This is a genomic window from Rhodococcoides kyotonense, assembly GCF_001645385.1.
Taxonomy (GTDB): Bacteria; Actinomycetota; Actinomycetes; order Mycobacteriales; family Mycobacteriaceae; genus Rhodococcoides; species Rhodococcoides kyotonensis_B.
This window is the reverse complement of the sequence record NZ_LVHI01000032.1, coordinates 1-115,343: the sequence shown is the minus strand read 5'-3', so window position 1 is coordinate 115,343 and position 115,343 is coordinate 1. Positions and strand designations below refer to the sequence as shown.

Here is a 115,343-nt window from a genome sequence, read left to right as displayed (position 1 = left end):
TGACGTCGACCGGCGTTCCCGTCGCCACCACCCGACCGTCGCGCAGCACCACGATCCGGTCGCAGAACATCGCCGCCAGATTGAGATCGTGCAGGGCGATGAAGCTGGTCAGCGGCAGTTCGGCAACCAACGCCAGTATGTCGAGCTGATGTTGGATGTCGAGGTGATTGGTCGGTTCGTCGAGCAACAACTCCGTTGGCTCCTGCGCCAACGCCCGTGCGATCTGCACACGTTGACGCTCACCGCCGGACAACGTGTGCCACAACCGGTCCGACTTCGACGTCATCCCGGTGTTCTCCAGGGCGCGTGCGATGGCACGATCGTCGGCGGCCGCGTCGCCGCCCAACAGTCCCTGATGCGGAATGCGACCGAGCCGCACGACGTCCCGCACGGAGATGTCGACGTCGGTGGTCGCATGCTGATCCACCATCGCCACCCGCCGCGCTATCTGCTTGCGTCGCAACGACATCATCGCGTCGCCGTCGAGTGTCACCGAGCCGTGGTCGGGCGTCACGATGCCGGCGAGGATGCGCAGGAGCGACGACTTGCCGGACCCGTTGGGGCCGATCAAGCCCACGGTCTCCCCCGCCGTGGGCTCGAAATCGACGCCGTCCAGGATCGTGTGCCCCGAGCGAGCCCACCGAATTGCTTTGCCACGAATGGTCATCGAGCCCTCCGCATCCGAAACAGAATGACCGCGAACGCAGGAACACCGATCAGCGCGGTCACCACGCCGACCGGAATCTCCTGCGGTTCGAACAACGTGCGTGCGACGGCGTCGACCCACACCATGAAGATGGCGCCGACGAGAACCGTCGTCGGCAACAGACGCCGATGTCGCGAGCCGACGAGGAACCTGGCCGCATGCGGCAGCACGAGGCCGACGAATCCGATCGCCCCCGCCGCGCTGACGAGCATCGCCGTGATCAACGCCGTGATGACGAGCAGAAGAACACGAATCCACTTGACGGACACACCGAGCGACGCGGCCGCGTCGTTGCCGAACGTGAAGGCGTCGAGCGCCGACGCGTACAGCAAGCAGACGACGATGCCGACCGCGCAGACGGTGCCGCACAGGACGACGTCGTCCCAGTCGGCACCGCCGAGTGAGCCGAGCAGCCAGAACAGAACCCCTCGTGTCTGTTCTGCGTCTGCCGACGAGATCACGATGAACGACGTCAGGGCCGAGAACAATTGCGTCCCAGCCACTCCTGCGAGGACGACGCGATCAGTGCCACCTCCCGCACCCGCGGCGAGCAGCATCACCAACACGAACGACAGCGCCGCCCCGACGAACGCCCCCGACGACAACGACAGCATGCCGCCGCCGACGCCGAGCACTGCCACCAGCACCGCCCCCGTCGACGCTCCGGACGAGATACCGAGAACGAACGGATCCGCCAACGGGTTTCGCAGCAACGATTGCATGATCGCGCCGCACAGCGCGAGCCCCGCGCCGCAGATCGCCGCCAGCAACGTCCGAGGAAGCCGTAGTTCCCAGACGATGCCGTCCTTGATCCTGCTGACGCCCGAATCACCGAAACCGATGTGCTGCAACACCACTCGGTATACGTCCGAGATGGACAGATCGGCGGGACCGATGGTGATCGCCAGAGCGATCGACAGTGCGAGAACGACCACCCCACCGAGCAGAAGCGGGGCGAGTACGCTCCGCTTCTGCCTCGGCCGCTCCAGCACCGACGTCACTTCGCCAGGCCCCAGTCCTGCAGTGCGGCAGCAACTTTCTCGACGCCGTCGACCGTTCTGATCGACGGATTCAGATCGGCGCCGTTCACGACGATGTACCGTCTGTTCGCCACTGCGGGCAGGCGCTGCGTCACCGGATTGGTTTCGAGGAACTCGATCTTGGAGTCAAGCGCGTCTCCGGCCAATGTGCGACGGCTCAGATCGGCGAGAACGAAGGCCGTCGGATTCCTGTCCGCGACGGATTCCCAGCTGACCTGCGGCCATTCGTCGGTCGTGTCGGCGTAGATGTTGTCGGCGCCGACGGAGTTCGTGATGATGCCCGACGACCCGCAGCAACCGGCCATGTAGGGCGTCGCGGTGTCGGCGAACCAGTAGACGAGCGACGTGCCCGACGCATTCACCGTCGACGATGCCTTCTCGAAGCGATCCTGCAGCTCGGCGACGAACTGCTCACCGCGCTCCCGGACGTCGAAGATCGCGGCGAGTTCGCGCACTTCGTGGTACACGGTCTCGATCCGGAGCGGCTCGGTGCGTGCGCCGTCGGAGTTGACGCTGTCGTCGGTCTTGCCGTTGCAGTCCGTCGGCGACAAATAGTTCGGGACGCCGAACTGCTCGAACTGGTTGCGTTCGGCGACGCCACCCGGGCCGAGGGTTCCACCGAACGACGCCGTCACGAAATCCGGTTCGGTGTCGAGCACCGTCTCGAACGACGGATTGTTGTCGGACAGGCGCGGTACCTTCTCGTTCTCGGACGCGAGGTTGCTGCGCACGGGGTCGGTCCACGTCGCCGTGCCGACCATGCGATCCGCGAGACCGAGGCTGAGCAGAATCTCCGTCGAACCTTGATTCAGAGAGACAGCGCGCTGCGGTGGTGCGTCGACGACGACGTCCTGGCCGCAGTTGGAGATGGTGAGGGGGTAACTGGAGTTGCCGTCGGCGGTCTGGCTGGGCGCGTCGGTATCGGTGGAGGCGCACCCGGCGAGAACGAGCATCGCCAGCATGGCCGACGCCACAGGCTTACGTAGTGTCATAGGGAGCCGAACTTCCTACTAGGGGCTCGTGTCGCGGAGCCGCGGGACGTACGTCGTGCGGAGCAAGCGATCGGACTCCTGCTCGGGCAGAGCAGTCACCGTTGCGCGTCAGTCCCGGATTCGCACCGGGTTCCCTTGCACCTCACGCGGCCGCAGGTGCGGCCTCGGTGACCATATCCTGCTCTCGATGTGTACAGTGACCCGACATGTACGCATCGATATCCGTCGCAGGATCCTGGTGGTGGCGCTCCTAGGCGCCCACACTTCGCGTATTTCATGCCGTGGCCGCCTCTCGAGGCGGCCATTTTCATGTCTTTCTCGGGAGTCCGCACAACTTACGAGAGAGGCAACCCGTGAACGAACTACTGTCCGACGCTCTCCGCGGCGACGAGCCATTCGCCGTCATCAGCCGCCAGGGCGGGGTCGACGTCCTGGTCGGCGACGTCGTATCGGTGGACTCGCTGGCCGACATCCCCATCGATGGCGACTCGGACGTACTCGCCCTCGTACCGTTTCGGCAGATCCGGGAGCGTGGGTTCGTCTGCCACGACGACGGCGCGCCGCTGGAATGCCTGCTCGTCCGCTCGCGGTTCGCCGTCACCGTCGACGAGGTCGTGGAGGCAATCGACCCTGGTGAGCTGACGTTGACCGACGGCCGCTTCGAACCGGGCGACGACGAGTACGCCTCGATCGTCGAGAGGGTTCTGGCCGACGAGATCGGTACCGGCGCCGGCGCCAACTTCGTCATCCGACGGGACTTTCGCGCCCAGCTCGACGATTCCGTCGGGTCCGGCCTCGAGATCTTCAGACGATTGTTGCTCGGCGAATCCGGTTCGTATTGGACGTTCTTCGTGCACACGCCGTCGGTGACGTTGGTCGGTGCGACGCCCGAGCGACATGTCGGTTTCGACGGGCGCTCGGCATTCATGAATCCGATCAGCGGAACGTACCGGCATCCCGTCGAAGGACCCTCCGGTGCGGGAGTACTCGAGTTCCTGGACGACGCGAAGGAGAATGCCGAGCTGTTCATGGTGGTCGACGAAGAGCTCAAGATGATGAGTCGAATCTGCGATCACGGCGGACGCGTCGTCGGGCCGAGACTCAAGCAGATGGGCCATCTGACGCACACCGAGTACGTCCTCGTCGGCGAGAGCGATCTCGATCCACGAGACATCCTGCGTGACACCATGTTCGCGCCGACGGTCACCGGATCACCGATCGAGAACGCGTCGCGCGTCATCGAACGGTACGAGACATCCGGGCGTGGCTACTATTCCGGTGTCCTCGCGTTGTTCGAGGGTCGCGACGGCGTCACGACGGTCGACGCACCCATCCTGATCCGTACCTGTGAAATATCGCCGACCGGTGCACTGAAGATCTCCGCCGGGGCCACGTTGGTGCGCAACTCCATTCCGGAACACGAAGTGGCCGAGACGCGTTCGAAGCTCGGCGGCGTGCTGGCGGCGTTGGGAGTCGAGGCTCGGCGGCCGTCGGGTGAGAATGCCGTTCGGCTCAGCGAGTTTCCAGGCGTCGCCGACGCGTTGGCGCGGCGCAACGAGAAGCTCGCGTCGTTCTGGATGAATGTGCAGCCCGAGGCCGCGGGTCCTTCGCGCGGAACAGCCGTCGTCGTCGACTTCGAGGACCAGTGGACTGCGATGCTCGCGCACCAGCTGCGGCACCTCGGGATGGGCGTGACGGTCGTGCGATGGGAGGAGTTCACGTCGTCGACCGCGGACCTGCTGGTGTGCGGACCCGGGCCGGGCGATCCGTCGGACATGTCGGATCCGCGCATCGTCCGCGCGGGAGAGATCGTGCGGGAACGACTGTCGACGGGTGAAGCCTTGCTCGCGATCTGTTTGAGCCATCAGGTCCTCGCGCGCGAACTGGGATTGGACCTGGCTGCACTGCCTCAGCCGCAGCAGGGTGTGCAGAAGACCGTCCGCGTGTTCGGCGAAGAGCGGACCGTGGGGTTCTACAACACCTTCGTCGCCCGGCCCGGCAACATCGCGGGGGTGGACGTGTCGGTGGACGAAGGGCACGTCAACGCCCTGCGGGGTCCGGGTCTCGAGTCCATCCAGTTCCACCCGGAGTCCGTGCTCTCGACCGACGGGATCGCATTGCTGTCCGGGTTGGTGGACAGGTTGGTGGGTGCGCGGGTGGGGCTGGCCTTCGCCGCCGGAGCGAGGGTGACATCCGGTCACTCGGAGTGAGCAAGGGACGCCTTCGGTCGATCCGGGGAGGCGAAGGTACCCCGCCCCAGCACCACCGTCACGAGGGCGGCGACGACCAGCACGCATGCTGCTGCCGTCACCACCGCGATACTGCTCCGATCGATGATCACGCCCCCGATCAGCGCTCCCGACGCGATGGCGACCTGGAACGACACGACATAGATCGCCGACGCCCGATCCGGATCCGGGCGTGGGGTGTTCAGCACCGAGGACTGCAGGCAGACCGGGACGGTCGTGAAGGCCAGCCCCCACATGCCGATCGCCAGAACGGCGAGTGCCGCGAGCGAACCCGGCGCCGACTGCAGGGTCGTCCACAGAATCAGCAACGCTGCGGCGACGACGCTCAACGACACGATCGTCGAGTGCCGCGGCCACCGGTCGAACGTCTTGCCGATGATCCAGATTCCGATGACGCCGCACAGTCCGTAGAGCAGGAGCATCAGTGTGAGCGTCGTGCCGATCGACCCGAGACCACGGTCGACGAGCAACGAGAAGTACGTGTACGCGATGAAATGCCCGAGGACCGCGAGAAATGTTGCGACACAGATCAGTACGAGAGATCGATCGACGACCTTTCCGCGACTCGGTCCGGCGTCGACGGCCTCCATTCTCGGAAGTACGGCGAACAGGGTCACGGCGATGACCGCGGACACCACCCCGATACATGCTGCGGCCGTGCGCCATCCGAGCCACTGCCCCAACGCCGCGGTCAGCGGATTGCCGGCGACGAGCGCGAGTGACGTTCCCGCGTACACCGTCGCAATTGCTTTGCCCCGCATGGTCGGCGCAACGAGTGAGGCCGCGACGGGCGCGACGACCGCCCAGAACACGCCGTGCGTCGCCGCGCAGATCATGCGTGCGATCACGAGCATCGGATAGCCGACGGCGACCGCGGACAACAGTTGCGACAACGCCAGCGCCGCAACGGTCACGACCACGACTCGCCGACGCGGCCATCGGCGAACGAACGTGATGAGCGGCATCGTCATGACCGCGACACCGTAGGCATAGAAGGTCAGAAGCAGGCCGACGCTGGACTCGCTGACGCCCATGTCCGACGAGATCTCCGGGAGCAGGCCTATCGGCAGCGTCTCCGCGGTCACGTAGACGAACGCGGCGGCGGCGAGCACCACGAGTCGGAGAACAGTCGAGCCAGGCATGCTGTGTATCGTTACACATCAGGCTCGCCAGCCGCTAGTCTGACCCCATGAGCACCCGCCCGACCATGGCCGATGTCGCCCGCGCCGCCGGGGTGTCGACCATGAGCGTCTCCTACACCTACAACCAGCCCGGGCGGGTGTCCGGATCGACCAGGGACCGCGTCCTCGCCGCCGCGTCCGAACTCGGCTACACCGGACCGCACCGAGCGGCGAGTTCACTGCGCAGCGGAAAGACGAACAACCTGGGCGTCGTCCTGACCGAGAAGCTCACCTACTCGTTCGAGAACCCCGAAGCCCGCGCATTTCTCTCCGGTATCGCCGAAGCCTGCCTCGACACAGACACCGGACTCGTCCTGCTCCCCAACTCGCGCATCGGCGTCGACCTCGACAGAATTCGCGACGCCCACGTCGACGGTTTCGTACTGTGGACGACGGTCGCCGACGACCCCGTCCTCGACATCATCACGGCCACAGGGAAACCCGCGTGCATCCAGGGCGGACCGCGACATCCCGGCATCGAATTCATCGGAATCGACGACGCGTCAGCCGCACACGCCATCGGCACCATCGGACTCTTCGGCGCCCGGCGACCCGCGATCATCAGCTTCCCGTGCGACCGCGAGCGGATAGCCGAGACAGTCCTCGGACCCGAACCCGAGAACGCCACCTTCCCGGTGACGGCTGCCCGCCTTGCCGGGTACCGGCGAGCGGTCGTCGAATATGGGTTGGGGTGGGAGCAGATACCGGTGGCGTTCGTGCCGACGAACGCACGTGCGGAGGGCGCGGTTGCGGCGCGGACTCTGCTCGACGACTACCGTGCCGACGCGATCCTGTGCACCAGTGACGATCTGGCGCTCGGTGTGCTCGACGCGGGCGCATCGGGTGTTGCGGTGACCGGGTGGGACGACTCGGAGGCGGCCGGGGCGGCGGGGCTGACGACGGTCGCACAATCCCTGTACGACCAGGGCCGGAACGCTGCGCGCTGGGTACTCGGGTCGCCGTCGACACTCCCGCAGGCCGAGTGGTCCGTGGTGGTGCGAGGTTCGACGAGGTAGCGGATTCCGGCAGCTGCGATCTGAGGGCCGACGACGCAAAACGGGGAAAGAGTTCTGTTTGTGGCGTCAAAGCAGACTTTGGGGTTATTCTCTTCCACGGCCGACCGGCCATTAGGGGGGAGCATGAGCAGAGAGCGTGCCGAGCCCCGCCCTGCGCCCGGCCGCCACGGCTTCGCCGAGGATCTGAGCGACGACCACCGTGCGCGTCTCGACATTCTGGAGCGACTGCGCGGCGCCGCGATGACCGAGCACGAGCTGCAGATGCTCTACCAGCCCATCGTCGATCTGGCGTCGGACACGATCGTGGGCGCCGAGGCGCTCATCCGCTGGAACCACCCCGAGCTCGGATTGCTGCTGCCCGGCAACTTCATTCCACTCGCCGAACAGTCGGACCTCATCATCCCGCTCACCGATTGGGTGCTCGACGAGGTCGGCCGGACGATGTCGGCCTGGCAGCACCGCGACATTTCGGTCCAGGTCGGCATCAACGTCAGCCCGCTGCACTTCGCGGCCGGCACACTTGCGACGGACGTCATCGGTGTCGTCGACCGCTTCGGTATTCCGCCCGGCCGGTTCGTGATCGAGCTCGCCGAGTCGACGTCGCTGCACGACATAGATGCCGTGGTCGAGCAACTCACCGACGTGCGCGATCATGGAGTCCTGGTCGCCATCGACGACTTCGGCTCCGGATTCTCCTCGCTCGAACGGCTCGCGACGCTACCCGTCGACATCCTCAAGATCGACAAATCGCTGACGCAGCACCTGGACAGCCACGACGGCGAGCGACGACGGACGATGTCCGCCCTGTGCTCCGCGGTCATCCACGTCGCGCACGAGCTGGGGATGGACACCGTCGTGGAAGGCATCGAAACCTCCGCGCAACTCGACGTGTGCATCGACATGGAGGTGACCTCAGGACAGGGTCACCTGCTCGGACGTCCCATGGTCGCCTCGAAGTTCGAAGCGGCAAGGCTGCGCAGCGGTGCACGCAGCGAATCGGCGTGACAGTGTCGTCGGTATGAAGATCGACGACGAAATCGGGCGGTTCGGTGAGGCCCGACGAGCACAGCTGTCCACCGTCAACGCAGACGGCACGCCACACCTCGTGCCCGTCGTCTTCGCCGTCGTCGACGAGCGGATCGTCACCGCGATCGACTGGAAGCCCAAGACCACCCAGAAGCTTCGGCGGCTCGAGAACATCCGCGCCGACCCTGCCGTGAGCCTCATCGTCGACCACTACGACGAGGACTGGACCAAGCTGTGGTGGATCAGGGCCAGCGGTTCGGCGCGCATCGTCGACGCCGACACACCGGAAGGGTCCGCCGCCCTCGACGCGCTGGTCGGCAAGTACGAGCAGTACGCCTCCGCGAGGCCTCAGGGTCCCGTCATCAGCGTCGGGAGTCTGACCTGGCGGTCGTGGCGGGCGTCGTGAGGGGTGGTCGGCGGCCCGGGCTCGTGGGCCGCCCTGGCCGCCCCCATTCGGAGCGAGGGTGACATCCGGTCACTCAGAGTGAGCAAGGGACGCCCTCGGTGCATCCGGGACGACGCTCGGCAAAGCGGGCCTTCACCGACGCGGACCCGACTGGTTCGAGCTCGGTTACTGGCTGACCGCCGACGCCGAGGGACGCGGCGTCATGACCGCGGTCGCGTCGACACTCACGGACGTCGCACTGGGCATTCGACACGTCACACGCGTCGAAATTCATTGCGACGCAGCCAATTTACGAAGCGTGCTGTCCCTCGACGCCTCGGATACCGGCTGGCTCGCGTCGTCGATCATCCGATTACGACGCCGAGCCAGACCGGTCGTCAGATGATCTGGGTCTACGACGCCTTCTGACGCCACTCGGCCAGCGGAATTGCGCGTAGGTTCGGACGTGGCCGCTGCTTGGCCTGCTCGTACGCGCGCTCGAGGTCGGCGATCACCCGATCCGGTTGTGTACGAATCGTCTTCGGTGTGTGCGCGAGCACGATGGCGCCGTGCCCCTGAATGTGAGCACGTCGTTCCAGTGTCTTCGCGAACTCCGCCGGCGCAGAGTGATGCAGGAAGGATTCGACCTCGAACGCGAGGTAGACGTTGTCCTCGAGCAGATCGACGATGGCGATGAACTCGCCCGACGCCGTCAGAAGCACCCAATTGGCCTTCATCGGCGGCAGTCCGCTTCTCTCGCACAAGGCGCGGGCTTCGACCTCGGCCACCGAATGAGCACCTGACGCCAACTCACGCAGAACGCGTCGTGGCAGCGCACTTCCGCGACCATTACCTGCTTTCAACTCGACGAGCAGCGCCTCGATGTCGGCGTCGCCCCGCTGTACGACCTCCGCGATGAGCGCCGTGATCCGTGCCGGGTCACGCATGCGACGGACCGCGTCGAGAAGACAGCGATCGATGGGTGCGACGGGCAATCCGGACTTCGTCGCCACTTCCGGTATCCGCCAGGTGCGCTCGACGACGACGAATTCGGCGTCTTTACGGTGCTGCTCGTGCGGGATGAGCAGGCCGACGTCGTTGGCCTGGAACCCTGACGAGTATCCGTGAAGACCGAGCCCGGTGCGTCCGGTCAACAGGCAGTCGGGTCCCCCGTACATCACCGCCGCCGTCTGCCGCTGAAGCACGCTCGGAGAACCGTTGTGCAGCAACACAAGCCCCGGCAGCATCCGTTGCCACGGACCACCTGAAGTTCTGTCGATGATCGTCTTCGCTCCCACCCCCATCCCCCGCAATACCGACGTGCGTATGACGCCGTTCTTCGATTTCGCGCGCAGTGCCGCGAAGTTGTCGTCTGCCCACTCCCCACGTTTCATGCGGGCATCGAACATGGCGGGTACGACACATTTCCGACTGATCGGGCGTATCTCACAGGTGCCTGTGGATAACTCGTCGAACTGTGGATAACTCGTGGGCTTCGACGGGTTGGTGGACCGAGGGCGCCCCTTGCTCACTCAGAGTGACCGTATGTCACCTTCGCTCGAACGGGGCTGCGCGGCCGAACACCAGCGAGGGCGCCCCTCGCTCACTCTGAGTGACCGTATGTGACATTCGGTCGCCGAGACCGGAGTCCCGCCAACCGGACCCCCACGAACCTCGACGCCACTGCCCACTGTCCGTACCGTTGGGTTGGCAACGGGGCGTCGGGGCCGACTCGGATTTTCGCAAGGGGGAAGCATGGCGATCACGGACATCAAGGAGTACGCCCATCTGACCGAGGCCGATATCGAGGCACTCGGGAAGGAGCTCGACGCGATTCGACGCGACGTCGAGGATTCACGCGGCGAGCGGGACGCGAAGTACGTTCAGCGCACCATCACGTTCCAGCGCTCGCTGATGGTGGCGGGCAGGCTCGTGCTGTTCGCGAGCAAGAAGAAACCGGCCTGGCTGTTGGGGTCGGCGTTGCTCGGTGTCGGCAAGATCATCGAGAACATGGAGTTGGGCCACAACGTCATTCACGGCCAGTGGGACTGGATGAACGACCCGGAGATTCATTCCAGTAACTGGGAGTGGGACAACACCTGCCCGTCGGCGGGGTGGAAGCATTCGCACAACTTCACCCATCACAAGTACACGAACATCGTCGGGCTCGACAACGACGTGGGCTACGGCATCCTGCGCATCACCCGCGACCAGGAGTGGCACCCGAAATACTTCGCGCAGCCGCTGGTCAACGCACTCCTGGCGACGTTCTTCGAGTGGGGCGTCGCGCTGCATCACCTCGAGACGGACAAGCTCCGGACCGGCGAAGTGAAGTGGGAGGACAAGAAGGAGATGGCGGTCGACGTCGTCCGCAAGATCGGCAGGCAGGTCGGCAAGGACTACATCCTGTTTCCTCTGCTGACGGGTCCCGCCTGGAAGTCGACGTTGACGGCGAATGCGACGGCGAACTTCATCCGCAACTACTGGTCCTACGGCGTCATCTTCTGCGGTCACTTCCCGGACGGTGCCGAGAAGTTCACGCTCGCCGAGTACGAGAAGGAAACGCAGCCCGAGTGGTATCTGCGACAGATGCTGGGCAGCGCCAACTTTCACGCCGGACCCTTAATGGCGTTCATGAGCGGCAACCTCTGCTACCAGATCGAACATCATCTGTTCCCGGATCTGCCGAGCAATCGGTACGCCGAGATCTCCGTCAGGATTCGCGCTCTGTGCGACAAGTACGACCTGCCGTACACGACGGGTTCGCTCGCGCATCAATACGGGCAGACACTGCGCACCATCATGAAACTGTCTCTGCCGAACCGGTTCCTGTCGGCGACGTCGGACGATGCACCGGAGACGTCGTCGGAGCTCAAGTTCCGTATTCGCGGCGGTATCAAGGAAGTGTTCGGCGTCGACCCGGCAACCGGCAAGCGCCGAGGTCTGAAGACGGCGCTCGCCATGATCGGAAAGCACACGCCGGTGCACACCGCTTGACGGAATGATCCGTGCTCGTCTGCCGTCAGCGCTACCGTTGCCAGGAGGTAGCAGGTAGCACTGACGGCAGGAGTGGGCAGTGACGAGCACATCGGTGTCACCGGAGGAGTCGGAACGCCACGGACGCGACACGGAGAAGTCGGCTCCGCGCGCATTCGTTCCTCCCGCGCACGGTCGGCTGACGGAAGTTCCGCACATCGCCGGGCTGGTGCTCGGGGTGTACGCGGTCTTCGTGTTCCTGTGGAGCCTGTCGCCTGCGTTGCGCGTCGTCATCCGGGTGCCGCGTGAGTACATCGACACCTACTATTTCGACGCCCCCGACACGTCGCTCTCGTGGGCGCTCGTCGTCGGCATTCTCGCGGCGGCGCTCGCGAGCCGCAAACGCATCGCCTGGTGGTTGTTGACGATCTACCTGGTGCTGCTGGCACTCACGAACATCGCCGAAGGCATCGACACCGGAAAGGTCGATGCCTGGATCGCGCTCGGCGTCCATCTCGTCGTCATCGGAATCCTCATCGCGTCCCGACGCGAGTTCTACACCCGCGTCAGGCGCGGCGCCGGCTGGAAAGCACTCGGGGTGTTGATTCTCGGTGCCGTCGTCGGCACCCTCGTCGGCTGGGCTCTCGTCGCGCTGTTCCCCGGCACTCTCCCGGAGAGCCAGACCTTCCTGTGGGCATTCAACCGCGTCACCGCGCTGGCGACCGTCGACAACGAGCAATTCGACGGTCGGCCACACGGTTTCGTCAACACCCTGCTCGGGCTGTTCGGCGCGCTCGCACTGCTCGCCGCGACCATCACGCTGTTCCGCTCACAGCGCTCGAGCAACGCACTGACCGGAAGCGACGAGTCGGCGCTACGCGGGCTGCTCGACAAGTGGGGCGCCGACGACTCGCTCGGATACTTCGCGACGCGTCGCGACAAGGCCGTCATCTTCGCACCGAGCGGCAAGGCAGCGGTGACGTACCGCGTCGAGATCGGCGTCTGCCTCGCCAGCGGCGATCCGATCGGAAACCCGGAGGCGTGGCCACACGCCATCGACGCGTGGCTCGGACTCGCCGAGAAGTACGGGTGGTCGCCTGCCGTCATGGGCGCAAGCGAGACCGGTGCGACGGCGTTCAAGCGCGCCGGACTCAACGTCCTCGAACTGGGCGACGAAGCGATTCTGAACACCAAGCAGTTCAATCTGAACGGCCGAGAGATGCGCCCGGTACGACAGGCCGTCAACCGCGCCCGCAAGGCCGGCGTCACCGTCGAGATTCGACGGCACCGCGACATCCCGGCACCGGAGATGCAGGACATCATCGAGTGCGCCGACGCGTGGCGCGACACCGAGACCGAGCGCGGCTTCTCGATGGCACTGGGCCGCCTCGGGGATCCGCTCGACGGTGACTGCCTGCTCGTCCAGGCACGTCAGGGCGAGAAGACCGTCGCCGTTCTGTCGCTCGCGCCGTGGGGTCGCACCGGTGTGTCGCTGGATCTGATGCGTCGCGACCCGCAGTCACCGAACGGCGTCATCGAACTGCTGGTGACCGAACTGGCCACCGGCGGCGATCAATTCGGCGTCCAGAAGATCTCGCTCAACTTCGCGGTGTTCCGTTCGGTGTTCGAAGAAGGCAGCCGCATCGGCGCGGGTCCGGTACTGCGCATCTGGCGATCGGTGCTCGTCTTCTTCTCCCGGTGGTGGCAGCTGGAGGCCCTGTATCGCTCGAACGTGAAGTACCAACCGGAGTGGGAACCGCGCTACCTGTGCTTCGCCGACAATCGCGAACTCCCGAAGGTCGGGATCGCGTCGGCCATCGCCGAAGGCTTTCTGACGCTCCCCAGTTTCCGACGCGCGAGCAAGCACACCGGCAGTCACGTCGCGGTGCCTGCGGCGCTCGTCGGCAGCGAGCAGATCCACAGCGACGGCAGTGGGCCCGACACGGTCGACGACGAGCTCGTGTCGGTCGGCCCGAAGCGCCCCGACCAGGTGCGCGTCCGCATCGCAAAGCTGAACAGGCTCAGCGGAGACGGCGTCGAAGGCTACCCCGTCGCATATCCGCCGACGCATACCGTCGCCGATGCACTCACTGCACCACAGGGCACATCGGTCCGAATTGCCGGCCGTATCCTGCGAATTCGTGATTACGGCGGCGTCGCGTTCGCCGTCGTACGCGACTGGACCGACGACATCCAGGTGCTCTTCGAGCAGATGCGAGTCGGCGACAAGCTCGACTCGTTCGACTCCGACTTCGATCTCGGTGATCTCATCGAGGTCAGCGGCGTCATCGGCCGTAGCAAGAAAGGTGAGTTCTCGCTGCTGGCGTCGGACTGGCGCATGAACGCCAAGTGCCTGCATCCGTTGCCGGACAAGTGGAAAGGACTCACCGACCCGGAATCCCGTGTGCGACAACGCTATGTGGACCTTGCGATCAACCCGTCCGCACGGAAGCTCATGATCGCGCGCAGCAATGTCGTGAAGTCACTACGAGATTCGTTGTCCGACCGCGGGTACATGGAAGTCGAGACACCCATCCTGCAACAGGTGCACGGCGGTGCCAACGCTGCCCCGTTCGTCACCCACATCAACGCGTACAACCTCGACCTGTACCTGCGCATCGCACCCGAGCTCTATCTCAAACGACTGTGCGTCGGCGGCATCGACAAGGTCTTCGAGATCGGCCGAGTGTTCCGCAACGAAGGCGCCGACTTCAAACACAACCCGGAGTTCACGATCCTCGAGGCATACGAAGCGCACAGCGATTACGAGCGCGCAATGGTGTTGTGCCGCGAGCTGATTCAGAAGGCGGCCGTCGCGGCGCACGGCCGCGAGATCGTGCTGCGACCCGACGGTCCGAACGGCGAGATGATCGAGATCGACATCTCCGGCGAATGGCCCGTCAAGACACTGCACGGAGCCGTCGCCGAGAAACTCGGAGTCGACGTCGCACCGGACACCCCGCTTCAGGAGCTGCAGCGACTGTGCGACGAGAACGACATTCCGTACGAAAAGGATTGGGACGCAGGCGCCGTCGCACAGGGCATGTACGAGCACCTCGTCGAGGACTACACCGAATTCCCGACGTTCTACAAGGACTTCCCGACGTCGATGTCACCGCTGACGCGTCCGCACCGCTCGATTCCCGGCGTCGCCGAGAAGTGGGACCTCGTCGCGTGGGGCGTCGAACTCGGGACCGCGTACAGCGAGCTGACCGATCCGGTCGATCAGCGTCAGCGACTGACCGAGCAGTCACTGCTCGCGGCAGGCGGGGACGAGGAGGCGATGTCTCTCGACGAGGACTTCCTGCAGGCACTCGAGTACGGCATGCCGCCCACCGGTGGACTCGGTATGGGCGTCGACCGCGTCGTCATGCTCATCACCGGCGGCAGCATCCGCGAGACCCTCGCGTTCCCTCTGGCGAAGCCACGACAGTGACGGCGTCGACGCTGGAATGTTTCACATGAAACCACCCGGCGAGTTCGTGACAGTGCATGGTCTGCGTACCCACGTACTCGTCACGGGCGGCGGTCCGGCGGTCGTGCTGTGCGGCGGACTCGGAGGTAACTGGTTCGATTGGAACGACTGTGTGGACATCCTGTCGCCGTTCCACACCGTCGTCGTGTTCGACCGCCCGGGCTTCGGGCTCAGCGAACCACTACCGCGCGGAACGACGCCGACGGCCGCCGGGGAGGCCGACCGCATCCTCGCGGTACTCGACGCAGTGGGACTCACCGAGCAGGCTTACGTCGTCGGCCACTCGATCGCCGGGTTCTACGCCGAGGCGTTCGCCCGGCTGCACCCGAGCCGAACGGCGGGCATTCTGCTGCTCGACTCCAGTGCCGAACGCGACCCGTGGGCGGTGATCCCGAAGTCGATACGCATATCGGCGGCGTACGGCCTCGCCACGACGTCGAGCGCGAGCGGTGTGCAGTACGTGCTCGGGCCGACGGTGCGCAGAATTCTCAACCACTCGATCCCGCCTGACGGCATTCCGATCGAGACGTACGACTGGATTCGGCAGATCTACCGCACCCCGTCGTACCTGGAAGCCGCGATGATCGAGAACTTCGTCTACCCCGACATGGCGAGCGAGCTGAATGCGATCCGTCGTCGGACACTCATGCCGGACGTGCCCGTCACGGTCGCCGCCGCCCACACCGGGCGCCCGACGCCATGGGGGCGCGCGTGGATTCGCAAACAACGACGGCTCGCGCAGTATCTGAACGCCGAGTTCGCCGTCGTCGACGACGCCCATCATCACGCGATGATCGACCAGCCGGAGGTCGTGTCGGGCCTGATAGCGAGGTTGGTGTCACATCACGAAGGCGTCGACACGTAACGTGTTCCCCGAGCCCGCAGCCCAAGACCCGAGCCCAAGCCCGGCGATGGCGCGGTAGCACGAAGGGAACCAGAGATGGGTACGCCGATCAGCACGACCCAGGGTCGTCAGTCCAAGCTTCTCGGTTTGGGCGTCTACAGGCCCGAACGAGTCGTGACCAACGACGAGATCTGTGAGTTCATCGACTCGAGCGACGAGTGGATTCAGACGCGGTCCGGGATCAAGAACCGACGTTTCGCCGAGCCCGAGGACAACGTCGTCAAGATGTCCATCGAGGCAGGCAAGAAGGCACTCGAGGCCAGCGGCGTCTCCGCCGACCAGATCGACACCGTCATCGTGGCGACGTCGACGCATCTCGAACTCACTCCGCAGGCCGCCGCGAAGGTCGCGCACGGTCTCGGCACCAAGGGCCCGGCCGCATTCGACATCTGCGCCGGATGTGCTGGATTCTGCTACGCACTGGCCGTCGCATCCGACCTGGTCAAGGCGGGCACCGCCCAGCACGTGCTGGTCATCGGTGCCGAACAGCTCAGCCTCACCACCGACCCGTACGACCGCACGACGCGATTCATCTTCGCCGACGGCGCGGGTGCCGTCGTGGTCGGAGCCAGCGACGAGACCGAGATCGGACCCGTCGTCTGGGGTTCGGACGGATCGCAGTCCGACGCCATCGTCCAGACCATCGACTGGTACGACTACATCACCACTGCGGACGCCGAGCGTCCGTGGATCAAGATGAACGGCATCTCCGTCTTCCGCTGGGCCGCGTTCGAGATGGGCAAGGCCGCACAGAAGGTTCTCGACGTCGCGGGCATGAAAGCCGACGAGGTCCATGCCTTCGTCCCGCACCAGGCCAACAGCCGCATCACCGAGCTTCTCGCCAAGAGCCTGAACCTGCCCGACGAGACGCCTGTCGCCAACGACATCGCCGAGACCGGCAACACGTCGGCCGCGTCGATCCCGCTGGCGATGGAAGAGCTGCTGCGCACCGGCAAGGTCAAGCCGGGCGATTCCGCGCTGCTGCTCGCATTCGGCGCCGGCCTCTCCTACGCGGGCCAGGTCGTCAAGCTTCCGAAGCTGTAACACATCGCGTCGAGATCGAGGTTGTGCCGGCGAAACACGGTTTTCGTGGGCACAACCTCGATCTGGGCGGGAGTGGAGTAGGTTTTCGACGCGCTGGGTACCTTTGGCTACATGCCGAAGCCACCGTTGCCTGCAGATGCCGTCGAACTCCTGAAGAAGCCGAACCCGGCCGTCATGGCCGTCGTGCGCGCCGACGGAACGCCCATCACCGCTCCCACCTGGTACCTGTGGGAAGACGACAAGATCGTCCTCAACTTCCAGGCCGACCGTAAGCGCCTCGAACACATCAAGGCCAACCCCAAGGTCTCCATCTCCGTGCTCGACGAGGCCAGCTGGTACACCCACGTCACCGTCCACGGCACCATCACGCTGCAGGACGACCCGAACCTCGTCGACATCGACCGCATCTCGACTCACTACACGGGTGAGCCGTATCCCGTGCGCGACCAGGCGCGTGTCACCGGGTATCTCGAGGTCGACGCCTACGTCGGGTGGGGCAAAGTCAGCTCGTGACCTCCGCATGATCTCCTGGCCGGTCGCCGTCACCATCGCGTCGGTGTGCGTCGGATTCGTCTTGTTCGTGTCTGCAGCCGCAGGCGCTCAGCAACGATGGAATCGCCGACGCGTCATCGCCCTTCTGGTGGCGGCGATCTGCTGTCTCAGCGTCGTGCCGTTGACGGTGGCGCTGGCAGCTGCGGTCTGACACGACCGAATTGCCCGATATTCGGGCCGATGCGAGACTTTGCTGATGGCCTATCAGCAGGGACCGTATCCGGGCTACCGATTTCAGCCTCCCCGTCGAACGAACACGATGGCGATCGGTGCGCTGATCTGCGGCGTCTTCGGGCTGTTCACCGGCATTGCGGGCGTCGTCGCCGTCGTTCTCGGCCATATCGCGCGCAACCAGATCAAGCGAACCGGTGAGCAGGGTGCCGGGATCGCGCTGGCCGGGCTGATTCTCGGCTACCTGAGCGTGGTCCTACTGGCGGTCGCGGTCACGGTGTACGCCCTGGTCGTGATCGCGTTCGTCACCGCGTGAGTGCGCTTCGCACCCGTCCGCGGATAGTTGCACCCTGGCCCGACTATCCGCGCACGAGCCGCGCAGCGGCGGCCGCGGCGACCGCAAGACTCGCGACGAACACCGCCATCGCCGTCCAGCCGAACTGCTGGTAGACGACGCCGCCGACCCAGCCGACGAGGGACGAGCCGCCGTAGTAGAAGAGGTTGTACAGCGACGTGGCCTGAGCGCGGCCGACCGTCGCGCGTTGACCCGTCCAGCCCGACGCGATCGCGTGGGCGGCGAAGAATCCGACGGTCAGGATGACGAGTCCGACCAGAATGACGATCAGATTGCTGCTGATCGTCAGCGCGACACCGGCGATCATGACGGCCGTCGACCCCGCGAGTACCGGACCACGGCCATGCTTGACGGCCAACTGCCCGGCGACTCGTGACGACACCGTGCCGCTCAGGTACGCGACGAAGATCAGGCTGATCAGCGACTGCGGCAGACCGAACTGCGCACTTTCGAGGCGGAAACCGAGGAAGTTGTAGATCGTGACGAACCCGCCCATCAGCAGGAAGCCCTGCGAGTACAGCGCGAGCATGCTCGGTTCGCGCAGGTTCGCCCACAGCCGTGCCCCGAGTGACGGCCCGTCGGACGTGCCACCGACGAACCGTCGCGGCGTGGGGGCCAGAAACAGGAAGAGGCCTGCGGCGACGGCCGCGATGATCGACACGGTCAACGTCCCGACACGCCAGTTCGTGAATTCGCCGACGGGTCCCGCGACGATGCGTCCGAGCAGCCCACCGAGCGTCGTGCCCGAGACGTAGGTCGCGGCAGCGAGCGCGGTGTGGCTGCGGTGGACCTCCTCGCTCAGGTAGGCGATGGCGATCGCGGGCAGTCCGCCGAGAGCCGCGCCCTCGAAGAAACGTAGCGACAGCAGCATCGGTAGCGAACCGGACAGCGGAACGACGAGTCCCAACATCGTCGCGACGACGATGGAGACGGACATGGCACGGACGCGTCCGATGCGGTCGGCGACGATCGACCACGGCAGGACCGACACGGCGACGCCGACGGTCGCCAACCCGACCGCAAGAGACGACTGCGACGGCGTGATCTGCAGGTTCGACGCGATGAGCGGCAGGATGCCCTGCACCGAGTACAGCTGAGCGAACGTCGCGATGCCGGCGAACAACAGCGCGGCGACGAGTTTCTTGTACTCGCGCGATCCCCGCGGATGCCCCTCCCAGCCATACCGCTGGACTTCACTGACCGATGCACTCATTGCCTCGACGTTAGAAGTCGTGGGGAACATACGTCCAATGCATGACGGCACCGCTTTTCATGCGTCGGCGATATCATTGGCTCTATGCGCGACGAGGCAGCGGCATTGCTCCCGCTCATTCCGACGATCCTGGCCGTCGCCGATACCGAGCACATCACCGAGGCGTCGCACGTGCTCGGCGTTCCGCAGCCGACGGTCAGCCGTCAGATGGCGAGAGCGTCGGCGATTCTCGGGGTCGACATCGTCGAGCGGAAGGGTCGAGGAATCTCGCTGACGACGACGGGACGCATCCTGGTTCCGTACCTCGAACGAGCCGTCGCCGACCTCGAAGCCGGTCTCGACGCGATGAGCGAGCACGACGCCCGTGCACGTGGCCGGATCTCGATCAGCTTCCAGAACACGCTCGGCGAGGACGTCGTGCCTGCGCTGATCAAACGGTTCCGCGCCGACCATCCGGCCGTCACGTTCGCGCTCGATCAGGGCGCGCGGACACGATGCCTCGACCGTCTCGACAACGGGTCTGCCGACGTCGCGTTCGTGTCGCTCAGCGCCGAGCACACCGAGGACAACTCGTTCCAGCTGTACGAGGAGAGACTCGTGCTGGTCGTGCCCGCCGATCACCGGCTCGCGCGTCGGAAATCGGTGAATCTGACCGACACCGCCGAGGAAAGTTACGTCGCGATGGGCCATGGATTCGGCATGCGCTCGATCTGCGAGGACCTGTGGGCGGAGTCGGGCATCACCCCGGACATCGCGTTCGAGGGCCAGGACATCCACACCGTGCGCGGTCTCGTCGGCGCCGGCCTCGGCGTCAGCATTCTGCCGCGCCTGCGTGGTCAGGGCCCCGAGACCGTCGAGGTCCGCATCGACGACCTGTCTGCTCGACGACGCATCGGCATGGTGTGGCCGACGCGTCAGCTCGCGCGTCAGGTCCAGGCTTTTCGGACCATGGTGATCCGAAGCGGCAGAAGCCTCGTGGTTAGGTAGAGCAGTGCAGCTGATCCTCGTGCGCCACGCACTCCCGCAACGGTCCGAGGTGTCGGCCGACCCACCGCTCGACGAACTCGGCCACGAGCAGGCGAAACGAGTTCCAGGTGCGTTGGCCCGCTTTCCGATCGCGAAGACCGTCGCCAGCACGCAGCTGCGCGCGGTGCAGACCGGAACCGTGCTCGCCGCCGAGCTCGGCTTGTCGTTGGAGTCCGACGAGCGCATCGCCGAGTACGACCGCGACTTCGCCGGCTACATCCCGATCGAAGCCGCGCGCACCGAGTTCCGCGACGCCTTCGAGCGGATCAAGGCCGGGCACCTGCCCGAACAGGTCGACGAGGCAGCCTTCCGGGCGCGTGTGCTCGACGGGATCGCGGACGCGGTCGACGGCGTCGAACACAGCGATACCGTCGTCGTCTTCGCGCACGGCGGCGTCGTCAACATCCTGCTGCAACACATCCTCGGCACGCCGAAGGTGCTCGGCTTCCCGATCGACTACTGCTCGATTACTCGGATTCTGTACGCGCGCAACGGAAATCGATCGGTTGCGTCGGTCAACGAGACTCAGCACGTGTGGGATCTGCTGCCGCGGAACCGCTGACGGCGTCCGAATCTCATAGGACTCTTAAACTGCCAGGTCGCACCGGCTTTTCACCCGTTTCACCGGCTCTTCGTGGTCGAGACGACCTGTCGAGACGGTTAGCCTCAGGGACACTATGCGCGTATCCAGTGTCCTTCGCAGGCCGTCCGTTGCACTCCTTGCCATCGCCTTCCCGCTGGTGGCCGCCGGTGCGTTCACACTCGGTGCAGGCTACGACCTCGACCCGGCCGAGACCGTCCGGGTGGACACTGCCACCGAAACGCCCGCCGAGGCGTCCGGTGACCCGCTGGCGTCGCCGCGGCAGAACCTGCAGCGGGCAGGGCTTCCCATCAGCTTGCTGTCCGGCGGTCTGACTCAGCTCACCGACGGGGGCAACCAGCTCAACGACGGTGCCGGACAGCTGTCCGACGGCATCACCCTGGCCCACGACGGCACGGTCCAGCTCGCCGACGGGTGGGTGCAGTACCGCGACGGCATCGGTCAGCTCGGCGACGGCGCGTCGCAGATCAGCGGTGGCGTCGACCTGGTGGTCGATCAACTCACCGGATTGGGTGAGCAGCAGGCAGGCTTCACCGCGCAGCTCGAGGCCGCAGCGGCCCAGGTCGCCGCATTCCCGACACCCGGATCGCAGGAAGCTGCCGCACAGATTCGCGGCGTCATCGACACGTTGAACACCCAGGGACTCGGGCCGCAGACACTCGGCCAGCTCTCCGAACTGAAGAGCGGGGCGCGTCAGCTGTCGAGCGAGCTCAACGACCCGTCGAGCCAATTCCTGACTGCGACAGGACAGATCGGCGACGCCACCGTCCAGCTCAGGGACGGACTCGGCCAGCTCGACGACGGCGGCAAGCAGCTGCGCGCGGGCACGCAACAGCTGGTCACATCCGTCGAACCGGTCCCGGGCATCGTCAGCGGCATCCAGACGAACGTCAGCGAGGCGACGGCCGGGTTGCCGTCGGCCAAGGAACTGAGCGCACCGGCCGCGACGCCTACCGCCGTGACGGTCGACGAGTCGGAGGCCTCGGTCGCGCCGTATCTGATCGCCGCACTCGTCGCCGTCGGTGCTGTCGGGGCCGTCAGTCTCGTGCGCGTCCTCAGCCGGGATAGCCGCCCGCAGAATTCAGGGTCACTCCGCGGGCTACGCTCCTGGCTTGCGGCAGGCGTCGCCTCCCTGGCCGTCGGTGTAGCGGCAGCACTCGCGTTCGCGTTCACCGCACCCGACGCCTCGATCGGCGCCCTCCTCGGCGCCGGTGCATTCCTGCTGGTCTCGGCGGCCGCCTACCTCGCCGCCGCAGGTGCGATTCAGCGGGTGCTCGGTGCAGCCGTCGGACAGGCGGTCAATCTCGCGCTTCTGCTCGTACAGGTCGTCGTCTGCGGCGCGGCGTACGCGTCGAACGCGGCGATCTGGGGTCAGATGTCGGCCTTCGTGCCGATGGCCTACACCGCGGCCGGTGCCCGCGACATCGGCGACGGGACCATGACGTCGACGGCCTGGGTTGCCGTCGCACTCACCGTCGTTCTGCTCGTGATCTCCGGTCTCGTGTACCGAGGAGTCTCGACGACGCGGGTGCCCGAGGAGTCCGCAAGCCTCGCGTAGCCGTCGAATTGTCGGAAAGCGCCGGTACGGTCATATCGGACGCTCCACCCGGCACCCGACGCGAAGGGGAATCGTGCACGACAAGGCGACGCGGAAAGACTGGCTCGGGCTCAGTGTCCTCGTCATTCCGATCCTGCTGGTCTCGATGGACATCTCGGTGCTGTACCTGGCCTTGCCCGCGGTCACCGCGGATCTCGAGCCCAGCAGCAATCAGACGCTATGGATTCTCGACCTGTACGGATTCCTGCTCGCGGGCCTGCTCATCACGATGGGATCGGTCGGCGACCGCATCGGCCGACGCAGGTTGTTGCTGATCGGCGCACTCGTGTTCGGTGCGGCATCGCTCATCGCCGCATTCTCCACCTCGCCCGAGATGTTGCTGGTCGCGCGAGCCCTGCTCGGCGTCGGTGGCGCCACCATCGCGCCCAGCACACTGTCGTTGATCCGCAACATGTTTCACGATCCCGCGCAGCGCAAGGAAGCCATCGGACTGTGGACGGCGGGCTTCGCGGGCGGCGGCGCGATCGGGCCCGTCGTCGGCGGCTTCCTGCTCGAGCATTTCTGGTGGGGCTCGGTGTTTCTCGTCAACATCCCGGTGATGGTGCTGTTGCTGGTCAGTGCGCCCCTGCTCGTCCCCGAATTCAAGGATCCCGACCCGGGAAAGTTCGATCCCCTGAGCGTCGTACTGTCGATCGCCGCGATGCTCGGGATCGTCTACGCCATCAAGCACGGCGCGCAGGACGGCCTCGACGCCGCGACCATCGGGGCCGCCGTCGGCGGGCTGATCCTCGGCTTCTTCTTCGTCAGGCGTCAGCGCCGCGGACGAGACCTGCTCATCGACGTCACCCTGTTCTCCGAACGTGCCTTCACCACAGCCGTTCTCGTGCAGTTCCTCGTCATCTTCGCGGTCACGGGTTTCAGTCTGTTCGCGTCGCAGTACCTGCAACTGGTGGTCGGACTCGGCCCGCTCGCCGCCGGCCTGTGGCTGCTCATCCCGGCCGCGGCTGCCGCAGCGGGAGCCGTCTTCTCTCCGACCGTCAGCAAGGTCGTCCCGACGGGTGTCATCATCGCCGGTGGTCTGCTGCTGATCAGCATCGGCGCATTCACGATGACCTTCATCGAAGCCGGATCGGGACTGCCACTGCTCATCACCGGTATGACGGCGATGATGCTCGGCATCGGTGCGGCGTCGACGATGAACTCGGACATCGTTCTCACCGCAGCGGCACCGGAGAAGGCAGGTGCCGCATCGGCGTTGTCCGAGACCGGTGCCGAGCTGGGAGGCGCCGTCGGCATCGCCATCCTCGGCACGATCGGTACCACCGTCTACCGCAACCGCGTCTCCGACGCCCTACCGCCCGAGACACCACCCGAGGTCGCCGGCCCCGCGTCGGAAACCGTGGGTGGCGGTATGGCCGTCGCCGACTATCTCCCGGCGCCGCTGAACGACATGCTGCGTGAGTTGGCCGCATCGAGCTTCGTCGACGGCTTCAACCTCGCCGCGGCATGGAGTGCAGCGGGAATGGGTGTCGCCGCGGTGGCCGTCTACCTGCTGCTTCGTTCGCGGCAGGCCGTCGTCGACAAGGTCTAGGCCTTGCTGCGCAGGTAGTTCGCCAGCCAGGTCGTCGCGCTCGTTCCGTTCGCGTCGACGGCGTAGCTGCCGTACTCCTGGTGGATGCCGGAGCGGTAGAACGCGTCGATCTCGCGTCGACGCTGCTCGTTGGCCTGATCGGTCAGCTGGCCCTGCAGGATCGGTAGACCGCCCGCGTCGGCGATGTCACCGAGCAGAACCTGCGCCTCCTGCCCAGCCTGCTGCAGCACGTTCGGATTCGGATCGGACGACACCGCGAGGAACCCGGCGAGGCGCGCGATGTAGTCGTCCTTCGGCGTCGAGCAATACAGATCGCCGACGGCGCAGAACGTCCGAACCACCGGGCTGACGAATCCGAAACCGCCGACCCGAGGCCCACCGACACCGGTGCCGACGACCTCGGGCCCGACCAACGCGTCGACGTCGGAACGCTTGGGGTCGGAGATGAGTCCGACGGCGACCAACCGATCCGCGGGTACGACGCCAAGACCGCTGCCGATCGAGGCCGCGAGGTCGCCTGCCGCGTCGGCACCCTGGCTGTAGCCGATGACCGCGAGTTTCGTTGCGCCGCAACGATCCGCCATCGCCTTCAGCATGCCGCCCGCATTGGCCGTCGCGATCGCGCGTGACTCGCCGTACACACCGCCCTCCCACGGGAACGCGGTGGCGGGGTACGACACGTACTCGGTGCGAATGTCCGCGCTCGCGATGCGGTCCGTGACGGCGGTCAGCATCCCCGGCCGCGGGGCTGCGCCCGAACTGGTCTCCCACGTGCCGGGAATCGCGGCGACGTAGAGGCTGGGACAGTCGGCAGGATCGGCCGACACGGGACCGGCAGTCAGAGCCGAGGTCCCCGCGACGACGGCCGCAAGTGTTCCGACGGCAGCGACGAGCTTCTTCACACGCATTCTGGACGGCCTCACTGATACTCGGGCGTGACGTTGTCACCCGTGACAATGCCAGCCGTCCATGTCGAAACGATGCCCGTCCGGTTAACGGAGGTAACCGAAGCGCTCGCCCCGAAACGCACGCCCCCAAACGCATCGATGGACCGTAGCAACCGTCTATCGGCTGCTGCGGTCCATCGATGCCGGCCGGGAGCGGAGCCTGCGGAGTGACCCAACGATGCCCGGGGGCGGGAGAAAACTACCGCTGCGGCGCCTGCGTCGGCACGATCGGCGCGGGGAGCGCCGTTGCGCCCTGCAGGAACGTGTCCACAGCTGCTGCGCAGGAACGACCTTCGGCGATTGCCCACACGATGAGCGACTGGCCACGGCCCATGTCACCGGCGACGAAGACGCCGTCGACGTTGGTTGCCCATTCGTTCGTGCGCTTGACGTTGCCGCGCTCGTTCAGGTCGACACCGAGATCGGTGAGCAGACCCGGCTTCTCCGGTCCGACGAAGCCCATCGCCAGCAGGACGAGATCGGCCTCGAGCGTGAACTCGCTACCCTCGACCTTCTCGAATTTCCCGTCCTTGAACTCGACCTCGTGCGCCTCGAGCGCAGTGATCTTGCCGTCCTTGCCGACGAAACGCTCGGTGTTGACGGAGAACACGCGCTCGCCGCCCTCCTCGTGCGCGGACGCGACGCGGAACATCAGCGGGTACATCGGCCACGGCGTCGAGGTGGCGCGCTCGGCAGGCGGGCGAGCCATGATCTCGAACTGGTGGACACTCTCGGCACCCTGACGGTGCGACGTGCCGAGGCAGTCGGCACCGGTGTCACCGCCACCGATGATGACGACCTTCTTGCCCTTGGCGCTGACGGGCGGTTCGGCGTAGTCGCCCTGCTGCACACGGTTGGCGTGGGGCAGGAACTCCATCGCCTGGTAGATGCCTTCGAGCTCGCGGCCTTCGATCGGCAGGTCGCGCCACGCGGTGGCACCACCGGACAGCACGACGGCGTCGAACTGCGCGCGCAGCTCGTCGGCGGTGACGTCGACACCGACGTTGACGCCGGTACGGAACACCGTGCCCTCGGCCTCCATCTGAGCCAGACGGCGGTCGATGTGGCGCTTCTCCATCTTGAACTCGGGAATGCCGTAGCGCAGCAGACCACCGATGCGGTCGGCACGCTCGAACACCGTGACGGTGTGGCCGGCGCGCGTGAGCTGCTGTGCCGCAGCCAATCCCGCGGGACCGGAACCGACGACGGCCACCGTCTTGCCGGTCAGATGCGTCGGATAGACCGGAGCGACCCAGCCTTCCTCGAACGCCTTGTCGATGATCTCGACCTCGACCTGCTTGATGGTGACCGGATCCTGGTTGATGCCCAGAACGCACGACGCCTCACACGGCGCCGGGCACAACCGACCGGTGAACTCCGGGAAGTTGTTGGTCGCGTGCAGACGGTCGATGCTCTCGCGCCAGCGATCCTTGTAGACCAGGTCGTTCCACTCGGGAATCAGGTTACCGAGCGGGCAACCGTTGTGGCAGAACGGAATTCCGCAGTCCATGCAGCGGCTGGCCTGTGTCCGCAGGGTGTCCTTCGAGAAGTCTTCGTAGACCTCTTTCCAGTCCATCAGACGCAGGTCGACTGGCCGACGCTTCGGCAGTTCGCGGACGGTGTTCTTCAGAAATCCCTGTGGGTCACCCACGAGCTGCCTCCATGATCGCCTCGTCCACGTCCGCGCCCGACTTCTCGGCCTCGGAGATGGCAAGCAGTACCTTCTTGTAGTCGCGCGGCATGACCTTCACGAAATGGTTCACCTGCTGTGACCAGTCCGCCAGGATGCGTTCTGCGACTGCGGATCCCGTTTCCTCGTGGTGACGGGTGACGATGTCCTTGAGCCACGTGAACTCGTCGCCCTCGAGCTCCTCGATGTCGACCAGCTCGGTGTTCAGGTTGGCCTCGAACGTCTTGTTCGGATCGAACACGAACGCCACGCCACCGGACATACCGGCGCCGAAGTTGCGTCCCGTCTCACCGAGGATGACGACCTTGCCGCCGGTCATGTACTCGCAACCGTGGTCGCCGACGCCCTCGACGACGGCCACCGCACCGGAGTTACGAACCGCGAAGCGCTCGCCGACGACACCGCGGATGAGAGCCTCACCCTGCGTCGCACCGAACAGGAAGACGTTGCCACCGATGATGTTGTCCTCGGCGACGAAGCCCTCGGGAGCGTTCAGCGACGGGCGCACGATGATGCGTCCACCCGACAGGCCCTTGCCGACGAAGTCGTTGGCGTCGCCGTGCAGGCGCAGGGTCATGCCCGACGGAACGAAGGCACCGAAGCTGTTGCCCGCCGAACCGGTGAACGTGATGTCGATCGTGTTGTCGGGCAGGCCGACTCCGCCGTACGCCTTGGTCAGCTCGTGTCCGAGCATGGTGCCGACCGTGCGGTTGACGTTCGTGATCTTGGTTTCGAACGTGACCTTCTCGCCCTTGTCGAGAGCGTTGCGGCTCTGGACGATGAGCTGCTGGTCGAGGGCCTTCTCGAGTCCGTGATCCTGGACGCCCGTGTTGTAGAGGTCCTGGTTCATGAACGCGGACTCGACCTCGTCGAGGATCGGCGACAGATCGAGCTTCGACGCCTTCCACGCTTCCTTGGCAGCGGTCGTGTCGAGCAGCTGGACCTGGCCGATGGCCTCGTTCAGCGTGCGGAAGCCGAGCTCTGCGAGGAGCTCGCGAACCTCTTCTGCGATGAACATGAAGAAGTTCTCGACGAACTCCGGCTTGCCCGCGAAACGCTTGCGCAGCACGGGGTTCTGCGTCGCGACACCCACGGGGCAGGTGTCGAGGTGGCAGACGCGCATCATGATGCAGCCCGACACAACGAGAGGTGCTGTGGCGAAACCGAACTCCTCACCACCGAGCAGTGCGGCAACCATGACGTCGCGACCGGTCTTGAGCTGGCCGTCGACCTGGACGACGATGCGGTCGCGAAGTCCGTTGAGCAGCAACGTCTGCTGGGTCTCGGCGAGGCCGAGCTCCCAGGGTCCACCGGCGTGCTTGACCGACGTCAGCGGCGTGGCTCCCGTGCCACCGTCGTGACCGGAGATCAGGACGACGTCGGCGTGCGCCTTCGAGACACCTGCTGCGACGGTTCCGACACCGACCTCGGAGACCAGCTTCACGTGGATGCGTGCCTCGGGGTTGGCGTTCTTCAGGTCGTGGATCAGCTGCGCGAGATCCTCGATCGAGTAGATGTCGTGGTGCGGCGGCGGCGAGATCAGGCCGACGCCGGGCGTCGAGTGCCGAACCTCGGCGACCCACGGGTACACCTTGTGCGCCGGAAGCTGGCCGCCCTCACCGGGCTTCGCTCCCTGCGCCATCTTGATCTGGATGTCGGTGCAGTTGGTCAGGTAATGCGAGGTGACACCGAAGCGTCCCGACGCGACCTGCTTGATGGCACTGCGTCGCCAGTCGCCGTTCTCCTCCGGCTCGAAGCGCGAGACGTCCTCGCCGCCCTCACCCGAGTTCGACCGTCCACCAAGGCGATTCATCGCGATGGCGAGGGTCTCGTGCGCCTCGGCCGAGATGGAGCCGTAGCTCATCGCACCCGTCGAGAAGCGCTTGACGATCTCCGATGCCGGTTCGACCTCGTCGATCGAAATCGGCTGGCGCTCTTCGGTCTTGAAACGGAACAGGCCACGCAGCGAGGCGAGACGCTCGGACTGGTCGTCGACCATCTTCGTGTATTCCTTGAAGATGTCGTACTGACCCGTGCGAGTCGAGTGCTGCAGCTTGAACACGGTGTCGGGGTTGAAGAGGTGGTACTCACCTTCCCGACGCCACTGGTACTCGCCGCCGGTCTCGAGCTCGCGGTGAGCACGCTCCTGGCGGTTCTCCAGGTACGCGACGCCGTGGCGCGTGGCGACGTCCTGCGCGACCTGCTCCAGGTCGATGCCGCCCAGGTGGCTGTTGAGGCCGGTGAAGTACTCGTCGACGAGCTCCTGCGACAGGCCGATGACCTGGAACAGCTGCGCACCGGTGTACGACGCCAGCGTCGAGATGCCCATCTTGGACATCACCTTCAGGACACCCTTGCCTGCTGCCTTGATGTAGTTGGCGACGGCCTTGTCGAACTCGATGCCGGTGAGTGCGCCGCGCTCGATCATGTCCTCGATGGACTCGAAGGCCATGTACGGGTTGACCGCTGCCGCACCGAAACCGATGAGCAGAGCCATGTGGTGCACCTCGCGGGCGTCACCGGACTCGATGATCAGACCGACCTTGGTGCGCGTCTTCTCGCGGACCAGGTGATGGTGCACAGCCGAGGTCAGCAGCAGCGACGGGATCGGCGCGAGCTTCTCGCTCGACTCGCGGTCGGACAGCACGATGATGCGTGCGCCACCGGAGATCGCGGCAGACACCTGAGAACGGATGGCCTCCAACGACTTCCGGAGCCCTTCACCACCCTCGGCGACGGGGTACAGACCACGCACGACGACCGAACGCAGTTCGTCCTGGGTGCCGTCGTCGTTGATGTGAACGAGCTTGGCCAGATCGTCGTTGTGCAGGATCGGCTGAGGAAGCACGATCTGCTTGCACGCGTCGGGGCCCGGGTTGAGCAGGTCGCCCTCGGGTCCGATGGTGCCACCGAGACTGGTGACGATCTCTTCGCGGATCGCGTCGAGCGGCGGGTTGGTGACCTGCGCGAACAGCTGCGAGAAGTAGTCGAACAGCATGCGCGGGCGCGCCGACAGGACGGCGATCGGGGTGTCGGTTCCCATCGAACCGATTGCCTCGGCACCGGTCTTCGCCATCGGCGAGACGAGGACGTTCAGCTCTTCGGTGGTGTAACCGAAGATCTGCTGACGGATGAGGACGCGATCGTGCGGCATGTGCACGTGCGGGCGATCCGGCAGATCGTCGATCGAGGTCAGACCCTCGTCGAGCCACTGCTGGTACGGATGCTCGGCAGCAAGCTCGTCCTTGATCTCGTCGTCGGAGACGATGCGTCCCTGCGCGGTGTCCACGAGGAACATGCGACCGGGCTGCAGACGGACCTTCTTGACGACCTTCGCCGGATCGATGTCGAGGACGCCGACCTCGGACGCCATGACGACGAGGCCGTCCTCGGTGACCCACAACCGGCTGGGGCGCAAGCCGTTTCGGTCGAGAACCGCGCCGATGACGGTGCCGTCGGTGAAGCAGACCGATGCAGGTCCGTCCCACGGCTCCATGAGCGACGAGTGGTACTGGTAGAACGCCCGACGAGCGGGGTCCATGGACTCGTGACGCTCCCAGGCCTCGGGAATCATCATCAGGACCGCGTGCGGAAGGCTGCGTCCGCCGAGGTGCAGCAGCTCGAGGACCTCGTCGAACCGAGCGGTGTCACTGGCACCGTGGGTGACGACGGGGAAGATCTTCTCGAGCGCCTCGGAACCGCCGAACACGTCGGAGGCGATCAGAGCCTCGCGAGCGCGCATCCAGTTCTCGTTGCCGGTAGCGGTGTTGATCTCGCCGTTGTGGGCGACGCGTCGGAACGGGTGCGCCAGCGGCCACGACGGGAACGTGTTGGTGGAGAAGCGGGAGTGGACCAGACCGAGAGCACTCTCGAGCCGATCGTCCTGCAGATCCAGGTAGAAGCCCTTGAGCTGAGGCGTCGTCAGCATGCCCTTGTAGACGAACGTCTGCGACGACAGCGACGGGAAGTAGACGGTCTCGCGACCGGGAACGTCCTTGCCTGCACCCTCTTCACCGAGCTCGTGCTCGATGCGCTTGCGAATCACGAAAGCGCGGCGCTCGAGTTCCAGGTCGGTAACGGAGAAGTCAGGGGCGGCGAAGAACAACTGACGGAACGTCGGCATCGCGTCGCGCGCAAGTGCACCGAGGGAGGAGTCGTCGGTGGGGACCTCACGCCAGCCGAGGACCTGCATGCCCTCGTCCTCGACGATTCGAGCCACGTCGTCGCACGCACGCGCAGCGTCCTTCTTGCCCTGCGGCAGGAACGCAACTCCGGTGGCGTACGCGCCTTCGGCGGGCAGCTCGAAATCGACAACGGCACGGAAGAAGGCGTCCGGTACCTGGATGAGGATTCCGGCGCCGTCACCGGTGTTCGGCTCGGAGCCGGCGGCGCCCCGATGTTCGAGATTGACCAGCGCGGTGATGGCCTTCTCGACGATGTCTCGACTACGACGACCATGCATGTCCACGACGAACGCGACACCACAGGAGTCGTGCTCGTTACGGGGGTCGTAGAGGCCTTGCGGGCCCGGAGTGTGCTTCATACCTAGCCTTCGGATAAGTCCAGCCTTCAAGTACGTCGGATCGGCTCGGCACGAATTGCCGGCCGTCGCGGACGGCTCTTCGGTGCCGTTCGCCGTTGAAGCAGCACCCCCGGATCGACGATCTTCGACTAACCTCGAGCGGGTGGGCTCCGGTGTAGTTCGCAGCGTCGTACGGGCGGATCGGGCATCGGGTACGCCGGTCCAACCACAAACGATAAGTCAGTACCTAGCCCACCTCGCAAATTAGGTATACCTATTCAGGCCCTCTACCTGGTGTTTCGTGATTTCTCACGTCGCTCACAGCGCCCCCCTGCGCTCGAAAATGCATGCGTCGTAACCACCCTCGGCACGGAAACTACTCCCACGGGGGTCCACGCGCACCGAGATCCGCGCTCTGGGGCGGGATTTGGGGAAATTACACACCTGTGGTTTCGCCGCGTCGCACAGGCACGTGCATTCGTGGGAGAAGGCAGAGTTTGCCGGGCTCGCACCGGGGGTATGAAGCGGCGGGCTGTGGACAATCCCAGAAATGACAACTGGCCGCAGCGATCGAATCAGCTGCGGCCAGTGTTGTGGGCGGAGGGGGACTTGAACCCCCACGTCCCGAAGGACACTGGCACCTGAAGCCAGCGCGTCTGCCATTCCGCCACCCGCCCGGGCGACGTCGAAAACACTAACACGCACATCCGGCAGCGATGAAATCGCGTCGTTACCAGCCCATCGGCGGCGACGCCCGGCAACCGGCAACGTATATCATGCTTGGACGACGACCTCGAGCCGACACGCGCTCGTCGGTCATAGGAGGATCGAGACCGGGAGGAGAGGTCACCCATGGGCATTGTCCAGCGCTTCGAGCGAAAGTTGCAGGGAGCGGTCGGTGACGTGTTCGCCCGCGTGTTCGGCGGCGGTGTGGTTCCGCAAGAAGTGGAAGCCGCGCTTCAGCAGGAGGCGTCGGACCGAGTCACACAGCTCGAGAGTGGCCATTACCTCGCACCGAACAGCTATGTGATCACCATCAACAGTTCCGATCACGACGAACTGGCTGCCGACCGAGATCTGACGGTGAAGGCGTTCTCCCGTCACCTCGGCGATTACATCCGAGATCAGGGCTGGCAGACGTACGGCGACGTGGCAGTCAGATTCGAACCGTCACCCACTCTGCACACCGGACAATTCCGGGCCAGTGGTTCGGTGGATCCCGATGTGGGACGATCACCGACTGCAACCGCACGACCTCCGCGCCCGTCAGCCCCACCCCAGTCGACATCAGGAGCCGGCCCAATGACGCAGAACCCAGGCTACGACCCCAACCGCGATCCGGCCGACGGCTCTCGCCAGGATCCGCGGAGTCGTGGCGGATACCCGGCACCCGGGCAGGATCCGCGGTACGCGCAGCAGAACGGCTACGACGCGCAGGGACGCGACCAGGGCTACCGCAACGGCACGCCTTACCCGGGCAACGCGCCTCAGGACGATCGCTACGACCCGCAGTCGTACGACCAGGGCTCCTACGAGCGGGGTTACGACCAGCAGGCGTACGGACAGCAGGCCTACTCCGACCAGAACTACGCCGACCAGGGCTACGGCCAGCAGGCGTACCCGGAGCAGAACTACGGCCAGCAGGCCTACGAGGGCCAGGGTTACGCCGATCAGGGCTACGGCCAGCAGGCCTACTCGGACCAGAACTACGATCAGACGGCCTACGAGGGCCAGCGCTACGACCAGCAGGGGCGCCAGGGCTACCAGCAGCAGCCGTCGTACGACTACCCGCCGCAGCCGCAGGGCGGCTACCAGCAGGGCGGCTACCGCTACGACGAGCCCACGTACGGCGACAGCCAGGGCTTGACGGCGACGCTGCAGCTCGAGGACGGCAGCGGCCGCTACTTCCAGCTACGCGACGGCCAGAACATCATCGGCCGCGGCCAGGACGCTCAGTTCCGCCTGCCCGACACCGGCGTGTCCCGTCGCCACGTGGAAATTCGATGGGACGGACGCGTCGCGATGCTGTCGGATCTCGGCTCGACCAACGGCACGACCGTCAACGGCGCTCCGGTGCAGGACTGGCAGCTCGCCGACGGCGACGTCATCCGCGCCGGACACTCCGAGATCTTGGTCCGCATCGTTTAAACGGCCCCACCAGTATGGTGATCTCCACACGCAGCTTCACCCTAGGATGCTGCGTGAGATGCCGTGTCCGCACGACGGGCACGGCCACGGGGGCCGAATTCGGGGCTCGTCTCACCGTGAACGAACAAGATGGTGGCGAAGGAGGTGGACGGCTGTGCAGGGCTTGATTCTGCAGCTGACCCGAGCAGGCTTTCTACTGTTGCTGTGGTTCTTCGTCTGGGCCGTCCTCCGGACCCTTCGTAGCGACATCTACGCAGCGTCCGGCATGCGGATGCCCGCGCGGTACACGGGTGGCTCGAAGGTGCTCCCGTCGTTCTCCAAGCAGAAGGTTGCCAAGAATCTCGTGGTAACGCAGGGCGGTCTCGCCGGAACCCGCATTTCACTCGGCACGCAGCCGGTTCTGATCGGCCGAGCCGACGACTCGACGCTCGTGCTGACCGACGACTACGCGTCGACCCGTCATGCTCGCCTGTCGCCACGCGGCGGCGACTGGTACGTCGAGGATCTCGGTTCGACCAACGGCACCTACCTGGATCGCGCCAAGGTCACCACCGCCGTCCGCGTTCCGCTGGGCACGCCGGTGCGCGTCGGCAAGACCGTGATCGAGCTGCGCCCGTGACTCTGGTACTCCGCTATGCGGCCCGCAGCGATCGCGGACTGGTCCGTTCGAACAACGAAGATTCCGTCTATGCCGGTGCGCGCCTGTTGGCACTCGCCGACGGTATGGGCGGCCATGCGGCAGGCGAGGTCGCGTCGCAGTTGATGATCGCCGCGCTGGCGCATCTCGACGACGACGAACCGGGCGACGATCTGCTCGGCAAGCTCGAGGCAGCGACGCGCGAAGGCAACGCGTCCATCGCCGACCAGGTCGAGGACGAGCCAGAGCTCGACGGCATGGGTACGACCCTGACCGCAATTCTGTTCGCGGGCAAGAAGATCGGGCTCGTGCACATCGGCGACTCCCGTGCCTACATGTTGCGCGAGAAGAAGCTGACGCAGATCACCCGCGACGACACGTTCGTGCAATCGCTCGTCGACGAGGGACGCATCACGCCGGAACAGGCGCACACGCACCCACAGCGATCGTTGATCATGCGTGCGTTGACCGGCAACGAGATCGAGCCGACGCTCACCGTGCGCGAGGTTCGTGCCGGGGACCGCTACCTCCTGTGTTCCGACGGCCTGTCCGACGTGGTCAGCGACGAGACCATCGAGAACACGATGAACGAGGGCGACTCCGGTGAATGCGCCGACCGCCTCATCGAACTCGCGCTGCGCAGCGGTGGACCGGACAACGTGACGGTCGTCGTCGCCGACGTCATCGACCTCGACTACGGGCAGAGCCACCCGATCCTCGGCGGCGCTGCCAGCACCGAGGACGAAGAGGACTCCCCTCCCCCCAACACCGCTGCCGGACGCGCCGCGGCGATGCGGCCTCCGCGCGCGACACCCAAGCGGATCACGACGCCCCCGCCCGAGCCCGAGAAGAAGTCGCACAAGCTGCGGTGGACTCTCGTCGCGCTCGCCGTCGTCGCGCTGCTCGTGGGCGGCGCGTTCGTCGCCAACACGCTGATCCGAAACAACTACTACGTCGGTGAGGACACGGGCCGCGTCGCCGTGCTGCGCGGCGTGCCCGGATCCATCCTGGGCTATTCGCTGCAGTCCGTACACACCATCGGCTGCCTCGACGCCGAGGGCGCGTTGACGTTGACGGCGCCGGACACCGCGCCGAGCGACTGCGACGCCTTCGAGATCGACGACTTGGCACCGGCTGCGCGCGAGCAGGTTCGCGCCGGACTGCCGTCGGGACGGCTCGAGGACGCGAACGGTCAGATGTACCGCCTCGCCGACGGTGATCTGTTGCCTCCGTGCGAAGCGACCACCGAGACGGCGACGCCGACACCCACCCCGAACCAGCCGGTGACGACGCCGGAACCCGGGGCACCTCCCGTGGTTCCGACCACGGATGCTCCGCCGGCGCCGGAGGCACCGCAGCCGCCGGTCACGACCGTCGAACCCACTCCCTCGGTGCCTCAGGTGGCGGGTCAGAACTGCAGGGCCGGTACCGGATGAGTTCCAATCCATCTGTGGGCGCGTCGTTTCCGAGTCCACCGGGAGGATTCGCTCCTGCTCCGGTGCAGTCGAACCGTCGCAACGTCGAGTTGTTGCTTCTCGGTGCCGCGGTCCTGATCACGACGCTGTCGTTGATTCTGGTCGAAGCGAGCCAGGAACAAACCATCACGTGGGACATCGCGAAGTACGGACTCGCCTACCTCGCACTGGTCTCCGTGGCGCACTTGGCCGTTCGTCGGTTCGCGCCGTACGCGGATCCGTTGTTGCTGCCCATCGTGGCGTTGCTGAACGGACTCGGCCTCGTGTTGATCCATCGCCTCGATCTGGCGGATCAACAGACGGCCGCCTATCTGGGACAGGAGATTCCGTCACCCGACGCGACCCAGCAGGTGCTGTGGACGACGCTGGCGATCGCAGGTTTCATCGCCCTGCTCGTTCTGTTGCGCGATTACCGCACGTTGGCTCGCTACAGCTACACCGTCGGGCTCGCCGGCCTGGTGTTGCTGGCCATCCCCGCGATCCTGCCGTCGGCGTTCTCCGAGGTCAACGGATCGAAGATCTGGATTCGGTTGCCCGGCTTCAGTCTTCAGCCCGGTGAGTTCGCGAAGATCCTGCTGCTGATCTTCTTCGCGTCGCTCCTCGTCGCCAAGCGTGAACTGTTCACCACGGCGGGCAAACACGTCCTCGGCATGGACTTCCCGCGTGCACGCGACCTGGGTCCGATCCTGCTGGTGTGGATCGTGTCGGTCGGCGTTCTCGTGTTCGAGAAGGACCTGGGCACGTCGCTGCTGATCTTCGGCACGGTGCTGGTCATGATCTACATCGCGACCGAACGTGTCGGCTGGTTGATCATCGGCTTCGGCTTGCTCCTCGTCGGATTCCTGTTCGCGTACCAGGTGTTCGGACACGTCAAGATTCGTACCGACACGTGGCTGCACCCGTTCGACGACTACAACGACACCGGCTACCAGATCGTGCAGTCGATGTTCAGCTTCGCGACCGGTGGCCTCGCGGGCACGGGCCTGGGCAGCGGACGGCCGTCGCAGGTGCCGTTCGCGAAGACCGACTTCATCATCGCCACCGTCGGCGAGGAGCTCGGTCTGATCGGTCTCGCGGCCGTGCTGATCCTGTACCTGGTCTTCATCATCCGTGGCCTGCGGACCGCCCTCGCCGTTCGCGACAGCTTCGGCAAACTGCTGGCCGCGGGCCTGTCGTTCACCATCGCCATCCAGCTGTTCGTCGTCGTCGGCGGCGTCACCAAGCTCATCCCGCTGACCGGCCTGACGACGCCGTATCTGTCCTACGGAGGATCGTCTCTGCTCGCCAACTATCTGCTGCTCGCGCTTCTGATCAAGATTTCCGACGCCGCCCGTGAACCCGCGACGCCGAAGAAGAAGCCGGCTCCGGCCGCGCCGATCGCCGACGCACCGACCGAGATGGTGAAGCGCAAGTGAACACTCCCCTCCGGCGCGTCTCCATCGCCGTCATGGTGATGGTCGTCGCCCTTCTCGCCAACGCCACCTATCTGCAGGTCATCAAGGCGGACGATCTGCGCAGCGACCCGCGGAACTCTCGCGTCCTTCTCGACGAGTACTCCCGCCAGCGCGGGCAGATCTCGGCAGGCGGTCAGGTGCTCGCCGCGTCCGTCGCCACCGACGACCGCTACAAGTACCTGCGCACGTACCCGCCGAACCCGCTGTCGACGTCGAGCCCGTTGGCCAACGCTCCGGTCACCGGCTTCTACTCGATGCTGTTCTCGAGCAGCGGACTCGAACGCAGCGAGGACGAGGTGCTCAACGGATCCGACGACCGCCTGTTCGGCCGTCGACTGTTCGATCTGATTTCCGGCCGCGATCCTCGAGGTGGCAACGTCGTCACCACGATCGATCCTGTCGTCCAACAGGTCGCGTACGACCAGCTGACCTCGCGCGGATACACCGGTTCCGTCGTCGCGATCGAGCCGTCGACCGGCAACATCCTCGCGATGGCGTCGACACCCAGTTACGACCCGAACACTCTCGCCAGCCACGACGGCGAGCAGACGACCGCAGCGTGGGACGCCCTCAACGCCGATCCGGACAAGCCGTTGCTCAATCGCGCGATCTCGGCGACGTACCCGCCGGGTTCGACGTTCAAGGTTCTGGTCACCGCTGCAGCACTCGAAGAGGGCGCGACGCCGGACGATCAGCTCACCGCCGCGCCGAACATCACGCTGCCCGGCACCGAGACGACCCTCGAGAACTACAACGGCAGCACGTGTGGCGGGGCACCGACCGCGTCGCTGCGGGAAGCGTTCGCCCGGTCGTGCAACACCGCCTTCGTGGAGCTCGGCATCAAGACGGGTGCCGACGCGTTGCGCGACACGGCGTCGGCGTTCGGCATCGGTTCCGAGACGACGTCCGTACCGCTGCCCGTCGCAGACAGCACGATCGGTTCGATTCCCGACGACGCCGCCCTCGGCCAGACGAGCATCGGCCAGCGCGACGTGGCGCTGACGCCGTTGCAGGACGCGATCATCGCGGCGACCGTCGCCAACGGCGGAGTCCGCATGGCACCGCATATGGTCGCGCAACTTCAGTCCCCCGACCTGTCGGATCTGGCGACGACGACGCCGCAGTCCGAAGGGCAGGCGATCAGCCCCGAGACTGCTGCGACGCTGACGTCGTTGATGGTCGGCGCCGAGAACAACGCCGGATCCGAAGGCAAGATCCCCGGCGTGCAGATCGCGTCGAAGACCGGAACGGCCGAGCACGGCACCGACCCGAGGAACACGCCTCCGCACGCGTGGTACATCGGGTTCGCACCTGCCGACAACCCCAAGATCGCGATTGCCGTCATTGTCGAGGACGGCGGCGACCGGGCACTCGCCGCGACGGGTGGTTCGGTGGCCGCCCCGGTGGGACGCGCCGTCATCGCGGCCGGATTGCAGGGGAGGTGACGTCATGCCGTTGAGCAACGGTGCACTGATCGCACAGCGCTACCGACTGATCCGACTGATCGCCACGGGCGGCATGGGTCAGGTCTGGGAAGCGATGGACACCAGGCTGGACCGCAAGGTCGCCGTGAAGGTCCTCAAGGCCGAGTTCTCCGAGGACCCGGAGTTCCTGCAGAGGTTCCGGTTCGAGGCGCGAACGACCGCCCAGCTCAACCACTCCGGCATCGCAGGCGTCTACGACTACGGCGAGACCCGGGACGAAGCAGGCGAGTCGCTCGCGTACCTCGTCATGGAACTCGTCAACGGAGAACCGCTCAACGCGGTGCTCGGACGCGTCGGCCGACTGCCGCTCGGTCACGCCCTCGACATGCTCGAGCAGACCGGTCGAGCGCTGCAGGTCGCGCACTCCACGGGCGTCGTGCACCGCGACGTCAAGCCCGGCAACATCATGATCACGCCTGCAGGCCAGGTGAAGATCACCGACTTCGGTATCGCCAAGGCAGTCGACGCGTCGCCCGTCACCAAGACCGGCATGGTCATGGGCACGGCCCAGTACATCGCACCCGAGCAGGCTCTCGGCAGCGAAGCGACCGCGGCCAGCGATGTCTATTCGCTCGGTGCCGTCGGCTACGAGGCGTTGTCGGGATCGCGGCCGTTCACCGGCGAAGGCGCCCTGACGGTGGCGATGAAGCACGTCCGCGAGATGCCTGCTCCGCTCCCGACCGACCTTCCGCCGCACGTGCGCGAGCTCATCGAGATCACGATGGCCAAGGATCCCGTCGCGCGCTACTCCAACGGCGGCGAGTTCGCCGACGCCGTGGCCGCCGTCCGCGCGGGCCGTCGCCCACCCGCCCCCGGGAACGGACGAGGACCGGGAACCGGACGCGTGATGATGCCCGGTGTCGTCGCACCCAGCAGTACGCAGATGATGCCGACGTCGCAGAACCAGTACTCGGGACCGCAGACCGGCGCGGCGGTCACACCGTCGCCGGACGAGAAGTCCGGCATGACGAGTGCGCAGAAGGCGCTCGCGTGGGGCGGTGCCGGTCTGCTCGTTCTCGCGCTGCTGATCGGTGGGTTCGTCCTGTTGAACGGGCGTGACGACACGCCCGCCCCGTTCACGCCGCCGACGACGACCACCGCACGGCCTACGACCACGACGACCACCGTCGAACCGACGACCGAGCCGCCGACCACACGGCCGACGACCACGACTGCGGAACCGACGACCACCACACCCGAGCCGACCACCACCACACCCGAACCCACCACGACGACGCAGCCGCCGACGACGACAGCTGCTCCGACGACCACGACGGGTGGCGGCTTCACCTTGCCCAGCTTCACGTTGCCCGGGCTGCCGGGCGCAGGCGACGAGGACAGCCAGGGCGAGGAACCCTCGAACCCCTTCATGCCAGATCGACAAGGACAGCGATGACGACTCCCCGCAATCTCTCATCCCGGTACGAGCTGGGCGAGATTCTCGGCTTCGGTGGCATGTCCGAGGTCCATCTGGCGCGCGACGAACGACTGGATCGCGACGTCGCCATCAAGGTTCTGCGTGCCGATCTCGCGCGTGACCCTACGTTCTACCTGAGGTTCCGCCGTGAAGCTCAGAACGCAGCAGCACTCAACCACCCGGCCATCGTCGCCGTGTACGACACCGGTGAGGCCGAAACCGAAGCCGGTCCGCTGCCGTTCATCGTCATGGAGTACGTGGACGGGCACACCCTGCGCGACATCGTGCGCGCGGAAGGCCCGATGGCACCGCGTCGTGCGATGGAAGTGATCGCCGACGTCTGTGCCGCGCTCGACTTCAGCCACCGCAACGGCATCGTGCACCGCGATGTCAAACCCGCGAACGTGATGATCAACAACGCGGGCGCGGTCAAGGTGATGGACTTCGGCATCGCCCGAGCCATCGCCGACAGTTCGAGCCCGATGACGCAGACCGCCGCGGTGATCGGCACGGCGCAGTATCTGTCGCCCGAGCAGGCCAGGGGCGAGCAGGTCGACGCGCGTTCCGACGTCTACTCCCTCGGCTGCGTCCTGTACGAAGTGCTCACCGGCGAGCCGCCGTTCAAGGGTGACTCACCCGTCGCCGTCGCGTACCAGCACGTCCGCGAGGATCCGCAGCTGCCGTCGCGCGTCAACCCGTCGGTGCCGCGTGAACTGGACTCCATCATCTTGAAGGCGATGGCGAAGAACCCGGCGAACCGCTACCAGACCGCCGCCGAGATGCGGACCGACCTCGTCCGTGTTCTCGGTGGGCAGCGACCGAGTGCGCCCACGGTTATGAACGACGAGGACCGCACGACGATCCTCGGCTCGATGGATTCGCGTTCGTCGCACAGCTCCGAATCGCGGGCCGTGTCGACGTCCGGGGGACGGCATTCCGACGGCCGCGACGACCAACCGAAGCGACGCGGACTCCGCATCGCGTTGTTCAGCCTCGCCGCAGTCGTCGTCATCGGCATCGTCGGCGCGTTCCTGTGGTCGCTCGGTCCCGGATCTAGTCCGGACCGCGTGTCCATTCCCGACGTCACCAACCTGTCCTCGTCCGACGCCGAATCGCGCCTGCTCGAGGCGGATCTGCGCGTCGCCATCCAGGAGAAGGCCGACGCGACCGTTCCCGCAGGCAACGTCATCACGACACGGCCGGGCGCCGGCTCCCAGGTCGACTCGAAGAGCACCGTCAACCTCGAAGTGTCGACGGGCCCGGAGCAGGTGCAGGTACCGCAGCTGAACGGCAAGACGCAGCAGCAAGCCGCGCAGGCCCTGTCCGCGCTCGGGCTCGAACTCGACGGAAACGTCGGGCGAGCAGCGTCGACGCCGGAGAACCTCGACAAGGTCGTCGACCAGAACCCGTCGTCCGGTGTGAGTATCACGGTCGGTTCCGCGGTTCGAGTGACGCTCGGAAGCGGGCCGGCTCAGGTTCGCGTGCCCGACGTCGTCGGACAGCAACTCGAGGTCGCACAGCCGAACATCGAAGGCGCCGGATTCAAGGTGCAGGTCGAGAACATCGACTCGAGTCAGCCCGCCGGGCACGTCGTGTCGACGTCGCCCACGGGTGGATCGAACGCCACGGACGGCGACACGATCACCCTGCGCGTGTCCAACGGCGACAAGATCCCGATGCCGGACCTACTCGGACTGACGCCGACGCAGGCACGGGATGCGCTCGAGGCCGCCGGATGGACGGGAACCAGCTCGAGCATCACCTCGACGAACCAGAGCACGCTCGACCCGACGCTCGTCGGCAAAGTCGTCAATCAGGCCGAGCCCGCCGGGTCGGAGATCACGAAGCAGCAGAGCCTGAGCATCAGCGTCGGCACTTTGGGAATCCCGCCGCGATAGTGCGCTCCGCCGCCTCGATGGGTCGTTCCTGCAGGCTCCACTCCCGGCTTCGCCGCCTCGATGGGTCGTTCCTGCAGGCTCCACTCCCGGCTTCGCCGCCTCGATGGGTCGTTCCTGCAGGCTCCACTCCCGGCCGTGCGCGAATAGTTGGAACCTGGGCCAACTAAGCACGCACGGGTGACGCAGCCGCACTCGCGACCTGCGCCTCGAGCTCACGCACCAGACCGTCGTTCAGCTCCATGCCGCAGACCGCGAGCCAGTTCGCCAGCATCCGGTGACCGCCCTCGGTGAGGATCGACTCGGGGTGGAACTGGACACCGTGGATCGGCAGCTCGCGGTGACGCATCGCCATGACCAACCCGGTATCGGTGCGGCCGGTGACTTCGAGAACGTCGGGAACGGTGTCGGCCAGAACCGTCAGCGAGTGATACCGCGTCGCGGTGAACGGTTCCTCCAGGCCGGCCAGCACGCCTTCGCCCGAATGATGAACCTTGCTGGTCTTGCCGTGCAGCAACTCGGGTGCACGGTCGACGGTACCGCCGAATGCAGCACCGATCGCCTGGTGGCCGAGGCACACCCCGAGCAGAGGCGTGCGTGCTTTCGCCGCAGCTTCGACCAGGTCCATCGTCGCGCCCGCTCGCTGCGGCGTACCCGGTCCCGGGCTCAGCAGAATGCCGTCGAACTCCTCGGCGACGGCGTCGCGGTCGGCGAGCCGGTCGTCGTCGTTGCGCCACACCGTCGCGTCGACCCCCAGCTGCCCGAGGTACTGCACGAGGTTGAAGACGAAGCTGTCGTAGTTGTCGACGACCAGGATGCGCATACGGCAAGGATAGGCGAGCCGCTCGACACGAGCCGACGTCACCTCGCGGGCTGAGCGAACCTCGTCCGGACGACTCCCGTGTAGCCCGGCACCGAGAGCTCGTCCGCCGATCTCGCCTCGTATCCGAGCCCGTACCGCTGCGCGTACTGCTGGTACACGCGGACGCCCCGGTCGTTGTCGAGGGCCGCCGTCAGTCTTCGAGGATCGCCGAGGGCAGTGACGACGTACGGCGGACTGTAGGTGCGGCCACCGAGCAGCAGCGTGTTCCCGATGCATCTGGGTGCGATCTCGCTGACGATCCGTTGGTCCTGCATCGCGATCGCCGACGCGCCCCCGGTCCACAGCGCGTTCAATACGCTCTGAACGTCCTGTTGATGAACGACGAGGTCGTCAGGTCTGGCGTCGGTCGCGTAACGGCCGTCGGCGCCGCGCGACGCGTCGGTCAGCGTGACGACGACGCCCGCGCCCGACTCCGGGTGCAAACCCGCCGCACCGCCCAGCGCGTCGGACTGTGCGAGGGCGTCGCCCACCTCGGCGTCTCGTGAACCGGCCGAACTCTGCAACTCCTCGAGCCGACGCGTCAGCTCGGCGCGGGTGGCCTCGGCTTCGTCGGTGCTGCTCTGCGCGCCCCGTACGAGGTCCGACACCCGGGTCGTGTCCGACCTGCGGATTTCGTCGCCCGCAGAGATCTGCCTGGTCGTCGCGAGCAGTATTCCGGTCACGACGCACACGACGACCACCATGATCTGCCAGACGCGGTCCGTCGGATGCTGTCGGTGATGGTCGGTCATGTCGAAAGTCCGGTGCTCTCCCCCACGAAAGTCCTGCGCTAGCGTGTACTGGACGAGTATCGCCACGTGCGACGCTCTCTCCGCAAGCAGACGCTACCCGCTCGCGCGCACAGGCGTTGTCCACAGTCTGTCCCATGGTTGTCCACAGGCGAGACGACGTCCGCGAGCAACGACGACGAAGGGGTTCACCCATGCCCAAATCGAAGGTTCGCAAGAAGAAGGACTACACGGTCGCCCCGGCGACCCGAACGCCCGGCTCCGTGAAAGCGGGCCCGTCGAGCACCCTCTACGTGTCGGTCATGCTCGGATTGATGCTGGTAGGGCTCCTGTGGCTGCTCGTCTACTACCTCGCTGCCGAGAACCTTCCGTGGATGGACGCACTCGGTGCGTGGAACTTCCTGATCGGTTTCGGATTCATGGTCGTCGGGCTCGTCATGACCATGCGGTGGCGATGACGACGGGACGCTCCCGCCTAGTTACACACATGTCATTCACTAACAATGTGGATAACTACTGTGGATAAATCGTCGAACCATCCACAGGATGTGCACAACTTGTCCTGGGCGACGCCGATGGCGGCAGTGATCGCACTCGCGGTCGGCGGATTCGTGCTGGTCATCGTCGCGTTCGTCACAGATGTCGATCCTGCCGGTCGATTTCTCGTGTCGGCTGCGGCCCTCGGCCTGTGGATAATTGCTGGATTGGCAGCATTCCAGCGGCCGCGGCTGTGGATAGACGGTGGATCGTTGTCGATGAAGCGTCTGTCGGGGGTGCACACCTACCGAGCCGACGAGGTCAGCCGGATCAAGCTCGTCCGCTACCCACGCCTGGGTCGACGCGTCCCGATGCTCGAACTCGATCTCCGCCGAGCCGGCGAGGACGACTACCGGCTCGTCATCCTCGGTCGCTGGGACCTCGGCGCCGATCCACGGGACGTGTACGACGCCCTCGAGCAACATGGGTTCGTGCCACCGCATCGTTAGATGCGGGTGAGCACCTCCACGCCGTCCTCGGTGATGGCGATCGTGTGCTCGCTGTGTGCGGTCCGGCACCCGGTCGCGCTACGCAGAGTCCAGCCGTCGTCGTCGGTGACCAGTTCGTCGGTGTCCACCATGACCCACGGCTCCAGCGCGAGAAGAAGTCCCGGTCGGAGCGTGTATCCACGGCCGGGGCGTCCGGTGTTCGACACGTGCGGATCCTGATGCATCGTCGACCCGATGCCGTGACCGCCGAATTCGGTGTTGACCGAGTAGCCGGCGTCGTGAAGCACGGTTCCGATGGCGTGCGAGACGTCTCCCATGCGCACCCCCGGCCCCGCGGCCGCGATACCCGCGGCGAGTGCGCGTTCGGTCGCGTCGATCAGCGCGACGCTCTCCGCAGGCCGCGCGTCGCCGACGATGAAGCTGATCGCGGAATCGGCAGCGAGACCACCGGTGATCACGGCCAGATCGAGGGACAGCAGATCGCCGTCGGCAAGCGTGTAGTCGTGTGGCTTGCCGTGCAGCACAGCGTCGTTCACCCCGGTGCAGATGTAGTGCCCGAAGGGTCCGCGGCCGAACGACGGCGCATAGTCGACGTAGCAGGACTCGGCGCCCGCGCCCAGAATCATCTCTTTCGTCCACCGGTCGATGTCCAGCAGGTTGGTTCCGACGGTGGCCCGTTGCTTCATCGTCTGCAAGATTTCGGCGACGAACGCGCCTGCCTTCCTCGCCTGCGGCAGCTGGCTGGAACTCAGAATCTCGATCATGGGGCGCCTTCCTCGTGAAACCAATAACTATCCCGGTCATATTATCCCGGTATTAGTATTGGCGACATGGTCAGGTTGCCACTCACACCCGTGGAGGTCGAGCGAGGTCAGCGTCTCGGCTCCCTCCTGCGTCGAGCTCGGGGCTCTCGTTCGATGCTCGAGACCGCCCTCGATGCAGGGGTGTCACCGGAAACTCTGAGGAAGATCGAATCGGGCCGGGTCGCGACGCCCGCGTTCCCGACCATCGCGGCCATCGCCGACGTCCTCGGCCTGTCGCTCGACGAGGTGTGGACGGAGATCAACGCTCCCGCGGCGCGCGAAGCGTCGTAGACGTCGGTTCTAGATACCCATCTGGGCACGGATGTCGAGGATGCGCACCGCGATGATCGCCAGGGCGACGACCGCAACCGCGGCAACTCCCGCCCACGCCACCTTCGGCGACCGCGTGCGGCTCGGCAGAAACACGACGGCTGCGGTAGCGGCGGCTCCTGCCACGAGCCCGCCCATGTGTCCCCACAGCGAGATCCCCGGGATCGAGATGCTGATGACGATGTTGAGACCGATGATGACCAGGACCGGCGTCGGGCTGCGCTTCAGTCGCAGCAGCACGACGGCCTGAGCACCCAGAAGACCGAAGATCGCACCCGACGCGCCCACCGTGACGGCGCCGGGCGACTCGAGGACCAGCACCGACGCACTGCCGCCGAGCAGCGACACGACGTACACCGCGACGTAGCGGGCCTTACCGAGGATCGCTTCGAGATCGCGACCGATGATGTACAGCGCGAACATGTTCACGAGCAGGTGGATGGGCCCGTAGTGCAGGAATCCGCTGCCGATGACGCGCTGGACGTCGCCGGTGGCGACCAGAGGCGCGTACAGGGCCCACTGCTGGAACAGCGCGGACCCGCGAGTGTTCTCCATCAACGAGCCGGACTGTGCGGCGGTGACCGCGAAGGCCAGCACGTTGAGGCCCATGATGATGTACGTGACCAGGCCGTACCTGGACGACGCAGGCGCGCCGACGACGGTACGCACCGGCGCGGCCGACCGGTTGGCGGCCTGAATGCAGTCGACGCAGTGCTGACCGACCGCTGCCGGGCGCAGACACTCCGGGCAGGCGGGTCTGCCACAACGCGAGCAGGCAAGACCCGTGGGTCGATCGGGATGCCGAACGCACCTCGACTGAGGTGGGGTGGGCTGATCGCCGGGCGCGCCACCCCAGCCGGGGTTCGTCATGTATCGAGTTCCTTCTGTGGGAGAAACCGTCAGGAAATCGTGATGCTGTTGATCTTGACCTCGTCCACCGGGCGGTCGCCGCGGCCGACAGCGGTACCGGAGATCTCGTCGACGACCTTCTTCGACGCCTCGTCGGTGACCTCGCCGAAGATGGTGTGGCGACGGTTCAGGTGGGGCGTCTTCACCGTGGTGATGAAGAACTGCGAGCCGTTGGTGCCCGGGCCCGCGTTGGCCATGGCCAGCAGGTAGGGGCGGTCGAACGACAGTTCCGGGTGGAACTCGTCGCCGAACTTGTAGCCCGGTCCGCCGGTTCCGGTGCCCGTCGGGTCACCGCCCTGGATCATGAAGTTGTCGATGACGCGGTGGAAGATCGCGCCGTCGTAGAACGGGCCGGAGTTTCCGCCGGACGCGTTGGTGGTCGTGTACTCCTTCGAGCCGTCGGCGAGGCCGACGAAGTTCTCGACCGTCTTCGGCGCGTGATTGCCGAACAGTTCGATGACGATGTCGCCGCGGTTGGTGTGCAGCGTTGCCGTGGATGTCTTGTTTGGTGAAGTCACACCACCATCGTGCCATTGTCGCCGCTCCTCGTGGCCGGGTGCCGGGGCATGACTGCCTCTATATGGAACAGTGGTGTCATGACCAGCACATCGAAGGTTCGCGACGTCGCCGTCGGCACGGGTGGCAATTTGCTGCATGCGGCGAGGATCGCCAGCACCGGACCTGCCGGTATCGGTGCCGCAGTCGCTACGCGGGGCTACTCGCTCGCCCGCACCGAGCTCGCGCGTCGGAAGAAGGCGAAGAAGCAGAAAGCACGGTCGACGGCGGGTGTGTCCCGACGGACTCGCCGTCTGGTCGTCTTCGGAACCTTGTTCGGTGCTGCAGCAGGTGCGGCCTTTCTCGCCACCAAGCGTCGACGGACCGTCCAGCCTCCCGCCGACGCGCCGCCCAGCCTGTCCGACTACGCCGACGACACCCCACGCATCGTCGAGACACCGCAGGTCTGAACGGGTCATTGCTGCGGGCTTCACTCCCGGCTCTAGTCCAGTCCTGCAACCACCCGAGCAATCGCGTGCTGCGACGTCGTGCCGTCGGTGAAGTAGTCGCTGTGCCCGTCCGACGCGCGCAAACCGCCTGCTGCCGTGGTGGGCAACACCTCGACTCCTGCGAGTTCGCTCGGATCGGCACCGAACACACCGAGATCGACGACGACGTCGCCGGCCGCCTCGCCGACGTGGAGGTGCCCGGGCGGGATCGACAGTTCGTGCACGGTCCCGACGCCGAGGCCCGGCGAGCCCACCGAGACGAACTCGTCGACACCGGTCGCCGACGCGTCGCGCACCGCATGTGCCGCGGTCAGCGAGCCGTACGAGTGTCCGAGCAGCGACAGGTGCGGGTCGCTGCGTCTCGACGCGTCGAGGCCGTCGAGGAACGTGGTGAGCCTGGCACCACCGGCGACGGCAGCGCCCGCGCCGACGACGGAACGGTTCGGGTCGAACAGACTCCAGCCGGTGTGTGGCGTCGAGTAATTCATCCACGTCACCACCGCGGCCGTGTCGTTCGACGGAAGCTGTTGTCGCACAGCTCTTTCGAGCGCATCCATGTCGCCGTCGTACCGAATCAGGTCGCTCTGCACGTCGGAGTTCATTCCCGGGACGAACACCGCTACATGGGTTGCCGTGTCGACGTCACCCACCGCGACAGCGGCCAACGTGTCGTCGGCGGAGTGATTGTCGAGCACCAGCAGTTGCCTGTTTCCCTTCGCAAGAGTGGTCGCGACGGCGTCCAACGCGGCCAGCCTTTTCTCGGTCTGCGCGAGCCCTGCGTCGGCGTTGCTGAATGCTCCTCCGAACTTGTTGCCTTGCAATTCTTTTCGTAGTTCGTCGACGACTTCCGCGAGCCGTGTTCGCTCCTGGGCGAGCACGCGACGGTTCGCCGCGTCGCGAACGTGGGCCGGAATGCCGTCGAGATTGCCCAGCAGTTCCGGTCGACGCACCAGGAATTCGGTCCGTTCGGCCTGAGTCGCCGCGTCCCAGAAAGCCGCGTTCGCCGCCGGCGTTCCGGGCACCGGAGGGTCCACTGTGGCCTGCCGCGTCCGATCCTCGCCGTTCTCGCACCGGTTCAACGACGCTGCGGTACGTCCGTCCAATTCCTCGGCCCGAGCGAGCAATGCGACGGCTCGTTCCTCGAGCTCCCGCCGAATCCGCAGTCGGTCGCGGGCGATACCCCAGGCATCAGCGGCAGCACTCGTGTACATCGGGAGGCCGTCGACCACGGTGCCGTCGGAACCGATGGACATCGACGTGCCGTCCGCGTCGGCTGCGCACTCACGGACCGCATGCGTCAGCGGATACATCGCGATGGCCATCTCGTCCAGGCACCGACCGACGGCGCTCAGCACTCGGGCACGTTCGCCGACATCGCTTTCGAGGCCGTTCATCGCCGCACGGGCAGCATCTGCGGCCGGACCGTGCCAGTCGAGCTGTTTCAGTAAGCCCGCCAGATCCACACTTCGGTCGTCCATGCTTTTCGACGAGTCACGGATGCGCCGGGCGAGGACGCCGACCTCCGACGGATTCCAGTTTCGAACATCCTCCCACGCCAACGACATGCCGCCCCCGCTCGATCGCCCACCTCGCACGTCGACGAATGTGCCGACGCATCAGGACAATTGAACCGCGAGCCGCGACCGCGACGGAGAATTCATCCACAGACTGTGGATGAATTCTGTGGAGCAAGCGTCAGCGCGCTATTCTCCACTCCGAATCGTCGGAGCCCGGCGTATCGGTCCGTGACGCCTTCTGTGCCCGCGATGGGCGAGCACGCTTGGCGCGGTAGAGATCGGCGTCGGCCGCACGATAGACGTCCACCCAGCGTCGCGTCGCAGGCATGCACACCAGTCCCACGCTCCACTCGGCGCGATGTGCCCGTCGTAGGCGGTCGATGATCTGCCACGCCTCGGCCTCCAGAACGCCAGGCATGAACAACACGAACTCGTCTCCCCCGAGCCGTCCCAACACGTCGCGACGACCGATCTCCGCCTTCCATGCTTTCGACACCCTGGACAGCAAGACGTCGCCGGCGATGTGGCCGTACTCGTCGTTGATCTGTTTGAAGTTGTCCAGATCCAGAACGGCGACGCTGACGGACAATCCGCGACTTGCACACGCGGGCAGCATCTTCTCGACCTTGGACTCGAACCCGAAGCGGTTGAGGAGACCGGTCAGCGTGTCGTGTGTCGCCGAGAAGCGCATGCGACGCGCGAACGCGCCGAAAACCTCTGTGGCCCCGACGATTCCGAGTGCCACGAGGACGTAGACGACAAACGACGAGTCGAACGGACTGGCCGCGGCGCCGACGACGGCCGAGACGGCGAGGACCGCGACCCAACCACCGGCGTTGCGCTCCGACCAGAACGCACCGATGTGCATACCCAGGAAGATCGCGGCCTGGACGCAGATCAGGAAAGCAGGAAGCGTCACCACCGCGGAGAAGGACACCGCCAGCGCGACGATCGCGAGTGACGTCACGATGCCGATGATTCGCTTGGGGCTCGGCGGCCTCGACCGAACGAGAACGACGGCTGCGGCCGACCCGCACAGTACGGACACCACGACCGCGGTGCGTCCCCACACGCCCAACATCGACCACGACGCGCTTCCGGCTGCCGCGTACAGAAGGGTCGACCCGACCACGAACACGAACAGCGTGACTCCGGCCTCGTCGAATCTGGGCCTGGTCACGCGTGACGCAATCGTGCCGCGGATTCCCCGGTACCGAGGCGTACAGCCGATGCGAGCAGAATTCGACCCGGCACGGCCCACCTCCCCATGAACACCACGCACTACCGACGTCGTGCGGGACTGTAACACCTTCCGCCGACTTTTCGGATGGGTAACCGACGGATCGGCCGATGGCACGCGTCCTGGCGTGACGATGGACCGAACGACGTCGTCGTGGATACCGGGAGTCCGTACGTGAATGCACCCCCCTGCGGCGCATTCACGTCGGACGTTTGCCGGTACTTACCGAAGAGTAGGGCCCAGACGGTGTGCGGGCACGCTACACAGCCGAAGACTGGGCATTTCGACACACCCGCCTACCCACGTCTTGGCATCTCTCACAGTCCAGGAAAGACCTGCGCAGATGATGGCAGTTTTTCGACGTACATTGTCATCACTGCCACTGTTCGCCCGTTTTCGCAGCACAGACACTCTAAGCATGACAACTTTCATCGCCCTCGTGATCGTCATGGTCTTCCTTCACGTCGTCACGACGACGTACATCCGACACGGACGGTCGCAGTCCGTCCGTGACCTCTGGGACAGCCCGTACCGCTACAACTGGTTCCGGGAGAGCTGACGGATCAGGCGCCACGTGCCACCACACAGTAAGGACGTTGCACAGACACGAAAAAGGCGTCCGATCCGTGCGGATCGAACGCCTTCTTCTTTGTGGAGCCTAGGAGATTCGAACTCCTGACATCTGCCTTGCAAAGGCAGCGCTCTACCAACTGAGCTAAGGCCCCGGATCGTGCCGGACAAGCGAACAACAGCTTACACGCTTGCAACCAACGGACGTCAGGCGGCTGTAACTTCGTGCCAGACACCGTCTCCCGCACGCTGTGCGCGTACCTTCGACACTGTCACGATCGCTGCTACTGCCGCGCCGACGAGAACGAGAATCTTCACAGAATCTCACCTCTTCGTCTCGCTCGGTGTGGGCCTAGGAGGACTTGAACCTCCGACCTCTTCCTTATCAGGGAAGCGCTCTAACCGCCTGAGCTATAGGCCCGTGTACCTCGGTGACCGGAATGATTTCTCTTTCCGAACCGAGGAGAGAGATTACCGTATCGAACCGCCGTACTCCAAAACGGCCCGATACGGTGCCTCTCACCTGCGCATTTCAGTCCCGGTCGGCCAGTGTCACTTCGACACCGCCCACCAGGTCGGACGACAGGTTGTAGATGAACGCCCCGATCGTCGTCAGCGCCGTGAACAGGATGACGTTGATCACACCGATGACCGCTGCATACCCGAACACCTGTCCGGCGCTGACGAGTCCGCCGCCACCGGACTCGTTGACGATCTCGGTGAAGGCACTGTTCAACCTGTCCCAGACGCCCATGCCGTCGAGAACCGCGTACAGCAGCCCGACCGCGACCATCCAGACGAAGAACAACGACACCGCGATCACGAGCGAGATCTTGAGCGTCGACCAGGGATCGATCTTGCGCAGCTGAACCGTCGCACGCAGCGACTCACCCTCGGGTCGTGCAGCGACGAGCGCAGGCGCTGCAACGGCAGCCTGCTTCTCGGAGCCGGACTCCGGGTGCCGGACCGCGGACAGATCCGGCATGTCCTTCGCCAGATCCTTGCGCTCGATGTGACGCGTCGGACCGTCGATGACCGCTGCCTTCGACTTCGCGGCCTCGCGGCGCTGTGTCTTGGCGTCGGCGTCCTCGGTGACCGCCGGGTAGGCGGCCGTCCGATCCGCTGGAGCCGCGGAGGCCTGTGCGCCGGTGGGCAACGATCCACCACGGTTCGACAGGTTGGTCTGCGGCGTGCTCTGCGGCGCGGACGTATCGGCCGGCTCCTGACGCTGCGTGCGCTGCCACGGCGGAGACTGCACAGCACCGTTGGTCGGCACCTGCTGAGTCTCGTTCGCCCGCAGAGGGTCACGGGGACGACTCTGTTCCGGCGCGGGTGCCGATGCGGCAGGCGACTGAGGGGCACGCTTCTCGGGCTGGCCGACCGCCGAAGCAGCCTCGGTCGGCGGCTGCTTGTCCGCTGCCGGACGGGGTGCCTGCTGCGGTGCCGGTGCCTGCTGCGGTGCCTTGGGAGTGGTTGCGCCCTGCTGCGGGGCGGGCTGAGCCTGAGTTGCAGGCTGTTCCCGCGTCTGCGGAGCCCTGTCCGACGTCTGTTGCGGCGCCGGGCGAGCGGCCTGCGGGGGCTGCTGGGGACGCTGAGCGGCCGGACCCTGCGCAGGCTGCGGCCCCCGAGGAGGCTGGCCCTGCGGGCCAGGACGTCCACCCTGCACCGGCTGTTGGCCCTGCGGAGGTTGCTGCCCTTGCGGAGGCCTCGGTTGCGGCCGAGCACCACCCTGCGGCGGCCCAGCCGGCCGCGATACCGGTTGCGGCCTCACAGGCTGAGCTTGCTGTTCGGCTCGATCACTCTGCGGACCGGGCGTGCTGCCTGGCCTGTTGGGAGTGCTCACTACGACTCCTTCGATGCATCATCTTCGGTGCTCGTGGTACCCGGCTCGGGCTCGTCTGCTTCGTCTGCGTTGCGGGCGATAGCGAGCAGTGTGTCGCCTTCACCGAGATTCATCAACCGAACGCCCTTCGTCTGCCGGCCCGCCTTGCGTACCTGCTTCGCGGCGGTACGAATGACACCGCCACTCGAGGTGATGGCGTACAGCTCGTCGTCGTCGTCGACGATGAGCGCTCCCACCAGGGTGCCACGCTTCGGGTCGTACTGGATCGTGAGCACACCCTTGCCGCCACGACCCTGAGCCGGGTAGTCCTCCATCGCGGTGCGCTTGGAGTAACCGCCGGACGTCGCGACGAGAAGGTACTTGCCCTCACGGACGACGTTCAGCGACAGCAGCTGGTCGTCACCGTTGAAACGCATGCCCTGGACGCCGGATGTCGCACGACCCATCGGACGCAGAACTTCGTCGGTCGCCGAGAAGCGGATCGACTGCCCCTGTCCGGAGACGAGCAACAGATCGTCGTCGGACGACGCCAACACGGCGCCGACCAGCTCGTCCTCGCCGCGGAGGTTGACGGCGACGATGCCGCCGCTGCGGTTGGAGTCGAAGTCGGTGAGCTTGGACTTCTTCACCAGACCACCCTTGGTGGCCAGCACCAGGTAGGGCGCGTCCTCGTACGTCTTGATCTGGATGACCTGGGCGATACGCTCGTCGGGCTGGAAGGCCAGCAGGTTCGCGACGTGCTGACCGCGTGCGGTGCGGTTTGCCTCGGGCAGCTCGTATGCCTTCGCGCGGTAGACGCGGCCCTTCGTGGTGAAGAACAGAATCCAGTCGTGCGTCGAGCACACGAAGAACTTGCTGACGATGTCGTCCTGCTTGAGACCTGCGCCCTGGACCCCCTTGCCGCCGCGCTTCTGCGAGCGGTACAGATCGGTCTTGGTGCGCTTGGCGTACCCGGTCTCGGTGATGGTGACGACGACGTTCTCGCGAGCGATCAAGTCCTCGTCGCTGACGTCTCCGTCGTTAGCGATGATGCGGGTACGACGGTCGTCGCCGTACTTCTCCACGATCTCGGCGAGCTCGTCGCGCACGATCTGACGCTGGCGCTCGGGCTTGGCGAGGATGTCCTGCAGGTCCGCGATCTCACGCTCGATCTCGGCCAACTCGTCGATGATCTTCTGACGCTCGAGGGCTGCGAGACGACGCAGCTGCATCGCGAGGATGGCGTCGGCCTGGATGGTGTCGACGTCGAGCAGCTCGATCAAGCCGGTCCGTGCCGCGTCCACGTCGGGCGAGCGACGGATCAGGGCGATGACCTCGTCCAGCGCGTCGAGAGCCTTGACCAGACCGCGCAGGATGTGGGCCCGCTCTTCGGCCTTGCGCAGGCGGTAGCGCGTGCGCCGAATGATGACGTCGAGCTGATGAGCCACGTAGTAGCGGATCATCTGATCGAGACGCAGCGTGCGCGGAACACCGTCGACGATCGACAGCATGTTCGCGCCGAAGCTCGTCTGCAGCTGCGAATGCTTGTAGAGGTTGTTCAGCACGACCTTGGCGACGGCGTCACGCTTGATGGTGACGACGATGCGCATGCCGACGCGGTCGGAGGACTCGTCGTCGATCTTCGAGATGCCGGCGAGCTTTCCGTCGCGGACCTGCTCGGCGATCGAGGTGATCAGGTTGTCCGGGTTGACCTGGTACGGCAACTCGGTGATGACGATCGTGGTGCGGCCGTTCGAGTCCTCTTCGATCTCGACGACGCCGCGCATGCGAATCGAGCCGCGGCCGGTCGAGTACGCGTCCTGGATGCCCTGGTTGCCGACGATGAGACCGTGCGTCGGGAAGTCCGGGCCCTTGACGCGTTCCATGCACGCGGCGAGCGTGGCTTCCTCGTCGGCCTCGTGGTTGTCGAGGGCCCAGAACACGGCCTCGCCGAGTTCGCGCAGGTTGTGCGGAGGAATGTTGGTGGCCATACCGACGGCGATGCCGTTGGAGCCGTTCATCAACAGGTTCGGCACACGCGACGGAAGTACCGTCGGCTCCTGGGTCTTGCCGTCGTAGTTGGGGATGAAGTCGACGGTTTCCTCGTCGATGTCGCGCAGCATCTCCATCGCGAGCGGCGTCAGACGGGCCTCGGTGTATCGCATGGCGGCGGGTCCGTCGTTGCCGCGTGACCCGAAGTTGCCCTGACCGTCGACGAGCGGGTACCGCATCGACCACGGCTGGGCGAGACGCACGAGCGCGTCGTAGATCGAGGTGTCACCGTGCGGGTGATAGTTACCCATCGTTTCGGCAACGGGCCGAGCGGATTTCACGTAGCTACGGTCGGGGCGGAAGCCCGAGTCGTACATCGCGTAGAGGACGCGGCGGTGCACCGGCTTGAGGCCGTCGCGCACCTCGGGCAGCGCGCGGCCGACGATGACGCTCATCGCGTAGTCGATGTAACTACGCTGCATCTCCTGCTGAATGTCGACCGGATCGATCCGGTCTCCGCCCTCGGCGTTCGTCGTCTGTCCGGGAGGCCCGACAGGAGGCTCGGTGGTATCCGACATCAAATTCTCCTTGAATCAAAGATAGTGCGTGGCAACAGGTTTCGAGCGCGCTACACGTCCAGGAACCGAACGTCCTTGGCGTTGCGTGCGATGAAACTGCGTCGGGCACTGACGTCTTCACCCATCAGGACGCTGAAGAGCTCGTCCGCGGCAGCCGCGTCGTCGAGCGTGACCAGACGCAACACACGGACCGCCGGGTCCATCGTGGTCTCCCACAGCTCTTTCGCGTTCATCTCGCCGAGACCTTTGTAGCGCTGGACGCCGTCGTCGACGTTGATCTTGCGCTTGTTCGCCAGGCCGGCCTCGAGCAGGCCGTCGCGCTCACGGTCGGAATACGCGTAGTCGGGCTCGCCGCGGTTCCACTTGATCTTGTAGAGCGGCGGCATCGCGAGGTAGACGTGGCCGTGCTCGATGAGTGGACGCATGAAGCGGAACAGCAGCGTCATCAGCAGAGTCGAGATGTGCTGGCCGTCGACATCGGCGTCGGCCATCAGCACGATCTTGTGATACCGCAGCTTGCTGATGTCGAACTCGTCGTGAATGCCGGTTCCGAAGGCCGTGATGATGGACTGCACTTCGTTGTTCTTCAGCACACGGTCGATACGCGCCTTCTCGACGTTGATGATCTTTCCGCGCAGCGGCAGGATCGCCTGGAACATCGAGTCGCGGCCCGACTTCGCGGAGCCTCCTGCGGAGTCGCCCTCCACGATGTAGATCTCGGACTTCGCCGGGTCGTTGGAACGGCAGTCGGCGAGCTTGCCGGGCAGGCCACCGATGTCGGTTGCGCTCTTGCGCCGCACCAACTCTCGCGCCTTGCGCGCGGCCATGCGCGCCTGCGCCGACGACACGGCCTTGTTGATGATGGTCTTGGCATCGGCCGGGTTGGACTCGAACCAGTGCGCGAGGTGCTCGTTGCACGCCTTCTGCACGAACGAACGAACCTCGGTGTTGCCGAGCTTGGTCTTGGTCTGACCCTCGAACTGCGGTTCGCCGACGCGTACCGAGATGACGGCCGCGAGACCTTCGCGGATGTCGTCGCCGGTGAGTTTGCCGTCCTTCTCCTTGACGAGCTTCTTCTCGGCTGCATACTTGTTGACCGTCGACGTCAGCGCGGTACGGAAGCCCTCTTCGTGGGTACCGCCCTCGTGCGTGTTGATCGTGTTGGCGAACGTGTGGACCGACTCGGAGTACCCGGCGTTCCACTGCATCGCGATCTCGACCTCGTGTCCCTCACCCTTGGCGGTGAAGCCGACGACGGAACCGTGGATCGCGGTCTTGGTCTTGTTGATGTGCTTGACGAAGTCGACGAGGCCGTCGGGGTAGTGATAGGTGCGCTTCTTGACCTTGGCGGCCTTGGGCGCCTCTGCCTCTGCTTCTTCTTCGGACGCGGTCTTGGGTGCTTCCGCCGTCTCGGCGAGTTCGTCCTCGCTGGCGTCGGACGCCGCGACCCGCTCGTCGGTGAAGTTGATGGTCAGTCCCTTGTTCAGGAACGCCATCTCCTGCAGGCGACGGTGCACGGTCTCGAAGCTGAAGTCGAGCGTCTCGAAGATCTCGCCGTCGGGCCAGAAGCGGACCGTGGTGCCTGTCGCGTCCGTGTCGCCGACGGTCTCGAGCGGGCCGGGCTTGGCGTAGTCGTACGACTGCTTGTAGCGGTGGCCGTCGCGTGCGATCTGCAGCTCCACCTTGGTGGACAGCGCGTTGACGACCGAGATGCCGACGCCGTGCAGACCACCGGACACCGCGTAGGAGTCCGAGTCGAACTTTCCGCCTGCATGCAGCTGGGTCATGACGACCTCGACGGTGGGAACACCGGACGCGTGCGTGGCGACGGGGATGCCACGGCCGTCGTCGACGACCTCGACGCTGCCGTCGTCGTGAATGGTGACGTCGACGGTGGTGGCGTATCCGGCCATCGCCTCGTCGACGGAGTTGTCGACGACTTCCCAGATCAAGTGGTGCAGGCCGCGCTCACCGGTGGAACCGATGTACATACCGGGCCGCTTACGAACTGCTTCCAGTCCCTCGAGGACGGTGATCGACGAAGCGCCGTAGTCCTTGTTCTGAGTCTCGCTCTTACCTGACTTCTGGGCGGCCACGGTTCGGTCGTTCTCCTTTACGCGTCTTCACTCCCCCTCGCACCATCGGTGCTACCGCGCTCGCACCATGGCAGGTGCCACCGCACGGACGCTCGCGTTCCCCCTGATGTCCACGGACATGGACACCCGGTTCGGCGCGGTAGATCCGAAGGGCTTCTCTGTTACCGGTCCATACTACTGGTACGCACCGACAGGAGGGGGACGATGACACCCCGAAAAGCCCCCTGAAAGCCTCTCTGAGGGATTTTCTCAGCATCCGTCGACAAAGATGGACGGTGAAACCGTGTCGAACGGCTAGAGGTCCAGCACGATCCTTCCGCCCTTCGAGCGGGAGACGCAGATCAACATTTCGCGACCGCGCTCCTCCGGCGTCAGTCTGTCGTCGCGGTGCTCCGGGGTGCCGTGCAGCACCCGAACCCGACACGTTCCGCAGAATCCTTGCCGACAGGAATAGGCGACGTCCGGCTTGACCTCTCGAATCGCCTGCAGCGCAGTCATATCCGCCGGCACAGTCACCACCGTTCCGGATTCCACCAACTGAACCTCGAATTCGACACCGCCCCGAACGGGTGGCGGGGAGAAACGTTCGAAGTACAGGTGGGTCGCGCGAGAGTCGTCGAATGCCGTCCTCACGGTGTCGATCATCGGCGGCGGACCACAGCAGTACACCGCGCCACCCGTCACGTCGTGCAGCAGAGACGAGCCGATCTGCACACCGTCGACGTCGTCCGTGAAGACCGTCACACGCTCCGAGTTCCACGATTCGATCTCGTCGAGAAACGGCAACGATGCACGCGAGCGGCCGCAATAGATCAGACGCCAGTCCATGCCGACGCGTCGGGCAGCACGAACCATCGGCAGAATCGCGGTGATACCGATGCCGCCCGCCACGAACAAGGCCTGTCCCTGCGGCACGAACGGGAACCCGTTACGTGGCCCGAGAACGGTCACCTCGTCGCCAGGCTCGAGGGCATGCATCTCCGTCGACCCACCGCCGCCGTCCGGAACGAGCCGCACCGCAACGGTATAGGTGCTGTCCGACGGGTCGCCGCACAGCGAGTACTGGCGACGACGTCCCGACGGCAACCGGACGTCGATGTGCATTCCGGGCGACCATGCCGCGAGCGGGACGCCGTCGGTGGCCGCGAACGTCAATCGGACCACCGGTTGGTCGTCGCACATCACCTCGCGTCGCTCGAGCGTGAGCGACCTCGCGTGCACGACGGCCGGAGCCGCATGCTCGGGCGAGTAGGTACCTGCGTCCAGCAGTGCGAACCATTTGTCGAGCGCGTCGGTGACGAGCGACATCGTCTGGTCCGGAACCGGGTCACCGTACAGATCCGGCGGAATCGTCCGTCCCACCCGAAAGGATTCGACCGCCTTCGTCATATCGGAGAGCTTGCGTCGAACACCCATCTCGCGCCTACCCTGCAGCCGCTCGTGCCGCGGGCGACGACGCCAGATAGCGCTCCGCCTGTTCGGTCGATCCCTCCTGTGAGGGGTGGTAGTCCGACCGGAAGTACCGCAGCGATGCGCGCACGATCAGCATGGGCCCGGGAAACAACCCCTTGGCCGTGACCCGCCGGTACCGACGGAACGACGGCCGACGCTTCTTCACCGGCACATTCTGCAACGACGGATCCTGGCTCATCAGGTAGCGCACGCCGCGCGCCCAGAACCACATCAGTGCGGGCGCGATCACCAGATAGGTACGGATCCGCCTGGCCGGTCGGACGTCGAAGTACCGCATCACTTCGTATGCGACACAACGATGTTCGACCTCCTCGGCACCGTGCCAACGCAGCAGATCGAGCATCGTCGGATCGAACTCGACGTCGTCGAGGGCGTCGGCGTTGAGGACCCAGTCGCCGAGAAAAGCCGTGAGATGTTCTACGGCAGCGATCAGGGCGACGCGCTCGACGAGGCTGTTCTGACCGTGGTGCGTCCGGTTGCCGAGTGCGCGTCCGAACAGGAACTGCATTTGCTCGACGTACGGCGTCACGTCGATGCCGTACGCGGTCAGTTGATCGAGAACTTGCGTATGTGCTTGCGCGTGAACGGCTTCCTGTCCGATGAATCCGATGACGTCGTCGCGCAACTGCTCGTCGTGGATCAGGGGCAACGCTTCCTTGAACGTTCTGACGAACCATTCCTCGCCCTCGGGCAGGAGCAGATGCATCACGTTGAACAGGTGCGTCGCGAGGGGATCGCCGTCGACGTAGTGAAGTGGCAGGGACCCCCAATCGAACGCCACGTTCCGCGGCCGGAGAACCACTTTGTCGGACGGTCCTGCTTGCTCGGTCGAAGACATGCACTCACCTCGTCTTTGCGAACGTCGGTGGCGCCCCCGCACCGATCTCTCCTGGGGTCGAACGGCACGCTACGTGACAGAGTCGCGCGAAAGCAACCAAGATCACAGTTGACAAGTGCATGTTACCGAGCTGACAACGGTTTCCAGGGAGAAGAACGGTCTATCCGTACGTGTCGCGTGGACCGCGCCCTTTGATGTGGCGTTCGCCCTTCCGCCAGCTCTTGGTGACCGGACCGGTGATCTTCAGGGACGTCACCACACCATGTCCGACGGCCGCCGCGATCTTGGCCAGGATCTGCGACTGCATCAACCGCAGTTGAGTCGCCCACGCGGTCGACTCGGCGGACACGCTCAGCACGCCGTCCTCGAGTTTCGTCGGAGTGGCGTGCGAGGCGATGTCGTCTCCGACGACGGCCGTCCAGCGTCCCAACACGGTTCCTTCGGCCACCTTGTCGGACCATCCCCGCTTCTTCGCGATCGCGCCGGCCAGCGACCCGAGCGTCTGCGGATCCCGATCGTCGGGACCGGGACCGGACCACCCTCGCTTGCGACGACCGCGGAGCGCGCGAATTCCACCCAACGGCGACGAACGACCCTGTCCGACGGATTTGCCGCTCGCCTTCGCTGCCGCCCGTACCTCCTCGAGCGCACGACGCGCGAGGTCGACGCCGCGCAGTTCGGGCTGTGGTTCCGGTGCAGCTTCCTGGTCGTCGCTCACGGCGTCACACCTTCGCTCTCGTCGATCGCGCTGATCCTCGACACCCGACCAGTGTCCTCCTGGTGCGCAGCAACTCCCCAGCGGCGCGCCTCGAGCTCCGGGGGTACGTCCTCGGCCACCGCCGCGGTGATCAAGACCTGTTCGGCATCGACGGCAACCCGCGCCAATGCACTGCGACGCTTACGATCGAGTTCGGCGAACACGTCGTCGAGCATCAGGACCGGATCCGTGCCCTCCGCGCGAAGCAGACCGAACGACGCCAGTCGGAGCGACAACGCGAAGGACCACGATTCGCCGTGGCTCGCAAAGCCTTTCGCGGGCTGATCGCCCAACGTCAGCTCCAGGTCGTCACGATGCGGTCCGACGAGGCAAACTCCGCGCTCGATCTCGCGCTGACGCATCACCGAAAGTTGATGCAGGAAGGCAGCTTCCAACACATCGGCGTCGTCCGCCTCGGGAGTGCGTGTCGGATCGGAGAATTCGGCAGGTAGCGCGTCGGCGAGGCTGCTACGGTACCGGATCGCAGCGGGTCGAGACTCGGGCGCGATCGACGAATATGCTTCTGCGACATACGGAGTCAGCTCGTGCACCACACCGATGCGCGACGCCAGCAGCTGCGCACCGTGCGCCGCGAGGTGGCCGTCCCATACATCCAGCGTCGCAAGAGCACTCGCACCATCGCTCGAGGAGGATCCTCGCCGCAACGCACCGCCCGCCGTCTTCAACAACGCCGATCGTTGACGCAGTACCTTGTCGTAATCGCTTCGGACACCGGCCATTCGGGGTCGGCGCGTGGTCATCAGTTCGTCGAGGTAGCGACGTCGGTCACCCGGGTCGCCGCGTACGAGCGACAAGTCCTCGGGCGCGAACAGCACGCTGTGCAGCACACCGAGAATCTCTCGCGGCCGACGCACCGGTGACCGGTTCATGCGCGCCTTGTTCGCCCTGCCGTCCTGGATCTCGACGTCGATCGTCAGCTCACGACCATGATTGACGACGGTTGCGCTCGCGAACGCACGATCCGCACCCGCTCTGATCAGCGGCGCGTCCGACGAGACGCGATGCGAGGACAGCGTCGCCAGATATCCGAGCGACTCGAGCAGGTTCGTCTTGCCGTGCCCGTTCGGCCCGACGAACACCGTCGAACCCGGCTCGAGTTCGACGGTGGCGTCGTCCCACGATCGGAAATCACGCAGGGAGAAAGAACGAACGAACAAGGCTTATTTCTTCGGGTCGGGAGCGCGCAACGTCTCTTCGGTGGTGGCTCGTTTGACGGCGTGCCCGCCGAACTGGTTGCGCAGCGCGGACACTGCCTTCATCGCCGGCGAATCCTCCTGGCGCGACGCGAACCGCGCGAACAGCGCCGCGGAAATCACCGGAGCCGGGACAGCGTGTCGGATCGCTTCCTCGACGGTCCACCGTCCTTCGCCGGAATCCTCTGTGTACCCGGAGATCTCGCGGAACTCCGGGTCCTGAGCGAGTGCCTGAACGAGCAGATCGAGCAGCCAGGACCGCACGACGGTGCCCTGACTCCACGCACGAAGGACGCCGTGCACGTCCTGGACCAGGTCTTCCGCCTCGAGGAGTTCGTAGCCCTCGGCGTACGCCTGCATCAACCCGTACTCGATGCCGTTGTGCACCATCTTCGAGTAGTGGCCTGCACCGACGGGCCCGGCATGGACGAAACCGTCGGCGCGCTCGCCTTCCGGGCGCAACGCGTCGAAGATCGGAATTGCGCGCTCGACGTCGGCCTCGGAGCCACCGACCATGAGGCCGTAGCCGTTCTTCAGACCCCACACACCGCCGGACACACCGGCGTCGATGTAACCGATGCCCTTCTCCGCGAGCAGGTCGGCGTTCATCCTGTCGTCGGTGAACCGGGAATTGCCGCCGTCGATGACCAGGTCGCCCTCCTCGAGGACGTCACGCAGCGAGGTGATCGTGTCACGCGTGATGTCGCCGGCGGGCACCATCACCCAGACGACGCGCGGCGCGGTCAGCGCTGCAGCGAGATCGCCGAGCGACGGCGTATCGGTGACCTCGGGTCGCGGGTCGTATCCGATCACTTCGTGGCCGTGTGCGCGAAGACGCTCGCGCATGTTGAAGCCCATTTTCCCGAGGCCGACCAGTCCCAGCTGCATGAGAGACGTCCTTCTCTAGTGTGCGGTCATTCGCGCGTTCACCTTCGGGCGAAGGCGGGCGCACGTAGTCCGTACCCGATCAGCCCGGAAGTCGAACCGGCATCAGCAGGTACGTGTACGCGCTCTGCGGTGCTGCGAACTTGCCCGACGCGTCGGGTACCAGTTCATCATCGGCGGTCGGCCGCAGAACTGCAGGACGACTGGGAGTGGTGAAACCGAAGGTGACCTTCTCGCTGTGCAGCGACGACAATCCGTCGATCAGGTAGCCCGGGTTGAACGCGATGGTCAACGCTTCACCCTGGAAGTCCGCCATCAGCGATTCCTCGGCGCGACCTGCATCGTCGCCACCGGCCGACAGCAGCAGACCTTCGGCGGAGAACTCGAGTCGAACCTGTGCGCCGCGCTCGGCGACGAGAGCGACACGTTTGATCGCCTCGACGAGGGGAGCGACCTCGACGACGGCCACAGCGGTGTGTTCCGCGGGCAGGAGCTGACGGAACTTCGGGAAGTCGGCGTCGAGAAGCCTGGTCGTCGTGCGGCGACCCTCGCTGATGATGCCGAGAAGACCGTCGGCGCCGACGGACGACCCGGAACCGAGAGCGAGCTCGACGGGCGAATTCGCGTTGCCGCCCAACGTCTTTGCGGATTCGGACAGAGTCTTGGCCGGGATCAGAACTTCGGTCTTGGTCTCGCCGTTCGCCGGCATCCACTCGAGCTCGCGGACGGCCAGACGGAATCGGTCGGTCGCCGCGAGGACCACGGTCGTGCCGTGGATCTCGACGCGGATGCCGGTCAGCATCGGCAGCGTGTCGTCGCGTCCGGCGGCGACGGCGACCTGGGAGATGGCCTCGGAGAAGACATCGTTGGCGACGGATCCGGTCTGCGTCGGCAGTTCCGGTAGCTGAGGGTAATCCTCGACAGGCATCGTCGGCAGCGAGAACTTCGCGCTACCGCACGTGATGAGCACCCTGGTTCCGTCGACGCCGACGTCGACGGGCTTGTTCGGAAGCGACTTCGTGATGTCCGCCAGGAGCTTGCCCGAGACCAGTGCCTTGCCTGCGGTCGATACCTCGGCGGACACCCGGACCTGCGCGGACACCTCGTAGTCGAAGCCCGACACGGTCAAGCCCTGCTCGTCTGCAGCGAGAAGAACTCCACCGAGGACAGGAACTGGCGGCCGGGACGGCAGGCTTCGCGCTACCCACGCAACGGAATCGGAGAAATCTTCACGAGCAACGCGAAACTTCAGACTTCCAAGCTCCATCGCTCGGCATTTCCTCTCGGTCGGGGCGGTTCGTCACGAAGAAGGGTCTTCGGTGAGTGCGGGGCACTCGAGGGCACCGGTGCATCACTGAGTCTGACACAACCGGCAGATGCACACCGTATGCCCTTTGCGACCAACTTGGAAAGCCGAACCTGGCGCGCTCGGACGCGTCGACGAGGGGCTGTGAGGGGATCTGTCCCCAATACCTGTTTTCAAAGAAGATCCCTTCAAGAGAAATTCTTCGTATTAATAGGTCCTGTGGAATCTGTGCACTCGCCCCTCGAGCCGCTGGTCGCTCGGCGTGGTGTCGTGGGGATGAATTCGGGACCAATCGGCGGTTGCGATGGGGAAGCTTGTGGACGAATCACAAACGGTTCACAGCCTCCCACAGTCCATCCCCAGAAGAGCGCGTTTCTCCACATGCTTATCCACAGGTGTGAATCATTGGAGACCACCCCGAAAAAAGTTTCCGAGAACGTCTCTCGAGGGGCGCCCGCATACGAGAAACGCCGGACGGATCCTCTCTCGAGGGGGTCCGCCCGGCGTCGGGACGAGAAACGTCAGCGCTTGGAACGCTGTTTGATGCGAGCCGTCAGCTCCTGTACCTGGTCGTAGACCTTGCGACGCTCGGTCATCTCCTTGCGAATCTTCTTGTCGGCGTACATGACGGTGGTGTGGTCCCTACCGAAGGTCTGGCCGATCTTGGGCAGCGAGAGATCGGTGAGCTCGCGGCACAGATACATCGCGATCTGACGGGCCATGGCCAGTGCCCTGGCCTTACCCGGCCCGCACAGGTCGTCGATCGTGGTGTCGAAGTACTCGGCGGTGACGGCCATGATCGTCGCCGCGTTGATCTCGAGGCTCGAGGAGTCCGGCATCAGATCGCGGAGGACCACTTCGGCGAGCGTCAGATCCAGAGCCTGTCCGTTGAGCGACGCGAACGCGGTGACGCGGATGAGCGCACCCTCGAGTTCACGAATGTTGCGCTCGATACGGCTGGCGATCAGCTCGAGGACGTCGTGCGGCACGTCGAGCCGGTCCATCCTCGCCTTCTTGCTGAGGATGGCGATGCGGGTCTCGAGTTCCGGCGGCTGAACATCGGTGATCAGGCCCCATTCGAACCGGGTACGCAGGCGTTCCTCGAGGGTGGCCAGCTGCTTCGGAGGACGATCCGACGAGACGACGATCTGCTTGTTCGCGTTATGCAGTGTGTTGAAGGTGTGGAAGAACTCCTCCTGGATACCTTCCTTGCCCTCGATGAACTGGATGTCGTCGACCAGAAGGACATCCGTTTCGCGGTAGCGGCGCTTGAACGCGACCTTGCGGTCGTCACGAAGACTGTTGATGAAGTCGTTCGTGAACTCCTCGGTCGAGACGTACTTCACGCGCATGCCCGGGAAGAGGCGTTGAGCATAGTGACCGGCCGCATGGAGCAGGTGAGTCTTGCCCAGACCCGACGCGCCCCAGACGAACAACGGGTTGTAGGCGCGGGCGGGCGCTTCGGCGATCGCGACGGCGGCCGCGTGCGCGAATCGGTTGGAAGCGCCGATGACGAAGGTGTCGAACGTGTACTTCGCGTTCAAGCTGCCGGCGCCCGCGGGAGGAGTTGTCGTCTCGGGTGGCTTGGTGAAGTAGGTCGGCCACGAGTTCTGCACGCTCGTCAGAGCGTCACCGTCGTCGTCGACTTCCTCGTAGTCCGCCGTCTCGGAATCCGACGGTTCGTCGTCGGTGCTGGTCAGGAACCGACGACGGTAGGTCGGTGAACTGGGAGTTTCAGGGTACGACGCACGTTCGGTCTCGTGCTTGTCCTCCTCGGGAGCCGAGATACGGACGCCGAGGCCCTCGACACCCTGGCCGAGGTGACGGCCGAGTGCGTGCAGGATCGGTTCGCGGAGATCCCTCTCGATGGCTTCTTGCGCGAAGGACGAGGGGACCGCGAGCAGCGCGAAGCCTTGCGTGAGCGTGAGCGGTTCGACCAACGCCAGCCAGGCCTTCTGTCCCTTGGTCAGGTCTGGGCCGCCGTGCCGATCGGACGTCAACTCCGTGACAACCTCAGGCCAGACGCGCGCCAGCGCACCCGGATCGTCGTTCACGGTGCCTCCCATTCGAACAGTGCTGTCAACCGGCTGAATCCGATGATCTTTTCCCACCCGCGTCACGCCGAATTCGGCTATCGTCCCCTCTCAGCGACGTTCTTCGGGGGATTCACAGTCGAGCAGTGCACACGTGCCGGATACGAATATGCCACCTGGCCCGTGTTTCCACACAATTATCCACAGGTGTGGATTAACGACATCGTTGTCACCCGGACAGGGGCTCGCCGGCCGTATCCGTGCGGTTGTCCGGCCTTGACCTGCTGCTTTAGGTGAAACCGGCAGACTCGAGTTATGGGCTTGCCCTGTGAGTAACGGAGGACACGCGTCCGAATGCGTTTATACACACACCGTTCTCCCCATGGGTGTGGATGAATTACACGGATGTAGTCCCGAGGGCGTACATTCGACGAGTTTGACCACCGCCAAGTCGATCAGTACTCTCGAACAGTCACCCAAGGCGAGGTGGCCGATGCTTGCTGGCTGCATACAGTCTGTGGTTACTCGGATTTCTCGCTCGGGGATGTAATTGGAGTTCGACCGAACTCGTTACCACCGTTGCCGACGCCTTCGGGCGTCAATGATTTTCGAGGAGTGTTCACCGTGGCCAAGGGCAAGCGGACGTTCCAGCCGAACAACCGACGCCGCGCGCGTGTTCATGGCTTTCGTCTTCGTATGCGTACGCGTGCAGGTCGTGCAATCGTCTCTGCACGCCGTGGTAAGGGCCGCAAGGAACTCACCGCTTAATTCATTGTTCGTCCGAACGTACGGAGCTCGGGGTGTTGCCTGAGCCGCACAGATTGCATCGCAGCGCTGATTTCTCACGTGTGATGCGTCGAGGCCGCCGCATGGGTAGACAAGACCTGGTCGTTCACGCGTTCGCGCGTGACGACGAGAACACTGTCGTCAGCCCCGGTGCTTCGAGGTTCGGATTGATCGTCAGTAAAGCTGTCGGGCCGGCGGTAACTCGTCATCGAGTTGCACGCCGGCTTCGGCATATCTGCGCTGAGGTGATGCTCGAGGTGCCCGCCACCAGCGACGTCGTCATCCGAGCTCTTCCGGGCGCAGCCGATCTGTCCTCGAGTGACCTACAGCGCCAAGTTCGTTCGGGCTTGAAGAAGCTGGGGTACATCGACCCGGCGAAAGACGCGCGCTCATGACGCTGCTTCGCGCCGTCCGCTCGCTTCCCGCGCGGGCGCTGATCTTCTGTATCGAGCTGTACCGCACCTATGTGTCTCCGCTGAGGCTGCCCACCTGCCGTTTTTCACCTACGTGCAGTGAGTACGCAGTCGACGCGTTGAGAACCCACGGTGCGATCAAAGGCTCTCTGTTGTCCGTTGTCCGGTTGCTGAAATGTGCACCCTGGCACCCTGGAGGGTGGGATCCGGTTCCCGAACGCGGCTCATGGCGTCGCGCCTCGCCGGCGACAACCGAACAGACTTCGACCGAAGAAAGCCACGATCTCGTGAGAGTGGACGAACAGAGGAGTACATAGAGCCGTGCTCGATTTCATTTATTACCCGGTCTCCTGGATTCTCTGGGTGTGGCACAAGGTATTCGGTGCCGTTCTGGGTGCCGACAACGGATTCGCGTGGGCGCTGTCCGTGATGTTCCTGGTGTTCACTCTGCGACTGATTCTGTACAAGCCCTTCGTCAAGCAGGTTCGTACGACGCGTCAGATGCAGGAGCTGCAGCCGCAGATCAAAGCCCTGCAGAAGAAGTACGGCAAAGACAAGCAGCGCATGGCCGTCGAGATGCAGAAGCTGCAGAAGGAACACGGATTCAACCCGATCATGGGTTGCCTCCCGGTCCTGGCCCAGGCTCCGGTGTTCATCGGCCTGTTCCATGTGCTTCGTTCGTTCAACCGAACGGGTACCGGCGTAGGTCAGCTAGGCCTGGATCCGGCGGTCAACCGCACCCTGCCGAACTACGCCTTCAACGTGGAGGACGTGAACTCGTTCCTCGACGCCCGTCTGTTCGGCGCACCGATCTCGGCGTGGATCACGATGCCGAAGACGCAGCTCGAGGCGTTCGCCAACCCCGAACTCGGCCTCGGCGTCCCGTCGGTCTGGACGATCGTCGCGGTGTCGGTTCCGCTCATGGTCATCGCGGCCGTGGCCACGCACCTCAACTCGCGTGCATCCGTCGCTCGCCAGAGTGAGGCCGCAGCGGCCAATCCGCAGTCCGCAATCATGAACAAGCTTGCGTTGTATGTCTTCCCGCTCGGTGTTCTCGTATTCGGTGCGTTCCTGCCCATCGCCATCCTGCTCTACTGGGTGTCGAACAACCTGTGGACCTACGGCCAGCAGCACCTCGTGTTCGGCAAGATCGACCGTGAGGAAGAAGAGAAGAAGAAGCTCGCCCTCGAGAAGCGCACCGAGAACGCGCCGAAGCCGGGCGTCAAGCCGGTCACCAAGCCGAAGCCCGGTGCCAGGCCCAAGCTCTCGAAGATGACTCCTCCTCCAGTCGTGGACGCAGCCGAGCAGGATGGAACGTCCGACGTCGAAGCGAACCCGTCGGACAGCACTCCCCCGGCAGGTGGAAACGGGGCAGCGCGTCCCAAGGGACAGCGCCCGCAGCCGAACCGCAACAGGCCCAAGCGCAAGCGGCGCTGAGCGGCTCGATCGACGACAAGGGACGAAGATGCCTGCAGATACCGAAGAAACAACGAGTACGGACAACGCAGTGAACGCTGGGGACGGAGCTGGTGAGGTCGTGGCAGTCGAAGCCGACAAGACAGTCGAAGACGAGGCCGTGAAGAAGGCCGCCGTCGACGAGACGATCGACGACGCGATCGATGACGACGAGGATGCCGAGGACTACTTGGTCGAAGAGGGCGAGATCGCCGGCGACTACCTCGAGCAGCTTCTCGACGTTCTCGACTTCGACGGTGACATCGACCTGGATGTCGAGGGCGACCGAGCGATCGTCAGCATCGACGGCGGCAACGATCTGAGCAAGCTCGTCGGACGGAAGGGTGAGGTGCTCGACGCGCTCCAGGAGCTGACGCGTCTCGCGGTTCAACAGTCGACCGGTGAGCGCAGCAAGCTGATGCTCGACGTCGCCGGCTGGCGCGCTGGGCGTCGGAGCGAGCTGAGCACCTTGGGTGTGGAGGCTGCGCGCCGCGTGCTCGAGAGCGGCGAGCGCGAGGAACTCGCCCCGATGACACCGTTCGAGCGCAAGATCGTGCACGACGCGGTCGCCAAGATCGACGGCGTCGAGAGCGAGAGCACTGGCGTCGAACCGTCACGGCGAGTGGTTGTCGTCAAAGCCTGACGATCACCCCGACACCTGGAAGGCCCCCGACTCCGGTTGGGGGCCTTCGTCGTTTCCGGGTTTCGATGCCACTCGCTGATGCGATGCCTATCGCCGCCCACACGATGCGAACCGCATTCCGCTCCGCTGTCGATCAAATCGTGCGGTGGAATTGCATGCATGTAGTTCGATCACGCCCTGGTTTCACGTGAAACGCGCGATGCGGCGAAACGTCACAGTGACGATGCGCGCCTAGGCCCTGGGTCGCGAGAATTCGGGGTTGAGACGCGATTTCAGCGCGTGGAGGTGGATGCCAAACGTCGTGGGCTGAGGTCTTTCGGTTTCACGTGAAACCGCGTCCGGTAAGAGCGGGTGTGTCGCAGCGTAGCTCGTTGGCGCTTCGTGGTTGGCACTCTCGATCGAGCGGGCTGCATGTGCGGGCAGTCTCGTGGCACGTCTTCCTTACTTCGCCGGCGGATGCGTCGACGCACACACCGATCTCGGATGTGTGTACAGAGATGGTGTCGGAAGCCAAGCGTCTGTATGGTCAGTCCTCGCCCATGAACGAGCTACTGGAGTGTGCTCAAAGTTTCGAGTGGCGCCGACGGTGTTGTCTCGAGGTGTGCGAACGACTTCGCCGGAACAACGCCTCGAGCTGACTGGGCGTGGATGCGTTGTGGTCGGGTGGGGCGGTGTCCGAACGAGGGTGAACAATAAACCGTGGCTCGGTCCTCCCCTGCCCTGCCGCTGCGGGTGGCGGCGAAGGTTGGTCAACTCCGAGTGGCTTCTGAGTTCGGTGCCGCGCGGATGCAGGCGGGCGCAAGCTGTCGTGTGGGTGCTGTGGTTGGCGGTAGCCGCGGTGCCAGGTTCGATTTGTTTCACGTGAATCGATGGCCGACGCAAGGTGGCCTGCGGAGCGATCCGACTGTCGCACCCGGCGGTGGTCGGTTCTGGGCGGTGGTCGGTTCGCGTAGCGATGGCGCAGCCGCATCCGTTTCACGTGAAACAGAAGAGGCTTTGCTCTGAGCACCGACCGGTCTGCCGGAAGACAGGTAGAAGCGCGGGACTATCGCGGTGCAGATTCCGCGGGGTGGTCGACGCGGTTCTGTCGGGTCGCACATGTCGTCCGGAAGCCGCATCATGGCTTCGAGTGCGCACAAGGACCGCGGCATGCTGCCGTCCTTATCCTCCGCTCTCCCGCGACGGGATCGGGTGGGTGCGCAGCGCACCGCCGTACAACCCAGGCGGGTCCCGACGGCACCCCATCGCTGTGGTCGCCGGCCAACGTATCGCGAGAGGAAGCCTCGAGAAGGAGCACCCACGTGAAGATATCGCGTGGTTCCGATTCCCGAAGCTTCACCGTGGACGTGGGCCCTGGGTCGACCAATCGGTCCGCCACGAACCATTTACCTCCACCGGAGATTTCGCAGTGCATCGCGAACCTGGGTCCGGGCCGTGTATCGATCGCAGCTCAATCGACGCCGGAAAATGCGACGTCGACCAATGGGGTGGGTTGGCGATTCGGATCAGGTGGCCGCGCTGGGGCAGCCCGGTGGAACCTGAGTCGACGTCTGCCCGGCCGTCGGGCCGAGCCCTGAATGAAGAATGGCTTCGGCCTACTGTTTCACGTGAATCAGCGAACATATGAAGAAGCACTCACGACGCGATCAGCTCTAGAGAAAAGCCCTCGGCTTCGTTGGTCAGTCGTCGATCTAGCTGATCGGCAATTGTTCAGATCTGACCAAGAGGGTGGAGCCGTTATCCGCCGAACTTGGTTGTGGCAATGCATGTCCGCCGTTATGTAGATTGTCGGCTCGTCCGAGTCGGCTGCTGTCACCGACCTTCGGCACGAGCCGCTATATCAGTAGCGCCCGGTCCTCTGTTCGATATGAGCGTGAGCGTGCGGTTTCACGTGAAGCGTCGGCTCGCGACAAGTGCTTGCGACGGCGCACCCGACCTGACCCAGGCCACATCCTGCGTCGACACATGAGGACCGCGGGCGCGTCACCGGACGTGTTGAACTACAGCACAGCATTCGGGTCTCCCCCCCCAGGGGACATGGTCGTGCCAAGGAGCAGTGCTTGGCGCCGGGCATCTCGTGAACGACGGATCGGGTAACCAGCATCTCTGGAATGGGCGCGGTTCAGCCCGTGTCCCGCACACAGATTCACGCAACCAACAGCCGCTCTCGGCGCGTGTGGTCCGCTCGTCGAGTTCACAATCCCCGCGCCGGTCTGAGGGTGTACGCACGGCGGGTGGTCTGCCGGCGATCGTCGTTGCCGTGCGATCCGTTATGTGTGCGGCTGTGTTGCTCGGACGAGGCCCCCAGGGGCGTTGCGGTCGAAACCGACGTCCGCGAGATCACTCGTATCGAAGGGCTCAGGGGACTGAGTTTCACGTGAAACCGCGCCTGACGTTTCACGTGAAACCCGGACTTTGTACTCGGCAATACTGAATTGTGATCGAGAGAACGAAGAGAAACGTGTCGGATGCGTCGGATAGTTTGGCGAACTGAGGCCCGACGCGGGAGGATGATTCAGTGGACTCTGAGGCGTTGAATGACGACCATGTGATGGCAACTGCAGAGCGCATATTCGGCCCTCGTTTCGATCTCGCGAAGAAGTATCACGAGTCTCTGGCAACCGATGGCGTCGAGCGCGGACTCATCGGACCCCGTGAGGTTCCCCGGTTGTGGGAGCGGCACATCTTGAATTGCGCCGTCGTAGCCGAGCTGATCGACGAGGGCGAGCGCGTCGTCGATGTCGGTAGTGGTGCCGGCTTGCCCGGAATCCCACTCGCGATCGCTCGGCCCGATCTACACGTCACGCTCGTCGAGCCCCTCCTCCGTCGGACCGTATATCTGGCGGAGTTCATCGAGGAGAACGATCTCAACGTTCTGGTCGTCCGAGGACGAGCGGAACAACCCGGTGTGAAGAAGGAGGCCGGCGGTGCCGACGTCGTGACGTCTCGGGCCGTCGCCCCGCTGGAGAAGCTCGCGAAGTGGTCCCTTCCGCTGATCCACGAGGGCGGGCGAATGCTCGCGTTGAAGGGCAGCAGTGCTGAGGAAGAGATCGAACGCGATCGGACTTCCCTTGCCCGTATGGGTGCTGGCAAGCTAGAGGTCGTGCAGTGCGGCGTCGGCGTCGTACCGACGCCCACCATCGTCGTTCGCGCTGAACGAGTTCCACGACGCTTTCAACGTTCATGACGTCTTCCAAGTTGTCACTAGTTCTGCACCAATCCAGTTCCGCACTAAGGAGCACATATGTCGGGTGGATCTGATCCAGCTGTTTCACGTGAAACACAGTCCGAGAACGGCAGCAAGACGCCGCGAGTCGATCGTCCGTCGTCGGCAGGTTCGGACTTCGGCGCCTACAGCAGTATCTCCCCCGACGACACTCCCATCGGTGCGGCCGCGCATCGAGCCAGCCAGGTGCTCCACCCTGGCAGCGTGACGCTTCCCAAGCCCGCGCAGCGCCGCATGCTCACCATCGCCAATCAGAAGGGTGGCGTCGGAAAGACCACGACTGCGGTCAACCTCGCCGCTGCGCTCGCGGTCCAGGGACTGACGGTGCTCGTGGTCGATCTCGACCCGCAGGGCAACGCCAGTACTGCTCTGGGCGTCGAGCATCATTCGGGTGTGCCGTCGAGCTATGAAGTTCTCCTCGGTGAGGTCACTGCCCGCGAGGCGATTCAGAAGAGTCCGAACAGCGATCGTCTGTACTGCATTCCGGCGACCATCGACCTGGCCGGTGCCGAGATCGAGCTCGTGTCCATGGTGGCTCGTGAAGGTCGTTTGAAGACCGCGCTTGCCGATCTCGAAGAGGTCGACGCCGATTTCATCCTGATCGACTGCCCGCCGTCGCTCGGCTTGCTCACCGTCAACGCATTGGTGGCGGCGACCGAGGTGCTGATCCCCATCCAGTGTGAGTACTACGCGCTCGAGGGCGTCGGGCAGCTTCTGCGCAACATCGAGCTCGTGCAGGCGCACCTCAACCCGGTGCTGCACGTGTCGACTGTCATTCTCACCATGTATGACGGCCGCACGAAGCTTGCCGATCAGGTTGCCGAAGAAGTGCGAAAGCACTTCGGCGACGCGGTACTGCGAGCTGTCATTCCACGAAGCGTCAAGGTATCCGAGGCGCCCGGGTACGGTATGACGGTCCTCGACTACGACCCGGGCTCGCGTGGAGCAATGAGCTACTTGGACGCAGGCAGAGAGTTGGCAGCCCGATCGGCGGTCGCGGCAACGGATGGAACGCAGGAGCGCTAGAGATATGAGTCAGGCACGAAAAGGTGGGTTGGGTCGCGGACTTGCGGCACTGATCCCTACAGGTCCGGAGGCCGGACCTCGCCTCGGCAACGCGGCTGCAGACGTCATCATCGGTAAGGAACGAACTGCCGCCGACGTCGAGAAGCCCGCTGTCGCGAAGGTCGAGAAAGAGAAGACGGCGTCTGCGCCGACCCCCACTCCCCCGGTGCGGAACACGGACGAGGATCTGGAGCCGGCCGGCGCCGTCTACCGCGAGATCGCACCGTCGCAGATTCGTCCGAACCCGAAGCAGCCGAGGTCGGTCTTCGACGAAGAAGCACTCGCAGAACTGGTGCACTCGATCCGTGAGTTCGGGTTGATGCAGCCGATCGTCGTGCGCGCTCTCGGTGACGACAAGTACGAACTCGTCATGGGTGAGCGTCGGTGGCGGGCGAGTCAGGAAGCCGGCCTCGAGTCGATTCCCGCGATCGTCAGGGAAACCACCGACGACGCGATGCTTCGAGACGCACTGCTCGAGAACATTCACCGCGTGCAGCTGAACCCCCTCGAGGAGGCGGCTGCGTACCAACAGCTTCTCGAAGAGTTCGAGGTTACACACGAAGAGCTGGCAGCGAAGATCGGTCGATCACGGCCCGTCGTCACCAACATGATTCGTCTGCTGAAGCTGCCGATTCCGGTGCAGCGTCGCGTCGCCGCGGGAGTTCTGTCTGCCGGGCACGCCCGTGCTCTCCTGTCGTTGGACGCTGGTTCCGACGCGCAGGAAGCGTTGGCAGCACGCATCGTCGCCGAGGGTCTGTCGGTGCGCGCGACCGAAGAAGCCGTCACGTTGGCCAACCGAAACGACGATGGTTCGCCATCCCCGGCGCCGCGGCGCAAGCCGATCCAGATGCCTGGGCTTCAGGATGTGGCGGATCGGCTGTCGGATTCGTTCGATACCCGCGTCACAGTCAGTCTCGGTAAGCGAAAGGGCAAGATCGTCGTCGAATTCGGCTCGGTCGACGATCTCCAGCGCATCGTCGACATGATGGAAAATCAGAAGGGAAAATAGCTCCGGATTTTCAGGTGCAGACCTACCGGCTACTTACGTCACTGTGACGAAGGTAGGACCACGGAGGTCGTCGAACGACGAAGGAGGATCGAAAAGTGTTGTCGCACAGACCTTTCAGCTCCTCCATGTTCCACGACGGTCGCAATCGGAGCGATCGCATATTCTTGACGAGGGTAAACGGCAACGGACGCTCACGATTGCCTGGATTCAGTGCTTGGAGGCTGAGGTAAGCAGTGTCGTCGTTCGTCACGGGGGTCACGCTCGACTCGTTCGATCAACTACCGGCGCACACTCGCCGGTGTCGTTTCTGGGTGCTCGATCCAGGAGTCGACACACCCAGTTCCGACTCACTCGACCTCGAGTTCGAGAACGAAGCGTGGCTGTCGATGATCATGCTCGAGTGGGGATCGTGCGGTCAGATGCTGTCGACCGGAGGAGAGAGCATCGGTTGCGCGTTGTACGCCCCGCCCGGAGCGGTCCCCCGCGCTTCGGCGTTCCCGACCTCACCCGTGAGCGCCGATGCGGTTCTGCTGACGACGCTTCGGGTCGAGTCCGAGGTCGATCGTGAGGACCACTCGGCCGCGCTGATGCAAGCCGTGGTTGCCGATCTCGTCAATCGAGGCGTGCGCGCACTCGAGGCGTTCGGAATACGCAAGACTGCTGAGGACGCGAACACCGGACCGACGGCCACATCGCGGCTGACATGTTCGGACACCGTGTGCATGATCGACGCAGATTTCCTCGAGAAGATGGGCTTCGACGTCGTCGCGCCTCATCATCGCTATCCGCGGCTTCGGCTCGAGCTGGATCGCGATCACGGGTGGAAGCAGGACGTCGAGAGCGCCCTCGAGCGGTTGCTGCTCGCGGCCAGCCTCACGATGGTCGATATCGAACACAAGGATCCGGTCGGCGTCGGATAGGGACCCTTGAACGACCGAGGGGCCGCAGGAGTGAATCCTGCGGCCCCTCGATCTATGTCGTGCTCAGCCTCGTTCGGCGGCAGCCAACTCCTCGGCCAACAACTCGGCGAAAGTGAATGTGCCGGTGGGCTGATCGTCCTGCCCGAGCAGATACAGACGCTTCACGGCGATGAGGATGGCTTCGGCGATGATGTCACGCGATCGAGGATCGCTGAGTACTTCGACGTCGGAAGTGTTGGTGAGGTATCCGATGTCGACCTGAACCGTCGGCATGTTGGTGAGTCGCAACAGATCCCACGTACGTCCGTGGCTACGGCAGTCGAGAAGTGGTGTGCGAGCGACGATTTCACGCTGGATGTAACCGGTCAACACCTGCCCGATGAGCGAGGTCGATCCGTGCGAATTGCCGAAGTGGAAGCTGGCGACGCCGTTGGCTGCCGGGCTGGAGCTCGAAGCACACCGCAGCGAGATCATCAGATCGGCGTTGAACGCGTTCGAGGTCTCGGCGCGTTCGGCGACTGTGGGGTTCGTGCCGCGCGCACGGGAGAGGAACGTCTCCATTCCCGTTGCGGCCATACGGCCTTCGAGTCGACTGGCGACGTCCCAGAGGATCTCGGCCTCGCTGATACGACCGAACATGCCGTCGACGATGAGTCCGGTGTCCGCGCCTCCCAGATCGGGATCGATGACGATACGTTTGCCGGTCAGTTGCGGACCGGACTGTCGGACGAGTTCTTCTTCGCTGATCGCATGTGGTGATCCGCCGGTGACGCGAGCACCCAGCAAGTCGAGCGACCGCAGGGTCGCCGGGCCACAGATGCCGTCGGGCGACAGGCCGATCTCACGCTGGAACGACGTGAGACCGTCGTGCGTCTTGGGACCGAAGTAGCCGTCGACGCGTTCGCTGTAGAAACCGAGGTCTTGAAGCCGGGTCTGCAGAGTCGCGACGTCGTCGCCGTACAGCGGGGCGGACAGCTGATAGATGAGGGTGCGGGCGCCGAGCCGGTACGACGCCTCCTTCAGGAAGCGATAGGTGGCCGGTCCGACGACGCCGTCGACCAGGAGGCCGCGATGCTGCTGAAACGCGCGGACGGCGCTGTCGAGCGCATCGTCGAACTCCGACACCGGTGCGGTCCAGTGCAACGGGTCCGACGAGTGCGCCGCCGCGTCCTCGTGCAGAAATCCCAGGGAGACGAGAGTGCTCCGTACCTCCGCAACGGCGGGTCCTGAATCGCCGCGACTGAGTCGGTGCATACCTGATTACCTCTCGTCGAAATTAGGTCGACTGCCGTGGAGACAGTATCCGCCTCCGGACGACATCTCGAGGGACGTCCGGAGGGCACGATGCCTCATTCAGTAGCCGATGTGCCGACGAACGCGTCGGCACATCGAATGATTGTCGCAGAAAGTGTTCGCCGAACTGCAATCCAGGCCGTTCGGCGACGGGTCACAACACCGCGTCGAGGTCCTTGAGCAGGGCGGCCTTGCCCTTCGCGCCCACGATCTGCTTCACGGGCTTTCCGCCCTGGAACAGGATCATGGTGGGAATCGACATGACCTTGAAGTCACGAGCGGCCTGCGGGTTGGCGTCGATGTCCAGTTTCGCGATCGTGAGCTTGTCGGAGTGTTCGGCAGCAATCTCTTCGAGAACCGGTGCAACCATCTTGCAGGGACCGCACCAGGTAGCCCAGAAATCGACGAGGACGGGCTTTTCGCTGGTCAGGACGTCATCGACGAACGATGCGTCGGTGATGGTGACGGTCTTCTTGTCATCGGACATCTCGGGTGTCTCCTCGGTTGGTCGAACGTGGGTTTTCGTTGGGTCAGGCGTTGACAGCGTCGACAGGCTGGTCGGCGTGCTCGAGCGTGTTGCTGGTGATGTCACCTTGCTCGGCGAGCCACCGCTCGGCGTCGATCGAGGCGGTGCAGCCGGTGCCTGCGGCCGTGATGGCCTGCTGGTAGACGTGATCCACCAGGTCGCCTGCCGCGAAGACGCCTTCGACGGACGTGGCGGAGGTCGGAGACGCAACCTTGACGTAGCCGGCGTCGTCCAGCTCGACCTGGCCCTTGACCAGTTCGCTGCGCGGGTCGTGACCGATCGCGACGAACATCCCCGTGACGTCGAGCGTCGACTTCTCGCCGGTGAGCGCGTTCTCGAGCGTGAGACCGGTCACCGACGTGTCTCCGAGAACCTCCAGGACGTTGGTGTCGGTGACGAAACGAATCTTCTCGTTCTTCTTCGCACGCTCGAGCATGATGCGGGATGCTCGGAATTCGCTGCGGCGGTGCACGATGGTGACACTGCGCGCGAAACGCGTCAGGAACGTCGCTTCCTCCATTGCCGAGTCTCCGCCGCCGATGACCGCGATGTCCTGGTCGCGGAAGAAGAAGCCGTCACACGTCGCACACGCACTGACGCCTCGTCCGAGGAGCTTCTCCTCGCCGGGGATGCTGAGGTAGCGAGCCGCTGCACCCATCGCAAGGATGACGGCGCGCGCTCGGTAGGTCTCGCCACCTGCGGAGATGGTCTTGATCTCGCCGGTGACGTCCAGTTCCTCGACGTCCTCGGTGCGGATGTCCGCGCCGAACCTCTTGGCCTGCTCGCGCATCTGCTCCATCAGATCAGGGCCCATGATGCCGTCGCGGAATCCGGGGAAGTTCTCGACCTCGGTGGTGGTCATCAAAGCTCCGCCGAACTGTGTGCCCTCGAACAGGATCGGCTCCAACTCGGCCCTGGCGGCGTACACACCAGCGGTGTACCCGGCCGGTCCCGAGCCGACGATGATGAGATCGTGAACCTTGGGCGTAGTCATGCGGGCCTTCCGATAGTCGTTCAGTGCTGAGCCGGTGGGCCGTGCCGCCGACGGATATGACAACACCAGGGTAGAGGGTGTTGTTCCCAGCCGGGTCGAGGCGCGGATCGCGGGACGTTCAGCTCAGGTCACGACGGAACAGGGGCTGTGGGTCGTCGACACCACAACCGGCACCCACTGCGAGGACGGTCAGACCGGCGTCGGGGCCACGGGAAAGGACGAGCATGGTGCCCTCACTTCCGTCGATGTCGACGGCGGCGGCACCCAGAACGACGCTGTTGCGATCGATTCCGTTGGCCTGCAAGCAATCCGGGAGAAGTCCGGCTTCGACGAGCTGTACCGGATCGCGGTTGGCCATCACCGACTGCACCACGGAGTCGTCGATGAGGGACGACTGTAGCGTCAGGACCGATTCCTCGCCCGGTCCGGCGACCACGTCGGGCTCCGAGGTGGAGGCAGAACGAACGAAAAGTGTTGTGGCGACGGCGATCACGATCGACGCAGCCGCAGCGATCAGCAGGGGACGGACCGAACGGGGAAGTCCGCGCGAGGATCCTGTCGACCCCGCGTTCCCGGCACCGGCGAGCGTACGGTCGATACGTTCGGCCACGTCGGGGGGCATCGACTCTCCACCGTCCAGATCGGCACCGACTGCGCGGAGCCGGGCCGACACCGCGTCGAGCGACGCCAAGATCCGCCGGGCATCGGCGTCGGCTTCCACGAGCGGCCAAAGCTTGGTGCTGATCGACTCCGGCAGAACGCCGGCATGGAGATCGGCGAGCAGTTCGACCGAGTAGGGCGCCATGGGTAGTGGCTCGGTACCGCGTGATGTCACTGCGGTCTCCTCTCCCGGCGCAGACGTACCTACACAGGGTAAGACGCGGTGGGTCGACTAACGGTTCCCGTCGTCCTGCAAGTACCGCAGCTGCACCGCCAGCTTCTGACGCGCTCTCGCGCAGCGACTCTTGACGGTTCCGGTGGGAACACCGAGCATCGCGGCGGCGTCCGCGACCGAGTAACCCTCCATGTCGACGGCCACGACTGCGGCACGCTGCTCCGGCGGGAGAGACATGAGGGCGCTGCGAACCTCGATCGAAGTCTCGACGTCGGACATCCGGTCGCGCGCATCGGGCGGTTCCTGCACATCGGTGTCGGCGAGCGGTGTCGTCGGTCGCGACCGGTTCCGTCGAATCCGGTCCAGACACGCATTGACGACGATCTTGTGCATCCAGCTCCGCACTGCGGCGTCCGCTCGGAACGATCCGGCCGTGCGGTGCGCCGACAGCAGCGCCTCCTGAAGCGCGTCGGCGGCATCCTCGTTGGTGTAGCTGGTGCGTCGCGCAGTCATCCACAGATGCTCGTGGTGCCGATGAACGAGCGCTGCGAACGCGTCGGGGTCACCCTGGACGTGCGCATTCAGCAGTTCGACGTCGGATCGGCCCCCGAGAAGCCCCCCGGCTTCCCCCTTGATCCCGAAAATCCCCATACGAAAACGGCTCCCCCCGTATTACCGCATTGAGGAGAGCCTAGGCCATGAAGACCGAACAGTACGAAACGTTCGATTTCACCTACTTTGCGTAGGTGAAATCGAACGTCTACGGGGAATGTGTCAGCTTCGGCCGGTGAAGCCGAAGTCGGCGATCGATGACTGATTGCGACCGTTCTCGGTGCTCAACCCGGTAATCCACAACAGCACGTGGTCGGTGGGTTCGGTTGCGGTGAGCGGAATATCCGTGACGCCCTGTCCGAGCGTGGCCTGCCCGATCACGGTGGTGTCGCTCAAGCTGGGCGAGTCGCTGGGCGCAGAGCGGATCTCGACGACCGTTCCAGCAGACGGTGAGTTGACGAATGCACTGGTCAACACCTCGGACGACGGCAGCGTCGCCAGCAGCCCGACGCCGTTCTTCAGCGACGGGAACGGCTGGAAGTACGCGTCCGTCTGCCACACGGTCGCCGGGTCGCCGTCGATCGCGTTCTGAGCCGTGGCGGCGCTGTCGGCACTGCCCTGCGGCGAGAAGACCTCGACCGAATCGATCGTGACGGGTGCTGCGGCCGGTGCCTGCGCTTCGGCGGCGCCCGGTGCAGCAGGGGCGGGCACGCTGGTGGTCAGTCCGAAGTCCTGCTCGGTCAGCGGCTCGTCGGAGCTACCGCCCGCAAGGAACGTGAACAACCAGTACCCGGCGAACCCGAGTACGACGACGGTGAGCACACCCAGCACGACCAACGCGATGTTGGTGCGCTTGGACCGCAGTTGCTGAGCCGCGATTTCCTCCGGGTCCGCCAACGAATGTCCGGACGCACCCGCGGGCCGCTGGCCGAGCCGCAGCGCAGGCATGAGGTCGGTCTTGTCGTTGACGACGGCCGCCTGGTCGAGCACGTGCTGAACCGTCGCAGCCGTGCGGATTCCGCTGTTCTGCTCGAGTGCGCGTGTCGCGACGGCCGAGATCTCGAACGGCACGTCGGAGCGAATACGACGCGGCTCGACGGCATTGCCGTTCGAATCGCGGTCGGCGGGCTTCATACCTCCGACGGCACGCGGCGGCGCACCGGGACGGTCCGACGCGTCGGCCAGAGGCCAGCGCGCGGTGATGAGCGCGTAGAGCATCGCGCCGAGTCCGCGCACGTCCGACGCCGGTTCGGCGTCGGCGAGCGTTGCCGGGAACGCGAGCACCGCGTTTCCGCTGGTGCTGATGCGCACGCGATCGGGGTGATCGATGGACAGCGCGCCACCGCTGCGGTGTGCAGCTTCGGCTGCTGCCGCGAGCGCCTTGATGGCGCGTGCTGCTCCCGTCGGCGACGGTACGGTGTCGGCCATTTCTCGCAGTGAGCGTCCCGGCGTCCATTCGGCGACGACGATGCCACCCGAGCTGCCGCGGACGACGTCGAGCACCCGGGCGAGACCGGGAGAGTTGATACGGCCGAGACGCAGCGTCCGCGACAGGATCGCCTGCGGGCCCTCGGGTCGGTCGGGAGACACCGACGTCGCCTGCTGGTCGGCGTCGACGAAGGTCAGCGCGACTTCGCGGTCGAGTTTGACGTCGTGCGCCTGCCAGAACTTCAGTCCGCGTGCACCGCCGTGCGGGGCGAGCAGACGGTAGCGACCGCCGGCGACCGAGGCGCCGGGAATGAGCTTCGGTCCGCGCAGCGCACGCGTCGGCTCGGGCTGCGACTCGGGCCGACCTTCGACGGCAGGTGCTCGCACGGTGGCAGGCGGTTCCGTAGCGTTCTTGCCCGCGTCGGCGTCCTTCTCGTCCGCCGAGTCCTCGGGTTCGACCTGTGCAGCCTGAGCTGTGTCCACCGAAGCCGTCTTGCCCGTGGTGGACGCGTCGGTCGCAGGGACGGCCTTTACCTCGGCCGTTTTGTCGGCGTCGGGTGCCGGAGCAGCCGCGTCGCCGGATGTCTTCTTCTTGTCGGGTGACGACGCCGTCGGTGTGGCCTGGGTGGATGCGGCCTTCGCGCGCTCGTCCACCTCGACTCCTCCGGTCTTCTGGTCCGTGCCGTCGGCAGTGGACTCGGCCGGCCCCCCAGCCACTTCGTCGTCCGTCACTCTCTCTCCTTCGCGCGCTTCTACCCCGAGTTGTGCTGCCTGTCTGCTCCCGTAGGGCTGACCTGCAGAAGTCTGCGGCCCGGTCCGCCGGGGTCCAGGGTACGGGAGTCCCTGCTCCGCAGCGCCCCTTGCAGGGGTAGAGCGAACGACCGGTATCGAATCGGTAGTTTCGGGCGTCGCAGGCACGGGGTTCGTCGCGCTCTCGGCGGGTCGCCCGCGCAGTTTCCGTACGACGCGTCCGACCGCGACGGTCACCGCGAGCACTTCGGGTATGCGGCCGAACCACAGGATGCCGAACGTGATGCCGAGCATGAGAACCGCGCAGATACCGACGCGCAGCATCGCGCCGATCATGCCCAGGGGCTCGGTGAGTCCGCCCAGGTCGGCGACTCGGTCGATGGCAAGCATGGCTGTTCCACCGGCGGCGGACGCCATCAGGACCATCCAGATGGTCTTGCCCACGTTGATCATGCGCAGATCGCCGAGGCTGCGGTGCAGCAGGAAGCCACCGATGCAGGCACCGACCACGAAACCGAGACCGTTGGCGACACCGAGCCAGAGCACGACCTGCTCGTCGTCCGAAGCGATGACCGGGGCGAGAGCGGACAGCGCGATCTTGACGCCGGTGATGCCGAGGATGATCCACGTCGGCGTCCAGGCCTGTTCGCGGGCGTAGAACACGCGCAGGTGGATGAGGACGAGTGCGTACGGAATCAGCGTGAAGGCAGACCAGCTGACGGCTTCACCGAGGCGGGGGGCGTCGTCGGCGAAATTCCCGAAGCCGAACAGTGCCTCGCCCACCCACGGCCCGGCGAACGTCAGGAACACCACGATCGGAACGAGCGCGACGAGCGTGAGCCGCGTCGCGACCGACAGATCGTCGACGACGGCAGGGTCGTTGCCCTCGGCCGCGTTACGGCTGAGGCGCGGCATGATGGCCGTCAACACGGTGACGCCGAGGATGCCGTACGGCAGTTGGAGAAGTATCCAGGCCTGCGAGTAGATCGCGGGGCCCGAGGCGTCGGCACCAGACGAGATGTTCGTCGCGTAGATCAGTCCGATCTGGCTGATGACGACGTACAGGATGATCGCCGCGGCCATCCCACCGAACGCCTTGAGGCGGGCGTCGAACCCCCACAACGGCCGAAGGTCGACCTTCTCCCGCTTCAGTGCCGGAATCAGCGCGGCTACCTGCGTCACGACACCGGCCGTGACTCCGAGACCGAGGATCAGCACGTGCGGATCACTCATCTCGACGGGATCGAGCGTGATCTCGCCGGGGACGAAGAAATAGAGGGAGAAGATGCCCAGGACCACCAGGTTGTTCCATACCGGCGCCCACGCGCCGGGACGGAAGTTCTGACGCGTGTTCAGAACGGCCGTGAGCAGGCCGGACAGGCCGTAGAACAGGATGGCGGGCAACAGTAGATAGGACAGCGCGGTCGTCAGTTCGTTGCTGACCTTGGCGTCGTCCTTGATCAGCATGGTGCTCAGGAGCGGTGCGCTGATCGTGGCGATGACGGCGACGACGAACAACATCGTGAACGCGACGGTGAACAGCCGACGGATGAACGACGTACCGCCGTCGGGATCCTCCATCTCGGCCCTGACCAGGACCGGAACGACGATCGCGGTGAGCACGGCGCCGAGGACGAGCTCGGAGATCATGTTCGGCAGGATCGTCGCCGCGGTGAACGAACTGGCAATCGCGCCGCCGAGGATCGCCAGCATGACGATCTGTTTGAAGAATCCGGTGATGCGGCTGACGAGCGTCGCGACGGCGATCGATCCCGTCGACGCCAGCAAGCTCTTCTGCGGCTTCGGTTCGGGCTTCTCGGGTTCCGGAACCGGAGCGGTCGCGACCGGCGCGAAATCCTCGTCCCGAAATCGCGGGATCAGCTGCGTGACGGAATTGTCCGGGGCCGGTCCGCCGTCGGGCGACGGCGGTGCCGGGTAGCTGCGCATCTCACGGACGGGTTCGCGTTCCCACGGCGCCTGCCGAGGCGGCGCCGTGCGACGGAATACCTGTGCTGCGGGCAGCCGTGGGCGCGGGACGTCCCCTTCGTACGGGATGTTCCCGGTCATGGTCGTTCGTACCCTTCGTCAGCCGGGTCGGGTTGCCCCCTGAACCTGTGCCACAGTCGGCGCCCTGCGAGCAACAGCAGAAGGACTCCAGCGCAGGCGGTGATGATCGCGAGAGCCTGTCCGTACGCATTCGACCGTACGGACACGGTGGTTGCCTCGCCCAATTGTTGCCCGTCCAGCGTCGTCAACGCGAAGTCGACCGACAGATTGCGGGAGTCGTCGACCTGCGCGGGCACGGTGATCGTGCGGCTCCCGCGCGCGGGAAGAGCCGTTGCGCCGACGTCGGAGATCGTCATTTCCGCTGGTGCGTCGACCTTCAGCCGCACGTTGACGGGTACGGGGAGGTCGTTGCGTGCGACGAGCAGCAGCGGACTCTGCTCCGAAGCCAGTGTGTAGACGCCGCCGGGTGCGACGACCGTCACTGCTCCGAACATCCGGTCCAGCGACGTCTCGGACGCATCCATCCGGGTTCGCGACATCGCGGCTGCGTATTCGGGTTCCGTGTCGCGGCCCGCGGTCGTGAGTGCGCGCAGTAGGTCCTCACGCAGCGGTGCGGTGAACAGCCGCGGGGTCAGGGCCGACTGCGGATCCTCGACGACGGACGCCCGAAGCGATTCGATGCGCGCACTCTGCGCGCGCACGCGGTCTTCAAGGTTCGTGTCGCGGTCCACCTGCGGCACCGTCCTGGTCTCGACGGGCATCCCCGTCGGTGCTTCGGCGACCAGACTGGTCAGGGGTCGTGGCGTCGCGAGACCCGACCGCAGCATCGACGACACGGACGACAGAATCGTCGTCGGCTCGTCGCCGCCTGCGGTCCAGTACTGCGGCGGGGCGATCGTCACGGCCCGCGGGGAACCGTCGGGTTCCTCGAGCGCGTGATAGAACATCGCACCGACGGCATCTTGCAGTCGTGCGGCGCGGGAATCCCCGGACAGGTCGTAGCGCTGGTCCTCGGGCGTGAAATCGGGGGTCGACGGCACCTCACCGACTCCGGCGAGCGCGGTGGCCGACGCCGAGTCGAACGCCGTCGTGTTCAGTGGGGCGTCGACGGTACTGCCCCCTGCGACAGCGGCGACGCCTCCCGCTGCGGCGGGCGCGATGCTGTTGTCGGCGAGCAGCGCAGTGGTCGGGCCGGTCGAGCGCAGGGCCGCGGCCGCAGGCGCACCCAGCTGTCCCGACGCGCTCCACACGACATCGCGCACCGACGTCACGCCCAGGATCGAATCGACGATGTCCGACGGCGACTCGAGGGCGCTCGCCGCCAGGGTGGCGTCGCCGACGTTGCCGATCGCGTCGAGGTCGACCTGCGCGAACGGGACCGCGGTCACGCACATCGAGTCGGCGAGGGTCTGCAGGCGGGACAGCCACGCTGCGGCGGCGTCGCTGCCGGTTCCGTCGCGCGCGGGGCCGGACGGGTTCGCCGGATCGTCGACGACCAGATAGCCGCGCTGCATGTTGGCGACGGTGACGAGCAGGTCGGGGTCGATCGCCAGGCACATGCTGTCGGTGAGTCGATTCTCCGGATCGAGCTGATCGGTCGTCGTGAATTCGACGGCTTGGAGCAGTTCGTCGAGACGGCCGCCCGTCGCGAGTTCGCCGGCGAGGTCGTCGTCGACGAGCCTGATCTTGTCCTCGATGGTTCCGGGATTTCCTGCGGCCAGCCGTGGCTTGTCGGCGAGGGGCCAGAGGATCGTCGTCGCGACGGGATCTGTCGTGCTCGGCGGCAAGGGCACCGACGTCGGATCCGACGGGTCGCGCGGTACGCCGGTGACGGGCAGCAGGAACCGGGCGTCGTCGAGTCGCGCTGTTCCGCCGTACTCCGGGGTGCCGTTGACGTTGAGCAGCAGCGGGTAGACGCCGGGGCGATCGATGTTCAGCGACGGGTTCGTCGTGCTGCGCAGTGGCATCGAGACGGTGAACTGCGTGCTCGCGCCTCGCTCGAGGCTGTCGGTGACCGTCTGGAACTCGCCCGCGTACGGGTATTGCTCCTGATCGCGCGACAGGGACGTGCGCAGTTCCGACGGCTGATCGACGGCGTCGGCGCCCTGCATGCGCACGCTGATGTCGTCGACGCGTCGGTCACCGGTGTTCGTGACGGTGGCACGCACGGTCACGAACGGTTCGCTGCTGGTGGTCACGGTTCCGGGCGCGACCGTGTCGATCGACAGCTCCAGGAACTGGCTGCCGCGCGTCGTCTCGGGAAGGTCGCTGTCGGCGGACTGATAGGTGACCTCGGTGCTCGACGACGGGATGCTCGAATCGGACCCGTCCGGCTCCTGCGCCAGAGCCACCGAGGGCGCCGACGCAAGGAGGACTGCGGTCAATGCAGCCGCAGTGACCCGTGGCAACCGCACTTCTCACTCCCTGCCGACGGGCGTCTCGGGATCCGGGTTGCTCATGCCCTCGATCAGTTGGCTGGCGATCGCGGCCAGTTTACGTTCGTCCGCGTACGCGAGCTTCGACGACAGTTCGCTCAGCGGAACCCACGCCACCTCGGTGACCTCGACGTCCTCGTCGGACAGCTCGCCGCCGAGAAAGCGCAGAAGGTAGTGGTGCACGGTCTTGTGGACGCGACGGCCCTCGGTGACGAACCAGTAGTCGATGCTGCCCAGCGAAGCGAGCACATCCCCGCGGATGCCGGTCTCCTCGGCGACCTCGCGCATCGCGGTCTGTTCCGCGGTCTCGCCCTGCTCGATATGGCCCTTCGGCAGCGACCACAACAACCGTCCACGACGGTCGGTGCGGCCGATGAGAGCGGCGCAACGCTGGGACGGAGGCCCGTCGAGACCGTCGACGACCAGGCCGCCTGCCGACGTCTCACGCACGGTTCTGAGTTTGGGCTTGTCGCCGTCGGCACGTGCGGGCCGCCGCCGCGGGTTGCGGCGGCTCCTGTTCGCACGTTCGCCAGCAGACACCCAATCAATACTAGAGGGAAACCACGGCTTTCCTTTGCTCCCTCTCCGTCCTGCCGCACGACCTCTCGCCTAGGCTCTATCCACGTGGCAGAACAGTCTCCGTCCCCCCGACACTCCGATGCGTCCTCGGGCGCCGGTTCGGACGCGGACCGCCGCGAGCGCCTGCTGACGTCGGCCCGCGAGACGCTGTCCGGATTGTCCGACCTCTTGACCCCTCTGGCCGCCCGGTTCGCCGCCGAGGGACACGATCTGTACCTCGTCGGCGGGAGCGTTCGCGACGCGGTTCTGGGACGGTTGTCCGGAGACCTCGACTTCACCACGGACGCACGACCCGAGGTCGTCCAGAAGTTGCTGACCGGCTGGGCCGACAATCAGTGGGACACCGGGATCGCGTTCGGGACGATCAGTGCCGCCAAGAACGACCAGCTGATCGAGATCACGACGTTCCGCACCGATTCGTACGACCAGGTCTCGCGCAACCCGGAGGTCGAGTACGGGAAGAGCCTCGAGGAAGATCTCGTGCGACGCGACTTCACCGTCAACGCGATGGCCGTTCGGATCGGCGCCGACGGCACCCAGGAGTTCGTCGACCCCCTCGGCGGCATGGACGCGTTGCTCGAAGGACTGCTGGATACGCCGTCGTCGCCGGAGAAGTCCTTCGGTGACGACCCACTCCGCATGCTGCGTGGCGCGCGGTTCGTCTCGCAGCTCGGTTTCGCATTGATGCCTCGCGTACACGCCGCGATCACCGAGATGGCCGGCCAGATAGAACGCATCACGGCCGAGCGTGTGCAGGTGGAGCTCGACAAGCTGATCCTCGGTGAGTACCCCGTCGAGGGAATCGACGTCATGTGCGAGACCGGGCTCGCCGGCTACGTCCTGCCCGAGGTGCCCGCGATGAAGCTCGAGATCGACGAGCATCACCAGCACAAGGACGTCTACTGGCATTCGCTGACGGTACTGAAGCAGGCCATCGACCTCGAGGACGGCGACCCCGATCTCGTATTGCGTTGGGCTGCACTGCTTCACGACATCGGCAAGCCCGACACCCGACGTCACGAACCGGGCGGCGGGGTCAGCTTCCACCATCACGAGGTCGTCGGCTCCAAGATGGTCAAGAAGCGTATGCGAGCGCTCAAGTACTCGAAGAGGATGATCGACGACGTCTCGCAGCTCGTCTTCCTTCACCTGCGTTTCCACGGCTACGGCAAGGGCCAGTGGACCGATTCCGCGGTGCGGCGCTACGTCACCGACGCCGGCGATCTACTTCCCAAGTTGCACAAGCTCGTTCGCGCGGACAGCACGACGAGGAACAAGCGTCGAGCAGCGGCACTGCAGGCCACGTACGACGACCTCGAAGAGCGGATCGCGGCGATCGCCGCGCAGGAGGACCTCGCCCGCGTGCGACCGGATCTCGACGGCAACGCGATCATGGAACTGCTCGGCATCCCCGCGGGGCCCGAGGTCGGCAAGGCGTGGAAGTTCTTGAAGGATCTTCGGCTCGATCGGGGGCCGCTCCCCCGCGAGGAAGCGGAGCGAGAGTTGTTGGCGTGGTGGGAAAGCGCTTCGCGCTCGTGAGTGTCTATGTATAGCCCTCTATACATTCGCACTCACGTGCGGCGGAGCCGCATCACCACCGCCGCCAATCCCAGCAGATAGACGACACCACCTCCGAGCACGACGGCGTGCGCGGATGCCTCACCCGCGAGATCGGTCGTCGACGGGCCGACGACGAACGCGGCGACGGCGAGCGCCGCGACGAAGAAGATGTTGAAGACGGTGTCCTGCAATGCGAACACGCGCCCGCGATGGTCGTCGTCGATCTCGGTCTGCATCGACGCGTCGCCCGTGAGCTTGATGGTCTGGCCTGCGATGCCGAGCAGGAACGCGCCGATGAGCAGACTCGTCTGCGTGAGCCCGTCGATGAAGGTCACCTGTACGACGGCGGCCAGTGCGAGTGCGCCGATGATCGATCGGACGCGACCGAACTTCGGCAGCAGGAAGGGCGTCAGAACTGCCGCGATCAGCATGCCCGCAGCCGTTGCTCCGACGGCGATGCCGAAGCCGGCCAACCCGCCGGGCAGTGAGCGGGGCGTCGATTCGCGCAGGATCAACACCATGACGAGAGTGTCGACGCCGAACACGATGCGGTGGGTGCCGATGCCCATCATCGCGGCGGTGACCGTCGGCGACTTCCATACCGCGACGGCACCGGACTTCAATCCGGCTGCGATGTCCGCGAATGCACGTGATGTTCCGTCGTCGGGAATCGTTGCAGGACCCAGCGATTGGCGCGGAAAACGTGCCGCGGCAACCGATCCGACGATCGATCCGACGGCCGACACTGCCACGGCGACACCCGATCCGGTGTCGCCGGCGCCGATGTACCCGATGATCCCGACGGCCGCTCCTGCTCCCGCGGCTGCGAAGCCTGAACCGATGGTCGCGAGAAGCGAATTCATCGGCACGAGCCACGATGTTCGGACGACGTGCGGCAGGGACGCGGACACGCCGGCCAGAACGAACCGACTGAGGCCGACGGTCGTCAACGCGAGGAGAAGGAGCGCGGTCTCGCCGCCCCCGGTGAACAGAACCGTGGCGGTGACGGCGATGAGGACCATGCGAAGCACGTTCGCCCACAGCACTACTGCGCGCCGATCCCATCGGTCGAGCATCGCGCCTGCGAACGGCCCGATGATCGAGTACGGCACCAACAGAACGGCGAATCCGGCGGCGATGGCCGCCGGATTCGATTCGCGTTCGGGATTGAACAGAATTGCCCCGCTGAGCGCCGCCTGGAAGAGGCCGTCGCCGAACTGTCCTGCGAAGCGAATCGCGGTGAGCTTGCCTGCACCGGGCGAATTGCGCAGTCGCGCCAGGAAGGTCTCGTCGCTCACTTACAGGACTGTAGCCCCAGTTACCTACGACGCCTGTGCCAGCTCCTTGTCCTTCCACCACGCGACGGTGGCAGCGGCACCGTCGGACAGCGGTGTCGGACGTAGCCCGAGCATCTTCTCGCTCGCCGAGCTGTCGAGCACGTACGGGTGCTCGAACTGATACAACGTGTCGCCGAGCTCCTTGATCGGACCGGACACGACGCCGAGCGACTTCATCATCCACGACGGGATGGTTCCGACTTTCGGTGTCGGAGCGTGTGCTGCACGTGCGAAGGCCTCGATCATCTGGCGCTGCGTGACGGCGGGGGCGGTCGGCGCGTGCAAGAAGGTGTTCCACAGCGACGGGGTGGCTGCTGCCTCGATCATCGCGACGGCGAAGTCGGGCACGTACGTGAACGAGTGTGGCAGATCGGCGTCGGCGATCACTCGAACAGTGCTGTGCGACAATACTTTCGGTACCACGCGATCGCCCATGTGTGCCGACAGGACGCGCGGCCCGTAGAAATCCGAGGCGGCGACGCTGACCGTCGGTGTCGCGTGCGCATCGCGGGCGGCGAGCAATTCGGTGCGGACGCCGAGCTTGCGGTGGGTGGCGACGCGCGGCGAGTCCTCACGGATCGGGCCGTCGATGTAGCCGTAGGAGTAGAGACTCTCCGGGAACACGACGACGGTGCCGGCGGCCGCGTCGAGCACGCGCCGTTCCATGGTGGGAAGCTTTGCGCGCCACACCTTGTCCTCGTACGCGACGTGAGTGCAGTGGTAGATCGCCGTCGCGTTCTCGAAATGACCACGGAGATCGTCGGTTTCGATGTCGACGCGTCGCTTCTCGATCGACGGGTGGTCGGGGCCCGAACCGGAACGGGTGAGCACTCGGACGCGGTGACCTCGCTCGGCGAGCTGTTCGGCGACGGTCCATCCGACGGGCCCTGCACCGGTGACGACGTGTAGCTGGTTCATGATCTCTCCTTCAAGTGTGAGCACTGCTCTCTGTTTGTACTTCGAGTGTGCACCCGCCCGCGGCAGAAAGCAAGAGCACTGCTCTCTAGTTTGGAATTGTCCGAACAGCCTGAGAGCACCGCTCGCTATTGTGTGAGCCATGCCGACTACCCCCCGCGAACGAGCTCGCGCGCAGACGCTTGCCGACATCACCCGAATCGGCCGTCAGCACCTGGCCGCAGACGGGGCTGCCGCGCTGTCGTTGCGCGCCGTCGCGCGAGATCTCGGGGTCGTGTCGTCGGCGGTCTATCGGTACGTCAAGAGCCGCGACGAACTGCTCACCCTTCTCGTCGTCGACGCCTACAACGAGCTCGGTGACGAGGTGGACGCTGCGGTGGATGCCGTCGACGACTCGATGGAGAAATTCCTGACGCTCGGCCGGGCTGTCCGTGCCTGGGCGAGGCGAGAACCCGCGTCGTACGCGCTGTTGTTCGGTAGCCCTGTTCCCGGCTATCACGCGCCGGCCGAGCAGACGACCGGACCGGGCATACGCGTCATCGTGAAGCTCGTGCAGGTCTTCGACCAGGCGGATCGCAACGGCCGGTTGTCGACGCCCCCGTCTCCGGTCCCGCTCGAGTCTTTGCACGACGACTTCGCGACGGTTCGTAACGAAATGGGAACGGAGATGTCCGACGCGGCCCTCGCCGGTGGCGTTCTGGTGTGGGCGTCGCTCTTCGGCGCGGTGAGCTTCGACGTGTTCGACCAGTACGGATCGGCGAATTTCGTGGATCGTGAGCTGTTGTTCGAGCATCAGCTCGCGCTGCTGGCGGGGCTTGTCGGGCTGTCCTGACGCGACGAAACTTTCCGGCATTCCTTGCGGTACATCGGGTGGTCGGCGGTGCCACAATATCTCCATGGCTACACATGCGGAGGAACCCGAGGACCAGACGGCAGAGAACCACGCTGCGTCGGTCGACGAAGCGGTGCGTCCCGGTAGCTTGCTCGTCAGTTCGATCGAGCTCGTCGAACCGACGTTCCGGCGCACCGTCGTCTACGTCATCGAACACAACGACGCGGGCAGTCTCGGCGTCGTGATCAATCGTCCGAGCGAGACGGCCGTGCACGACGTGCTCCCGCAGTGGAGTGGACTGGCGGCGCGACCGCAGGCACTCTACGTCGGCGGACCGGTGAAACGGGATTCGGCGTTGTGTCTCGGCGTCGTGCGGACGGGCGTCGACGTCGAGGGTGTTGCCGGCCTCCGGCGGGTCGACGGCCGAGTCGTCATGGTCGATCTGGACTCCGACCCGTCGGACATAGCCCCGCTCGTCGAGGGCGTGCGCGTGTTCGCCGGCTACTCGGGGTGGACGATGGGCCAGCTCGACGGTGAACTCGCCCGCGACGACTGGATGGTGGTCTCCGCGCTGGCGTCCGACGTCATCGGCCCGCCGAAGATCGACCTGTGGGCGCACGTGTTGCGACGCCAGCCGATGCCGTTGGCGATGCTGGCGTCGCATCCGATCGACGTGGAACGTAACTAGTGCGAAGCCGCACTAATGGGCGAAATGCGTTGCGGTCGAGTGCCCTTCGCCTGCAGCCGACGCATTGAGCTGCTCGATCACCTCGTCGATCGCGATGCACAGCAACCGGCCCAGATCCGCGCTGAAGCCCTCGCGCACGACGATACGAAGCACGGCGACGTCGGTTGCGTCGTCCGGCATCGTGTAGGCGGGCACCTGCCATCCGCGGGCTCGAAGTTCGTGGGAGATGTCGAAGACGGTGTACGGGTGCTCGCCGGTGAGCGTGAACGCGATGACCGGGATGGCACTGCCGTCGGTGACGACGACGAAGTCAGGATGCGCAGCCAGGTGCGCACTGACCCGAACGGCGGTGTCGCGCAACGCTTTCATGATGTCGGTGTAGCCGGGCCGGCCGAGACGGAGGAAGTTGTAGTACTGCCCGACGACCTGATTGCCCGGGCGTGAGAAGTTCAACGTGAAGGTCGGCATGTCGCCACCGAGGTAGTTGACGCGGAACACGAGGTCCTCGGGCAAGTCCTCCTTCGTGCGCCAGACGGCGAAACCGATTCCGGGATAGACCAATCCGTACTTGTGGCCGCTTGCGTTGATCGACTTCACGCGCGGCAGCCGGAAGTCCCACTCGAGGTGCGGGTGGAGGAACGGGACGACGAAACCTCCGCTGGCAGCGTCGACGTGGACGGGAACGTCCGGTCCTCCGCTCGCCGCGATGGTGTCGAGGACGTCGCAGATCTCCGACACCGGTTCGAGCTCGCCGGTGAACGTGGTTCCGAGGATGGCGACGACGCCGATCGTGTTCTCGTCGACGGCTTCTCGCACCTGCTCCGGCGTGATGACGTAGCGACCGGGCTCCATCGGCAGATACTTGGGTTCGACGTCGAAGTATCGGCAGAACTTCTCCCACACGACCTGAACGTTGCTCCCCAGCACGAGGTTCGGTCTGGAGCTGTCGGAAACCCGTGCACGCCAGCGCCACTTCAAGGCGAGACCCGCCAACATGACCGCTTCGCTCGAACCGATCGTCGACACACCCGTCGCCGACGACGGATCCTCCGGGTCGAGGCCCGGCGCATGGAACAGGTCCGCGACCATGTTGACACAGCGTTCCTCGATCGACGCCGTCGCCGGGTATTCGTCCTTGTCGATCATGTTCTTGTCGAACGTCTCGGCCATCAACATCTCGGCCTGCGGATCCATCCAGGTGGTGACGAAGGTGGCCAGATTGAGGCGGGAGGAGCCGTCGAGCATCAGTTCGTCGTGGATGAATCGGTACGCGGCGTCGGGGTCGAGTTGCTCGTCCGGAAGTCGGAGCGCGGGTACCGGATTCGTGGCGAGCCTGCCGGTGTAGGCCGCCGAGATCACGCCGTTCGGATGCTTCTTACGGGCCACGTCGTCCTCCAAGTCATAGGGGTGTGACCTGACGCTAACCCCGCGGAGCGGGCTCCGCATCACCCTCGACAGGCGAAGCGCGCGCGTAGCGCTGGGCCAGGACCGCGCACACCATGAGCTGGATCTGGTGGAACAGCAGCAGCGGCAACACGATCAGGCCGACGGGTTGGCCTGCGAACAGAACCGACGCCATCGGCAGTCCGCTGGCCAGGCTCTTCTTGGAGCCGCAGAACACCAGGACGATGCGGTCGGCGCGGGTGAATCCGAGCGCGCGGCCGATGACGGAGGTGAGTGCGAGGACGATCGCGAGAAGCACGATGCAGGTGGCGACGACGGCCACGATGCGCCACACCGAGACCGACGACCAGACGTGCTGGTTCATGCTCTCGCTGAATGCGGCGTACACGACGAGAAGGATCGAGCCTCGATCGACGATCTTCGTGGGCTTGGAGTGCCGCGACAGCCAACCGGTCACGAGTGGCCGGATCAGCTGGCCGACGAGGAACGGAATCAGCAGCTGGGCGACGATGTCGAGAATCGACGACGCATCGACGTGGGCATCGCCCGATGTGTTCATGAGCAGGATCACGAGCAGTGGTGTCACGAACACGCCGACGATGTTCGAGAACGACGCGCTGACGACGGCACCGGCGACGTTGCCTTTCGCGATGGACGTGAACGCGATCGACGACTGCACCGTCGACGGGACGAGACAGAGGAACAGGATGCCGGTGTAGAGGTCCTGCGTCAGGATGGTCGGTTCGAGAATCCGCAGCGCGAGCCCGATCAACGGAAAGATCACGTACGTCATCGCGAGTACGACCGAATGCAGCCGCCAGTGCTTGACGCCTTCCCACGCCTCCTGCGGGGACAGTCGTGCGCCGTAGATGAGGAACAGGAGGCCGATCGCGATCTTCGTCGCCCATCCGAGGACGTCTTCTGCCGTGCCGGTGGCCGGGAAGATGCTGGCGAGCCCGGCCACGGCGAAGATGCCGAGGACGAAGCCGTCGGGACGAGCCTGTCGGAGAACGTTCACTCGACTCACGATATCCCCGACGGTCGGCGCTGACGCACGCGACCTTGTGACCGACCCCAACCGGAGATCGGCACGAAGCGTGGATGTCCCGAAAGTCGCGCAATGACTTCCGCGCGCTCGTCGTTGCGCTCTACTGTGTGGCGAGGTTCAGCGGACAGCATCGACGTTGTGCCACAGGGGGGTTGAGGTCCGGGGGGCCGTTCATGCTGCGTACTTACCTGGTTCGACCCCGAGACGTTTCACGGGATTTCTCGAGATCTCGTCGATTCGTGTCGTAATCGATGCAGCCACGGCAACTTTCGCGTGATGCCGTCAGTAGAGAGCAGACGAAGAATGTCGATCAGAAGAGTCCGAGCTGGAAACATGTCCCGAACTACCGCGTCCGTTGCCGCGCTGTCGGCCGCGATCATGTGCGCGGGTATGTCCGTCGCATCGGCGCAACCCGCCGAGGAACCGGCGCCGCCGGCGGTCGTCACCGAGGACGGGACAGAGGTAGTCCCTCCGGAGGGTAGCGAGGAGGAGCGGCCCAAGGCCGAGGAACAGGGAATCGAGCGCCCGGACATCTCCGAGGTGCCGTCCGAGGCACGATCCACCTACGATCCGGAGAGCGAAACCGTCGGCTACGGCCCGGTGCAGAAGAACTTCATCGCCGGGTTCCTCTACAACATCGTCCATCCTGACGTGGCACCGCAGGGCGCCAACGACTGGAACTGCAAGCCGACCGAGGCCCACCCGAATCCCGTTGTCCTGCTTCACGGTACGTGGGAGAACGCGTACAACAACTTCGCGCGTCTGTCGCCGGCGTTGAAGGAAGCGGGTCACTGCGTGTTCGCGTTGAACTACGGTGACACCGATTCGAGCGGACTCGGACACGTCAAGTCCATCCGTGGTACCGGCCCTGTCGCCGAGAGTGCCAAGGAGATTGCCACGTATGTGGACGCGGTCCTCGCTCGCACCGGGGCGGACAAGGTCGACATCGTCGGTCACTCGCAGGGTGGTCTGGTGACCAGGCAGTACCTTCGATTCGAAGGCGGAGCCAACCCGGCCGACCCGAGCCAGAACAAGGTCGGCACGGTCGTCAGTGTCGCCGGATCCAATCACGGAACCACTCTCGTCGGCATCGGCTCGTTGGGCCGGACGATCAACAACCTCGGACTGAACGTGCTCGGTCTCGTGGGCGCCATCGCCGGACCCGCGGCATCCGATCAGGTGATCGACTCACCGCTCGTCAAGGCACTCGACGCGGGCGGCGACACCGAACCCGGCATCGATTACACGGTCATCGGAACTCGCTTCGACGAGGTGGTGACTCCGTACAAGACGACGTTCCTCACCGCCGGTGAAGGTGCCACCGTCAACAATGTTCTGCTTCAGGACGGTTGCGGCGTCGACTTCTCGGACCACCTGTCGATCTCGGTGTCCCCGAGGGCAATCGGCATCATCAAGAACGCGCTCGATCCGGAAGGCACGCCGGCAAGTGCCATCCCGTGCGTGTGGAACGGACCTGTGACCGGCGGCTGATCGCCGGATGAAACCGAACCGCATCGCGTCGTCAGAGAAATGTCGACGCGGTGCGGTTTCCGCCGTCGTACTTGGCCTGGTACATCATCGAGTCCGCGGCGCGGGTGGCCCGGGTGACCACCGATGTCTCCCCGCCCCAGATCTCGCCGGGCCGAGCGATGATGGCAGCGCCGACGCTGACGGTGACGGGAACCTGATCGTCGCGCCGGTACAGAGCGTGGCCCACCTGACCGATGCGAGCATGAGTGGTCTCGTACGGCGCGCGGAACACGACGACGAATTCCTCCCCTCCCGTCCGCGCGACGAGGCCGTCCCGGTCGAAGAGCGCGGCCAGACGGTCCGACACCGTGACGATGACGCGGTCTCCCGTGTCGTGGCCGAAGTAGTCGTTCACCTGCTTGAAGCGGTCGATGTCGATCACGAGAACGACGAGACACTGCCCGAGTTCCTGACTGAACGAGACGAGTTCCTCGGCCGCGTCCTCGAGGCCCCGGCGGTTGAGCAGGCCGGTGAGCGGGTCGACGAGGGACCGCCGCGCGTCACGACCGATCGCGGTCCACGCGATGTGCGCGAACAACGGGATGGCGCCGTTGACGGCCAGGACGACGAGACCCGCGGCGAGGATCGTCGCAAGGTCTTCTTCGACGGACAGGCACGCACGAATGGTGATGACGACGATCAAGCCCACACACCAGATCAGATGCGCGAGCAGCAACCTCGGGCTGCAGAAGTAGGTGCAGAGCGCGCCGGTGACGACGAACAGGCAGCACCCGATCAAGGCCCCGATCGGTTCGTAGAGCACCAGGACGGACGTCAACCCCAGGTCTCCGAACACGGCGAAACCGATGAAATCGCGTCGTACGGGGAGCGGACCGAAGAAGCACCGCAGCGCGACGGCGAGCTGAACGAGCAGCATGACGCCGACCCACGCCTGTGCCCAGAATCCCTGCGGCCCGCGCGAGGAGAACAGCATCAGGATGGACGAGGCAGCGAACAGCAGTGTCGCTGAACCGAACACGATTCGAAGTGGTCCGTGCAGTCCACGCGTCGACCGATGGGAAACGATCCATTCGTAGTCGAACGGCTGGGTGTACCACTCCGTCAGTACGGCACGAACCGAATAGGTGTTCGGCCGACGATGACTCGCGGGTCGGCTACGTGAGACAGCGTCCTGTGCCGACGGCCTGTTCTCGTTCGTGTGAGCCTCCAGTCGTCACCCAGTGGTTGAAAAAGAGCCTAAACGACAAAAACGGCGATCGGTTTGTTTTCGGCGAATCACCGGGAGGACGCGAGCGTGTTGAGTGCCCCGGCAATCCGTTCTGCGTGCTCGGTGGTGATGGTCAGGCGCTGGCCGTTGGCGAACGTCACGAACACCGCGGGACCTTTCGCGGTCGCGACGGCGTAGTTGCCGCGTCCCTTGACGCGTAGGCCCCACCCTCCGAAGTCCTCGAACGGAGTGACCTCGCGGACCGACGCCCCGGTGATCTCCTCGATCGAGTAGTCGAACGCCGCCATTCCGAGGCTGCGCACGTGCAGACCCGCACGGTCGACGACGAGTTCGTAGCGCATCAGCGACACCGGGAGGATCGCCAGCGGGACGAAGATGGCCAGTGGCCACCACGACTCGACCAGCCAGCAGGTCAGGACGGCCGCGGCAGCGACGATCGCGAAGAGCACGATGGTCCCGACGCGACCGGCACCAAGCGGCTCGACGATCGGCAGGTCCGCGTCGGCGCGTGGGAGCGACGAGGGCGGCGGCTCGGTGGCGACGACGCGATCGCGGTAGTCACGCAGCAGCGACGCACCGAGAAGGCCGACGGCGAACCCGACGGCGGTTCCGAAGGCGAGCGCCCAGCCGGGAATCTCGATCGTCGTGACGTCGGTGACGTCCAGCTGACGCGACAGGATGGCTACCTGCAGTACGACGATCAGGCCGACGACGGTCGAGCCGATCATCAACATGGTTCTGCGCATGATCAGAAGGGCATGCGCGAGCGACGCGATCGCGCTGCAGCCACCGCCGACGAGAATCACGACGATGGCGAGGGTGATGGAGCTGGTCGTCGGGCTGGTGAAGCCGTCGGGAGCCGTGCCGGACCAGTGCGTCGCGATCTGGTCGGGTAGGCGCGGGCGCCAGATCCGGGTGAGCACGATCCCGAACACACCTGCCGCGATCGGCAGGAAGACGCCGAAAACAACGCCTGCCGGATCGAACGTCCGTTGCTTCATCGCCGGTTCAGCTTTGCTCACTCCACTGGCTCCGCTGCCGGCATCAGCTCGGAGCGCACGCATCCTTGAGGCTGCAGGAGATGCAGGAGTGCCCGCATCCGCCCGTCTCCTCGACCGGCTTCGCGGCGGCGGCGCGAGCGCCGATGGAGCCACCGACACCCGCGGTGACGAACGCCGCGATCAAGCACGCCACCACCGCGACGACGGCGAACACCCCGCTCAGCATGAGGCCGGCGGCGCCGCCGATCAGCAGCAGGAGTGCCGACGCGGCCGTGGTGGGACCGGCCACCTTGTTGGCCATGGCGAACGTTTCGTCGTCTCGCATCGACTCTGCGGTACGGACACCTGCCCAGCGGTTACGGGGGAGTTTGCCCGTCAGGCTCGCGGCGGCGACGGAGCCGACGACGAGAGCGAGTACGAAGAGCAGTATCGACACGACGATCACGCCGGTAAGGATACGGCCACCACGGGTCCTCATACCAGGCGGCCCGATGGACCCCACTACTCTGGTTGCGTGATTGATCCAGTGGACGCAACTCCCGAGCACCGCTACACCGCGGATGTGGCCGGGCGCATCGAGCAGCAGTGGCAGGACCTGTGGGACGAGCAGGGCACGTTCGACGCCCCGAACCCGGTCGGCCCGCTTGCCGGTGACGTGCCTCAGGACAAGCTCTTCGTTCAGGACATGTTCCCGTACCCGTCGGGCAGCGGTCTGCACGTCGGACACCCGCTCGGGTACATCGCGACGGACGTCTTCGCGCGGTTCCACCGGATGCACGGACGGAACGTCCTCCACGCTCTCGGTTACGACGCCTTCGGGTTGCCGGCCGAGCAGTACGCCGTTCAGACCGGCACGCATCCCCGCACCACCACCGAGGCGAACATCGCCAACATGCGCCGTCAGCTGCGTCGCCTCGGGCTCGGACACGACCGTCGCCGTTCGCTCGCGACGACGGACGTCGATTTCTACCACTGGACGCAGTGGATCTTCCTGCAGATCTTCAACGCGTGGTACGACGTCGACCTGAAGAAGGCGCGTCCGATTTCCGAGCTCGAGAAGGAATTCGCCGACGGTTCACGGCAGCTGGAGGACGGCCGTGACTGGTCGTCGTTGAGTGCCGGTGAGCGCGCGTCGGTGCTCGACGGGTTCCGCCTCGTCTACGAGTCCAACTCGCTCGTCAACTGGTGCCCGGGTCTGGGCACCGTGCTGGCGAACGAGGAAGTCACCGCCGACGGCCGCAGCGACCGCGGCAACTTCCCGGTGTTCCGAAAGAACCTGCGGCAGTGGATGATGCGCATCACCGCGTACTCGGACCGGCTGATCGACGACCTCGAGTACCTGGACTGGCCGGACAAGGTCAAGACCATGCAGCGCAACTGGATCGGTCGCTCGCGCGGCGCGCAGGTCTCGTTCTCGGGGATCGAGGTGTTCACGACGCGCCCCGACACCCTGTTCGGTGCCAGCTACGTCGTTCTCGCTCCCGAACACGATCTGGTCGACGGCCTGGTTGCGGCCGAGTGGCCGTCCGACGTGCCTGCCGTCTGGACCGGAGGCGCTGCCACTCCTGCGGAAGCCGTTGCGGCGTACCGCGCGTCGATCGCCGCGAAGTCCGACCTGGAGCGTCAGGAGAACAAGGAGAAGACCGGTGTGTTCACCGGCTCCTATGCCGAGAACCCGGTCAACGGAGAGCAGGTTCCGGTCTTCATCGCCGACTACGTGCTCACCGGGTACGGCACCGGCGCGATCATGGCCGTCCCGGGTCACGATCAGCGCGACTGGGAGTTTGCAACCAAGTTCGATCTGCCCATCCGTGAGGTCATCTCGGGCGGAGATGTCACCGAAGCTGCTTTCGTCGGCGACGGCGCGTTGGTCAATTCCGGCTTCCTGGACGGACTTTCGGTCGACGACGCCAAGGCTGCGGTCGTCGCGAAGTTGGAGGAGGACGGCAAGGGCCGCGGCACCATCCAGTACAAGCTGCGCGACTGGCTGTTCGCGCGTCAGCGGTACTGGGGTGAGCCGTTCCCGATCGTCTACGACAAGGACGGCAACGCTCACGCACTGCCGGATTCGGTTCTGCCCGTAGAACTTCCGGAGGTCGAGGACTACGCCCCGGTCTCCTTCGATCCCGACGACGCGAGCTCCGAGCCGTCGCCGCCGCTGGCCAAGGCGTCGGACTGGGTGAACGTCGAGCTCGATCTCGGTGACGGCCTGCAGACCTACCGCCGCGACACCAACGTCATGCCGCAGTGGGCAGGCAGCTCGTGGTACCAGCTGCGCTACATCGACCCGACCAACTCCGAGACGTTCGCGGACCCGGAGAACGAGAAGTACTGGGTCGGACCGCGTCCCGAGCTGCACGGGCCGAACGACCCCGGCGGCGTCGACCTGTACGTCGGCGGCGTCGAGCACGCGGTACTGCACCTGCTGTACTCGCGGTTCTGGCACAAGGTGCTGTTCGACCTCGGACACGTCAGCTCCAGCGAGCCGTACCGTCGGTTGTACAACCAGGGCTACATCCAGGCGTACGCGTTCACCGATGCGCGCGGTGTCTACGTGCCGGCCGACGAGGTCGAGGAGCGGGACGGTGGGTTCTTTTACCAGGGAGAACCGGTCAACCGCGAGTACGGGAAGATGGGCAAGAGTCTGAAGAACTCGGTCTCTCCCGACGACATCTTCGCCGAATACGGAGCCGACACCTTGCGTGTCTACGAGATGTCGATGGGTCCGCTGGACACGTCGCGCCCGTGGGCGACGAAGGACGTTGTCGGCGCACAGCGTTTCCTGCAGCGCGTGTGGCGTCTCGTGCTCGACGAGGAGACCGGCGCTGTCCGCGTCACCGACGACAAGCCGACCGAGGACACACTGCGTGTGCTCAACCGTGTCATCGACGGTGTGGAAGCGGATTACACTGCGCTGCGCGACAATACGGCCGGTGCCAAGCTCATCGAGCTGACGAACCATCTGACGAAGGCGTACCCGGACGGCTCCCCACGCGGTGTCGTCGAACCGTTGATCCTGATGCTCGCCCCGATGGCTCCGCACCTGTCGGAGGAGCTGTGGAAGCGTCTCGGACACGACCGTTCGCTCGCGCACGGGCCCTTCCCGCGTGCCGACCAGAAGTGGCTCGTCGCCGACACCGTCGACTACCCCATCCAGGTCAACGGAAAGGTGCGTAGCCGCATCACCGTGCCCGCGGATGCCACCAACGGCGACGTCGAGAAGACCGCGCTGGCAGACGAGAAGATCGTTGCTCTGCTGGGTGGCAAGGCGCCGACCAAGGTCATCGTCATCCCGGGTCGGATGGTCAACATCGTCGTGAAATAGTGCGTTGACGCACCCGTGCGCGGAAAGTCGGCCTCCGCTGCAACTTTCCGCGCACGGGTGGCGACGCCGCACTCTCACCCTTTTCGTGTGAATGCACAGCCGAGATTCTTGGCATGCGCTTTAATTCGTTCCATGTCACAGGTCGGTAAAGCGCTCGTCCTCACGTTGATTGCCTTCGTCGTCGGAACAAGCGCTCTCGTCGCGCAGGCCGACCCGGGGCCGGGCTCGCCCATTCCGGCCGACGACCCGTTCTACAGCTGGGACTCCTCGCTCGACGTCGCGCCGGGAGCCGTCCTGCGGTCCCGGCCGATGACGTTCGCGACGCCCACACTGACCACGCCCATCCGCGGTGAGCAGGTGCTGTATCGCACCACCGATCAGCAGGGTGACGCCGTCGTGACCGTGGCGACGGTTCTGCGACCCCTCGTTCCCGGGCCGACGAAGATCGTCTCGTACCACATGGCGTACGACGCCCTCGGTTCTCAGTGCGACCCGTCGTACACGCTCAGCGGCGGTGCGACGAGCCCGATCGCGACCGCGGAGCAAGGCGTCATCGCCGGCTATCTGGCTGCCGGATACACCGTCGTCGCACCGGATTACGAAGGCGAAGAGCTCGAATGGACCATCGGGCGTCAGTCGGGGTACGCGGCGCTGGACGGCATCCGTGCGGCTCAGTCGTTCCTGCAGGTCCCGTCGTCGACACCCGTTGCGATGATCGGCTATTCAGGCGGATCGGTGCCGACGCAGTGGGGCGCCGAGGTCGCGCCGACGTACGCGCCCGAGCTGAATCTCGTCGGAATCGCGGCGGGTGGGTTGCCCGTCGATCTGGCACACAACCTGCCGTACGTGAGCGGAAGTGCGCAGTGGGCGGGCGTCATTCCGGCGTTGATCGTGGCGTACCAGCGCGCATACGGACTCGACACCGCGTCGTTCCTGTCCGAGTACGGTGCACAGGTGATCGATCAAGTCGACCAGGAGTGCATCGCGCAGTTCGCCGACGACTACCCCACCCTGACCGACGCGAGCATGGTGCGCGCGCCGTACACCTCGCTGCTGGATGTGCCGGAAGTCGTCGAGGCCATCAACGACAACATCATGGGCACGGCAGGCACACCGAGGACCCCGATGTTCCTTGCGGTGGGTCACGCGGATCCGATCGGCGACACCATCATGATCACCGCCGATGTGCAAGCGCTCGCGCACCAGTACTGCACCGACGGCGTCGATGTTCAGTACGCGCAGTACGACGGGCTGACGCACGGAGAAGCGTTCCTGCCCTTCGAAGCTCAGGGCCTGCAGTTCCTGACCGAACGCTTCGCGGGATCGCCGACGCACAGCAACTGCGCCACCATCCCGGTCGGCAATAGTCTCGCCCCGACGCCCGTGCCGTGATGCGCCGCAGGCGCACTAGATTCCCCCGTCGACGCGCACTACCGAGCCGTTCGTAGCGGACGCTGCGGGACTGGCGAGGAACGCCACCATGTTCGCGATCTCGTCGGGCTCGATGAACCGCTGCAGCAACGACGTCGGGTTGCCGGCCATGATCGCGGCCTTCATCTCGGCGACGGGTATGGACTGTGCATCGGCGATGGCTTCCACCGTCCGTGCTACGCCGTCCGAGTACGTCGGGCCGCCGAGCACCGAATTGACCGTCACCGCAGTGCCTTTCGTGAGCTTGGCGAGGCCGTTGGCGACGGCCAGCATCGCCGACTTCGACGTGCCGTAGTGAATCATGTCCGCCGGGACGTTCACGCCCGACTCACTGCTCACGAACAGGACACGGCCCCAGCCTCGGTGGAGCATGGCGGGTAGCAGTCGGCGCGACAACCGCACCCCGCTCATGACGTTGACGTCGAAGTAGCGGCGCCAGTCGGCGTCGGAGATGGTGTCGAACGCCTTCAGCTCGAACAGGCCGACGTTGTTGACGAGGATGTCGACGTCGGCGATGGTGCTGCACAGTCGGTTCACCTGCTCGTCGTCGGAGAAGTCGGCTGCGATGCCGTCGACGGATGCACCGGGTGCGTCGCGCCGTAGGCGTTCGACGGCCGTCGCGAGTGTGTCGCGGTCGCGGCCGTTGAGGGTGACGTCGACGCCTTCTCGGGCGAGTGTTCGGGCGACCGCGTAGCCGATTCCCTGCGTCGACCCGCTGACGAACGCCGACTTGCCGGAGAGTTTCAGATCCATGCCCCGATCGTCGCGCGGTCCGATCAGCACTCGATCAGCGCACACTAGAATTCGGCCGGTGAGCGAGCTACGAATCCGCGTTCTCGGCCAGGTCGAGGCGGAGATCGACGGCGTGGCAGTGCCCCTGTCGAAACCGCGGCACCGCGAGATTCTGAGCTTGTTGGTGGTGGGGCGCGGACGCACGGTGTCGACGTCCAGCCTGGTCGACGACCTGTGGGACGACGCCCCCGCCGGCGCCGTCGGATCCGTCCGCACGTTCATCGGTGAACTCCGCAGGATCCTGGAGCCGACGCGTCCGCCGCGGGCGGCGTCGGCTGTCGTCGTGACGCGAGGATCCGGATATGCGCTCGAACAGTGCAGCGTCGACCTGTGGCGGGTGGAGGCGGGAGAAGCCGGCCTCGACGAGTGGCGCGGAACGGCTTTCGACGAATTCGCGACGCGTCCCTGGGCGGCCGGGGAGCGTGCTCGGAATGCCGAGCTTCGAGCAGGAATGACGGAGCGGCGCGCGGGCGAGCTCTTGGACGAGGGGCGTCCGGGTGCGGTGATTCCCCTGATCGACGCGTTCGTCGACGAGCACCCGTGGCGTGAGGAAGGATGGCGAATCCTCGCCCTGGCGTTGTATCGCGTGGGGCGACAGGCGGATGCGCTTGCGGTGCTGCGCCGTGCCCGCGTGACGTTCGCCGAGGGACTCGGTTTGGATCCGAGTGATCGTCTGGGCGACATGGAACAGCGAATCCTGAACCGCGATCCGGGACTCGACCGAAGCGGCTCCATCCTGATGCAGGTAGCCGAGCAGTCTCGGCCGAGCACACGGTCACAGCTCGAAAGTGCCTCTGCGCTCGTGCCTTTGCTTGCCCTGTCGGGATCCGTCGGTGCGGCGACCGAACAACGTCTCGCGACGATCGCCGCGGCCGAGCAGGTGGGCGACCCGGAACTGACCGCACGGGTAATCGTCGGTTACGACGTTCCCGGCAGCTGGACGCGGTCGGACGATTCGGAGTTGTCCGCCGCGATCGTCGCCGCAGCGGACCGGGCGCTCACAGGATTGCCGGCGTCGGCGTCGAAACGTGTTCGTGCGCGGTTGCTTTCGACCATCGCGATGGAATCCCGCGGGGTGGGGAGTCGGATGGCGGAGGCTGTGGAAGCGGAGGCCATTGCCCGACGGCTCGGCGACCCCGCGCTGCTGTGCCTGACGCTCGGCGCGCGCTACCTGCAGGCGTTCGAGTCGACTGGTCTGGCGCGCGACCGATGCGACATAGCCGACGAGACAGTGGAGCTCGCGGTGGAGGCGGAACTGTCGACGTTCGAGATCGCCGGCCGGCTGTACCGGATGCAGTCACTGTGCGCGCTCGACGACATCCCAGCCGCTTCGAGGGAAGCAGACCTGATCGACGGGTTGGCTCAGCGGTTCGATCGTCCCCTGGCGTCGGTGTTCATCGCGTGGTTCCGGTACACGTTCGAGGACGGACCGGATCCTGTGGAGACGGCCGAGATGCCGGGTTTCGTGACCGGGTTGCACGCACTGTCCGATCTGACAGTCGCCGTGCGGAACGGAAAGCCGCTGCCCGACGGCGATTTCGGGCCCTACGAGCCGTGGGCGCGTGGATTGTTCGAGCCGAAAGTGCTCGACTCCGTTCCCGATCCGCCGCACGACCTGATGTCGGAGGTGTGCTGGTACCTGACGGGTGTGGCGGCACTCGCTGTGGGACATAGTGATTCGATGCAGCGCGTTCACGAGGCGTTGTTGCCGGCGGCATCCGAACGAGCAGCCGGAAGTGGATGCATCGACCTCGGGCCGATCGCGCCACTGCTGGAGCGGTTGGCGCTCTGACCGTCGAAATTTACCCTCCTATTGTGCGGAATCCGGGCTCGAAACCGCACAATAGGAGGGTAAATTTCAGAAGAATCGATTGACCAACGGCCCGACGAGACCGAAGGCCGAGGCGTCGGGAACGAGGTATTTGGCGACGGTTCCGTTGACGAACGCGTGCCATGCCGGCCCGCCGTCGGATTCGACCCCGGAGACGACGAACGCCTTGCCGACGAAGACGCCCGGGAAGTGACGGCTGGCCAGCTTCTCGTTGTGGGCGGCGACGGCGAGTAGTTCCTCGACGCGGCTGCGGTCGATGACGTCACCCATGCGCGACAGCAGGTCCGGCTGAGGGCGGTGGGCGAGCGGATCGCTGTCGACGAGGACCAGGCTGTCGACCGCCACGCCCCTGGCTTGCAACTCGACGGCCACCGCGTGCGCGAGCAGTCCGCCGAACGACGTGCCGAGCAGATGCAGCGGGCCGTCGGTGTGGACGTCGAGGATGTGGTCGGCGTAACGGGCCGCGAGTGCAGTCAACGATGCAGGCCGCTCACCGATCGCCTGGACTCCGAAGACGGGGCGATCGTCGTCGATGTGCTCGACGAGTTCGGCGTAGCAGCTGGTCAGGCCTTCGAGCGGGTGGATGCAGAAGACGGGTGCCTGGGTTCCGGTTGCTCGGATGGGCACGATGGCCGGGGCCGCGTAGGCAGTGATGGTGTGATCGGGCAGCTCGGTGGCCGGCTTCGAGTAATCGTTGACGACGGTCATGCTGAGCCTCCGAGGGGGTGTGTGTCTTCGTTCTGCCTGACGAATATGTCGGGTGAGAGTCGCAATGTGTTACCCGGGTCTCATAACGAATCGGCACTCATGCAGAAGCCGTCGAGCGAAGAGCGGAAACCTGGCGACCCCGACACCTACCATCCACATGTGACCGAGACTGCTGCTCGACGCCGACGCATCCGGCTGGCACTGTGCGCGGCCGTCGCATTCGCCGCGACCTCGCTGACGACCGGAACCGCCCACGCTGCGGCCCCGCCCCTGAAGGTGTCGATCATCGGCGATTCGTTCAGCGCCGGCGTCGGAGCGAGCGCCGGAGCCGGGTACGCCACCGTGCTTGCAGCGCGCGGCTGTTGGGACTCGAACCTCGTCGCCGAGTCGGGCAGTGGTTATGCGGCGAGCCCGAACCCGTTCGTCAGTCTGCAACGAGTCACGAAAGCCGCGTCGACGCTGCCCGACGTCATCGTCATCCAGGGCTCCGGCAACGACCGCGGTGACGCGAGGCTGTTCGCCGCGGCCACCGGTCTGTACGCGACGTTCCGCGTCATCGCACCGCAGGCACGGATCGTCGTCGTCGCGCCGACGGGTGCTCCGAATGCCAAGCACGACAACATCGACACGATCCGACGCACCCTGCGCGACGCGGCGCAGCTCACCGGCGTCACCTTCCTCGACCCACGGGCCGAGGGTTGGCTGAACTTCTCGACCGATTATGCGCCCGACGGCATCCACCCGAACACCCGCGGCCACGCGCGGATGGCCGACCGGTTGTTCGACGACCTTGTCGCACTGGGTATCCCGCGCGTCGACAGCTGTTAGACGACCCAGTTCAGAAGCACGACGCACACTGCAGTCCCGGAGAGGATGCTCAGGGCGACGTTGCGTCGCCAGAGGTGTACGCCTGCGGTGACGAGAACGCCTGCGATCTGCGGAATCCCGTGATGCGTAGCGCCGACGTCGATCGACGACAGCGCGTACATGGCCAGAATCGCGACTGCGCCGAGAGGCATCCACCGTCCGATGGAGTCCAGCAGTGCCGATTCACGTAGCCGTGCGCGAACCGCGAACGGTATGGCGCGCAATGCAAATGTGATCGCAACGGCCACCCCGACCGCTCCTGCGAGATAGCCGTAATCAGGCACGAGCGCTCCTCACATGCCGAACGATCAACGTCATCGTGAACACGCACATCGACACCACCAGCATCGACCCGGGCGAGAACAGCAACCCGACTGCACCCGACAACACGGCAAGCACGAGCGTCACGCGGTTCGGGTCCGCGCGGTACGCGTCGACTACGAGGACGACGAACAGAGCTGTCAGCACGAAATCGAGGCCCTGAACGTCGCCGAGCACCGTGTGCCCGGCGAGCCCTCCGAGAAACGATCCGACCATCCACGACATGTGCAGTCCCAGCTGCGTCCAGAGGATTCGACCGCTGCGCATGCGGCTGGTGATCATTGCGAACGCCTCGTCGCACAGCGCAAAGATGCTGTACAGCTTGGCGAATCGGCCCTCGACACGATGCAGCGGGAACGACAGCCCGTAGAAGAGGTGTCGCGAATTGACCAGAAACGTCGTCACCGCAACCGCTGCCAGAGGCGCAGCCGCCGCGAGCATGCCGATGAGAACGAACTCGACCGATCCGGCGAACAGCACTCCCGAAATGATCGGCGCGATCCACCACGGAAAACCGTGCGACGTCACGACGACGCCGAAGCCGAGTCCCAATGTGAACAGCCCGAACCAGATCACGCCCGCCGAGCGGAACGCGTCGACGAACGATCCCGTGGTGGTCGGCTGCAGTTCTTCGTGCACGGTCATGACGCAAGGATAGGAAATTCGGCGCGTGATTTTATTGCTCGATCTTGCCGATACGGGGATGCACGCGCAAGATATTCACGTGGATTCGATCGACGAACATATCTTGTTGCTCCTGCAGGAGAACGGTCGCCTGACCAACCAGGAATTGGCGGCCCGCGTCGGCCTCACCCCGGCCCCGTGCCTGCGGCGTGTCCGCAAGCTAGAGGACGACGGCATCATCACCGGATACTCCGCGATCGTCGATCGGACCCGCCTCGGCAAGGGGTTCGAGGTCATCATTCACGCAGACCTCGTCGCCAAGAATCTGGCGACGACGCAGGCGTTCGAGGATCGGATCGCAGCGATGCCCGAGGTTGCCGAACTCCGGCGCATGTTCGGCATCCCCGACTACTTCATTCGCGTGCGCGTCGCCGATCTCGCGGCCTACGAGCAATGGTTGACGGTCCAGCTGATGGGCGACAAGGCCATCGCCCGCGTCGACTCGCGCATCACGATGAAGCTCATCAAGACCGACGCGCCTTAGACGGTGACGAGGTCCCCGGTCTTGTTCAGCTGCAGATCCCGCACCCAGACCAGCAACGCCACGACTGCGAAAGCAGCTCCCGTCATGCAGACGCCCGTCCAGCCGAAGTGCGTCCAGGCGAACGTGCCTGCAGCCGATCCCGCCGACGCGCCGACGAAGTACGTCGTCATGTAGATCGAGTTGATACGTGCCCTGGCCTCCGGCTCCAGCGCGTAGACGACGTTCTGGTTGCTGACGTGCACCCCTTGCAACGCCAGGTCGACGAGCACGAACGCCAGCACGAACACGAGCCAGTACGTGCCTCCGACAGCGAACAGCAGCCACACCGCGACCAGCAGCACGACGCCCGAGCCGGTGGCCCATTGCACGTATCCGCGGTCGGCCAGGCGACCGGCGACCGACGCCATCAACGCACCGGCGACGCCCGAGAGTCCGATCAGACCGATCTGGGCCGCAGAGAATCCGTACTTCGTGGTCAGCAGGAGCGTCATCGTCGCGAACACCGTACTGACCGACGCGAAAGACAACGCTCCGAGCAGCGACCGCGTGCGCAGCCGTGGGTGACGACGCACGAGTCGGCCCATCGACACCAGGGCGGGCAGATATGCGACGCCGGCAGTCGTCGTGTTGCGGGGCAGCACTCGCCAGAGGCCGAAGGCCGACAGCAGCATCAGTACCGCCGCCAGTCTATAGACCCCCTGCCATCCGGTGACTCCGGACAGAACGCCGGAGATGCTGCGCGCCAACAGGATTCCCGTCAGCAGCCCACCCATGACGATACCGACGATGCGCCCCGAGTCCGAGGGATGCGCCATCGAGGCCGCGAACGGAACGATGACTTGCGCTGCGACGGAGAACAATCCGGCCATCGCGGTACCGACCAACAGCCACGACAGAGCTGGGGAGAATCCGGCGATCGCCTGCCCCGTCGCGGCGAGCACCATCAGTCCGACGCTCAACGTCCGGCGGTCGACCACATCACCCAGCGGTACGAGAAGAAGCAGTCCGAGCGCGTAGGACACCTGTGCAACGGTCACCGACACCGCGGCAGCGGATTGCGAGACTCCGAACTGGGTGGCGATGAGATCGAGCAGTGGCTGATTGAGGTAGTTGCCTCCGGCACTCAGGCCGGTCGCGACGGCCATCAGGGCGACGACCGGGGTGCCGATGCCGGATTCTCTGGACGATGTGTTCACGAGTAACAGCATTCTCTCGAGCGACTGTGCTGTCCAATAGATCGATCAGCATGATCCATCTGTCACAGCGATAGAATCAGCGGCGTGGAACTCCGTCACATCCAATACGCCGTCGCAGTCGCCGAGGAGCAGCATTTCAGCCGCGCCGCCGCCCGACTCCATGTGGCGCAGTCCGCGCTCAGCAGTCAGATCCGCGACCTCGAACGCGAGTTGGGCGTCGAACTGTTTTCCCGAACGAGCCGAAGCGTGACCGTCACCGATGCCGGTCGCGTCTTTCTCGAACGCGCCTACGGCGTTCTGGGGTCGGTGTCGCGCCTGGTCGCCGACGTCTCGCCGTCGACCACCGAGGTACGACGCCTTCGCGTCGGCATGATCGTGCCGCTGACGCGTGTCGACGTCGTGGCAGCGGTCGCGTCGCTGACGGCGTCTCACCCCAACACGGCGGTGTCGTTGCTTCCCAGAGGCAGCGCGATCACGCTCGACGGGGTCTCCGACGGCTCGCTCGACGTGGGGATCGTCGGCCTCGCGCCCGGTCGCACGCACACGGGTCTGACGTCGACGGCCCTGTGGACCGAACCGTTGTCGCTGTTCGTCGCCGCCGAGCACGAATGGGCGCGGAGGCGGTCCGTCAGGCTCGTCGAGTTGGACGGCATGACGATGATCGACCGGCCCGCGGGCAGCGAAGCCCGAATGCAGACCGACTACGCGTTCACACAGTCCTCGGTGCCGAGGGGCACGATCATCGAAGCCGATTCCTCGGACATCGTTGCCGGACTGACCGAATCGGGCCTCGGCGTGACCTTGCTGCCGACGTCGTTGGCGTCGCTGTTCCCGAGGTTGCACAGAATCGACGTGGTCGACGCGCCCACCCGGACGGTGTCCGTCGTCACGAATCCGAGCAACACCACGTCGGTCACCGCGGCGTTCACCGACTACCTGCTTCGGCAGGGGTCCTGACTCAGCGGGGCAGCGGGAACGTACCGTCGCCGAGGTCGGGGTCCGGCAGCACCCCGTCGGGATCGACGAGGACCACATCGCGGCCGTCGAGCTTGATGCGTCGCATCCCCTCGAGGAGCATCCGCCGGCCGACGTCGGAGAAGCGATCGACGCGGGAGGCGTCGAACACCACCGTGCCGGTACCGGTGTCGTGGGACAACGCGTCGAGGATGCTCTCCGCACCGCTGAAACGCACCGCACCCTGTATCTCGACGCGCAGTTCACCCGACGTGTCGGACATGCTTCGCAGCGCCGACGATCCGTAAGGCTCGGCCGCCATGAGGTGCATGCCCATGTCGTCGGACAATCTCTCGAAGACCTTCACGCCGCGAACACTGTTGCCGTGCTTGTCCAGTCGCGGTGACATGACGCCGATGCCCACCTGGCCGGGCAGTGCACCCAGAAGACCGCCTGCGACACCGCTTTTCGCAGGGATGCCGACGGTCGTCAACCAGTGGCCCGCGGCGTCGTACATGCCTGCGCCGGCCATCACCGACAGTACTTGTCGCGCAACGGCTCTGGAGACGATGCGTTCTTCGGTTCCGGGCCGCACTCCCCCGGCGGCGAGCGTCGCACCCATGACCGCGAGATCGCGCACGGTCACGTTGATCGAGCACTGCGTCGTGTAGCCCTCGACCACGGCGTGGGCAGTGTCGGAGAGAATTTCGTAGTTACGCAGCATGTGCGCGATGGCGAGGTTTCGGTCTGCGGTGTCCAATTCGGATCGGCAGACCGATTCGTCGACGGACAACTGCCGCCCGGCGAGCGTCGAGAAGAAACTCAGTGCGCGGGATACGCGTTCGTCGACCGAGGCACCCAGAAGGGAGTGCGTCGCAATGGCGCCTGCGTTGATCATCGGGTTCTTCGGTCGACGCGTCCCGCCTTCGAGGGACAGCTCGTTGAAGGCCTCTCCCGACGGCTCGACACCGACGATGGCGGCGACGGCGTCGAACCCGCGGTCGGTCAGTGCGGCCGCGTACGCGAACGGCTTCGAGATGGACTGGATGGAGAACTCGACCTCGTCGTCGCCCACCGAGTGCGTCCGGCCGTCGACGGTGGTGACCGCGATTCCGAAGACGTCGGGATTCGCCTGTGCCAGATCGGGAATGTAGTCGGCGACCTCCCCGTTCGTGTTGTCGGCCAGGCTGTCGAGGACTTCGCGCAGGTAATCGGGAACCGGTGATCTCACGTCGGAAATCTATCAGTGCGCCTGCGGCACCCGTGCGCGGAAAGTTGGCCCAGGGGCGAACTATGCACGCACGGGCGGCGCAGCCGCACTAGATGGCGCCCATATCGGCAGACAGCCAGTGCTCGGGCTCGAGGAAGAACACCGTGCTGTCACCGTGGTCGCTCTTGGCGAACTGCACGTATCCCTCGACCTTCTCGGGTGCCAGGTACCGTTCGGACACCTCGCGGAGGTAGGCGTCCGTCCCTTCTTCCTCTCGGACGACGGGCCCGTCGACGGCGACGTACTTGATCGTGGGTTCGACGCGTTCGACCATGAGGCTGAACCGTCCGGCAGCCCTGATCAATTCGGCCTTCTTCGAGTACTTTCCGGTAAGCACCCACGCTTCACCGCCCGGGCTGTACTGGTACCAGATCGGCACCGTCAGCGGACCTCGATCGTTGCCGGCGAACACCGACAGTGCCGCGATGTGCGGCTCGGACAGAAATTTTTCACGTTCCGATCTCGACAGTGGCATGCAGCAACCATAGGGCGATCGCTCGAGCTCGTCGACGGGTTTCGCGTATCGAGACGTACCTACCGTGGCCGGATGACGATCTCGGTCGGGTGCGCGTCGGCGGGGGTGTCGACGGCGTTCCGGATCGCCAGCGCGACGGTCTCGGGCTGCAGGAACTTCGAGCCGTCGTACTCGTCGCCCTCGTGCGCGACGATCGCTCGCTGCATGTCCGTGTCGATGCGCCCGGGGTGAATCGACGTGACCCGAATCGACGGCTCCTCCTGCCGCAAGGCGTCGCCGAACGCGCGCAGCGCGAACTTCGACGCGGCATAGGCACCCCAGCCCGGGTTGACGCGCAACCCGGCGCCGGAGTTCACGAGGACCACGTGGCCTCCCGCGCGTCGCAACGCAGGAAGCAGCGCCTGCGTCAGCGCGACGACGGCGAGGACGTTGCTCTCGTACTGCCGACGCCACTCGTCGATCGAGGATTCGGCGATGGATCCGAGGGACGCGACGCCTGCGTTGTGTACCAGCACGTCGAGCGAGTCGATCTCGCCGGCTGCGCGGGCTACGGCGTCGTGGTCGGTCAGGTCGACGGGCCACGGCGTCGCGCCGTGCAGTTCTCGCGTGATGTCCGCCAGCGACTCTTCCGTCCGTCCACCGAGGAACACACCGTGATCGGACGCGAGCTGCCTCGCCACGGCTGCACCGAGGCCTCGACTCGCGCCCGTCACCAAAGCTGTTGGAGTCACATCTCCAAACTAGTCGAACTGCATACCCGCTTCGGCAGCCATGGCCATGGTCGTATTGCCGCCGTCGAGCGACTCTCTGATGATGTCGGCGTGTCCCGCGTGCTGCGCGATTTCCCGCAGAATGTGCAGCAGCGTGAAACGAGCTGACTGCCAAGCACGTTCGGGCGCCCACGGTGCCGTCGGCAAAGGTACTTGGACGTCGAGATCCATATCGGCGACGGCGGCTTCCGTCGCCTCGGCGACGCGCGCGTACTCGGCGATCAACCCTTCGACGGTCTGGTCGGGGCCCATGACGTACTCGGTGCCCATGCGCGACAGGTCGAACTCGGCGTTCTCGTCCATGTCCGCGATGACCTTCATCCAACCGCGTTCGTTACTGACGACGTGGTTCAGCAGACCACCGAGAGTCAGTTCGCTGACCGTGGTGCGCTGCCTCGCCTGCTCGTCGGTGATGCCGCGGACGGTGTAGAGGAAGTTCTTGCGCTGGTCGGCGAACATGCGGAGGATGTCGGCCTTCTCACCGGTGAGGGTCATGTCGGGTCCTTTCGTGGCTGGTGAAAACTACTGTAGGAACGATTGCGGACAGATACGGTCCGCTTTCGATTCGGTCTCTCGAAAGGCGGAAAACGGGGAACGGTCGCACACTGGGTCTCATGGCCGACCGCGGATTCACCTCGACACAACTGGCCGCTCGGGCTGCCTACCTTCTGCGCGGCAACGATCTCGGCACGATGACCAGCGCCGCCCCGCGGCTGTACCCCCACATGTGGAGTTGGGACGCGGCGTTCGTGTCCGTCGGACTCGCACCGCTCAGCGTCGAACGGGCCGTCGTCGAACTCGACACGCTGCTGTCCGCGCAGTGGAAGAACGGGATGATTCCGCACATCGTGTTCGCGAACGGTGTCGACGGCTACTTCCCCGGTCCGGCACGGTGGGAGACGGGACAGCTGGCCGCGCATGCGCCGACAGCGCCTCAGACGTCGGGCATCACGCAGCCTCCGGTGCATGCCATCGCCGTCCAACGCATTCTCGATCATTCGCGACGCCACGGCCGGACGACTCGGGCCGTCGCCGAGGAGTTTCTCGACCGTCGCTGGGAGAACCTCGTGCGTTGGCATCGCTGGCTCGCCGAGGCGCGCGACATCGAGAACAACGGGCGCATCACCCTGTTCCACGGGTGGGAATCCGGCATGGACAACTCGCCGCGGTGGGACGCGTCGTACCGGAATGTCGTTGCGGGAGCCATGCCTCCGTACCAGCGCGAGGACCACGCCGTCATCACGGACCCGTCGCAACGTCCGACCAACCACGAATACGACCGGTACATCTGGCTCGTCGAAGAAATGAAACAAGCGGGCTACGACGACGCGGCCCTGGCGGCCACGATGAGCTTCGCGGTCGAGGACGTCTTCGTCAGTGCGGTGTTCGCGATGGCGTGCGACGTGTTGGCGACGATCGGCGAGGAACATTCGAAACCGAATTCCGACGTCCGTGAACTCCGCGCTTGGTCCGAACGGTTCGGGAAAGGCGTCATCGCGACGACGGATGCTCGCTCCGGTGCAGCCCGGGACTACGACGTGCGCGCGAGCCGGTGGATCACCACCGACACCATCGCCATGTTCGCACCGCTGCTGTGCGGTGGGTTGCCGCGGGAACAGGAACGGACGCTGCTGCGGACGTTCGAAGGCACCCGCTTCTGTGGACACCCCGACCTGCGATACGCCGTTCCGCCGTCGACGTCACCGGTGTCGAGGGACTTCCGTCCACGCGAGTACTGGCGCGGGCCGGTGTGGCCCGTCATCACGTGGCTCTTCTCGTGGGCGTTCGCGCGGCGAGGGTGGGCCGAACGGTCACTGTCCTTGCGCGAGGAGGGGTTGCGTCAGGCCAGTGACGGCAGCTTCGCCGAGTACTACGAACCGTTCACCGGTGAGCCGCTCGGGAGTATGCAGCAGTCGTGGACGGCGGCGGCGGTGTTGGACTGGCTCGGCTAGCGCACGTGCGTGCGAATGTAGGCGGTCTCAAGCAGTCATCGCAACGTGCCTGATCATTGAGGGATGGTTGCGATGGGACGTCCGGTGTACACCCATGAGGTGCGGATGCTGTTCTGGGTTCTGTTGGGTTGGGGCTCGACGGTGAAAGAGGCCGCCGAGGTGATCGGTA

98 protein-coding genes, 3 tRNA genes, 1 pseudogene and 1 riboswitch (1 of these 103 running past the window's edge) are annotated in these 115,343 nt (G+C 65.3%); of the genes and pseudogenes, 48 read left to right on the top strand and 54 right to left on the bottom strand.

Features of this window, described 5'->3' with window-relative positions; all coding sequences use genetic code 11:
• The 3 genes in view from A3K89_RS20090 to A3K89_RS20080 are tightly spaced (at most 5 nt apart) and all read right to left on the bottom strand, a layout consistent with a single transcriptional unit that may run on beyond the window.
• Positions 1-667, bottom strand: the 5' portion of a protein-coding gene (locus A3K89_RS20090) for an ABC transporter ATP-binding protein (protein WP_068429741.1). The gene continues 122 nt to the left of window position 1, outside the view; only the first 667 of its 789 coding nucleotides appear in the window; its start codon is at positions 665-667; its stop codon lies beyond the left edge, outside the window.
• Positions 664-1,698, bottom strand: coding sequence for a FecCD family ABC transporter permease (locus tag A3K89_RS20085; RefSeq protein ID WP_068430075.1), 1,035 nt, complete (start codon positions 1,696-1,698; stop codon positions 664-666). Before A3K89_RS20085 ends, A3K89_RS20090 begins: the two co-directional genes overlap by 4 nt.
• Before the next feature lie 5 nt (positions 1,699-1,703).
• Positions 1,704-2,738, bottom strand: a complete 1,035-nt coding sequence (locus A3K89_RS20080; protein ID WP_084423910.1) for an ABC transporter substrate-binding protein — start codon at positions 2,736-2,738, stop codon at positions 1,704-1,706.
• A 72-nt stretch (positions 2,739-2,810) separates the two neighbouring features.
• Positions 2,811-2,873: riboswitch (cobalamin riboswitch) on the bottom strand.
• A gap of 218 nt (positions 2,874-3,091) precedes the next feature.
• On the opposite strand from A3K89_RS20080, the gene A3K89_RS20075 reads away from it, so the two are divergent.
• Positions 3,092-4,948 carry an anthranilate synthase family protein gene (locus tag A3K89_RS20075; RefSeq protein ID WP_068429740.1) on the top strand — a complete coding sequence of 619 codons (1,857 nt, stop codon included), beginning with the start codon at positions 3,092-3,094 and terminating at the stop codon, positions 4,946-4,948.
• Here A3K89_RS20075 and A3K89_RS20070 read toward each other — a convergent pair.
• Positions 4,936-6,129, bottom strand: coding sequence for an MFS transporter (locus tag A3K89_RS20070; RefSeq protein ID WP_068429737.1), 1,194 nt, complete (start codon positions 6,127-6,129; stop codon positions 4,936-4,938). The genes A3K89_RS20075 and A3K89_RS20070 overlap by 13 nt on opposite strands.
• Before the next feature lie 47 nt (positions 6,130-6,176).
• Here A3K89_RS20070 and A3K89_RS20065 point away from each other — a divergent pair, with 47 nt between their 5' ends.
• The 4 genes and pseudogenes from A3K89_RS20065 to A3K89_RS25580 all read left to right on the top strand — a co-directional run.
• A complete protein-coding gene (locus A3K89_RS20065) occupies positions 6,177-7,184 on the top strand; it encodes a LacI family DNA-binding transcriptional regulator (RefSeq protein ID WP_068429734.1) in 1,008 nt (335 codons plus the stop codon).
• Positions 7,185-7,307: 123 nt separating this feature from the next.
• On the top strand, positions 7,308-8,189 hold the full coding sequence (locus tag A3K89_RS20060; protein ID WP_068429729.1) for an EAL domain-containing protein: 882 nt from the start codon (positions 7,308-7,310) through the stop codon (positions 8,187-8,189).
• 13 nt (positions 8,190-8,202) lie between these two features.
• On the top strand, positions 8,203-8,616 hold the full coding sequence (locus A3K89_RS20055; protein ID WP_068430069.1) for a TIGR03668 family PPOX class F420-dependent oxidoreductase: 414 nt from the start codon (positions 8,203-8,205) through the stop codon (positions 8,614-8,616).
• 163 nt (positions 8,617-8,779) lie between these two features.
• Positions 8,780-9,001 (top strand): annotated as a pseudogene (locus tag A3K89_RS25580) (GNAT family N-acetyltransferase); the annotation flags it as partial.
• Between the two features lie 7 nt (positions 9,002-9,008).
• Here A3K89_RS25580 and A3K89_RS20045 read toward each other — a convergent pair.
• Positions 9,009-9,989: a hypothetical protein gene (locus tag A3K89_RS20045; RefSeq protein WP_068430067.1), complete on the bottom strand. Its 981-nt coding sequence runs from the start codon at positions 9,987-9,989 to the stop codon at positions 9,009-9,011.
• Positions 9,990-10,350: 361 nt separating this feature from the next.
• Between A3K89_RS20045 and A3K89_RS20040 the strand changes: the two genes are divergently transcribed.
• The 7 genes from A3K89_RS20040 to A3K89_RS20010 all read left to right on the top strand — a co-directional run bounded on the left by A3K89_RS20040 (position 10,351) and on the right by A3K89_RS20010 (position 18,033).
• Positions 10,351-11,592: a fatty acid desaturase family protein gene (locus A3K89_RS20040; RefSeq protein WP_068429723.1), complete on the top strand. Its 1,242-nt coding sequence runs from the start codon at positions 10,351-10,353 to the stop codon at positions 11,590-11,592.
• A gap of 178 nt (positions 11,593-11,770) precedes the next feature.
• Positions 11,771-15,007, top strand: a complete 3,237-nt coding sequence (gene lysX, locus A3K89_RS20035) for a bifunctional lysylphosphatidylglycerol synthetase/lysine--tRNA ligase LysX (protein ID WP_254303608.1) — start codon at positions 11,771-11,773, stop codon at positions 15,005-15,007.
• 16 nt (positions 15,008-15,023) lie between these two features.
• Entirely contained in the window at positions 15,024-15,911 is an 888-nt protein-coding gene (locus tag A3K89_RS20030; RefSeq protein WP_068429717.1) for an alpha/beta fold hydrolase, read from the top strand.
• Between the two features lie 75 nt (positions 15,912-15,986).
• Entirely contained in the window at positions 15,987-16,994 is a 1,008-nt protein-coding gene (locus tag A3K89_RS20025) for a beta-ketoacyl-ACP synthase III (RefSeq protein WP_068429714.1), read from the top strand.
• 111 nt (positions 16,995-17,105) lie between these two features.
• Entirely contained in the window at positions 17,106-17,507 is a 402-nt protein-coding gene (locus A3K89_RS20020) for a PPOX class F420-dependent oxidoreductase (protein WP_068429711.1), read from the top strand.
• A gap of 7 nt (positions 17,508-17,514) precedes the next feature.
• On the top strand, positions 17,515-17,697 hold the full coding sequence (locus tag A3K89_RS20015) for a hypothetical protein (RefSeq protein ID WP_068429709.1): 183 nt from the start codon (positions 17,515-17,517) through the stop codon (positions 17,695-17,697).
• Between the two features lie 45 nt (positions 17,698-17,742).
• Positions 17,743-18,033 carry a DUF4190 domain-containing protein gene (locus A3K89_RS20010; protein ID WP_068429708.1) on the top strand — a complete coding sequence of 97 codons (291 nt, stop codon included), beginning with the start codon at positions 17,743-17,745 and terminating at the stop codon, positions 18,031-18,033.
• Positions 18,034-18,076: 43 nt separating this feature from the next.
• Here the strand turns inward: A3K89_RS20010 and A3K89_RS20005 are convergent, their stop codons facing one another.
• Complete coding sequence (locus tag A3K89_RS20005; protein ID WP_068429707.1) at positions 18,077-19,285, bottom strand: MFS transporter; 1,209 nt, start codon at positions 19,283-19,285, stop codon at positions 18,077-18,079.
• Between the two features lie 84 nt (positions 19,286-19,369).
• On the opposite strand from A3K89_RS20005, the gene A3K89_RS20000 reads away from it, so the two are divergent.
• From A3K89_RS20000 to A3K89_RS19985, 4 genes are all read left to right on the top strand, one after another.
• Complete coding sequence (locus A3K89_RS20000) at positions 19,370-20,272, top strand: LysR family transcriptional regulator (RefSeq protein ID WP_068429705.1); 903 nt, start codon at positions 19,370-19,372, stop codon at positions 20,270-20,272.
• A 4-nt stretch (positions 20,273-20,276) separates the two neighbouring features.
• Positions 20,277-20,873 (top strand): histidine phosphatase family protein, encoded by a 597-nt coding sequence (locus tag A3K89_RS19995; RefSeq protein WP_068429703.1) that lies wholly within the window; start codon positions 20,277-20,279, stop codon positions 20,871-20,873.
• A 115-nt stretch (positions 20,874-20,988) separates the two neighbouring features.
• Positions 20,989-22,470: a phage infection protein gene (locus tag A3K89_RS19990; RefSeq protein WP_068429702.1), complete on the top strand. Its 1,482-nt coding sequence runs from the start codon at positions 20,989-20,991 to the stop codon at positions 22,468-22,470.
• 73 nt (positions 22,471-22,543) lie between these two features.
• Entirely contained in the window at positions 22,544-24,061 is a 1,518-nt protein-coding gene (locus A3K89_RS19985; RefSeq protein ID WP_254303596.1) for an MFS transporter, read from the top strand.
• Here A3K89_RS19985 and A3K89_RS19980 read toward each other — a convergent pair.
• From A3K89_RS19980 to A3K89_RS19965, 4 genes are all read right to left on the bottom strand, one after another.
• Complete coding sequence (locus A3K89_RS19980) at positions 24,058-24,969, bottom strand: cutinase family protein (protein WP_068429700.1); 912 nt, start codon at positions 24,967-24,969, stop codon at positions 24,058-24,060. The genes A3K89_RS19985 and A3K89_RS19980 overlap by 4 nt on opposite strands.
• A gap of 238 nt (positions 24,970-25,207) precedes the next feature.
• Positions 25,208-26,659 (bottom strand): glutamate synthase subunit beta, encoded by a 1,452-nt coding sequence (locus A3K89_RS19975; protein WP_068429699.1) that lies wholly within the window; start codon positions 26,657-26,659, stop codon positions 25,208-25,210.
• Positions 26,652-31,241: a glutamate synthase large subunit gene (gene gltB, locus A3K89_RS19970; RefSeq protein WP_068429696.1), complete on the bottom strand. Its 4,590-nt coding sequence runs from the start codon at positions 31,239-31,241 to the stop codon at positions 26,652-26,654. Before gltB ends, A3K89_RS19975 begins: the two co-directional genes overlap by 8 nt.
• 573 nt (positions 31,242-31,814) lie before the next feature.
• A tRNA-Leu gene (locus A3K89_RS19965) sits at positions 31,815-31,897 on the bottom strand.
• A gap of 175 nt (positions 31,898-32,072) precedes the next feature.
• Here A3K89_RS19965 and A3K89_RS19960 point away from each other — a divergent pair.
• From A3K89_RS19960 to pknB, 7 genes are all read left to right on the top strand, one after another.
• Positions 32,073-33,368: a DUF3662 and FHA domain-containing protein gene (locus A3K89_RS19960; protein ID WP_068429693.1), complete on the top strand. Its 1,296-nt coding sequence runs from the start codon at positions 32,073-32,075 to the stop codon at positions 33,366-33,368.
• A gap of 154 nt (positions 33,369-33,522) precedes the next feature.
• Positions 33,523-33,987: an FHA domain-containing protein FhaB/FipA gene (locus A3K89_RS19955; RefSeq protein ID WP_068429692.1), complete on the top strand. Its 465-nt coding sequence runs from the start codon at positions 33,523-33,525 to the stop codon at positions 33,985-33,987.
• Complete coding sequence (locus tag A3K89_RS19950; RefSeq protein WP_068429690.1) at positions 33,984-35,441, top strand: PP2C family protein-serine/threonine phosphatase; 1,458 nt, start codon at positions 33,984-33,986, stop codon at positions 35,439-35,441. Before A3K89_RS19955 ends, A3K89_RS19950 begins: the two co-directional genes overlap by 4 nt.
• Complete coding sequence (locus A3K89_RS19945; RefSeq protein WP_068429689.1) at positions 35,438-36,895, top strand: FtsW/RodA/SpoVE family cell cycle protein; 1,458 nt, start codon at positions 35,438-35,440, stop codon at positions 36,893-36,895. Before A3K89_RS19950 ends, A3K89_RS19945 begins: the two co-directional genes overlap by 4 nt.
• Entirely contained in the window at positions 36,892-38,379 is a 1,488-nt protein-coding gene (locus A3K89_RS19940; protein ID WP_068429687.1) for a peptidoglycan D,D-transpeptidase FtsI family protein, read from the top strand. Before A3K89_RS19945 ends, A3K89_RS19940 begins: the two co-directional genes overlap by 4 nt.
• 4 nt (positions 38,380-38,383) lie before the next feature.
• On the top strand, positions 38,384-39,814 hold the full coding sequence (locus A3K89_RS19935) for a serine/threonine-protein kinase (RefSeq protein ID WP_068429686.1): 1,431 nt from the start codon (positions 38,384-38,386) through the stop codon (positions 39,812-39,814).
• A complete protein-coding gene (gene pknB / locus A3K89_RS19930; protein ID WP_068429684.1) occupies positions 39,811-41,733 on the top strand; it encodes a Stk1 family PASTA domain-containing Ser/Thr kinase in 1,923 nt (640 codons plus the stop codon). Before A3K89_RS19935 ends, pknB begins: the two co-directional genes overlap by 4 nt.
• Positions 41,734-41,896: 163 nt before the next feature.
• On the opposite strand, the gene A3K89_RS19925 is transcribed toward pknB, so the two are convergent.
• Together A3K89_RS19925 and A3K89_RS19920 are read right to left on the bottom strand one after the other, a co-directional pair.
• The gene (locus A3K89_RS19925) at positions 41,897-42,553 is read right to left on the bottom strand and encodes an aminodeoxychorismate/anthranilate synthase component II (protein WP_068429683.1); all 657 of its coding nucleotides are present in this window, start codon (positions 42,551-42,553) and stop codon (positions 41,897-41,899) included.
• Positions 42,554-42,591: 38 nt separating this feature from the next.
• On the bottom strand, positions 42,592-43,344 hold the full coding sequence (locus A3K89_RS19920; RefSeq protein WP_068429682.1) for a DUF881 domain-containing protein: 753 nt from the start codon (positions 43,342-43,344) through the stop codon (positions 42,592-42,594).
• A 191-nt stretch (positions 43,345-43,535) separates the two neighbouring features.
• Here A3K89_RS19920 and crgA point away from each other — a divergent pair, with 191 nt between their 5' ends.
• Positions 43,536-43,799: a cell division protein CrgA gene (gene crgA, locus A3K89_RS19915; RefSeq protein WP_068429680.1), complete on the top strand. Its 264-nt coding sequence runs from the start codon at positions 43,536-43,538 to the stop codon at positions 43,797-43,799.
• A 45-nt stretch (positions 43,800-43,844) separates the two neighbouring features.
• The gene (locus A3K89_RS19910; RefSeq protein WP_068429677.1) at positions 43,845-44,327 is read left to right on the top strand and encodes a PH domain-containing protein; all 483 of its coding nucleotides are present in this window, start codon (positions 43,845-43,847) and stop codon (positions 44,325-44,327) included.
• Here A3K89_RS19910 and map read toward each other — a convergent pair.
• The gene (map, locus tag A3K89_RS19905; protein WP_068429675.1) at positions 44,324-45,091 is read right to left on the bottom strand and encodes a type I methionyl aminopeptidase; all 768 of its coding nucleotides are present in this window, start codon (positions 45,089-45,091) and stop codon (positions 44,324-44,326) included. The genes A3K89_RS19910 and map overlap by 4 nt on opposite strands.
• A gap of 66 nt (positions 45,092-45,157) precedes the next feature.
• Between map and A3K89_RS19900 the strand changes: the two genes are divergently transcribed.
• Positions 45,158-45,421, top strand: coding sequence for a helix-turn-helix domain-containing protein (locus tag A3K89_RS19900; RefSeq protein ID WP_068429672.1), 264 nt, complete (start codon positions 45,158-45,160; stop codon positions 45,419-45,421).
• A 9-nt stretch (positions 45,422-45,430) separates the two neighbouring features.
• On the opposite strand, the gene A3K89_RS19895 is transcribed toward A3K89_RS19900, so the two are convergent.
• Together A3K89_RS19895 and A3K89_RS19890 are read right to left on the bottom strand one after the other, a co-directional pair.
• Positions 45,431-46,330 carry a rhomboid family intramembrane serine protease gene (locus A3K89_RS19895; protein WP_068429669.1) on the bottom strand — a complete coding sequence of 300 codons (900 nt, stop codon included), beginning with the start codon at positions 46,328-46,330 and terminating at the stop codon, positions 45,431-45,433.
• A gap of 29 nt (positions 46,331-46,359) precedes the next feature.
• Positions 46,360-46,887, bottom strand: coding sequence for a peptidylprolyl isomerase (locus tag A3K89_RS19890; protein ID WP_068429666.1), 528 nt, complete (start codon positions 46,885-46,887; stop codon positions 46,360-46,362).
• Between the two features lie 78 nt (positions 46,888-46,965).
• On the opposite strand from A3K89_RS19890, the gene A3K89_RS19885 reads away from it, so the two are divergent.
• Positions 46,966-47,334, top strand: a complete 369-nt coding sequence (locus tag A3K89_RS19885; protein WP_068429664.1) for a hypothetical protein — start codon at positions 46,966-46,968, stop codon at positions 47,332-47,334.
• A 32-nt stretch (positions 47,335-47,366) separates the two neighbouring features.
• Here A3K89_RS19885 and A3K89_RS19880 read toward each other — a convergent pair whose 3' ends face one another.
• Together A3K89_RS19880 and A3K89_RS19875 are read right to left on the bottom strand one after the other, a co-directional pair.
• Entirely contained in the window at positions 47,367-48,968 is a 1,602-nt protein-coding gene (locus A3K89_RS19880) for an alpha/beta hydrolase (RefSeq protein WP_254303595.1), read from the bottom strand.
• 100 nt (positions 48,969-49,068) lie between these two features.
• Positions 49,069-50,070 carry a GGDEF domain-containing protein gene (locus A3K89_RS19875; protein ID WP_068429658.1) on the bottom strand — a complete coding sequence of 334 codons (1,002 nt, stop codon included), beginning with the start codon at positions 50,068-50,070 and terminating at the stop codon, positions 49,069-49,071.
• Positions 50,071-50,548: 478 nt separating this feature from the next.
• Between A3K89_RS19875 and A3K89_RS25875 the strand changes: the two genes are divergently transcribed.
• Entirely contained in the window at positions 50,549-50,689 is a 141-nt protein-coding gene (locus A3K89_RS25875) for a hypothetical protein (RefSeq protein ID WP_157105391.1), read from the top strand.
• Positions 50,690-50,782: 93 nt separating this feature from the next.
• On the opposite strand, the gene A3K89_RS19870 is transcribed toward A3K89_RS25875, so the two are convergent.
• The 13 genes from A3K89_RS19870 to dnaA form a co-directional block, all read right to left on the bottom strand.
• Positions 50,783-50,855 (bottom strand) — tRNA-Ala (locus A3K89_RS19870).
• Between the two features lie 52 nt (positions 50,856-50,907).
• Positions 50,908-51,018 carry a DLW-39 family protein gene (locus A3K89_RS26740; protein ID WP_217266276.1) on the bottom strand — a complete coding sequence of 37 codons (111 nt, stop codon included), beginning with the start codon at positions 51,016-51,018 and terminating at the stop codon, positions 50,908-50,910.
• A gap of 29 nt (positions 51,019-51,047) precedes the next feature.
• Positions 51,048-51,121 (bottom strand) — tRNA-Ile (locus tag A3K89_RS19865).
• Positions 51,122-51,232: 111 nt separating this feature from the next.
• The gene (locus A3K89_RS25870; protein ID WP_068429656.1) at positions 51,233-52,543 is read right to left on the bottom strand and encodes a DUF3566 domain-containing protein; all 1,311 of its coding nucleotides are present in this window, start codon (positions 52,541-52,543) and stop codon (positions 51,233-51,235) included.
• Complete coding sequence (gene gyrA / locus A3K89_RS19855) at positions 52,543-55,092, bottom strand: DNA gyrase subunit A (RefSeq protein WP_068429654.1); 2,550 nt, start codon at positions 55,090-55,092, stop codon at positions 52,543-52,545. The genes A3K89_RS25870 and gyrA overlap by 1 nt, the downstream gene beginning before the upstream one ends.
• Before the next feature lie 50 nt (positions 55,093-55,142).
• On the bottom strand, positions 55,143-57,188 hold the full coding sequence (gene gyrB, locus A3K89_RS19850; RefSeq protein WP_068429653.1) for a DNA topoisomerase (ATP-hydrolyzing) subunit B: 2,046 nt from the start codon (positions 57,186-57,188) through the stop codon (positions 55,143-55,145).
• Positions 57,189-57,482: 294 nt separating this feature from the next.
• Positions 57,483-58,577, bottom strand: coding sequence for a PDR/VanB family oxidoreductase (locus tag A3K89_RS19845; protein ID WP_068429650.1), 1,095 nt, complete (start codon positions 58,575-58,577; stop codon positions 57,483-57,485).
• A 34-nt stretch (positions 58,578-58,611) separates the two neighbouring features.
• Positions 58,612-59,499, bottom strand: a complete 888-nt coding sequence (locus tag A3K89_RS19840; protein WP_068429647.1) for a metal-dependent hydrolase — start codon at positions 59,497-59,499, stop codon at positions 58,612-58,614.
• Between the two features lie 160 nt (positions 59,500-59,659).
• Complete coding sequence (locus tag A3K89_RS19835) at positions 59,660-60,217, bottom strand: DUF721 family protein (protein WP_068429645.1); 558 nt, start codon at positions 60,215-60,217, stop codon at positions 59,660-59,662.
• The gene (gene recF / locus A3K89_RS19830) at positions 60,214-61,434 is read right to left on the bottom strand and encodes a DNA replication/repair protein RecF (protein ID WP_068429643.1); all 1,221 of its coding nucleotides are present in this window, start codon (positions 61,432-61,434) and stop codon (positions 60,214-60,216) included. Before recF ends, A3K89_RS19835 begins: the two co-directional genes overlap by 4 nt.
• A gap of 3 nt (positions 61,435-61,437) precedes the next feature.
• The gene (gene gnd, locus A3K89_RS19825; protein WP_068429640.1) at positions 61,438-62,358 is read right to left on the bottom strand and encodes a phosphogluconate dehydrogenase (NAD(+)-dependent, decarboxylating); all 921 of its coding nucleotides are present in this window, start codon (positions 62,356-62,358) and stop codon (positions 61,438-61,440) included.
• Between the two features lie 79 nt (positions 62,359-62,437).
• On the bottom strand, positions 62,438-63,622 hold the full coding sequence (gene dnaN / locus A3K89_RS19820; protein ID WP_068429638.1) for a DNA polymerase III subunit beta: 1,185 nt from the start codon (positions 63,620-63,622) through the stop codon (positions 62,438-62,440).
• Between the two features lie 560 nt (positions 63,623-64,182).
• Positions 64,183-65,715, bottom strand: a complete 1,533-nt coding sequence (gene dnaA / locus A3K89_RS19815) for a chromosomal replication initiator protein DnaA (protein ID WP_068430060.1) — start codon at positions 65,713-65,715, stop codon at positions 64,183-64,185.
• 603 nt (positions 65,716-66,318) lie between these two features.
• Here dnaA and rpmH point away from each other — a divergent pair.
• The 9 genes from rpmH to A3K89_RS19775 all read left to right on the top strand — a co-directional run bounded on the left by rpmH (position 66,319) and on the right by A3K89_RS19775 (position 75,211).
• On the top strand, positions 66,319-66,462 hold the full coding sequence (gene rpmH / locus A3K89_RS19810; RefSeq protein WP_026347786.1) for a 50S ribosomal protein L34: 144 nt from the start codon (positions 66,319-66,321) through the stop codon (positions 66,460-66,462).
• 32 nt (positions 66,463-66,494) lie between these two features.
• Positions 66,495-66,875: a ribonuclease P protein component gene (gene rnpA, locus A3K89_RS19805; protein ID WP_084423907.1), complete on the top strand. Its 381-nt coding sequence runs from the start codon at positions 66,495-66,497 to the stop codon at positions 66,873-66,875.
• The gene (yidD, locus tag A3K89_RS25575) at positions 66,872-67,210 is read left to right on the top strand and encodes a membrane protein insertion efficiency factor YidD (RefSeq protein WP_084423906.1); all 339 of its coding nucleotides are present in this window, start codon (positions 66,872-66,874) and stop codon (positions 67,208-67,210) included. Before rnpA ends, yidD begins: the two co-directional genes overlap by 4 nt.
• 4 nt (positions 67,211-67,214) lie before the next feature.
• Positions 67,215-68,330: a membrane protein insertase YidC gene (gene yidC / locus A3K89_RS19800; RefSeq protein WP_068429633.1), complete on the top strand. Its 1,116-nt coding sequence runs from the start codon at positions 67,215-67,217 to the stop codon at positions 68,328-68,330.
• Positions 68,331-68,430: 100 nt separating this feature from the next.
• Positions 68,431-68,991 (top strand): Jag family protein, encoded by a 561-nt coding sequence (locus tag A3K89_RS19795; RefSeq protein ID WP_068430056.1) that lies wholly within the window; start codon positions 68,431-68,433, stop codon positions 68,989-68,991.
• Positions 68,992-71,542: 2,551 nt separating this feature from the next.
• Positions 71,543-72,178, top strand: a complete 636-nt coding sequence (gene rsmG / locus A3K89_RS19790) for a 16S rRNA (guanine(527)-N(7))-methyltransferase RsmG (RefSeq protein ID WP_068430053.1) — start codon at positions 71,543-71,545, stop codon at positions 72,176-72,178.
• 57 nt (positions 72,179-72,235) lie between these two features.
• The gene (locus A3K89_RS19785; protein WP_068429630.1) at positions 72,236-73,243 is read left to right on the top strand and encodes a ParA family protein; all 1,008 of its coding nucleotides are present in this window, start codon (positions 72,236-72,238) and stop codon (positions 73,241-73,243) included.
• A 4-nt stretch (positions 73,244-73,247) separates the two neighbouring features.
• Positions 73,248-74,291, top strand: coding sequence for a ParB/RepB/Spo0J family partition protein (locus A3K89_RS19780; protein ID WP_068429628.1), 1,044 nt, complete (start codon positions 73,248-73,250; stop codon positions 74,289-74,291).
• Between the two features lie 233 nt (positions 74,292-74,524).
• Complete coding sequence (locus A3K89_RS19775) at positions 74,525-75,211, top strand: hypothetical protein (RefSeq protein ID WP_068429625.1); 687 nt, start codon at positions 74,525-74,527, stop codon at positions 75,209-75,211.
• A 63-nt stretch (positions 75,212-75,274) separates the two neighbouring features.
• Here A3K89_RS19775 and A3K89_RS19770 read toward each other — a convergent pair whose 3' ends face one another.
• The 8 genes from A3K89_RS19770 to A3K89_RS19735 form a co-directional block, all read right to left on the bottom strand.
• On the bottom strand, positions 75,275-76,465 hold the full coding sequence (locus A3K89_RS19770) for an N-acetylmuramoyl-L-alanine amidase (protein WP_068429622.1): 1,191 nt from the start codon (positions 76,463-76,465) through the stop codon (positions 75,275-75,277).
• A 193-nt stretch (positions 76,466-76,658) separates the two neighbouring features.
• Positions 76,659-76,991 carry a thioredoxin gene (gene trxA, locus A3K89_RS19765; protein WP_068429619.1) on the bottom strand — a complete coding sequence of 111 codons (333 nt, stop codon included), beginning with the start codon at positions 76,989-76,991 and terminating at the stop codon, positions 76,659-76,661.
• Between the two features lie 43 nt (positions 76,992-77,034).
• Positions 77,035-78,024 carry a thioredoxin-disulfide reductase gene (gene trxB, locus A3K89_RS19760; RefSeq protein WP_068430045.1) on the bottom strand — a complete coding sequence of 330 codons (990 nt, stop codon included), beginning with the start codon at positions 78,022-78,024 and terminating at the stop codon, positions 77,035-77,037.
• A 118-nt stretch (positions 78,025-78,142) separates the two neighbouring features.
• Positions 78,143-78,859, bottom strand: coding sequence for a hypothetical protein (locus tag A3K89_RS19755; RefSeq protein WP_157105389.1), 717 nt, complete (start codon positions 78,857-78,859; stop codon positions 78,143-78,145).
• Between the two features lie 57 nt (positions 78,860-78,916).
• A complete protein-coding gene (sigM, locus tag A3K89_RS19750) occupies positions 78,917-79,510 on the bottom strand; it encodes an RNA polymerase sigma factor SigM (RefSeq protein ID WP_068429615.1) in 594 nt (197 codons plus the stop codon).
• 123 nt (positions 79,511-79,633) lie between these two features.
• The gene (locus A3K89_RS19745; RefSeq protein WP_068429613.1) at positions 79,634-83,656 is read right to left on the bottom strand and encodes a lipid II flippase MurJ; all 4,023 of its coding nucleotides are present in this window, start codon (positions 83,654-83,656) and stop codon (positions 79,634-79,636) included.
• Positions 83,653-86,010 (bottom strand): DUF6049 family protein, encoded by a 2,358-nt coding sequence (locus A3K89_RS19740; RefSeq protein ID WP_068429612.1) that lies wholly within the window; start codon positions 86,008-86,010, stop codon positions 83,653-83,655. Before A3K89_RS19740 ends, A3K89_RS19745 begins: the two co-directional genes overlap by 4 nt.
• Positions 86,011-86,013: 3 nt before the next feature.
• Positions 86,014-86,580 carry an NUDIX hydrolase gene (locus A3K89_RS19735; protein WP_371828818.1) on the bottom strand — a complete coding sequence of 189 codons (567 nt, stop codon included), beginning with the start codon at positions 86,578-86,580 and terminating at the stop codon, positions 86,014-86,016.
• Between the two features lie 75 nt (positions 86,581-86,655).
• On the opposite strand from A3K89_RS19735, the gene A3K89_RS19730 reads away from it, so the two are divergent.
• Positions 86,656-88,149, top strand: coding sequence for a CCA tRNA nucleotidyltransferase (locus A3K89_RS19730; RefSeq protein WP_068429608.1), 1,494 nt, complete (start codon positions 86,656-86,658; stop codon positions 88,147-88,149).
• A 32-nt stretch (positions 88,150-88,181) separates the two neighbouring features.
• Here the strand turns inward: A3K89_RS19730 and A3K89_RS19725 are convergent, their stop codons facing one another.
• Both A3K89_RS19725 and A3K89_RS19720 read right to left on the bottom strand, forming a co-directional pair.
• Positions 88,182-89,468, bottom strand: a complete 1,287-nt coding sequence (locus tag A3K89_RS19725) for a hypothetical protein (RefSeq protein ID WP_068429605.1) — start codon at positions 89,466-89,468, stop codon at positions 88,182-88,184.
• Positions 89,469-89,492: 24 nt separating this feature from the next.
• Positions 89,493-90,425, bottom strand: a complete 933-nt coding sequence (locus tag A3K89_RS19720) for an NAD-dependent epimerase/dehydratase family protein (RefSeq protein ID WP_068430044.1) — start codon at positions 90,423-90,425, stop codon at positions 89,493-89,495.
• 139 nt (positions 90,426-90,564) lie between these two features.
• Here A3K89_RS19720 and A3K89_RS19715 point away from each other — a divergent pair, with 139 nt between their 5' ends.
• Positions 90,565-91,254, top strand: coding sequence for a TetR/AcrR family transcriptional regulator (locus A3K89_RS19715; protein WP_068429604.1), 690 nt, complete (start codon positions 90,565-90,567; stop codon positions 91,252-91,254).
• 64 nt (positions 91,255-91,318) lie between these two features.
• Positions 91,319-91,942, top strand: a complete 624-nt coding sequence (locus tag A3K89_RS19710; RefSeq protein WP_068429603.1) for a YqgE/AlgH family protein — start codon at positions 91,319-91,321, stop codon at positions 91,940-91,942.
• Between the two features lie 12 nt (positions 91,943-91,954).
• Here A3K89_RS19710 and A3K89_RS19705 read toward each other — a convergent pair whose 3' ends face one another.
• Positions 91,955-93,328, bottom strand: coding sequence for a glutamate decarboxylase (locus A3K89_RS19705; protein WP_068429600.1), 1,374 nt, complete (start codon positions 93,326-93,328; stop codon positions 91,955-91,957).
• Between the two features lie 34 nt (positions 93,329-93,362).
• Complete coding sequence (locus A3K89_RS19700) at positions 93,363-94,364, bottom strand: bile acid:sodium symporter family protein (RefSeq protein WP_068429599.1); 1,002 nt, start codon at positions 94,362-94,364, stop codon at positions 93,363-93,365.
• Between the two features lie 363 nt (positions 94,365-94,727).
• Between A3K89_RS19700 and A3K89_RS19695 the strand changes: the two genes are divergently transcribed.
• Positions 94,728-95,885 carry an esterase/lipase family protein gene (locus A3K89_RS19695; protein WP_240931278.1) on the top strand — a complete coding sequence of 386 codons (1,158 nt, stop codon included), beginning with the start codon at positions 94,728-94,730 and terminating at the stop codon, positions 95,883-95,885.
• A gap of 31 nt (positions 95,886-95,916) precedes the next feature.
• On the opposite strand, the gene A3K89_RS19690 is transcribed toward A3K89_RS19695, so the two are convergent.
• From A3K89_RS19690 to A3K89_RS19680, 3 genes are all read right to left on the bottom strand, one after another.
• Positions 95,917-96,903, bottom strand: a complete 987-nt coding sequence (locus tag A3K89_RS19690; protein WP_254303594.1) for a GGDEF domain-containing protein — start codon at positions 96,901-96,903, stop codon at positions 95,917-95,919.
• A gap of 257 nt (positions 96,904-97,160) precedes the next feature.
• Positions 97,161-98,114: a DUF1648 domain-containing protein gene (locus A3K89_RS19685; RefSeq protein WP_068430043.1), complete on the bottom strand. Its 954-nt coding sequence runs from the start codon at positions 98,112-98,114 to the stop codon at positions 97,161-97,163.
• Between the two features lie 43 nt (positions 98,115-98,157).
• A complete protein-coding gene (locus A3K89_RS19680; protein WP_068429594.1) occupies positions 98,158-98,559 on the bottom strand; it encodes an SdpI family protein in 402 nt (133 codons plus the stop codon).
• Positions 98,560-98,628: 69 nt separating this feature from the next.
• On the opposite strand from A3K89_RS19680, the gene leuS reads away from it, so the two are divergent.
• Both leuS and A3K89_RS19670 read left to right on the top strand, forming a co-directional pair.
• The gene (gene leuS / locus A3K89_RS19675; protein ID WP_174551476.1) at positions 98,629-101,439 is read left to right on the top strand and encodes a leucine--tRNA ligase; all 2,811 of its coding nucleotides are present in this window, start codon (positions 98,629-98,631) and stop codon (positions 101,437-101,439) included.
• A 132-nt stretch (positions 101,440-101,571) separates the two neighbouring features.
• Entirely contained in the window at positions 101,572-102,831 is a 1,260-nt protein-coding gene (locus A3K89_RS19670; RefSeq protein WP_157105388.1) for a lipase family protein, read from the top strand.
• Positions 102,832-102,846: 15 nt separating this feature from the next.
• Here the strand turns inward: A3K89_RS19670 and A3K89_RS19665 are convergent, their stop codons facing one another.
• Positions 102,847-103,623 carry an SDR family NAD(P)-dependent oxidoreductase gene (locus A3K89_RS19665; protein ID WP_068430040.1) on the bottom strand — a complete coding sequence of 259 codons (777 nt, stop codon included), beginning with the start codon at positions 103,621-103,623 and terminating at the stop codon, positions 102,847-102,849.
• 58 nt (positions 103,624-103,681) lie between these two features.
• Between A3K89_RS19665 and A3K89_RS19660 the strand changes: the two genes are divergently transcribed.
• On the top strand, positions 103,682-105,454 hold the full coding sequence (locus A3K89_RS19660) for an AfsR/SARP family transcriptional regulator (RefSeq protein WP_068429582.1): 1,773 nt from the start codon (positions 103,682-103,684) through the stop codon (positions 105,452-105,454).
• A 66-nt stretch (positions 105,455-105,520) separates the two neighbouring features.
• On the opposite strand, the gene A3K89_RS19655 is transcribed toward A3K89_RS19660, so the two are convergent.
• The gene (locus A3K89_RS19655) at positions 105,521-106,201 is read right to left on the bottom strand and encodes a thioesterase domain-containing protein (RefSeq protein WP_068429580.1); all 681 of its coding nucleotides are present in this window, start codon (positions 106,199-106,201) and stop codon (positions 105,521-105,523) included.
• A 159-nt stretch (positions 106,202-106,360) separates the two neighbouring features.
• Between A3K89_RS19655 and A3K89_RS19650 the strand changes: the two genes are divergently transcribed.
• Positions 106,361-107,029 (top strand): SGNH/GDSL hydrolase family protein, encoded by a 669-nt coding sequence (locus A3K89_RS19650; protein WP_254303593.1) that lies wholly within the window; start codon positions 106,361-106,363, stop codon positions 107,027-107,029.
• On the opposite strand, the gene A3K89_RS19645 is transcribed toward A3K89_RS19650, so the two are convergent.
• Together A3K89_RS19645 and A3K89_RS19640 are read right to left on the bottom strand one after the other, a co-directional pair.
• Entirely contained in the window at positions 107,026-107,352 is a 327-nt protein-coding gene (locus A3K89_RS19645) for a branched-chain amino acid transporter permease (protein ID WP_068429578.1), read from the bottom strand. The genes A3K89_RS19650 and A3K89_RS19645 overlap by 4 nt on opposite strands.
• Positions 107,345-108,034, bottom strand: coding sequence for an AzlC family ABC transporter permease (locus A3K89_RS19640; protein WP_068429575.1), 690 nt, complete (start codon positions 108,032-108,034; stop codon positions 107,345-107,347). Before A3K89_RS19640 ends, A3K89_RS19645 begins: the two co-directional genes overlap by 8 nt.
• Before the next feature lie 79 nt (positions 108,035-108,113).
• On the opposite strand from A3K89_RS19640, the gene A3K89_RS19635 reads away from it, so the two are divergent.
• Positions 108,114-108,557 carry an Lrp/AsnC family transcriptional regulator gene (locus A3K89_RS19635; protein ID WP_068430035.1) on the top strand — a complete coding sequence of 148 codons (444 nt, stop codon included), beginning with the start codon at positions 108,114-108,116 and terminating at the stop codon, positions 108,555-108,557.
• On the opposite strand, the gene A3K89_RS19630 is transcribed toward A3K89_RS19635, so the two are convergent.
• A complete protein-coding gene (locus A3K89_RS19630; protein WP_068429573.1) occupies positions 108,554-109,765 on the bottom strand; it encodes an MFS transporter in 1,212 nt (403 codons plus the stop codon). The two genes, A3K89_RS19635 and A3K89_RS19630, sit on opposite strands and share 4 nt — an antisense overlap.
• 72 nt (positions 109,766-109,837) lie before the next feature.
• Between A3K89_RS19630 and A3K89_RS19625 the strand changes: the two genes are divergently transcribed.
• Positions 109,838-110,710, top strand: a complete 873-nt coding sequence (locus tag A3K89_RS19625; protein ID WP_068429570.1) for a LysR family transcriptional regulator — start codon at positions 109,838-109,840, stop codon at positions 110,708-110,710.
• 1 nt (position 110,711) lies between these two features.
• Here the strand turns inward: A3K89_RS19625 and A3K89_RS19620 are convergent, their stop codons facing one another.
• The 4 genes from A3K89_RS19620 to A3K89_RS19605 form a co-directional block, all read right to left on the bottom strand.
• Positions 110,712-111,938, bottom strand: a complete 1,227-nt coding sequence (locus A3K89_RS19620) for a glutaminase (RefSeq protein ID WP_068429567.1) — start codon at positions 111,936-111,938, stop codon at positions 110,712-110,714.
• Positions 111,939-112,026: 88 nt separating this feature from the next.
• Complete coding sequence (locus A3K89_RS19615) at positions 112,027-112,452, bottom strand: pyridoxamine 5'-phosphate oxidase family protein (protein ID WP_068429566.1); 426 nt, start codon at positions 112,450-112,452, stop codon at positions 112,027-112,029.
• 59 nt (positions 112,453-112,511) lie between these two features.
• Positions 112,512-113,183: an SDR family oxidoreductase gene (locus A3K89_RS19610; protein WP_068429563.1), complete on the bottom strand. Its 672-nt coding sequence runs from the start codon at positions 113,181-113,183 to the stop codon at positions 112,512-112,514.
• Between the two features lie 9 nt (positions 113,184-113,192).
• On the bottom strand, positions 113,193-113,717 hold the full coding sequence (locus tag A3K89_RS19605; protein ID WP_068429562.1) for a DinB family protein: 525 nt from the start codon (positions 113,715-113,717) through the stop codon (positions 113,193-113,195).
• Between the two features lie 119 nt (positions 113,718-113,836).
• Here A3K89_RS19605 and ggh point away from each other — a divergent pair, with 119 nt between their 5' ends.
• A complete protein-coding gene (gene ggh / locus A3K89_RS19600; protein ID WP_068429561.1) occupies positions 113,837-115,174 on the top strand; it encodes a glucosylglycerate hydrolase in 1,338 nt (445 codons plus the stop codon).
• Positions 115,175-115,343: the final 169 nt, after the last annotated feature.

Excerpts from the sequence above, each read along its gene's own strand:
- A3K89_RS20080 (WP_084423910.1), bottom strand. The coding sequence starts at position 2,738 with ATGACACTACGTAAGCCTGTGGCGTCGGCCATGCTGGCGATGCTCGTT.
- A3K89_RS20070 (WP_068429737.1), bottom strand. The coding sequence starts at position 6,129 with ATGCCTGGCTCGACTGTTCTCCGACTCGTGGTGCTCGCCGCCGCCGCG.
- A3K89_RS20065 (WP_068429734.1), top strand. The coding sequence starts at position 6,177 with ATGAGCACCCGCCCGACCATGGCCGATGTCGCCCGCGCCGCCGGGGTG.
- A3K89_RS20060 (WP_068429729.1), top strand. The coding sequence starts at position 7,308 with ATGAGCAGAGAGCGTGCCGAGCCCCGCCCTGCGCCCGGCCGCCACGGC.
- A3K89_RS20055 (WP_068430069.1), top strand. The coding sequence starts at position 8,203 with ATGAAGATCGACGACGAAATCGGGCGGTTCGGTGAGGCCCGACGAGCA.
- A3K89_RS20045 (WP_068430067.1), bottom strand. The coding sequence starts at position 9,989 with ATGAAACGTGGGGAGTGGGCAGACGACAACTTCGCGGCACTGCGCGCG.
- A3K89_RS20040 (WP_068429723.1), top strand. The coding sequence starts at position 10,351 with ATGGCGATCACGGACATCAAGGAGTACGCCCATCTGACCGAGGCCGAT.
- A3K89_RS20030 (WP_068429717.1), top strand. The coding sequence starts at position 15,024 with ATGTTTCACATGAAACCACCCGGCGAGTTCGTGACAGTGCATGGTCTG.
- A3K89_RS20025 (WP_068429714.1), top strand. The coding sequence starts at position 15,987 with ATGGGTACGCCGATCAGCACGACCCAGGGTCGTCAGTCCAAGCTTCTC.
- A3K89_RS20020 (WP_068429711.1), top strand. The coding sequence starts at position 17,106 with ATGCCGAAGCCACCGTTGCCTGCAGATGCCGTCGAACTCCTGAAGAAG.
- A3K89_RS20015 (WP_068429709.1), top strand. The coding sequence starts at position 17,515 with ATGATCTCCTGGCCGGTCGCCGTCACCATCGCGTCGGTGTGCGTCGGA.
- A3K89_RS20010 (WP_068429708.1), top strand. The coding sequence starts at position 17,743 with ATGGCCTATCAGCAGGGACCGTATCCGGGCTACCGATTTCAGCCTCCC.
- A3K89_RS20005 (WP_068429707.1), bottom strand. The coding sequence starts at position 19,285 with ATGAGTGCATCGGTCAGTGAAGTCCAGCGGTATGGCTGGGAGGGGCAT.
- A3K89_RS20000 (WP_068429705.1), top strand. The coding sequence starts at position 19,370 with ATGCGCGACGAGGCAGCGGCATTGCTCCCGCTCATTCCGACGATCCTG.
- A3K89_RS19990 (WP_068429702.1), top strand. The coding sequence starts at position 20,989 with ATGCGCGTATCCAGTGTCCTTCGCAGGCCGTCCGTTGCACTCCTTGCC.
- A3K89_RS19980 (WP_068429700.1), bottom strand. The coding sequence starts at position 24,969 with ATGCGTGTGAAGAAGCTCGTCGCTGCCGTCGGAACACTTGCGGCCGTC.
- gltB (WP_068429696.1), bottom strand. The coding sequence starts at position 31,241 with ATGAAGCACACTCCGGGCCCGCAAGGCCTCTACGACCCCCGTAACGAG.
- A3K89_RS19960 (WP_068429693.1), top strand. The coding sequence starts at position 32,073 with ATGGGCATTGTCCAGCGCTTCGAGCGAAAGTTGCAGGGAGCGGTCGGT.
- A3K89_RS19945 (WP_068429689.1), top strand. The coding sequence starts at position 35,438 with ATGAGTTCCAATCCATCTGTGGGCGCGTCGTTTCCGAGTCCACCGGGA.
- A3K89_RS19935 (WP_068429686.1), top strand. The coding sequence starts at position 38,384 with ATGCCGTTGAGCAACGGTGCACTGATCGCACAGCGCTACCGACTGATC.
- pknB (WP_068429684.1), top strand. The coding sequence starts at position 39,811 with ATGACGACTCCCCGCAATCTCTCATCCCGGTACGAGCTGGGCGAGATT.
- A3K89_RS19925 (WP_068429683.1), bottom strand. The coding sequence starts at position 42,553 with ATGCGCATCCTGGTCGTCGACAACTACGACAGCTTCGTCTTCAACCTC.
- A3K89_RS19920 (WP_068429682.1), bottom strand. The coding sequence starts at position 43,344 with ATGACCGACCATCACCGACAGCATCCGACGGACCGCGTCTGGCAGATC.
- crgA (WP_068429680.1), top strand. The coding sequence starts at position 43,536 with ATGCCCAAATCGAAGGTTCGCAAGAAGAAGGACTACACGGTCGCCCCG.
- A3K89_RS19910 (WP_068429677.1), top strand. The coding sequence starts at position 43,845 with ATGTGGATAACTACTGTGGATAAATCGTCGAACCATCCACAGGATGTG.
- map (WP_068429675.1), bottom strand. The coding sequence starts at position 45,091 with ATGATCGAGATTCTGAGTTCCAGCCAGCTGCCGCAGGCGAGGAAGGCA.
- A3K89_RS19900 (WP_068429672.1), top strand. The coding sequence starts at position 45,158 with ATGGTCAGGTTGCCACTCACACCCGTGGAGGTCGAGCGAGGTCAGCGT.
- A3K89_RS19895 (WP_068429669.1), bottom strand. The coding sequence starts at position 46,330 with ATGACGAACCCCGGCTGGGGTGGCGCGCCCGGCGATCAGCCCACCCCA.
- A3K89_RS19885 (WP_068429664.1), top strand. The coding sequence starts at position 46,966 with ATGACCAGCACATCGAAGGTTCGCGACGTCGCCGTCGGCACGGGTGGC.
- A3K89_RS25875 (WP_157105391.1), top strand. The coding sequence starts at position 50,549 with ATGACAACTTTCATCGCCCTCGTGATCGTCATGGTCTTCCTTCACGTC.
- gyrA (WP_068429654.1), bottom strand. The coding sequence starts at position 55,092 with ATGTCGGATACCACCGAGCCTCCTGTCGGGCCTCCCGGACAGACGACG.
- A3K89_RS19845 (WP_068429650.1), bottom strand. The coding sequence starts at position 58,577 with ATGACGAAGGCGGTCGAATCCTTTCGGGTGGGACGGACGATTCCGCCG.
- A3K89_RS19840 (WP_068429647.1), bottom strand. The coding sequence starts at position 59,499 with ATGTCTTCGACCGAGCAAGCAGGACCGTCCGACAAAGTGGTTCTCCGG.
- gnd (WP_068429640.1), bottom strand. The coding sequence starts at position 62,358 with ATGCAGCTGGGACTGGTCGGCCTCGGGAAAATGGGCTTCAACATGCGC.
- dnaN (WP_068429638.1), bottom strand. The coding sequence starts at position 63,622 with ATGGAGCTTGGAAGTCTGAAGTTTCGCGTTGCTCGTGAAGATTTCTCC.
- yidD (WP_084423906.1), top strand. The coding sequence starts at position 66,872 with ATGACGCTGCTTCGCGCCGTCCGCTCGCTTCCCGCGCGGGCGCTGATC.
- rsmG (WP_068430053.1), top strand. The coding sequence starts at position 71,543 with ATGGCAACTGCAGAGCGCATATTCGGCCCTCGTTTCGATCTCGCGAAG.
- A3K89_RS19785 (WP_068429630.1), top strand. The coding sequence starts at position 72,236 with ATGTCGGGTGGATCTGATCCAGCTGTTTCACGTGAAACACAGTCCGAG.
- A3K89_RS19780 (WP_068429628.1), top strand. The coding sequence starts at position 73,248 with ATGAGTCAGGCACGAAAAGGTGGGTTGGGTCGCGGACTTGCGGCACTG.
- A3K89_RS19770 (WP_068429622.1), bottom strand. The coding sequence starts at position 76,465 with ATGCACCGACTCAGTCGCGGCGATTCAGGACCCGCCGTTGCGGAGGTA.
- trxA (WP_068429619.1), bottom strand. The coding sequence starts at position 76,991 with ATGTCCGATGACAAGAAGACCGTCACCATCACCGACGCATCGTTCGTC.
- trxB (WP_068430045.1), bottom strand. The coding sequence starts at position 78,024 with ATGACTACGCCCAAGGTTCACGATCTCATCATCGTCGGCTCGGGACCG.
- sigM (WP_068429615.1), bottom strand. The coding sequence starts at position 79,510 with ATGGGGATTTTCGGGATCAAGGGGGAAGCCGGGGGGCTTCTCGGGGGC.
- A3K89_RS19745 (WP_068429613.1), bottom strand. The coding sequence starts at position 83,656 with ATGACCGGGAACATCCCGTACGAAGGGGACGTCCCGCGCCCACGGCTG.
- A3K89_RS19720 (WP_068430044.1), bottom strand. The coding sequence starts at position 90,425 with ATGAACCAGCTACACGTCGTCACCGGTGCAGGGCCCGTCGGATGGACC.
- A3K89_RS19715 (WP_068429604.1), top strand. The coding sequence starts at position 90,565 with ATGCCGACTACCCCCCGCGAACGAGCTCGCGCGCAGACGCTTGCCGAC.
- A3K89_RS19710 (WP_068429603.1), top strand. The coding sequence starts at position 91,319 with ATGGCTACACATGCGGAGGAACCCGAGGACCAGACGGCAGAGAACCAC.
- A3K89_RS19695 (WP_240931278.1), top strand. The coding sequence starts at position 94,728 with ATGTCCCGAACTACCGCGTCCGTTGCCGCGCTGTCGGCCGCGATCATG.
- A3K89_RS19685 (WP_068430043.1), bottom strand. The coding sequence starts at position 98,114 with ATGAAGCAACGGACGTTCGATCCGGCAGGCGTTGTTTTCGGCGTCTTC.
- A3K89_RS19670 (WP_157105388.1), top strand. The coding sequence starts at position 101,572 with ATGTCACAGGTCGGTAAAGCGCTCGTCCTCACGTTGATTGCCTTCGTC.
- A3K89_RS19665 (WP_068430040.1), bottom strand. The coding sequence starts at position 103,623 with ATGGATCTGAAACTCTCCGGCAAGTCGGCGTTCGTCAGCGGGTCGACG.
- A3K89_RS19655 (WP_068429580.1), bottom strand. The coding sequence starts at position 106,201 with ATGACCGTCGTCAACGATTACTCGAAGCCGGCCACCGAGCTGCCCGAT.
- A3K89_RS19640 (WP_068429575.1), bottom strand. The coding sequence starts at position 108,034 with ATGACCGTGCACGAAGAACTGCAGCCGACCACCACGGGATCGTTCGTC.
- A3K89_RS19630 (WP_068429573.1), bottom strand. The coding sequence starts at position 109,765 with ATGCTGTTACTCGTGAACACATCGTCCAGAGAATCCGGCATCGGCACC.
- A3K89_RS19615 (WP_068429566.1), bottom strand. The coding sequence starts at position 112,452 with ATGCCACTGTCGAGATCGGAACGTGAAAAATTTCTGTCCGAGCCGCAC.
- A3K89_RS19605 (WP_068429562.1), bottom strand. The coding sequence starts at position 113,717 with ATGACCCTCACCGGTGAGAAGGCCGACATCCTCCGCATGTTCGCCGAC.
- ggh (WP_068429561.1), top strand. The coding sequence starts at position 113,837 with ATGGCCGACCGCGGATTCACCTCGACACAACTGGCCGCTCGGGCTGCC.